This is a genomic window from uncultured Plantibacter sp., assembly GCF_963518075.1.
GTDB classification, from domain to species: Bacteria; Actinomycetota; Actinomycetes; order Actinomycetales; family Microbacteriaceae; genus Plantibacter; species Plantibacter flavus_A.
Map to the genome: position 1 here is coordinate 507916 of NZ_CAUQHZ010000001.1, position 111489 is coordinate 619404.

The 111489-nt window shown below is 68.3% G+C and carries 111 protein-coding genes, 3 tRNA genes and 1 pseudogene (2 of these 115 cut by a window edge); 44 read left to right on the forward strand and 71 right to left on the reverse strand.

Annotated features, from left to right (window positions below):
* A protein-coding gene (locus RWN05_RS02415; protein WP_314138269.1) for a bifunctional proline dehydrogenase/L-glutamate gamma-semialdehyde dehydrogenase crosses the window boundary here: on the reverse strand, positions 1-393 show its 5' end (the start). It extends 3081 nt beyond the left edge of the window; the window shows 393 of its 3474 coding nt (coding positions 1-393); the start codon lies at positions 391-393; its stop codon lies off the left edge, out of view.
* 89 nt (positions 394-482) lie between these two features.
* On the opposite strand from RWN05_RS02415, the gene RWN05_RS02420 reads away from it, so the two are divergent.
* Positions 483-1373, forward strand: a complete 891-nt coding sequence (locus RWN05_RS02420) for a LysR family transcriptional regulator (RefSeq protein ID WP_121293249.1) — start codon at positions 483-485, stop codon at positions 1371-1373.
* 174 nt (positions 1374-1547) lie between these two features.
* Complete coding sequence (locus RWN05_RS02425) at positions 1548-2417, forward strand: aldo/keto reductase (RefSeq protein ID WP_079000486.1); 870 nt, start codon at positions 1548-1550, stop codon at positions 2415-2417.
* Positions 2418-2504: 87 nt separating this feature from the next.
* Here the strand turns inward: RWN05_RS02425 and RWN05_RS02430 are convergent, their stop codons facing one another.
* On the reverse strand, positions 2505-3254 hold the full coding sequence (locus RWN05_RS02430) for an IclR family transcriptional regulator (RefSeq protein ID WP_175116651.1): 750 nt from the start codon (positions 3252-3254) through the stop codon (positions 2505-2507).
* Positions 3255-3450: 196 nt separating this feature from the next.
* Between RWN05_RS02430 and RWN05_RS02435 the strand changes: the two genes are divergently transcribed.
* The 3 genes from RWN05_RS02435 to RWN05_RS02445 are packed head-to-tail and all read left to right on the forward strand — an operon-like array spanning position 3451 to position 6043.
* On the forward strand, positions 3451-4176 hold the full coding sequence (locus tag RWN05_RS02435) for a CoA transferase subunit A (protein ID WP_064293955.1): 726 nt from the start codon (positions 3451-3453) through the stop codon (positions 4174-4176).
* 5 nt (positions 4177-4181) lie between these two features.
* Positions 4182-4874: a CoA transferase subunit B gene (locus tag RWN05_RS02440; protein WP_369808440.1), complete on the forward strand. Its 693-nt coding sequence runs from the start codon at positions 4182-4184 to the stop codon at positions 4872-4874.
* Entirely contained in the window at positions 4871-6043 is a 1173-nt protein-coding gene (locus RWN05_RS02445) for an acetyl-CoA C-acyltransferase (RefSeq protein ID WP_314138274.1), read from the forward strand. The genes RWN05_RS02440 and RWN05_RS02445 overlap by 4 nt, the downstream gene beginning before the upstream one ends.
* 197 nt (positions 6044-6240) lie before the next feature.
* Here RWN05_RS02445 and RWN05_RS02450 read toward each other — a convergent pair whose 3' ends face one another.
* Positions 6241-6810: a dihydrofolate reductase family protein gene (locus tag RWN05_RS02450; protein WP_079000480.1), complete on the reverse strand. Its 570-nt coding sequence runs from the start codon at positions 6808-6810 to the stop codon at positions 6241-6243.
* 83 nt (positions 6811-6893) lie between these two features.
* Complete coding sequence (locus RWN05_RS02455; RefSeq protein ID WP_314138276.1) at positions 6894-8324, reverse strand: glycoside hydrolase family 30 protein; 1431 nt, start codon at positions 8322-8324, stop codon at positions 6894-6896.
* A gap of 190 nt (positions 8325-8514) precedes the next feature.
* Here RWN05_RS02455 and RWN05_RS02460 point away from each other — a divergent pair, with 190 nt between their 5' ends.
* Complete coding sequence (locus RWN05_RS02460) at positions 8515-9231, forward strand: NUDIX domain-containing protein (protein WP_314138278.1); 717 nt, start codon at positions 8515-8517, stop codon at positions 9229-9231.
* 107 nt (positions 9232-9338) lie between these two features.
* Here RWN05_RS02460 and RWN05_RS02465 read toward each other — a convergent pair whose 3' ends face one another.
* The 4 genes from RWN05_RS02465 to RWN05_RS02480 form a co-directional block, all read right to left on the reverse strand.
* On the reverse strand, positions 9339-10667 hold the full coding sequence (locus RWN05_RS02465; protein WP_314138279.1) for a M20/M25/M40 family metallo-hydrolase: 1329 nt from the start codon (positions 10665-10667) through the stop codon (positions 9339-9341).
* Complete coding sequence (locus RWN05_RS02470; RefSeq protein WP_314138281.1) at positions 10664-11464, reverse strand: carbon-nitrogen hydrolase family protein; 801 nt, start codon at positions 11462-11464, stop codon at positions 10664-10666. Before RWN05_RS02470 ends, RWN05_RS02465 begins: the two co-directional genes overlap by 4 nt.
* A 58-nt stretch (positions 11465-11522) precedes the next feature.
* Complete coding sequence (locus RWN05_RS02475) at positions 11523-12488, reverse strand: DMT family transporter (protein WP_079000470.1); 966 nt, start codon at positions 12486-12488, stop codon at positions 11523-11525.
* A gap of 155 nt (positions 12489-12643) precedes the next feature.
* The gene (locus RWN05_RS02480) at positions 12644-13102 is read right to left on the reverse strand and encodes a MarR family winged helix-turn-helix transcriptional regulator (RefSeq protein WP_071261925.1); all 459 of its coding nucleotides are present in this window, start codon (positions 13100-13102) and stop codon (positions 12644-12646) included.
* A gap of 173 nt (positions 13103-13275) precedes the next feature.
* Here RWN05_RS02480 and RWN05_RS02485 point away from each other — a divergent pair, with 173 nt between their 5' ends.
* From RWN05_RS02485 to RWN05_RS02510, 6 genes are all read left to right on the forward strand, one after another.
* Positions 13276-14493: an MFS transporter gene (locus RWN05_RS02485; protein ID WP_314138284.1), complete on the forward strand. Its 1218-nt coding sequence runs from the start codon at positions 13276-13278 to the stop codon at positions 14491-14493.
* A gap of 133 nt (positions 14494-14626) precedes the next feature.
* The gene (locus RWN05_RS02490; RefSeq protein ID WP_314138285.1) at positions 14627-15703 is read left to right on the forward strand and encodes an aminoglycoside phosphotransferase family protein; all 1077 of its coding nucleotides are present in this window, start codon (positions 14627-14629) and stop codon (positions 15701-15703) included.
* Between the two features lie 236 nt (positions 15704-15939).
* On the forward strand, positions 15940-17628 hold the full coding sequence (locus RWN05_RS02495; protein ID WP_314138286.1) for an ATP-binding cassette domain-containing protein: 1689 nt from the start codon (positions 15940-15942) through the stop codon (positions 17626-17628).
* A gap of 39 nt (positions 17629-17667) precedes the next feature.
* A complete protein-coding gene (locus tag RWN05_RS02500; protein WP_314138287.1) occupies positions 17668-17865 on the forward strand; it encodes an antitoxin Phd in 198 nt (65 codons plus the stop codon).
* Positions 17862-18254, forward strand: coding sequence for a Fic family protein (locus RWN05_RS02505; protein ID WP_314138289.1), 393 nt, complete (start codon positions 17862-17864; stop codon positions 18252-18254). The genes RWN05_RS02500 and RWN05_RS02505 overlap by 4 nt, the downstream gene beginning before the upstream one ends.
* Positions 18255-18356: 102 nt before the next feature.
* Complete coding sequence (locus RWN05_RS02510; RefSeq protein WP_314138291.1) at positions 18357-18632, forward strand: hypothetical protein; 276 nt, start codon at positions 18357-18359, stop codon at positions 18630-18632.
* 18 nt (positions 18633-18650) lie between these two features.
* On the opposite strand, the gene RWN05_RS02515 is transcribed toward RWN05_RS02510, so the two are convergent.
* The 4 genes from RWN05_RS02515 to RWN05_RS02530 form a co-directional block, all read right to left on the reverse strand.
* On the reverse strand, positions 18651-19604 hold the full coding sequence (locus RWN05_RS02515) for a helix-turn-helix transcriptional regulator (RefSeq protein ID WP_079000460.1): 954 nt from the start codon (positions 19602-19604) through the stop codon (positions 18651-18653).
* Positions 19605-19680: 76 nt separating this feature from the next.
* Entirely contained in the window at positions 19681-20052 is a 372-nt protein-coding gene (locus RWN05_RS02520) for a hypothetical protein (protein ID WP_064293970.1), read from the reverse strand.
* A gap of 88 nt (positions 20053-20140) precedes the next feature.
* A complete protein-coding gene (locus RWN05_RS02525) occupies positions 20141-20473 on the reverse strand; it encodes a hypothetical protein (protein WP_064293971.1) in 333 nt (110 codons plus the stop codon).
* 138 nt (positions 20474-20611) lie between these two features.
* Complete coding sequence (locus RWN05_RS02530; RefSeq protein WP_079000458.1) at positions 20612-22168, reverse strand: deoxyguanosinetriphosphate triphosphohydrolase family protein; 1557 nt, start codon at positions 22166-22168, stop codon at positions 20612-20614.
* 39 nt (positions 22169-22207) lie between these two features.
* On the opposite strand from RWN05_RS02530, the gene RWN05_RS02535 reads away from it, so the two are divergent.
* From RWN05_RS02535 to RWN05_RS02555, 5 genes are read left to right on the forward strand one after another with little or no spacing between them, the layout of a single operon-like run.
* Positions 22208-22789, forward strand: coding sequence for a uracil-DNA glycosylase family protein (locus tag RWN05_RS02535; RefSeq protein ID WP_079000456.1), 582 nt, complete (start codon positions 22208-22210; stop codon positions 22787-22789).
* Positions 22790-22827: 38 nt separating this feature from the next.
* Entirely contained in the window at positions 22828-23088 is a 261-nt protein-coding gene (locus RWN05_RS02540; RefSeq protein ID WP_314138298.1) for a hypothetical protein, read from the forward strand.
* On the forward strand, positions 23085-23522 hold the full coding sequence (locus RWN05_RS02545) for a hypothetical protein (protein WP_079000452.1): 438 nt from the start codon (positions 23085-23087) through the stop codon (positions 23520-23522). The genes RWN05_RS02540 and RWN05_RS02545 overlap by 4 nt, the downstream gene beginning before the upstream one ends.
* Positions 23523-23558: 36 nt before the next feature.
* Positions 23559-25256: an endo-1,4-beta-xylanase gene (locus RWN05_RS02550; protein WP_314138301.1), complete on the forward strand. Its 1698-nt coding sequence runs from the start codon at positions 23559-23561 to the stop codon at positions 25254-25256.
* Positions 25257-25301: 45 nt separating this feature from the next.
* Positions 25302-25838: a YbhB/YbcL family Raf kinase inhibitor-like protein gene (locus RWN05_RS02555; RefSeq protein ID WP_079000448.1), complete on the forward strand. Its 537-nt coding sequence runs from the start codon at positions 25302-25304 to the stop codon at positions 25836-25838.
* 232 nt (positions 25839-26070) lie between these two features.
* Here the strand turns inward: RWN05_RS02555 and RWN05_RS02560 are convergent, their stop codons facing one another.
* Positions 26071-26430: a VOC family protein gene (locus RWN05_RS02560; RefSeq protein WP_079000446.1), complete on the reverse strand. Its 360-nt coding sequence runs from the start codon at positions 26428-26430 to the stop codon at positions 26071-26073.
* Between the two features lie 129 nt (positions 26431-26559).
* On the opposite strand from RWN05_RS02560, the pseudogene RWN05_RS18100 reads away from it, so the two are divergent.
* Positions 26560-26637: pseudogene (locus RWN05_RS18100) on the forward strand (putative immunity protein); the annotation flags it as partial.
* 437 nt (positions 26638-27074) lie between these two features.
* On the opposite strand, the gene RWN05_RS02565 reads toward RWN05_RS18100, so the two are convergent.
* The gene (locus RWN05_RS02565; protein ID WP_314138303.1) at positions 27075-27710 is read right to left on the reverse strand and encodes a TetR/AcrR family transcriptional regulator; all 636 of its coding nucleotides are present in this window, start codon (positions 27708-27710) and stop codon (positions 27075-27077) included.
* A 66-nt stretch (positions 27711-27776) separates the two neighbouring features.
* Here RWN05_RS02565 and RWN05_RS02570 point away from each other — a divergent pair, with 66 nt between their 5' ends.
* Positions 27777-28499, forward strand: a complete 723-nt coding sequence (locus RWN05_RS02570) for an NAD(P)H-binding protein (protein ID WP_285039730.1) — start codon at positions 27777-27779, stop codon at positions 28497-28499.
* Here RWN05_RS02570 and RWN05_RS02575 read toward each other — a convergent pair.
* On the reverse strand, positions 28487-29476 hold the full coding sequence (locus tag RWN05_RS02575) for an aldo/keto reductase (protein ID WP_175117156.1): 990 nt from the start codon (positions 29474-29476) through the stop codon (positions 28487-28489). The two genes, RWN05_RS02570 and RWN05_RS02575, sit on opposite strands and share 13 nt — an antisense overlap.
* Positions 29477-29644: 168 nt before the next feature.
* Between RWN05_RS02575 and RWN05_RS02580 the strand changes: the two genes are divergently transcribed.
* A complete protein-coding gene (locus tag RWN05_RS02580; RefSeq protein ID WP_314138306.1) occupies positions 29645-30307 on the forward strand; it encodes a GNAT family N-acetyltransferase in 663 nt (220 codons plus the stop codon).
* A gap of 19 nt (positions 30308-30326) precedes the next feature.
* Here the strand turns inward: RWN05_RS02580 and RWN05_RS02585 are convergent, their stop codons facing one another.
* The 3 genes from RWN05_RS02585 to RWN05_RS02595 all read right to left on the reverse strand — a co-directional run bounded on the left by RWN05_RS02585 (position 30327) and on the right by RWN05_RS02595 (position 34177).
* Positions 30327-31976, reverse strand: coding sequence for an ATP-binding protein (locus RWN05_RS02585; RefSeq protein WP_314138308.1), 1650 nt, complete (start codon positions 31974-31976; stop codon positions 30327-30329).
* Between the two features lie 187 nt (positions 31977-32163).
* Complete coding sequence (gene ctlX / locus RWN05_RS02590; protein ID WP_314138310.1) at positions 32164-33141, reverse strand: citrulline utilization hydrolase CtlX; 978 nt, start codon at positions 33139-33141, stop codon at positions 32164-32166.
* Positions 33142-33148: 7 nt separating this feature from the next.
* On the reverse strand, positions 33149-34177 hold the full coding sequence (locus RWN05_RS02595; RefSeq protein WP_285039734.1) for an ornithine cyclodeaminase: 1029 nt from the start codon (positions 34175-34177) through the stop codon (positions 33149-33151).
* Positions 34178-34339: 162 nt separating this feature from the next.
* Here RWN05_RS02595 and RWN05_RS02600 point away from each other — a divergent pair, with 162 nt between their 5' ends.
* Positions 34340-34771: an Lrp/AsnC family transcriptional regulator gene (locus tag RWN05_RS02600; RefSeq protein ID WP_056010076.1), complete on the forward strand. Its 432-nt coding sequence runs from the start codon at positions 34340-34342 to the stop codon at positions 34769-34771.
* Between the two features lie 179 nt (positions 34772-34950).
* Here RWN05_RS02600 and RWN05_RS02605 read toward each other — a convergent pair whose 3' ends face one another.
* The 3 genes from RWN05_RS02605 to RWN05_RS02615 all read right to left on the reverse strand — a co-directional run bounded on the left by RWN05_RS02605 (position 34951) and on the right by RWN05_RS02615 (position 39514).
* Positions 34951-37512, reverse strand: a complete 2562-nt coding sequence (locus RWN05_RS02605) for a polynucleotide kinase-phosphatase (protein ID WP_314138316.1) — start codon at positions 37510-37512, stop codon at positions 34951-34953.
* Positions 37509-38903, reverse strand: coding sequence for a 3' terminal RNA ribose 2'-O-methyltransferase Hen1 (locus RWN05_RS02610; protein ID WP_314138317.1), 1395 nt, complete (start codon positions 38901-38903; stop codon positions 37509-37511). The genes RWN05_RS02605 and RWN05_RS02610 overlap by 4 nt, the downstream gene beginning before the upstream one ends.
* A 131-nt stretch (positions 38904-39034) precedes the next feature.
* Complete coding sequence (locus tag RWN05_RS02615; RefSeq protein WP_064293984.1) at positions 39035-39514, reverse strand: hypothetical protein; 480 nt, start codon at positions 39512-39514, stop codon at positions 39035-39037.
* A gap of 77 nt (positions 39515-39591) precedes the next feature.
* Here RWN05_RS02615 and RWN05_RS02620 point away from each other — a divergent pair, with 77 nt between their 5' ends.
* Positions 39592-40404: an endonuclease/exonuclease/phosphatase family protein gene (locus RWN05_RS02620; RefSeq protein WP_121292864.1), complete on the forward strand. Its 813-nt coding sequence runs from the start codon at positions 39592-39594 to the stop codon at positions 40402-40404.
* Between the two features lie 39 nt (positions 40405-40443).
* Here RWN05_RS02620 and RWN05_RS02625 read toward each other — a convergent pair whose 3' ends face one another.
* The 4 genes from RWN05_RS02625 to RWN05_RS02640 are packed head-to-tail and all read right to left on the reverse strand — an operon-like array spanning position 40444 to position 45415.
* Entirely contained in the window at positions 40444-41172 is a 729-nt protein-coding gene (locus RWN05_RS02625; RefSeq protein WP_175116627.1) for a YoaK family protein, read from the reverse strand.
* 48 nt (positions 41173-41220) lie between these two features.
* Complete coding sequence (locus tag RWN05_RS02630) at positions 41221-42189, reverse strand: acetylxylan esterase (RefSeq protein ID WP_071261950.1); 969 nt, start codon at positions 42187-42189, stop codon at positions 41221-41223.
* Between the two features lie 41 nt (positions 42190-42230).
* Positions 42231-43013: an IclR family transcriptional regulator gene (locus RWN05_RS02635; protein WP_121292858.1), complete on the reverse strand. Its 783-nt coding sequence runs from the start codon at positions 43011-43013 to the stop codon at positions 42231-42233.
* 53 nt (positions 43014-43066) lie between these two features.
* Positions 43067-45415 carry an FAD-dependent oxidoreductase gene (locus tag RWN05_RS02640; RefSeq protein WP_314138321.1) on the reverse strand — a complete coding sequence of 783 codons (2349 nt, stop codon included), beginning with the start codon at positions 45413-45415 and terminating at the stop codon, positions 43067-43069.
* 162 nt (positions 45416-45577) lie between these two features.
* On the opposite strand from RWN05_RS02640, the gene RWN05_RS02645 reads away from it, so the two are divergent.
* A complete protein-coding gene (locus RWN05_RS02645; protein WP_079000422.1) occupies positions 45578-46927 on the forward strand; it encodes an MFS transporter in 1350 nt (449 codons plus the stop codon).
* Between the two features lie 65 nt (positions 46928-46992).
* Here the strand turns inward: RWN05_RS02645 and RWN05_RS02650 are convergent, their stop codons facing one another.
* From RWN05_RS02650 to RWN05_RS02665, 4 genes are all read right to left on the reverse strand, one after another.
* The gene (locus RWN05_RS02650) at positions 46993-47358 is read right to left on the reverse strand and encodes a hypothetical protein (protein ID WP_147427163.1); all 366 of its coding nucleotides are present in this window, start codon (positions 47356-47358) and stop codon (positions 46993-46995) included.
* Between the two features lie 64 nt (positions 47359-47422).
* The gene (locus RWN05_RS02655; RefSeq protein WP_175116625.1) at positions 47423-47863 is read right to left on the reverse strand and encodes a hypothetical protein; all 441 of its coding nucleotides are present in this window, start codon (positions 47861-47863) and stop codon (positions 47423-47425) included.
* Position 47864: 1 nt separating this feature from the next.
* Positions 47865-48062 carry a hypothetical protein gene (locus tag RWN05_RS02660; protein ID WP_314138322.1) on the reverse strand — a complete coding sequence of 66 codons (198 nt, stop codon included), beginning with the start codon at positions 48060-48062 and terminating at the stop codon, positions 47865-47867.
* 12 nt (positions 48063-48074) lie between these two features.
* On the reverse strand, positions 48075-49073 hold the full coding sequence (locus RWN05_RS02665) for an acetylxylan esterase (protein WP_064293992.1): 999 nt from the start codon (positions 49071-49073) through the stop codon (positions 48075-48077).
* A gap of 95 nt (positions 49074-49168) precedes the next feature.
* Between RWN05_RS02665 and RWN05_RS02670 the strand changes: the two genes are divergently transcribed.
* A complete protein-coding gene (locus RWN05_RS02670; protein WP_314138324.1) occupies positions 49169-49990 on the forward strand; it encodes a DeoR/GlpR family DNA-binding transcription regulator in 822 nt (273 codons plus the stop codon).
* A 61-nt stretch (positions 49991-50051) separates the two neighbouring features.
* Here the strand turns inward: RWN05_RS02670 and RWN05_RS02675 are convergent, their stop codons facing one another.
* The 5 genes from RWN05_RS02675 to RWN05_RS02695 form a co-directional block, all read right to left on the reverse strand.
* Positions 50052-50945, reverse strand: a complete 894-nt coding sequence (locus tag RWN05_RS02675; RefSeq protein ID WP_121292846.1) for a LacI family DNA-binding transcriptional regulator — start codon at positions 50943-50945, stop codon at positions 50052-50054.
* A 73-nt stretch (positions 50946-51018) separates the two neighbouring features.
* Entirely contained in the window at positions 51019-52923 is a 1905-nt protein-coding gene (locus tag RWN05_RS02680; protein WP_314138327.1) for a BNR-4 repeat-containing protein, read from the reverse strand.
* A gap of 46 nt (positions 52924-52969) precedes the next feature.
* Entirely contained in the window at positions 52970-54304 is a 1335-nt protein-coding gene (locus RWN05_RS02685) for an extracellular solute-binding protein (RefSeq protein WP_064293996.1), read from the reverse strand.
* 94 nt (positions 54305-54398) lie between these two features.
* Positions 54399-55337 (reverse strand): carbohydrate ABC transporter permease, encoded by a 939-nt coding sequence (locus tag RWN05_RS02690; RefSeq protein WP_083397394.1) that lies wholly within the window; start codon positions 55335-55337, stop codon positions 54399-54401.
* Entirely contained in the window at positions 55334-56239 is a 906-nt protein-coding gene (locus RWN05_RS02695) for a sugar ABC transporter permease (RefSeq protein WP_314138331.1), read from the reverse strand. The genes RWN05_RS02690 and RWN05_RS02695 overlap by 4 nt, the downstream gene beginning before the upstream one ends.
* 214 nt (positions 56240-56453) lie before the next feature.
* Between RWN05_RS02695 and RWN05_RS02700 the strand changes: the two genes are divergently transcribed.
* The gene (locus RWN05_RS02700) at positions 56454-56993 is read left to right on the forward strand and encodes a hypothetical protein (RefSeq protein ID WP_314138333.1); all 540 of its coding nucleotides are present in this window, start codon (positions 56454-56456) and stop codon (positions 56991-56993) included.
* Positions 56994-57065: 72 nt separating this feature from the next.
* On the opposite strand, the gene RWN05_RS02705 is transcribed toward RWN05_RS02700, so the two are convergent.
* The 5 genes from RWN05_RS02705 to RWN05_RS02725 all read right to left on the reverse strand — a co-directional run bounded on the left by RWN05_RS02705 (position 57066) and on the right by RWN05_RS02725 (position 64392).
* Positions 57066-59168: an alpha-galactosidase gene (locus RWN05_RS02705; protein ID WP_314138335.1), complete on the reverse strand. Its 2103-nt coding sequence runs from the start codon at positions 59166-59168 to the stop codon at positions 57066-57068.
* A 7-nt stretch (positions 59169-59175) separates the two neighbouring features.
* Positions 59176-60498 carry an extracellular solute-binding protein gene (locus tag RWN05_RS02710; protein WP_314138336.1) on the reverse strand — a complete coding sequence of 441 codons (1323 nt, stop codon included), beginning with the start codon at positions 60496-60498 and terminating at the stop codon, positions 59176-59178.
* Between the two features lie 77 nt (positions 60499-60575).
* Positions 60576-61445 (reverse strand): carbohydrate ABC transporter permease, encoded by an 870-nt coding sequence (locus RWN05_RS02715; protein WP_079000402.1) that lies wholly within the window; start codon positions 61443-61445, stop codon positions 60576-60578.
* Positions 61442-62386 (reverse strand): carbohydrate ABC transporter permease, encoded by a 945-nt coding sequence (locus tag RWN05_RS02720; protein ID WP_064294001.1) that lies wholly within the window; start codon positions 62384-62386, stop codon positions 61442-61444. Before RWN05_RS02720 ends, RWN05_RS02715 begins: the two co-directional genes overlap by 4 nt.
* The gene (locus tag RWN05_RS02725) at positions 62383-64392 is read right to left on the reverse strand and encodes a beta-galactosidase (protein WP_314138340.1); all 2010 of its coding nucleotides are present in this window, start codon (positions 64390-64392) and stop codon (positions 62383-62385) included. The genes RWN05_RS02720 and RWN05_RS02725 overlap by 4 nt, the downstream gene beginning before the upstream one ends.
* A gap of 151 nt (positions 64393-64543) precedes the next feature.
* On the opposite strand from RWN05_RS02725, the gene RWN05_RS02730 reads away from it, so the two are divergent.
* Positions 64544-65566 carry a LacI family DNA-binding transcriptional regulator gene (locus tag RWN05_RS02730; RefSeq protein ID WP_314138342.1) on the forward strand — a complete coding sequence of 341 codons (1023 nt, stop codon included), beginning with the start codon at positions 64544-64546 and terminating at the stop codon, positions 65564-65566.
* Positions 65567-65644: 78 nt separating this feature from the next.
* On the opposite strand, the gene RWN05_RS02735 is transcribed toward RWN05_RS02730, so the two are convergent.
* From RWN05_RS02735 to RWN05_RS02760, 6 genes are all read right to left on the reverse strand, one after another.
* Positions 65645-65926, reverse strand: coding sequence for a hypothetical protein (locus tag RWN05_RS02735; RefSeq protein ID WP_139205469.1), 282 nt, complete (start codon positions 65924-65926; stop codon positions 65645-65647).
* A gap of 86 nt (positions 65927-66012) precedes the next feature.
* The gene (gene rarD, locus RWN05_RS02740) at positions 66013-66918 is read right to left on the reverse strand and encodes an EamA family transporter RarD (protein ID WP_314138345.1); all 906 of its coding nucleotides are present in this window, start codon (positions 66916-66918) and stop codon (positions 66013-66015) included.
* Between the two features lie 30 nt (positions 66919-66948).
* Positions 66949-67461: a hypothetical protein gene (locus RWN05_RS02745; RefSeq protein WP_314138348.1), complete on the reverse strand. Its 513-nt coding sequence runs from the start codon at positions 67459-67461 to the stop codon at positions 66949-66951.
* Positions 67462-67501: 40 nt separating this feature from the next.
* Complete coding sequence (locus tag RWN05_RS02750) at positions 67502-68584, reverse strand: hypothetical protein (protein ID WP_314138349.1); 1083 nt, start codon at positions 68582-68584, stop codon at positions 67502-67504.
* 166 nt (positions 68585-68750) lie between these two features.
* Positions 68751-69992 (reverse strand): D-mannonate dehydratase ManD, encoded by a 1242-nt coding sequence (gene manD, locus RWN05_RS02755; protein ID WP_314138351.1) that lies wholly within the window; start codon positions 69990-69992, stop codon positions 68751-68753.
* 31 nt (positions 69993-70023) lie between these two features.
* Positions 70024-70158, reverse strand: a complete 135-nt coding sequence (locus RWN05_RS02760) for a hypothetical protein (RefSeq protein WP_314138353.1) — start codon at positions 70156-70158, stop codon at positions 70024-70026.
* On the opposite strand from RWN05_RS02760, the gene RWN05_RS02765 reads away from it, so the two are divergent.
* Positions 70133-70507, forward strand: coding sequence for a substrate-binding domain-containing protein (locus RWN05_RS02765; protein WP_314138355.1), 375 nt, complete (start codon positions 70133-70135; stop codon positions 70505-70507). The genes RWN05_RS02760 and RWN05_RS02765 overlap by 26 nt on opposite strands.
* A gap of 24 nt (positions 70508-70531) precedes the next feature.
* Here RWN05_RS02765 and RWN05_RS02770 read toward each other — a convergent pair whose 3' ends face one another.
* The 6 genes from RWN05_RS02770 to RWN05_RS02795 form a co-directional block, all read right to left on the reverse strand.
* Positions 70532-71305: an ABC transporter permease gene (locus RWN05_RS02770; RefSeq protein ID WP_314138357.1), complete on the reverse strand. Its 774-nt coding sequence runs from the start codon at positions 71303-71305 to the stop codon at positions 70532-70534.
* Positions 71302-72261: an ABC transporter ATP-binding protein gene (locus RWN05_RS02775; RefSeq protein WP_079000384.1), complete on the reverse strand. Its 960-nt coding sequence runs from the start codon at positions 72259-72261 to the stop codon at positions 71302-71304. Before RWN05_RS02775 ends, RWN05_RS02770 begins: the two co-directional genes overlap by 4 nt.
* Positions 72258-72482, reverse strand: a complete 225-nt coding sequence (locus RWN05_RS02780) for a helix-turn-helix transcriptional regulator (RefSeq protein ID WP_064294015.1) — start codon at positions 72480-72482, stop codon at positions 72258-72260. The genes RWN05_RS02775 and RWN05_RS02780 overlap by 4 nt, the downstream gene beginning before the upstream one ends.
* Positions 72479-72901: a hypothetical protein gene (locus tag RWN05_RS02785; RefSeq protein WP_153303326.1), complete on the reverse strand. Its 423-nt coding sequence runs from the start codon at positions 72899-72901 to the stop codon at positions 72479-72481. The genes RWN05_RS02780 and RWN05_RS02785 overlap by 4 nt, the downstream gene beginning before the upstream one ends.
* On the reverse strand, positions 72898-73914 hold the full coding sequence (locus RWN05_RS02790) for an ABC transporter permease (RefSeq protein WP_167620405.1): 1017 nt from the start codon (positions 73912-73914) through the stop codon (positions 72898-72900). The genes RWN05_RS02785 and RWN05_RS02790 overlap by 4 nt, the downstream gene beginning before the upstream one ends.
* Before the next feature lie 265 nt (positions 73915-74179).
* A tRNA-Leu gene (locus tag RWN05_RS02795) sits at positions 74180-74266 on the reverse strand.
* Between the two features lie 238 nt (positions 74267-74504).
* Here RWN05_RS02795 and RWN05_RS02800 point away from each other — a divergent pair.
* The 7 genes from RWN05_RS02800 (at position 74505) to pknB (ending at position 83426) form a co-directional block, all read left to right on the forward strand.
* A complete protein-coding gene (locus tag RWN05_RS02800; RefSeq protein WP_079000378.1) occupies positions 74505-75251 on the forward strand; it encodes a DUF3662 and FHA domain-containing protein in 747 nt (248 codons plus the stop codon).
* Positions 75248-75781, forward strand: a complete 534-nt coding sequence (locus tag RWN05_RS02805; RefSeq protein ID WP_079000376.1) for an FHA domain-containing protein — start codon at positions 75248-75250, stop codon at positions 75779-75781. The genes RWN05_RS02800 and RWN05_RS02805 overlap by 4 nt, the downstream gene beginning before the upstream one ends.
* A 4-nt stretch (positions 75782-75785) precedes the next feature.
* Positions 75786-77030 carry a Stp1/IreP family PP2C-type Ser/Thr phosphatase gene (locus RWN05_RS02810; RefSeq protein WP_314138365.1) on the forward strand — a complete coding sequence of 415 codons (1245 nt, stop codon included), beginning with the start codon at positions 75786-75788 and terminating at the stop codon, positions 77028-77030.
* The gene (locus RWN05_RS02815; RefSeq protein ID WP_064294021.1) at positions 77020-78417 is read left to right on the forward strand and encodes an FtsW/RodA/SpoVE family cell cycle protein; all 1398 of its coding nucleotides are present in this window, start codon (positions 77020-77022) and stop codon (positions 78415-78417) included. Before RWN05_RS02810 ends, RWN05_RS02815 begins: the two co-directional genes overlap by 11 nt.
* Positions 78414-79889, forward strand: coding sequence for a penicillin-binding protein 2 (locus RWN05_RS02820; protein ID WP_079000372.1), 1476 nt, complete (start codon positions 78414-78416; stop codon positions 79887-79889). The genes RWN05_RS02815 and RWN05_RS02820 overlap by 4 nt, the downstream gene beginning before the upstream one ends.
* Entirely contained in the window at positions 79886-81634 is a 1749-nt protein-coding gene (locus RWN05_RS02825; RefSeq protein WP_314138369.1) for a protein kinase domain-containing protein, read from the forward strand. The genes RWN05_RS02820 and RWN05_RS02825 overlap by 4 nt, the downstream gene beginning before the upstream one ends.
* 100 nt (positions 81635-81734) lie before the next feature.
* A complete protein-coding gene (pknB, locus tag RWN05_RS02830) occupies positions 81735-83426 on the forward strand; it encodes a Stk1 family PASTA domain-containing Ser/Thr kinase (RefSeq protein ID WP_314138370.1) in 1692 nt (563 codons plus the stop codon).
* Between the two features lie 74 nt (positions 83427-83500).
* On the opposite strand, the gene RWN05_RS02835 is transcribed toward pknB, so the two are convergent.
* From RWN05_RS02835 to RWN05_RS02845, 3 genes are read right to left on the reverse strand one after another with little or no spacing between them, the layout of a single operon-like run.
* The gene (locus RWN05_RS02835) at positions 83501-84136 is read right to left on the reverse strand and encodes a glutamine amidotransferase-related protein (protein ID WP_314138371.1); all 636 of its coding nucleotides are present in this window, start codon (positions 84134-84136) and stop codon (positions 83501-83503) included.
* Complete coding sequence (locus tag RWN05_RS02840) at positions 84133-84294, reverse strand: hypothetical protein (RefSeq protein WP_162852296.1); 162 nt, start codon at positions 84292-84294, stop codon at positions 84133-84135. The genes RWN05_RS02835 and RWN05_RS02840 overlap by 4 nt, the downstream gene beginning before the upstream one ends.
* 2 nt (positions 84295-84296) lie before the next feature.
* The gene (locus RWN05_RS02845) at positions 84297-85103 is read right to left on the reverse strand and encodes a class E sortase (protein WP_139382341.1); all 807 of its coding nucleotides are present in this window, start codon (positions 85101-85103) and stop codon (positions 84297-84299) included.
* Positions 85104-85181: 78 nt separating this feature from the next.
* On the opposite strand from RWN05_RS02845, the gene RWN05_RS02850 reads away from it, so the two are divergent.
* A complete protein-coding gene (locus RWN05_RS02850; RefSeq protein ID WP_064294026.1) occupies positions 85182-85427 on the forward strand; it encodes a cell division protein CrgA in 246 nt (81 codons plus the stop codon).
* Between the two features lie 364 nt (positions 85428-85791).
* Here the strand turns inward: RWN05_RS02850 and RWN05_RS02855 are convergent, their stop codons facing one another.
* Positions 85792-86484 carry a rhomboid family intramembrane serine protease gene (locus RWN05_RS02855; RefSeq protein ID WP_254773628.1) on the reverse strand — a complete coding sequence of 231 codons (693 nt, stop codon included), beginning with the start codon at positions 86482-86484 and terminating at the stop codon, positions 85792-85794.
* Between the two features lie 165 nt (positions 86485-86649).
* Positions 86650-87207: a peptidylprolyl isomerase gene (locus tag RWN05_RS02860; protein WP_064294028.1), complete on the reverse strand. Its 558-nt coding sequence runs from the start codon at positions 87205-87207 to the stop codon at positions 86650-86652.
* 104 nt (positions 87208-87311) lie between these two features.
* Here RWN05_RS02860 and RWN05_RS02865 point away from each other — a divergent pair, with 104 nt between their 5' ends.
* Positions 87312-87836 carry a hypothetical protein gene (locus RWN05_RS02865; RefSeq protein WP_064294029.1) on the forward strand — a complete coding sequence of 175 codons (525 nt, stop codon included), beginning with the start codon at positions 87312-87314 and terminating at the stop codon, positions 87834-87836.
* A 70-nt stretch (positions 87837-87906) separates the two neighbouring features.
* On the opposite strand, the gene RWN05_RS02870 is transcribed toward RWN05_RS02865, so the two are convergent.
* The 11 genes from RWN05_RS02870 to dnaA all read right to left on the reverse strand — a co-directional run bounded on the left by RWN05_RS02870 (position 87907) and on the right by dnaA (position 99811).
* Positions 87907-88329 carry an NUDIX hydrolase gene (locus RWN05_RS02870; protein ID WP_314138377.1) on the reverse strand — a complete coding sequence of 141 codons (423 nt, stop codon included), beginning with the start codon at positions 88327-88329 and terminating at the stop codon, positions 87907-87909.
* A 74-nt stretch (positions 88330-88403) separates the two neighbouring features.
* Positions 88404-88476: transfer RNA gene (locus RWN05_RS02875), tRNA-Ala, on the reverse strand.
* Positions 88477-88531: 55 nt separating this feature from the next.
* Positions 88532-88605, reverse strand: a tRNA-Ile gene (locus RWN05_RS02880).
* An 87-nt stretch (positions 88606-88692) separates the two neighbouring features.
* Positions 88693-89100 (reverse strand): DUF3566 domain-containing protein, encoded by a 408-nt coding sequence (locus RWN05_RS02885; RefSeq protein ID WP_056010202.1) that lies wholly within the window; start codon positions 89098-89100, stop codon positions 88693-88695.
* Positions 89090-91714, reverse strand: coding sequence for a DNA gyrase subunit A (gyrA, locus tag RWN05_RS02890; RefSeq protein WP_314138380.1), 2625 nt, complete (start codon positions 91712-91714; stop codon positions 89090-89092). The genes RWN05_RS02885 and gyrA overlap by 11 nt, the downstream gene beginning before the upstream one ends.
* 107 nt (positions 91715-91821) lie before the next feature.
* Entirely contained in the window at positions 91822-93831 is a 2010-nt protein-coding gene (gyrB, locus tag RWN05_RS02895; protein WP_064294034.1) for a DNA topoisomerase (ATP-hydrolyzing) subunit B, read from the reverse strand.
* Positions 93832-93954: 123 nt separating this feature from the next.
* Positions 93955-94479 carry a DUF721 domain-containing protein gene (locus RWN05_RS02900; protein WP_064294035.1) on the reverse strand — a complete coding sequence of 175 codons (525 nt, stop codon included), beginning with the start codon at positions 94477-94479 and terminating at the stop codon, positions 93955-93957.
* Positions 94472-95701 carry a DNA replication/repair protein RecF gene (gene recF / locus RWN05_RS02905; protein ID WP_314138384.1) on the reverse strand — a complete coding sequence of 410 codons (1230 nt, stop codon included), beginning with the start codon at positions 95699-95701 and terminating at the stop codon, positions 94472-94474. Before recF ends, RWN05_RS02900 begins: the two co-directional genes overlap by 8 nt.
* A gap of 160 nt (positions 95702-95861) precedes the next feature.
* Positions 95862-96752, reverse strand: coding sequence for a phosphogluconate dehydrogenase (NAD(+)-dependent, decarboxylating) (gene gnd / locus RWN05_RS02910; RefSeq protein WP_064294036.1), 891 nt, complete (start codon positions 96750-96752; stop codon positions 95862-95864).
* 17 nt (positions 96753-96769) lie between these two features.
* Positions 96770-97921 (reverse strand): DNA polymerase III subunit beta, encoded by a 1152-nt coding sequence (dnaN, locus tag RWN05_RS02915; protein ID WP_064294037.1) that lies wholly within the window; start codon positions 97919-97921, stop codon positions 96770-96772.
* Between the two features lie 468 nt (positions 97922-98389).
* Entirely contained in the window at positions 98390-99811 is a 1422-nt protein-coding gene (dnaA, locus tag RWN05_RS02920) for a chromosomal replication initiator protein DnaA (protein WP_064294038.1), read from the reverse strand.
* A 327-nt stretch (positions 99812-100138) separates the two neighbouring features.
* On the opposite strand from dnaA, the gene rpmH reads away from it, so the two are divergent.
* The 8 genes from rpmH (at position 100139) to RWN05_RS02960 (ending at position 107294) form a co-directional block, all read left to right on the forward strand.
* Positions 100139-100276: a 50S ribosomal protein L34 gene (gene rpmH, locus RWN05_RS02925; RefSeq protein ID WP_056010217.1), complete on the forward strand. Its 138-nt coding sequence runs from the start codon at positions 100139-100141 to the stop codon at positions 100274-100276.
* A gap of 7 nt (positions 100277-100283) precedes the next feature.
* Positions 100284-100646: a ribonuclease P protein component gene (gene rnpA, locus RWN05_RS02930; protein ID WP_079003765.1), complete on the forward strand. Its 363-nt coding sequence runs from the start codon at positions 100284-100286 to the stop codon at positions 100644-100646.
* Positions 100643-100954 carry a membrane protein insertion efficiency factor YidD gene (yidD, locus tag RWN05_RS02935; protein WP_079003764.1) on the forward strand — a complete coding sequence of 104 codons (312 nt, stop codon included), beginning with the start codon at positions 100643-100645 and terminating at the stop codon, positions 100952-100954. Before rnpA ends, yidD begins: the two co-directional genes overlap by 4 nt.
* A 9-nt stretch (positions 100955-100963) precedes the next feature.
* Complete coding sequence (gene yidC, locus RWN05_RS02940; RefSeq protein ID WP_064294040.1) at positions 100964-101947, forward strand: membrane protein insertase YidC; 984 nt, start codon at positions 100964-100966, stop codon at positions 101945-101947.
* Positions 101948-101955: 8 nt separating this feature from the next.
* Complete coding sequence (locus tag RWN05_RS02945; protein ID WP_314138394.1) at positions 101956-102459, forward strand: R3H domain-containing nucleic acid-binding protein; 504 nt, start codon at positions 101956-101958, stop codon at positions 102457-102459.
* Positions 102460-102489: 30 nt separating this feature from the next.
* Entirely contained in the window at positions 102490-103131 is a 642-nt protein-coding gene (gene rsmG, locus RWN05_RS02950; protein WP_314138396.1) for a 16S rRNA (guanine(527)-N(7))-methyltransferase RsmG, read from the forward strand.
* A gap of 2202 nt (positions 103132-105333) precedes the next feature.
* Entirely contained in the window at positions 105334-106236 is a 903-nt protein-coding gene (locus RWN05_RS02955) for a ParA family protein (protein WP_276207400.1), read from the forward strand.
* Complete coding sequence (locus tag RWN05_RS02960) at positions 106236-107294, forward strand: ParB/RepB/Spo0J family partition protein (protein WP_079003761.1); 1059 nt, start codon at positions 106236-106238, stop codon at positions 107292-107294. Before RWN05_RS02955 ends, RWN05_RS02960 begins: the two co-directional genes overlap by 1 nt.
* 267 nt (positions 107295-107561) lie before the next feature.
* Here RWN05_RS02960 and trxA read toward each other — a convergent pair whose 3' ends face one another.
* From trxA to RWN05_RS02980, 4 genes are all read right to left on the reverse strand, one after another.
* On the reverse strand, positions 107562-107882 hold the full coding sequence (trxA, locus tag RWN05_RS02965) for a thioredoxin (RefSeq protein ID WP_314138400.1): 321 nt from the start codon (positions 107880-107882) through the stop codon (positions 107562-107564).
* A gap of 45 nt (positions 107883-107927) precedes the next feature.
* Positions 107928-108938 carry a thioredoxin-disulfide reductase gene (gene trxB / locus RWN05_RS02970; RefSeq protein ID WP_175116606.1) on the reverse strand — a complete coding sequence of 337 codons (1011 nt, stop codon included), beginning with the start codon at positions 108936-108938 and terminating at the stop codon, positions 107928-107930.
* Between the two features lie 151 nt (positions 108939-109089).
* Entirely contained in the window at positions 109090-110706 is a 1617-nt protein-coding gene (murJ, locus tag RWN05_RS02975; protein WP_314138403.1) for a murein biosynthesis integral membrane protein MurJ, read from the reverse strand.
* A protein-coding gene (locus tag RWN05_RS02980) for a DUF6049 family protein (RefSeq protein WP_314138408.1) crosses the window boundary here: on the reverse strand, positions 110699-111489 show its final stretch. Its footprint extends 1549 nt past the window's final position; the window shows 791 of its 2340 coding nt (coding positions 1550-2340); the start codon falls outside the window, past its right edge — the gene reads right to left on this strand; it ends in the stop codon at positions 110699-110701. The genes murJ and RWN05_RS02980 overlap by 8 nt, the downstream gene beginning before the upstream one ends.

Sequence of the window (111489 nt, forward strand, 5' to 3'; positions counted from 1 at the left end):
CTTGTCGGTGGCGTCGACGACGAGGTGGCCGACCATGTTCCGGAGCACCTTGCGGGAGATCGGGATGACGACGCCCGGCAGGATCGGGGCGAACGCACCACCGCAGCGGACGGCGGCCTTCAAGTACCAGGGGAGGAATGCGGGCACCTTCGGGGCGATCGTCTGCAGGGTGCGGGCCGCGACGCGGAGGTCCTCCGGACGCACGACGCCGTCGACGAAGCCGACCGTGAACTCGAGGCCGGTCGGGTCCTTCAACACACCGGCGAGCTGCTGCGCGGAGGCGTCGGCGGGGATCGTCGAGGCCGTCTGGAGCCAGCGGCGGACGAGGGCGATGGCCTCGGTGGCGAGGGCGTCGCGGTCGAGCTGCTGCGTCGATGCAAAAGTGTCGGTCATGGAGCCAGTATCGGCGTCTGGACCAATAAGATACAGCGAAGGTTTTCGAATGATATCCATCGGTTGAGCCGATGGTTTTGGAGGGCACCGTGCTGGACGTCCGACGGCTCCGCCTGCTGCGCGAACTCAAGATCCGCGGGACGATCGCCGAGGTCGCCTCCGCCCTCAACTTCAGCCCCTCTTCGGTGTCGCAACAGCTTTCGGTCCTCGAGCAGGAGACCGGCGTCGAGCTCCTGCGGAAGGTCGGTCGACGGGTGCAGCTCACCCCACAGGCCGAGATCCTCGTGGGGCACACGGACGCGCTCCTCGACACGCTCGAGCGCGCCGAGGCCGACCTCGGGGCGTCCCTCACGACCGTGTCGGGCACCATCCGCGTCGCGGTCTTCCAGTCGGCGGCGCTCGCGCTCATGCCGGCGGCCCTGAGCGCCATGCGGCGCGACCACCCGGACGTCCGCGTGGAGATGGTGCAACACGAGCCGGAGACCGCCCTGGCCGAGACCTGGGCGCGCGACTTCGACGTCGTCGTCGCGGAGCAGTACCCCGCACACGCCGCCCCGCGGCACCCCGGGCTCGACCGCCGTCAGCTCGCCACCGACCCGATCCGACTCGCGTGCCCGCCGGTCGCGAACGAGATCCACCCGGTGCTGCGCATCGAGGATGCGGCCGACCTCCCCTGGGTGATGGAGCCGCACGGAGCGGCGTCACGCCACTTCGCCGAGCAGTTGTGCCGCCGCGCGGGGTTCGAGCCCGACGTCCGTTACCAGACCGCCGACCTGCAGGCGCAGATCCGGTTGATCGAGTCCGGCAACGCGGTCGCCCTCATCCCCGACCTCCAGTGGGCGGGCCAGCCGGCCAGCTGTCGCCTCGTCGACCTGCCCGACCTCCCGCGACGCACCATCTTCACCTCAGCGCGCGAGGCCGGCGTCACCCGCCCGGCGATCGTCGCCTTCCGCGCCGCCCTCGAGGCCGCTGCGGCCTGACCCATCCCCGGTCCCTGAGCCTGTCGAAGGGCGGTCCCTGAGTAACACCCGCCGGTCCCTGAGTAACACCGGCCGGCCCCTTCGACAGGCTCGGGGACCGAACGCAAGGGGGGTGCGCCTCCCAGCCGCCGGTGCTTGGCTGGACTTTCCGCATTCCTCCGAAGGAGCACCCGCATGACCGACACCACCACACGCCCCGCAACCGCCGCCGGCACCTTCTCGCTCGGCGGCGACCTCACCGTCAACCGACTCGGCTACGGCACGATGCAGCTGACCGGCGAGGGTGTCTGGGGCGAGCCCGACGACCGCGACGGCGCCATCCGCCTGATCAAGCGCGCCGCCGAGCTCGGCGTGAACTTCTTCGACAGCGCCGACGCCTACGGCCCAGACGTCACCGACACCCTCCTCCGCGAAGCGCTGCACCCCTACGACGACATCGTGATCGCGACGAAGGTCGGACAGACGCGACAGGGTCCCGGCGAGTGGACGCCAACCGGCGTGCCCGCCTACCTCCGCCAGCAGGTCGAGCTCGGCCTCCGTCGTCTCGCCGTCGACCGCATCGACCTCCTGCAGTTGCACCGGATCGACCCGACCGTGCCGTTCGAGGACCAGATCGGCGAACTGCGCAAGCTGCAGGACGAGGGCAAGATCCGACACATCGGCCTCAGCCAGGTCAGCGTCGCCGAGGTCGAGGCGGCCCAGCAGATCGCTCCGATCGCGTCGGTGCAGAACCTCTACAACCTCACCGACCGCTCCTCGGAGGACCTCCTCGACTGGTCGACCGAGCACGGCGTCGCCTTCATCCCGTGGTTCCCGCTGGCGACCGGCGCCCTCAGCAAGGAGGACGGCCCGCTCACACAGCTCGCCGAGCGACACGACGCGACCCCGTCGCAGCTCGCGCTGGCCTGGCTGCTCAAGCGCTCGCCCGTCATGCTCCCGATCCCGGGGACGTCGAGCATCGAGCACCTCGAGGACAACCTGCAGGGCGCGACGATCGAGCTCACCGACGACGAGTTCGAGGAGCTGTCCGCCGTCTCGGAGTAGTACTCGCCCTTCGACAGGCTCAGGGACCGGACCGCCGGTCACTGAGCCTGTCGAAGTGCGGCTCGGCGCAGGGACCGACCGCCCGCCTCAGCGGAGGCGCTTCGACAGCTCGTGCGCCTGCTCCAGCAGCAGGCCACCGAGGAACGCCTGGCGCTCAGGCCGGAACCGGGACTCGATCCCGGTGAGACTGAGCGCCCAGGCGGGCTTCCCCGCCGCATCGAAGACCGCCGCACCCATGCCCCAGCTGCCTTCGAGGATGAGCGCCGGGTTCACCGCGTACCCGCGCTCGCGCGTCTCGCGGATCCGCTCGCGCACGCGATCAGCGGTGTGGGCCTCGCCCCACCGCTCGTCGAGGTCGGCGCGACCCAGGTAGTCGTCGATCTCCCCGTCGCTGGAGAACGCGAGGATCGCCAGTCCTGCCGACGCGACCCCCAGCGGGAAGCGGACCCCCTCCGTCAGGACGAACGACCGCACTGGGAAACTCCCCTCCTCGCGCAACAGACACACGGTCTCGAAGCCACGGCGCACCGACAGGAAGGCGCTTTCGCCGCTCTCGTGCGCGAGGATCCGCACGCTCTCCCGGGCGAGCTCCGCGACGTCGTACCGCTCCGCCGCGAGCGATCCGAGGAGGAACAGCTCCGGACCGAGGTGCCACCGGGCGGCGCGGACGTCGTGGTCGAGGAAGCCCTCGGCAGCGAGCGAGGCGAGCAGGCGGTGCGCCGTCGGTCGTGTGAGCCCGGCGGCCGCGGCCACCGCCGAAGACGACGCCCCGCCGGGATGCTCCGACACGATCTTGAGGATCCGACTCACGCGCGAGACGACCTGGGCGCCGCGCATCCCCTCAGCCACGTCGCACCATCACCTTGTCCACATGGTGAGCCTACGCCGCAGCCGGGACCACGTCATGAGCGAATCCGGGATCGGGCCCGATGCCACCTTTGACACCGCAGGACGGCTGTGACTGACTACTGGAGAGACGATCGGCTGGAACCACCATGTGGTCAAGTCGGCCCGCCATCCACAAGGGAGTGACATGACGAAACACTGGTCGAGCGCCGCCGAGGCGCTGCACGAGGTCGTCCGGGACGGAGCGACCATCGCGGTCGGCGGGTTCGGCCTGAGCGGCAACCCGACCGACCTCATCGAGGCTTTGCGGGACACGGGTGCCACCGACCTCACGATCGTCTCCAACAACATGGGCGTCGACGGCAAAGGCCTCGGCATCCTCCTCGAGAACCGTCAGGTGCGGAAGGTCGTCGCGTCGTACGTGGGCGAGAACAAGCTCTTCGCCAAGCAGTTCCTCGACGGCGAGCTCGAGGTCGAGTTCACCCCGCAGGGCACGCTCGCCGAGCGGCTGCGCGCGGGCGGCGCCGGTATCGCCGGGTTCTACACGAAGACCGGCGTCGGCACCCCGGTCGCCGAGGGCAAGCCGACGGAGGTGTTCGACGGGGAGACCTACGTCCTCGAGCGCGGCATCGTCGCCGACGTGGCCCTCGTCCACGCGTTCCGCGCCGATCGCGAGGGCAACCTCGTCTTCCGGCACACCGCGCGGAACTTCAACCCGATCGTCGCGACCGCCGGCCGGCTGACGATCGCCGAGGCCGAGGAGGTCGTCGAGGACGGCTACCTCGACCCGAACAGCGTCGTCACCCCCGGCATCTTCGTCCAGCGGCTCGTCACGGCGACGCCGCGGGTGAAGGACATCGAACAGCGCACCGTCCGCCCGGCGGCCGCCACCACGACACCGGCAGGAGCCTGATCATCATGTGGACGAGAGACGACATGGCCGCGATCGCGGCGACCGAACTCCGCGACGGCGAGTACGTGAACCTCGGCATCGGCATCCCGACGCTCGTCGCGAACCACGTCCCGCCGGGGGTCCACGTCACGCTCCAGAGCGAGAACGGCCTGCTCGGCATGGGTCCGTTCCCGATCGAGGGCGAGGAGGACGCCGACCTCATCAACGCCGGGAAGCAGACGGTCACGCTCCTCGAGGGCGGGAGCTACTTCGACTCGGCGACCTCGTTCGGCATGATCCGCGGCGGCCACGTGCAGCTGGCCATCCTCGGTGCGCTCCAGGTCTCGGGTGCGGGCGACCTCGCGAACTGGACGATCCCGGGCAAACTCGTCAAGGGCATGGGCGGCGCGATGGACCTCGTCGCCGGGACGCCGCGGGTGGTGGTCGTCACCGAGCACGTTGCGAAGGACGGCAGCCCGAAGATCGTCGAGCAGTGCGATCTCCCACTCACCGGCGTCGGTGTCGTCGACCGCATCATCAGCGACCGCGCCGTCTTCGATATCGTCGAGGGGGCGCTCGTCCTGCGGGCCTTCGCGCCCGACACGAGCGTCGCCGAACTTCGCACCCTGACGGGCGCGGAGTTCTCCGTCGAACTCGACCCCACCACCACCGGCGAGGTGCCGACAGCACCCGCCACGCCTCAGGAGGCACACGCATGAGCACCGTCATCGTCGGGTACGCCCGCACCCCGTTCGTGAAGTTCAACGGGGCGTTCGCGTCCGTACCCGCCACCGAGCTCGGCGCCCACGCCATCCGCGCGGCCCTGTCGCGGGCGGGGGTCGACGCCGCCGACGTCCAGCAGGTCATCGCCGGCCAGGTGTTGCAGGGCGCCGCCGGCCAGAACCCCGCCCGGCAGTCCGCCGTCGGGGCCGACATCCCCTTCACCGTCCCCGCCATCACCGTCAACGCCGTGTGCCTCTCCGGCATGGAGGCGATCGTCACCGGCACGCGTCTCATCGACGCCGGCGAGGTCGACGTCGTCGTCGCGCTCGGCCAGGAGTCGATGAGCCTCGCCCCGCACGCCTGGTCGGGCTCGCGCGCCGGCAAGCGCTACGGCGCCATCGAGCTCGTCGACACCCTCGACCACGACGGCCTGACCGATGCGTTCGAGCACCGGTCGATGGGTTCGTCCACCGAGGAGCGCAACGGCCCGCTCGGCATCGCACGCCCGGAGCAGGACGCCTGGGCGGCCGGGTCGCACCAGCGGCTCGCAGCAGCTGCGGACGTCCAGGCCGAGGAGATCGAACCCTTCTCCGTGCCTGGTCGCAAGGGTCCGACCGTCGTGAGCGCCGACGACGGACTCCGCGCCGACACCACGGCCGAGTCGCTGGCCGGGCTGCGTCCCGCGTTCGGCGGCGAGGGGACGATCACCGCGGGCAACTCCTCCCAGATCACCGACGGAGCGGCCGCGGTCGTGCTCATGAGCGAGGAAGCCGCTGCGGCCCGGGGACTCACCCCGATCGCACGCGTCGTCGCGCACGCGCTCGTCGCCGGACCCGACGTCAGCCTGCACGCCCAGCCATCGAACGCGATCGTCGCAGCCCTCGCGAAGACCTCCCGCACGACGGGCGACCTCGCAGCGGTCGAGATCAACGAGGCGTTCGCCGCCGTGTCGGTCCACTCCACGAACGAGCTCGGCGTGGATCCCGCGATCGTGAACGCGAACGGCGGCGCGATCGCCCTCGGTCACCCGATCGGCGCTTCCGGTACGCGGGTCGTCGGCCACCTCGCCCGTCGTCTCGCCGCCGTCGGCCCCGGTTCGATCGGCGCCGCCGGTATCTGCGGTGGTGGCGGCCAGGGCTCCGCGATCATCCTCGAGGCCGTCTGACCTGTCCGTAACTCCTGCTGGACGCTCGGCGCCGATCCCCGCCCGTGCGCAACTCCTGCTGATCACGCCGCGTCGCCGCACGCCCCGGCGTGTCGGGTGAGCCGCGCGGCTCCAAGCAGGAGTTGTGCGCACGGGCGGGGATCACCGCCTCAGAGGAGCAGGAGTTGTGCGCGAGACGAGCTGGCCGCGCTGCCGACTCAGACGGGCTCGCCGGTGACGGTGTAGCGGAGGTGGACGACGCCGGCCTCGAAGCGACGCTCGTCGACGAGTTCCAGGCGTCGCCGGAGGTTGGCCGGCAGCGCACGCAAGCCGCCACCGACGATCACCGGTGAGAGGAACAGCTGCACCTCGTCGACGAGCCCCGCTGCCATCGCCTCGGCTGCGAGGTGCGGGCCGCCGACGCTGAGGTCGCGGTCCGATTCCGCCTTCCACCGGCGAACGGCCTCCGGGTCGAACGATCGCTCGAGCGTGGTCCGTGCCGTCGAGACCGCATCGAGCGACGTGGAGTACACGACCTTGTCGGCCGCGAGCCACAGAGCCGCGAAGTCGGCGATCTCGCGAGGCTCGTCCGGCAGCTCGTCCGCCGTCTCCCAGAACGTCATGATCTCGTACATGCGCCGGCCGAACAGGTAGGTGCCGATCGGCCGGGAGAGCTCGTTCACGAAGGCGTGCACCTCGGCATCCGGGGCGCTCCAGTCGAAGCGGCCCTCCTCGTCGGCGAGGTAGCCGTCGAGCGAGCTGATCGCCGAATAGATGAGCCTGCCCATGTGTCCTCCGTCGCCGGTGCCGGTACGCGAGAGGCTAGGCCGCAGAGGCGACCGCCCACAAGGGGTGGCTCCGGCACCGACGGTCAGGCGGGCGGGATCACGAGCGTCACGAAGGAGTCGGCCGGCAGGGTCGGCGTGATGACGTCGTCGCCCACCACGATCTGGACGGGGAGCGGCTCGCCGAGGTCGTTCTGCATCACGAGCACGACGCCGCCGTCCGGGTTGCGGAAGGCGAGCAGGTTCTCGTGCCCGGTCCAGCTCATCGTTGCGAGCCGCTGCGCTCCCGGCTGCAGGAAGTGCCCCAGGTGCCGCATGAGGAAGTACTCGTGCGTGTAGCGGAAGGCCCGGGTCTCGGGATCCACGACGACGAGCGAGTTCTGCGCCCAGCCCCAGCGGCTGACCCCTCCCTCGGTGAGCGCGAGGTTCCAGTACGTGTAGGCCTGCGCGCCGTGCGTGAAGAAGTGGCGCATGAGTCCCCAGGTGTGCCGCACGAAGCGCCAGTCGTTCCGGCCGTCGCCGCACTCCTGCTCGGTCTGGTAGAGCGCGAGGTCCGGGTGGGCGTGATGCACCGCGGCGATCGCGCCCTTGCCGGCCCATTGGAATCCGACTCCGGCGACCCAGGGACCGGCCGCCGGATCCCGGAGCACGGTCTCGATCTGCGCGTCGTGCGGCCGCTCCTGCGTGCCGAGGAAGACCCGCACTCCGAGACGGTCCATCTCCGGCCCGAGGACGGCGATGAACCGAGCGAGCCCCTCGGCCGTCCACACACAGCTCGGGAACACCTGCGCCGAGTTGAACTCGTTCTGCGGCATGACCATCTCGACCCGGATGCCCTCCTCGCCGTAGGCCTCGACGAAGCGGGCGAAGTACCGGGCGTAGGTCTCGAGGTAGCGGTCCTCGAGGATGAAGAGATCGGTCCCCTCGGAGCCCAGCTGGTCGTCACGGATGCCGTTGTCGACGCCTGACTCCGCCCAGGGTCGCGCGGCCGCGTAGTGCCCGTTCGTCTTCATCCAGGTGGGCGGGCTCCACGGCGACGCCCAGAGGCGCAGGTCGCCCTGGTACCGCTGCGCCGCCTGGATGAAGGGGACGAGCGTCGCGCGATCATGGTCGATGCTGAAGTGCTCGAGGTCGAAGTCCCCGTCGACCTCGTCGTAGGAGTACCAGTCGGTGGAGAAGTCGTTGGCACCGACGGGCATGCGGCAGAGCGAGAGGTTGAGCCCCGCGCCCGGCGTGAAGAGGTCGGACAGGATGCCCTCTCGGTCCTCCTCGGACAGGAGCCCGAGCGCGGTCCAGCCGAGTTCGTTGAAACACCCGCCGATGCCGTCGACGGTCTGCTGCGGGTTCGTCACGTCGACCATGACGTTCGGCATCCCCGCGAGTCGTCCGAACCCGAGGGGCTCCTGCTCCTGCCAGGGGGCGTCCTGGGTGGTCACGACCCAGGCGACCGACCGCGCCGATGCCGTGGTGCCTCCGCTGGCGACGGGGCTGCTATTGGCGGGACTGCTGCTCGTCATCGAGTGCCTTTCGACGGGGGTCCTCCGTGGACCGCGACCGGTGCTCCCACCAGTATGTTGCAGAACCCGCGAAAACCGAAGACCGGTCGCCATTCACGATCGGGCGAGTCGCGCAGCAGGGCTCTCCCGGGCGGCGCCGCCCGGGACGGCCCGCTCGTATGCCGTTCGCAGGCGGTCGTACACTCGATGGATGGCCGATTCCACGACGGTCCGGGAGCCGCAACCCGGAGCAGACCTCCCCGACGCCCGCGGGCGCACCGGTCTGCACCGGACCGGCCTCGACCTCACCGGCAACCCGCGCGTCCAGGTGACCGACGTGGAACTGGTCGCCGCCGCCTGGCACGTCCTCCGCCGGACGACCCTGCGGGTCCAGGACCGCTCGGGCGCCTGGTCGACGCAGCAGCGCGAGACCTACGACCGCGGTAACGGCGCGACGATCCTGCTCTACCACGGCGAGTCCCGGAAAGTACTGCTCACCAAGCAGTTCCGCTACCCGGCCTACGTCAACGGACACCCGACCGGCGAGCTCATCGAGACCGCCGCAGGCCTGCTCGACGACGACGATCCCGAGACAGCGGTCGCCCGCGAGGCCCGCGAGGAGACCGGGTTCGCGGTCGAGGCCGTCCAGCACGTGTTCGACGCCTTCATGAGCCCCGGCTCCGTGACCGAACGCCTGCACTTCTATGCTGCCGAGTACGACCCCGCTGCGCGTCGCGGCGATTGGGGCGGGCTCGCCGAGGAGGGCGAGGAGATCGAGCTCCTCGAACTCGACATCGACGACGCGATCGCGCGCATCGGCGACGACATCATCGACGCGAAGACCATCATGCTGCTGCAGTGGGCGAGGCTCTCCGGCCCGTTCGCGACGGCACCGACGCCCGTGCCGCCTGCACCACCCGCACGCTAGTACCGCCGAGACTCCCGGACCCCGAGCTCGCCAGAACACCGTGCCACCCGTCTCCGGGTGGCCGATCGGCGAACCCGAACACCGGTCGGCCCCCGGTCCTCTGCCCGTCAGACCGAGCGGATGACGTCCGTGAGCACCGCGCAGCCGAAGTCGAGCGCATCGAGCGGCACACGTTCGTCGACACCGTGGAACATCCCGGGGAAGTCGAAGTCCGCCGGCAACCTCAGCGGGATGAACCCGTACCCCGTGATGCCGAGTCGGCTGAGCGCCTTCGCGTCGGTGCCGCCGGGGATGAGGTGCGGGAGCACGGTCGCACCGGGATCGTGCCGCTCGATGACCGCTTCGATCACCGAGACGAGCTCACCGTCGTTCGGCGACTCCATCGCGATGAGCTCCAGCTGGACCTCGACGTCGACCCCCTCGCCCGCCGCCTCCCGGATGCGCGCGATGACCTCGTCCCGTTGGCCGGGCAGGAACCGGGCGTCGACCGTCGCGGTCGCGGACTCGGGGATCACGTTCTCCTTGTACCCGCCGGTGATCATGGTGACGTTCGCCACGTTCTGCAGGCCGGCGCGCAGCCGCGATGCGCTGGGACCGACGAGCGCGGCGAGTTCGAACGGCGACAGCTCGGAGGACGCTCCGGTCAGTTCGCGCAGTCGCTGGAACAGGTGCGTCGTGGTCTCGGTGAACGACACCGGCCAGTCGAGCGCGCCGATCCGGCCGACGGCGGCGGCGAGCTTCACGATCGCCGAATCCTGGCTCGCGAGCGAGGCGTGACCGGCGGCACCGTGGGCGGTCAGGCGCAACCAGAGCACGCCCTTCTCACCGGTGTTGAGCAGGTACGCGCGGGTGTCGGCCCGTTCGCCGAGGGTGACGCTGTACCCGCCGCCCTCGCTGATCGCGTCGCGGACGCCGGCGAACTGCTCCGGGTGGTGCTCCACCATCCACTGCGAGCCGAGGACGCACCCGGCCTCCTCATCGGCGAAGAACGCCAGGACGACGTCGCGCTCGGGCTGCTCCCCCGCCGTCACCATGCGCCGGACCGACGCGACGATCATCGCCACCATGTTCTTCATGTCGACGGCGCCGCGGCCCCACAGCATGCCGTCGGCGATCTCGCCGCCGAACGGGTCGACCGTCCACGCGGCCGCGTCGACCGGGACGACGTCGAGGTGCCCGTGCAGCAGCAGACCGGGCAGCGTGCGGTCACGACCCGGCCATCGCGCGACGAGGTTCGTCCTGCCGGGCTCTGCCTCGAAGCGCTCGCACACGATCCCGACCTCACCTAGCAGGCGTTCGACGAGGTCCGCCGCGCGGGACTCGCCGACGGCACGCCCGCCGCCGTAGTTCGAGGTGTCGATCCGGATGAGGTCGCGCGTGATGGAGACGACCTCCGAGAGACCGACCGGGTCGCCCACGCGTTCGCCCACGCTCATTCGGCGGTCCGCGGGACCACGGTGAACCGGCGGTTGGCGAGCGAGGGCACCCGCGCCCGCACGGTGTCGAGCCGCGCCGGATCGAGCTCGGCGAAGACCACGCCCGGTGCCTCGCCGGCGGCGGCGATGACGACGCCGGCGGGGTCGACGATGATCGAGTTGCCGGTGGCGAGCGGGCCGGTCTGGTTGGCGCTCACGACGTAGGCGGTGTTCTCGATGGCCCGGGCGCGGACGAGGGTGGTCCAGGCGTCCTCCTTGCCCGGGCCGACGATCCACATCGCGGGCAGCAGGATGACGTTGGCGCCGGCGTCGATGAGGCGCCGCGCGCTCTCCGGGAAGCGGAGGTCGTAGCAGGTGAAGGCCCCGATGCGGAGGTCGCCGAGCTCGAGGACGAACGGTTCGGTGAGCTCGCCGGCCGAGATGCCGTCGCTCTCCGCGTACCCGAAGGCGTCGTAGAGGTGCACCTTCCGGTACGTCGCGGTGATGTTGCCCTCGGCGTCGATCACCACGAGCGTGTTGTAAGGCAACCCACCGGGGTTCTCCTCGATGGTGCCGACGACCGTCGGGAGGGAGCGCGCTGCGGCTGCGGCGGCGACGCCCGTGATGAAGGGGCCGTCGAGTGGCTGGGCGATCGCGGCGAGCGCGCTCGGCGGCTCCGAGGTGGCGTAGCTGCTCATCTCCGGCAGCACGAGCAGTTCGGCGCCGCCCGCTGCGGCCTCACCGAGCAGGGCGACCACGCTGGCGAGGTTCTCGTCGATGTCCGTTCCGGCGGAGAACTGCCCGGATGCGATGCGCATGTGAAACCTCGTTCCGTGGGAAGGGCCGTGACCGTCAGCGCGCGGCCGTCCAGCCACCCTATGCCGAGAGTGGGGGCGTGCGCCGCCGGAGCCGGAGACGGCCCTGGCTCACGAGGATGCCGAGCACGACGATCACGCCGCCCACCGGCTCGTTCCAGTGCAGGACCTCACCGAGCACGAGGATGCCGAGGACGACACCGACGAGGGGTGTGAGGTAGGTGACGGTGGACGCCGCCGTCGGACCCCAGGAGTCGACGATCGTCGTCATCCAGATGTAGGCGACGCCGGTACCGAGTGCTCCCAGGGCGAGCATGCTGAGGACGACCGGGACGTCGAGCGACACCGGCTGCATCGCGATGAACGGCGAGAGCACGAGCATGATGACGGCGGCGAGCGAGATCTCCACGGCCGAGATGACCACCGCGTCGTAGCCGTGGGTGCCGAGGACGAACTTCCGGAGGTAGACGAAGGCGATGCCGTAGCAGAGGGTCGCGCCGAGGCAGGCGAGCTGAGCCGGGATGGACTCGAGGATCGCCGGGTCGGCCAGGACGCGCCAGGGACCGACGACGATCGCGACGCCGAGGGCTCCGACGAAGATACCGAACACCTGCAGGCCGTTCAGCCGCTCCTTCGGGAGGAACACCGCGCCGACGGCGAGCGTCATGATCGGCGTGGTCGCGTTGAGGATGCTCGACAGGCCGGACGGCAGGAACTGTCCCGCCCAGGAGAACAGGAGGAACGGGGCGACGCAGAGGAAGACGGAGACGACGGCGAGGTGCGCCCAGAGCCGACGCTCCCGCGGCCAGCGGCGTCGGGTGACGAGCATGATGATGCAGAGCGTGACGGCGCCGAGCACCACGCGGGACAGTGCGACCTGCGTCGGAGCGAGTCCGGTGAGGCCCGTCTTCATGAAGAGGAAGCTGGCACCCCAGATGAGTGCGGCGCCGAGATAGGCGCCGAGCACCCTGCGGGACCCTGGTGCGACGAGCGCGGTGACACGGGTGTTCGGTGCTGCGGTGCTCATCGTGCTCCCTCGGGTCGGACGACTCAGCTTGGCATCACCCGCCGACGCGCGTGCACCGTTCTGCGACACGGACGTCCTTGTTTCAGGCCTCCTCCGGCACGCCGCCCTGCTCCCCGGGCGACGCGCCGGAGTTCTCCTGAGAACGGTCCGGTCGATCAGACGGTGGACGGGACGGGTTCCAGCCGGTGGATCGCTTCCACGAGCGGCGCGAGTTCCGGGAGCGACTCCGCGGTGGTGAGCGACTCCTCCAAGGCGCGGTCGTGCACCGGTCGGGCCTCCTCGAGCAGCGCCTTGCCGGCCGCCGTGAGCTCGGTGTAGACCCCGCGGCGGTCGTCGGCGCACAGCACACGGGTGAGGAGCGCGCGATCCTCGAGGCGGTTGACGAGTCGGGTGGTGGCGCTCGGCGACAGGGCCGTCGCGCGGGCGAGCTGCTGCATGCGCATGTGCCAGCCGTCCTGGCGCCCCAGGGCGTCGAGCACGGTGTACTCGACCACCGAGAGCCGGGCCTCGGCCTGCAGCGCACGTTCCAGATCGGACTCGATCGATCCGTACAGGGCGGCGAGCGTCCGCCACCCCTGCGCGCGGATCTCAACAGCGTCGTCGGCGATGCCCATCGGGACTCCTCGGTTCGAACATCGATCAATTGATTGCAGACGCACATAGTTGCTTGCGCTATTACCTAGCGCGTGCAACGATATCTATCACGCGTCTGCAACTATCAGCGTACGCGTCCCGCCCTCCGGCCACCAGCACTCCCCCACGACCCCCAGGAATTGCAGGAATCGTCATGCCACTCGGTCTCATCGCCCTCGCCCTCGGCGGCTTCGGCATCGGCCTCACCGAGTTCGTCATCATGGGGCTGCTGCCCGAGGTGGCGGCCGACTTCAGCGTCTCGGAGGCGGCAGCCGGCTGGCTCATCTCCGGCTACGCCCTGGCCGTCGTCGTCGGGGCACTCGCCCTCACCGCGGCGGTCACCCGGCTGCCCAAGAAGCCCGTCCTGCTGGCCCTGATGGTGCTCTTCATCGCCGGCAACCTCGTCTCCGCACTCGCCGGCGACTACCAGGTCATGCTCGCCGGCCGCATCCTCGCCGCACTCAGCCACGGAGCGTTCTTCGGTATCGGCTCGGTGCTGGCCGCGGCGATGGTCCCCGCGCACAAACAGGCCGGCGCGATCGCGATCATGTTCACCGGCCTCACCGCGGCGAACGTGCTCGGTGTCCCCTTCGGCACACTGCTCGGCCAGCACTTCGGCTGGCGCTCGACCTTCTGGGCCATCACGGTGATCGGGGTCATCGCCTTCATCGGCATCCTGACCCTCGTGCCGAAGCCGAAGCACGACGAAGCCCCGGCATCGCTCCTCGCCGAGCTGCGCGCGTTCCGCTCCGGCCAGGTCTGGCTCTCGATCGCTGTGACGGTCCTCGGCTACGGCGGCATGTTCGGCGCGTTCACCTACATCGCGTACACACTCACGGAGGTCAGCGGCTTCGCCTCGACCACGGTGCCGTGGCTGCTCATCCTCTTCGGCGTCGGACTCCTGGTCGGCAACATCGTGGGCGGCAAGGCGGCAGACCGGAACATCGACCGGACGCTCATCGTCGTCATCGCGGTGCTGACCGTGATCCTGGTCGCCTTCGCCGCGACCGCTCAGTCGCCCGTCGCCACGGTGATCGCCCTCGTCCTCATGGGCGGCTTCGGATTCGCGACCGTGCCCGGCCTGCAGATGCGAGTGATGCGGTACGCGTCGGCTGCTCCCACGCTCGCCTCGGGCGCGAACATCGCCGCGTTCAACCTCGGCAACGCGGTCGGCGCCTGGCTCGGTGGCGTCACGATCACCGCGGGTCTCGGCTACACCTCGCCGATCTGGGCCGGTGCGGCCATCACTCTGCTCGGGCTGATCGTCATCATCGGCGCGTCGAGCGCCGCGAAACGCGCCCGCCGTCGTCCACGACTCCTGCAGGATGAGCCCGCCGACGCCGCCCGCCAGGAGATCCCGCACCCCGCGTGATCCGCGCGCGACTCCAGCAGGAGTTGTGGACGCTCTGGGCTGCGCACCTCGACAAGCTCGGTGACCGCGGTAGGGGCGCTCGGCGAGCAGGCCAGCGGAGGGCGAAGGGCGCGGGGCGCGCTACCGTGGGCGGATGAGCCGAACCCCTCGCCCCAGTGACACCATGATCGCGGTCGCCGAGCACTGGGCGGCCGAGCGACCGGCGATGCAGCCCGGCAGCCCGACCATCACGATGCTCGGCGCGGGCACGGCGAACGAGGTCGCAGCGGTCGAACTCGACGGCGGCGAGCGCGTCATCGTCAAGCTGTCCCCCGCCGACGCCGACGGGCTCACCTACGAGCGCTCACTCATGGCGACCGAGGCGCTCGCGCTGCGCATCCTCGGGCGTGCGGAGGTGCCGCAGCCGGAGATCGTCTTCGAGGCGATGCTCGACGGACGCAATGCGCTCGTGATGACCGAGCTCACCGGCCGACCGGCGAACAGCACCGAGACCGTCCCCCTCGCCCGCGACGTCCTCGGCCGCACGCTCGCCCGCCTGCACGAGGCGGGTCGCACGCCGTTCCACGTGGAACCAGGCGACGTCGACATCCCGGCGGAGGCTGCGTCCACGGATCCGTCGACCGGACTCGCCGAGGGGAGGCGGTTCGGCTACCCCGTACGCCCGGAGCTCCAGGCGGCGAGCGCCGCCGACGCCTACCGACTCGTCGTGGAGGCCGTCCTCGCCGACGCCCTGCGGTTCGACGTCGACCTCCCGGTCGCGGCGGACGAGATCCGACGCCTGGTCGACACCGCACTTCCGGCCTTCGACAGCGTGACGGAGCCGACACTGGTCCACTTCGACCTCTGGGAGGGCAACCTCCTCGTCATGCCCGAGCATGGGGCGGAGGCCGCCCAACTGACCGGCGTCATCGACCACGAACGCGCGCACTGGGCCGACCCGACCGCCGACCTCGTCTCCCTGGCGCTCTTCACCGACGTGCCGGAGACGGTCGCCGCCGACACGGAACTCCTCCGCGCCTACCGTGAGATAGCCGGCCGCGAACTCCTCCCCGACGAGGACGCCCGGACCCGCGCACGCCTGTGGTCGCTGTACCTCGCCCTCGTCATGGTGGTGGAGGGCGTTCCGCGCGGCTACGAAGGCGACTGGTTCGACGAGCACGACGCGTCGGTGCGCACGTGGATCCGCGACATCGCCGCATCGCTCGCCTGAGCCGCCTGCCACCCGCGGCCCCTGGTCAGCCCTCCCTCGGCCCCTGAGCCTGTCGAAGGGCACCCTGTGGACACTTCGACAAGCTCAGTGAGCGGAACGGGTGCACTCGGTGAGCGCGCGTTGCGCGCGTCCGGACCGGCGCGGCTAGACTGGTCGGCTCGCCAGGCGGTGGGCGGCCCGGCGCGAACCAGCGTGGGCCCGTTCGGGAGCGACCGGCTCCCTGGGGAGTGCGCACCATGGGCTACATCGACGTCAGTGACCTCAGCTACACGCTGAGCGACGGACGGACCCTGCTGGACGAGGTCTCGTTCCGCGTCGGCGAAGGGGCGATCGCCGCGCTCATCGGAGCGAACGGTGCGGGCAAGACGACGCTCCTGCGGATCATCCGCGGCGAGCTCCAGCCCGACGCCGGGGTGGTCTCCATCGACGGCGGCCTCGGCGTGATGGACCAGTTCGTCGGTCGCGGAGACGACGATCGGACGGTCCGCGACCTGCTCGTCCAGGTCGCACCTCCGCGGGTCCGTGCGGCGGCCGAGGCGGTCGACCGCGCCGAGCTGGCCCTCATGGAGGACGACGTCGAGGCGACCCAGATGGCCTACGCGACGACGCTCGCCGAGTACGCCGACGCCGGCGGGTACGACCAGGAGGTGCTCTGGGACAGCTGCTGCGAGGCGGCGCTCGGGGTGCCCTACGATCGCGCGCAATGGCGGACGCTCGGAACCCTGTCCGGTGGCGAGCAGAAGCGGCTCGTCCTGGAGGCCCTGTTCCGCGGCCCCGAGCAGGTCCTCCTCCTCGACGAGCCCGACAACTCCCTCGACGTCCCGACGAAGCGCTGGCTCGAGGGGATGCTCGCCGAGACCCGGAAGACGGTCCTCCTCGTGTCGCACGACCGCGAGCTCCTGGCACAGGCGGCGACCCGCATCATCACCCTCGAGGTCGGCGCGGCCGGCAGCACGACGTGGACCCACGGCTCCAGCTTCCGCAGCTACCACGAGGCCCGCGACGCCCGCCTCGACCGACTCGACGAACTCCGCCGGCGCTGGGACGAGGACCGCGTGAAGCTGCGCGCACTCGTGCTTCGTCTGCGCGAGCAGGCCAAGTTCAACGACTCCATGGCCTCCCGCTACCGCGCCGCGCAGACCCGACTCGCCAAGTTCGAGGAGGCCGGTCCGCCTGAGGAGCGGCCGAAGGACCAGCAGGTCACGATGCGCCTCCGCGGCGCACGCACGGGCCGTCGCGCGATCGTCTGCACCGGGCTGGAACTGACCGGCCTCATGCAGCCGTTCGACGCGGAGATCTGGTTCGGGGAGCGCATCGGCGTCCTCGGTTCGAACGGTTCTGGCAAGTCGCACTTCCTCCGGCTGCTCGCCGGTGGTGGGACGGATCCCGATCCGGGCGCTGGGCATCTCGCCGCAGCGGGCGACGCGCTCGTCCCCGTCGAGCACGACGGCGACGCCAAGCTCGGCGCGCGCGTGCAGCCGGGGTGGTTCGCACAGTCGCACCGGCACCCGGAACTCGTCGGCCGGACCTTGCTCGACATCCTGCACCGCGGCGACGAGCACCGATCGGGTCTCCCCCGCGAGGCCGCCAGCCGCGTGCTCGACCGCTACGGGCTGGCGGGTGCGGCCGAGCAGTCGTTCGAGTCGCTCTCGGGCGGACAGCAGGCACGCCTGCAGATCCTCCTGCTCGAACTCTCCGGTGCCACGCTGCTGCTCCTCGACGAGCCCACCGACAACCTCGACCTCGTCTCGGCGGAGGCGCTCGAGCAGGGTCTTGCGGGTTTCGAGGGCACCGTGATCGCGGTCACCCACGACCGCTGGTTCGCGCGCGGCTTCGACCGCTTCCTCGTCTTCGGCTCCGACGGCCGGGTGCAGGCCTCCGACGAGCCCGTCTGGGAGGAGACCCGCGTCGACCGCGCACGGTAGCAGGTACCTGTTCAGGTACCGACGAGCTATCATCGATCCATGCCGGCACTCAACGTGACCTTCACCGACGCGGAACTCGAGCAGCTCCGCGCATCCGCCTCAGGCACGGAGACCTCCCTGAAAATGTTCGTCCACGATGCCGCATTGGCTGCGGCGAACGACCGGAAGCGGATGATCGCCCAACTCGCGCAGGAGGTCGCAGCGACCTCCGCCGAGCTCAATGCGCGCCTCGCGTGACCGCGTACTTCCTTGACCGCGAGGATGTCCTCACGGCCAGCGCCGCCGCACTCGGCCACCAGCCTGCCGTCCGCGATTTCGGACTTCTCGACGCTGCAGTCGCCCGGCCGCAGAGCACCGTTTTCGGACTCGACGCCTACCCGGACATCTTCCTGAAAGCGGCAGCCCTACTGCACTCCATCGCTCGCAATCCTGCTCTCGTCGACGGAAACAAGCGCACGGCTTGGGCGTCTGCGTGGGTGTTCCTCGGCGTGAACGGCATCCGGCTCAGCCACGGTTTCGACGTGGATGCAGCGGAGGCGTTCATGAACAGCGTCGCCACGGGTGACGCGGAGCTCGCATTCGTCGCATCCGTGCTGCGCAGTTTCGCCGCGCGGGAGGAGGACTGAGGCGACACCCCCTGCATGAGTCGCCGCCTTGGTCAACCCACCGTCATCCTCAGGACCGTTCCCTACGCTGGCATCAACAACCCGAGCTCGGAGGTGATGGTCATGCAGTACAGCATCGCCATCGGGCGTGCCACCTACGACATCGAACCGGGTGTCGACATTCCTGCGCTCATGTCCGAGATCGAGTCCGCCGTCCAGGTCGGCGGTCGTTTCGTCCGCGTCCCGCTCGCCTCCGACCGGAACCTCGACGTCCTCGTCAGCCCCGGCCTGCACGTCAGCGTGGAGTCCTTCGCGAACCGGGCATTGGAGATCGTCCCGACGCTCGAGACGGAGAGTCTCTCCGGTCTCGACGAATACGGTGAGTTCGGCGAGTTCTGACCCGACCGTCCTCGACGGCTATGAGCCGAGCGTCGTGCTCGGGTACTCACCGAAGCGGTTGGTGTACGAGGCGGAGAAGCGCCCCAGATGGGCGAAGCCCCATCGGTTGGCGATCTCGGCGACCGTGGCCCGCCCCGGGTCGGCCTGACGAAGTTCCTCCTGCACCCGATCGAGCCGGACACGCCTGAGGTAGTCGATCGCGGTGATGTCGTGCTCCTTACGGAAGGCGCTCTGGAGACTGCGCTGGCTCATGCCGACCGCTTCGGCCACGTCCTCCGTTCGAATCGGGAGATGCGCGTTGGCGATCATGAACTCGACGGCCGCGCGGGTCTTCCCGCCGCTCGGTACCCCGATCTCGACCGGCGCATGGAGCGCCGTGTGCGGGAAGGTCTCCAAGAGCGCGACCGCTGCCGCGCGGTTCGCCTCGGACCGCAGGAGCGCTGGACTCGCGTCGTCGTAGATGACCCGGGCGACGGACGTCACCGAGGCGGCCCAACGACGGAGCTGTTCTCCGGACGGGCGGGCCGTCGTGTCGAAGAGGATCGGGCCGCTCGTGCCCTCCACCTCGCCGGCCACCCGCTCGAGGAACGTCCCGTCGAAGTGCATCAGGTTCTGCCGGTAGTCCGTGAAGTCGAACTCAGCGAGCCGGTTGTTCGCGAACATCGCCGGCTGCCCGTGCACGAGTCGTACCGGATCACCGGCGAGATCGGTGGCGCCACTGCCGCCGGTCAACCACGAGACGATGTACTCGCCCTGCGTCAGGACCGTGCCCGTGACGTGGCCGTCGAACTGGGTGCCGCGCAGGGTCAGCTCGTCGTCGCCGATGGCGGTGTATCGAAAGGTGAAGTCGGATGCCGTGGGCTCGATGACCATCGAGCCGGCGTTGTAGGCACCGGCGAACAGCTCGCGGGCCTCATCGACGTCGCGACCTGCGACCTCGGACCGCTCGACGGGTCCCGTGTGTTCGCTCATCGTTCATAGAATCTCACGACGATCCTGAACTGTCACCCTTGACGGGGCGTCCGGACGCGGAGCAGTCCACTCGATGTCAGGCGGTCCCTTGCAGGAAGCCGTGCTCCGCGCCGAGGACGTCGGTCATCGCCGACGACGTCATGTGGGCGAAGCGGGGGAGCACCGTCGTCTCGTGGACGGCGGTCGGACGTTCGGACCACACGGTCACGACGATGAGTCCACCCTCGGCGCGAAGCGACCACGCGACGACGTGCCGGGTGAGGACACGGACGGTGTCGCCGTCGACGTCCAGGGCGATCGCCGAGCGACTGAGCGACAGACCGCCGCCCGCCTCGGCGCTGACGTGCGAGGTCTCGAAGACGATGTCGGTCCGGTCGAGCAGTCGGCCCGTGGTGCGCGCGTCATCGAGGGCGAGGAAGTCGGGCGCACTGGAAGACCAGGTCGTCACGGTCCCACCCCCAACTGGTGTTTCGCAGATGCCCGACGGCCGGAGCTCGTCGTGGCGTTGATCGATCCGCCGGAGCGGACCCTCGGACCTAGGCCGCCGACTCGACGCGCTTCACGCCGCTGGCAGCGGGCTCCGGAACGACCCGCATGCCCTTGGCACTGTTGGCCTGCTCGAGGAGCGCGGCCAGCCATTCCCGGTTGAGTTCAGGGGCACGGCTGCCGTAGAAGGAGAACTGGAGGGGGATCATCGGGTTCAGCCAGAGCGACTGGCGTCCGGTACCGCGGCCGGGCACGGCATCGAGGTGGAACGCGAAGCTCTCGTTGCGGCGGAACTTCGTGAAGATGACCGTCTGCAGGTGAGCGAGCAGTCGGTCTTCGATCTCGTGCGGGGTCGGAGGGGTTCCGTAGAGGAGGTTGCCCATGGTCGCGCCATCCGTTCAGTCGTGGTCCGAGGAGATTCCCGGCGCCAGGAATAACGCTAGACGGTCTAGCATTCTGGCGCTCAGAACTATCCGAAATGCGCCGCCACCCGTCGTCGAGGTCCTCAACGACAGTGTGGATCAGCTCCCGAAGGCCCAGGCTTCGCGATCGCCGCGCAGTCTGGCCGCGAGCGCCGTCGCCTGTTCGTCCGTCAGCGAGGCGACGTAGTCGAGGATGCCGCGCGCCCGACCGAGGCGGCCCAGTGCGCGCGGGTCGCTCTGCGGACGACCGTCGTCGGACTCGGGGTCGGCCGGGAGCCAGTCGGGGTTGTCCGCTCGCAGGCGGAAGTAGCCGTCCGTGGCGAGTTCGACGAAGTCGAGTAGTTTCTGCGGCGCGCGCGGGCCGTCGCGCGGGTCGTCGAGCCAGCTGTCCAGTTCGGTGACGAGCACGTCGAGCACCCGCGACTGGCCGCGCTGATAGGTGGCGAAGTCCGGGCGGTCGATGACGAACCGGGTGTGGACGAACTTCAACACGGTGACGTCGTGCCACGCCTCGGGCAGGAGTGACACATGACCCGATCGCACGTTCGGCTCCTCCACGACGAGGACGGAACGCTGGAGGCGGCCGATCCAGGACGACACGAAGGATTCGATGGCGCGCTCGGTGCGGCTGGAACCGTCGAAGGGGACCGCGAGGAGTCCTTCGACGAGCTCGGTCGCGACCCGCTGGACCGACGCCCGGAAGTGCTCGTCGCTGGCGATCCACGGGTCGCGCGAGACGATCCGCCGGCGCAACAGTTCGAGCGAGTGGCCGGGTGCGCGGTTCCAGAGTTCCTCGGCGTCGAGCGCGGCGAGGGTGTGCTGGTCGCGGAGGAAGGTGCGGAACTCGACCGCCACCGCCGCCTGCTGCAGGACGCCGGCCCGGTAGAAGTCGTCGAGGTCGTGCAGGGAGTAGGCGATGTCGTCGGCGACGTCCATCACGGAGCACTCGACGGTCTGCTGCCAGGGGGCGATCGCGGTGAACGCACTGCGGGCGTCGAGCATGTCGTCGAGATCGAGGGTGTACGCGGAGAACTTCGGCGGCGCGGTCTCCCAGCGGCTTGCGGTGGACCCGCGCGGCATCCTCGTCGGGTCGGTGGGGTCGAGGTCGGGACGGTGGATGGTGCGGCCCCAGGGGTACTTGAGCACGGCGGCGCGGGAGGCCGCCGTGAGGTTGAGGCCCTCCTTCACCGTCTCGCACACGTCGAGCGCGGAGAGGATGCGGAACGACTGCGCATTGCCCTCGAAGCCTTCCGCGAGGCCGAGTCGCTCTCGGGCCAGGCGGTCGAGGACCTGCTCGCCGAGGTGGCCGAACGGCGGGTGGCCGAGGTCGTGGGCTGAGGCTGCTGCCTGCACGACGACCGGGTCGCAACCGCCGAGCCGCTCGACGATGGCGTTCTGCTCGGGATCGGTCGTGGTGAGCTGCATGGCGATGGCGCGGGCGACCGCGGTCACTTTGATCGAGTGCGTGAGCCGGTTGTGGACGACCTGGCCGATACCGGAGGGCGAGACGACCTGCGTCACGGCGGACAACCGCGCGAAGTACGGGGAGAACCGGATGCGCTCGAGGTCGACCCGGTACTCGGGGTACTCCTCGCCGGTCGCGAACCGGTCCACCGGCTCGGGGATGAGGCGCCGTCGCCGCTGGTCGTCGTCCATCCCCTCACTGTATTGGGCGGCGGGTGGGAGACTGCAGGGATGCATCCGATCGATCGACTCCGAGCCGAGGTCGCCGCGCACGAGTCGAACGCCTGGGCCCGCGAACTCGGCTGGGAACCGCTCTTCGTCGCCTCCCCAGAGGCACGGGTCCTCATCATCAGTCAAGCGCCTGGTCGCCTGGCGCAGGAGTCGGGCATCCCGTGGAACGACCCGAGCGGCGTCCTCCTCCGCTCATGGATGGGTGTGACGCCCGAGGAGTTCTACGACCCGGCGAACGTCGCGATCATCCCGATGGACTTCTACTTCCCGGGCAAGGGGACGAGCGGCGACCTGCCGCCTCGCCGGGACTTCGCACCGCGCTGGCATCCGCCCCTGCTCGAGCGGCTGACGGAGGTGCGCTTGACGATCCTCATCGGCGCCTACGCCCAGCGCGCCTACCTCGGACCGCGGGCCGGTCGCACCCTGACGGAGAACGTCCGTGCCGCGGAGACCCACCTGCCCTTCTTCCCGATCGTGCACCCGTCGCCGCTCGCGCGCGGCTGGCGCAGCAAGAACCCCTGGTTCCAGGAGGAGACGGTCCCGCTGCTCGCCGCGCAGGTGCGGGCGGCGCTCACGGCGTGAATCAGGACGGAACCCGCGGTCCCGTCTAGGCTCCATCCATGGCGGGAGCTCGAAATACTCGGAACCGGACGTTCCAGATCGTCTGCGGATGGGTTTTGGCCGCGCTCGGGCTCATGCAGGTCGGCCTCAAACTGTCGGACTGGTCCGGCTCACCGGGCGAGTGGTTCTCCGTCATCGTGGCGCTGGTGCAGTTCGCGGTGGGTGTCACGATCGTGATCCATGCCGCCCGCATACCGAACCCGCCGGAGGATCACGACGCTCCGCCGGCATCCGATCGATCGATGAAGGACACACGGTGACCGACGAACCGAACACGGATGGTGGCCTGCGCCAATCGGTCCAACCGCCGGCGCATCCGGATCCGGGTGCCGAGTCCGCGGAGCTGGAGGGTCCGGTCAGCGGGCGAGCGGCCGGGATCGGCATCACGCTCCTCCTGTTCGCGCTGCTGATCGTGAGCTGGTTCGTCCAACTCTCGTTCGCCCTGCAGGGCGAGTTCGGGCCGCCCGAGGACCGGCTGAGCGGCGGCGGCATGCTCGGTGGCTTCATCCTCGGCGCCGTGATCGCGATCGCTCCGCCGATCGTCACGCTCATCCTGCAGGCGAGGGTCCACAAGCGGACCCCTCGTCACTCGATCATCGCCGCCGTCGGGGCGATCTGCGTACTCGTCATCGCCGTGCCCGTGAACGCGGTGGTCGTCGGCCTCCAAGCCGTGAGCCTCTTGAGCGGACGGTAGGCGGCACGCACCCCCGCCGTCCCGTACGCTCCTCACATGTCGATCGCCAGGAGACGGATCATCGCGAGCGGAGCGGCGGTCGCCCTCGTTCTCGGACTGGTCGGGTGCACGCCGACCGGCTCGCCGTCCGGGCGGGAGACGGTCGTCGATCTCCTGGAGCACGATTGGCAGCACGTACCAGGCGTCGTCGCAGACGGTGATGAGCTGCGGGTGACGGCGACGGGACGGACCATCGTCGAACAGGACGGCGGTGGAGGCCAGCCGAACCCGCCGGTCGATCTCGCGGGCGTGCACCTCGAGGCCCCGGACGACTTCATCCTCAGGACGTCGCTCACGGACGTGACCGGGGATGCGACGTTGGCCGTCCTCGCCCGCCCACCCGTCATCGCCGACGAGTTCCTGATCCAGCCTGCCGGTCTCACGCTCACCCTCGACGGCGACGGTCTCCGGATCGCGGTCTTCGACGGGTCCACACCGGAGGACGTGACCGACCCTGCGCCGGCGGAAGACAAGCACGTGACGGTCACCGACCCCGAGGCGGAGCTCTCCGTGCACCGTTCCGGCGACCGACTCGAGATCGCGAGCGACGGCGAGACGCTGTCCTCGCTCCCCCTCGGCGACGTCTTCGACTCGGGCGAACTCTGGCTGGGGGTGTCGAGCGAAGAGGGATCCTTCACGGTCGGTTCCATGACCGCCACGGCACCGGCCGGTGCCTCACTTGCCGCCGCAGGTCCCGTCGCGGACGATGCGGAACCCTCCCCGGAGGGGCTGCAGGCGCTCGCCTCCAGCGCGCGGCCCGACTTCCTCATCGGTGCGGCGGCGGCGCTCGGCCCGCTCGTCTCGGACGCCGCGTACGCGGCGAACCTCGTGGGGAACGTCGGTCTGATCACCCCGGAGAACGCCATGAAGCCACAAGCGCTCTCCCCCAGGCAAGACGAGTACCACTTCGAGGAGGCCGACGCCCTGCTCGACCTCGCAGCGAGCAAGGGGATCACCGTGCACGGCCACACGATCGCCTTCAGCGAGGCGATGCCCGGCTGGATGCGCGACCTGCCCGCCGACACCGAGCCGGAGCGCCAGACCAGCGCCGGGACTCTGCTGGACTACGTGCACACCGTCGTCACCCACTTCCGTGGCCGGCTCGATTCGCTCGACGTCGTCAACGAACCGTTCGACGTCGAGCAGGGCACCCAGCTCCAGGAGAACGTCTGGTACCGCGTCTTCGGGCCGAGCTACCCGGTGATCGTCTCGCAGGCCGTGCACGATGCAGACCCGGATGTCAGGCAGTTCATCAACGAGAACGGAGCCGACGTGCCGGGTCCCCGCCAGGACGCCCTGCTCCAGCTCGCGCTGGACACGAACGAGCGGGGTGGACACATCGACGGCGTCGGCCTCCAGGCCCACGTCTACGACCTCGACACCGACGCGCTGTCGGCGGACGATCTCGCGACCACGTTCGACACCTTCGCCGATGCGGGTCTGATCGTCCGCATCTCCGAGAACGACGTCCCCGACGACGAGGGTGAGGACGTGCAGGCGGAGCAGTACGCCACCGTCCTCGCGGCGTGCCTCGGCTCGGACGCCTGCGTGTCGTACACGAGCTGGGGCGTGGACGACGCCTACGACTGGTTCATCGACGACGACGGCGACCTGCGACAGGGCCACGACCTCCTGTTCGACGACGGCGAGCCGACGCCCGCCTACGACGCACTGCGGCGGGTCCTCGCCGATTGACCGCCTATGCTGAACGCATTCCTGCGCCAACCGAGAGGAACCGTCATGCCGAACGACCCCTTTGACCGCCTCCCCGAGGTCCCCCAGTTCACGGTGACCAGCGAAACGGTCTCCGACGGCGAGGCGTTCGCCGAGCCGCAGTATTCAGGCGCGTTCGGCGTGCCCGGGGGCGAAGACGTCTCACCGCAGCTGAGCTGGTCGGGCGCGCCGTCCGAGACCAAGGGCTACGCCGTCACGGTGTACGACCCTGACGCCCCGACCGGGTCCGGCTTCTGGCATTGGGCGGTCGCGAACCTCCCCGCCGACGTCACGTCGCTGCCCGAGGGCGCCGGCACCGCGGCGGGCGACCTGCTGCCGGCAGGCTCGTTCCAGCTGTCGAACGACGCAGGCACCGCGCAGTTCATCGGAGCCGCTCCGCCCGCGGGGCACGGTGAGCACCGCTACTTCATCACCGTCCACGCACTGGACACGGATGACATCGGCATCCCTGCCGACAGCACCCCGGCGTTCCTCGGATTCAACATGTCATCGCACATCCTCGGACGCGCCACGATCGTCGCCACCGGCCGGATCGACGACTGAGCCTTCGAAGCATCCTCGTGGCGTCTGGACAGCGACCGGACGCGGGCCTCCGAGAGGCACGCCTCGCCGGATCGTGCACGGTCGTCGGAGCCGGTCCCGGCTGGCCCGTGCAGACCGTCGGTCCTCGCGGTCGGTGGTCGGCCTCCAGGCTGTGAGCGTCGTCAGCGGAAGCTAGGCGCTCGTCGCCGAGGATATGGGCGCGTCTTCGCGGGCGACGAGGTGGACGAGACGGCTATTCGACGATCTCCCAGAGCTCGATCGGGAGGCCCTCAGGGTCGTGGATGCGGACGAATCGGCCGTAATCCGTCTCCCACTCGGTTCGACGCTCGACGGCGATCCCGGCTCCCTCGAGATGCTCCGTCAGGGCGTCCAAGTCGCTCACGCGAAGGTTGAGCATGAACGGCTGGTCGTGCGCGAACGACTCGCTCGTCCCCGCGACAGGCGCGAAGACGGTCATGCCAGCCTCCTGCATCCAGACCGTTCCTTCGCCCTCCGCGCCGGCCTCGATGCCGAGATGTTCGCGATACCAGGCCGCACGCGCCGACGGGTCTTGACTGCGGAAGAACAACCCGCCGATGCCGAGAACGCCCATGGGGTGAGCTTATCGACCCGAGGAACTCCGTGACCCCGACGCAGACCGCGATCGTTTCCGAGCCACTTCCAATACGTACGCGGACGCCTCCCGGACACAGGCTGCGTCGGGCTGGTCTTTCGCCGCTCGATCCCTGCAGCCGGTCAGGCGTGCGCGGTAGCCCACATGTTCGACCATGCTCCGCATGCTGCGACTTACGCCGCGAAGCCGTGGGCTTCAACGGAGACGGTCAGGCGGCTCAGGACACTGAGCCCGCCTGGCAGTGGGAGGAACTGGCACCCGAGCTGCGCCCGACCGGCTTCCCCAAGGGTCGGTGACCGACGCCGTCCCCGGGAAGGCATCCGAAGGCCGCGACAGCGAAAGAGGCCGTTGTCGCATCGAGCCCGAGCGGCTCGCCGCGGGCCGCCCTTACAGACCGGCGATTTCAGCCGATCGCACGACGAAGTACACGAGGATGGCGACGAATGCCACGACGAGGACGACGGCGGTCCAGAACATCACGATGCGAAGCCGTCGTATCTGTGGAGATTCGCCGGGTCGATTCCAGGGTGCGCGAGCCATGGAGCAACCATAACGGGGGGTGGGTCGGCGAACACGTCATCGCGCTCGCTCCCGCCGACTCCCCACGCTGAGGAAGGTGCCGCTCAGGTCCTGCGGTCTCGAGTGGCATCGGGGACGGCAGACGCCGACGCGACGGCACGAACCACCACGGCGAGTGTCGAGGAGGCCTGGGCGGTTGAGAGCGACCCGGACATGACACTTCGGGCGAGGGCGTCCCCGGCACCGACGACAGCTACCAACGATGCACTCACGAGGGGTCCGGTCCAAGGCTCCAGCGCCTCGCGACAGATCTCGAGATACGCCAGCTCCGCCTCCGACCGCAGGGCGCTCAGGGTCTTCGACCCGCGGAGGGCGTCCACCACGGCCGAAAGCTCCAACCCCTCAGCGACCCAGCACGCGATGTAGGCCTCGGCGACCAGGTCGGCGACAGCATCGAGGTCCCGCGGGGCGCTCTCGAGGGCCCGGAGCAGGACGTCCCGCTGGTGGGACTCGAAGGCTCGGTAGGCCTCGGAGAACAGGCCCGACAGATCGCCGAAGTGGTCGTAGGCCACGGGCTTCGTCACGCCGGCGTGCGCGGCCACACGCGCCAGGGTGACATCCGCAAGGTCCTGCGTGCGGATGAGGTCGCGGAACGCATCGAGCAACTGCGCGTGGCGCGCTTCCCACGAGAGGCGACGTTTCGGCGTCGAGCTCAGGCTGTCGTCCGCGGTGGTTTCCATCCCCCGATACTATCTACTCTTAGTAAGTTACTATCAGTAGGTAATGGATCGAGAGGATCACCCATAATGCCACGAGACACCATCGCCGCCACCGAAGGTTCGATAGAGGAGACTTCGATCGCATCCTCAACGCGCGTCTTCATCTTCGGGATCACGGGCAGGGTCGGTCGCATGCTGGCGACCCGGCTCCGCGCCAGAGGCGCCAGCGTCGCAGGTCTCACGAGGTCGCTGCTGGACCCCGCCCTCCACGCCGACGGAGTGACGACCGTGACCGGCGAGCTCGGGGTCGCCACCACAGAGGAGATCACGTCGATGATCTCGGACTGGGACGTCATCGTCTTCGCCGCGGGGTCGAACGCCGGAGCTCAAAGCGTGACAAACGACATCGACGACGCGGCGCTCCAGCGCGTGTCGGATGCAGTGATGGCATCACCGGGAAAACGCCTCATCTTGCTGTCCGTCCTGCCGGAGGCCTGGCGCGAGCGGCAGCTGAGCGACGACGAGGAACACTACTTCGCCGTCAAGAAACGGGCGGAGGTCGCCCTCACCCGTCAGCCGATCGACTGGGTCATCCTCCGCCCGTCCCTGCTGACCGACGACCCGGGCCGGGGGACGGTCGCCCTCGGGCCCGCCGAGCTCCACGACGAGATCACACGCGAAGACGTGGCCGCGGTCCTCGAGGCACTCGTCCTCGAGCCGACCATCAACCGGCGGATCCTCGAAGTGAACACCGGGCCGACCGCCATCAGCGAGGCGGTCGGCCGCGTCGCACGTTCCTACCAGGCGTAGGCTTCCGGGGCCTGGCCACCGGGACCGGGGAAGAGCTCGTCGAGAGAGGCGAGGTCATCGGCGCTCAGCTCGATGTCGACTGCTGCGACGGCGGACTCCAGCTGCTCGATCGTGCGCGGTCCGATGATCGGGCCGGTCACGCCGGGCTGGTGCAGAAGCCACGCGAGACCGAGCGACGCCGAGGTCCAGCCACGCTCGGCCGCGAAGCGGTCGTAGGCGTCGAGTTGCTCCTGCTGCTTGGCACGGGCCTCGGTGATGCGGGACTCGCCCGACCGCGCGCGCTTGTCGGAGGAACCACCGCTCAGCAGACCACCGGACAGCGGCGACCACGGCAGGATGCCGAGCCCGTAGTGCTGCGCGGCGGGGATGACCTCGAGTTCGATCGAGCGCTGCGCGAGGTTGTAGAGCGACTGCTCGCTGACGAGACCGAGGAAGTGCCGCTGAGATGCGACCTCGTTCGCCTGCGCGATGTTCCACGCCGCGAAGTTCGAGCTGCCCGTGTAGACGACCTCGCCGCGCGCGACGAGCACCTCCATGGCCTGCCACAGCTCCTGCCAGGAGATGTGACGGTCGATGTGGTGGAACTGGTACAGGTCGATCCGGTCCGTCTGCAGTCGCTCGAGCGACGCGATCGCCTCGCGACGCACCTGCCAAGCCGACGCACCACGCGCGTTCACCACATCCGAGCCGTCGTCGTTCGGGGCGACCATGGGCGAGTGGACCTTCGTCGCCAGGACGATGTCGTCACGGACGCCGGGGCGGGCTGCGAACCAGCGGCCGATGATCTCCTCCGTCGCGCCACGACCGGCGCTGCCGCCATACGCGTTCGCCGTGTCGAAGAAGTTGACGCCGAGGTCGAACGCCCGGTCCATGATCGCGAACGAGTCCTCCTCGCTGGTCCGATCGCCGAAGTTCATCGTGCCGAGCACGATCCGGGAGACCGTCGTCCCCGTGCGGCCGAGGTGCGTGTACTTCATCGTGGAGCCCTTCTCATCGTCGAACCGGGCCGCGATCCCGCGGCGCGTCGAGTGTGTCACGGAAGCCGCCCTCCATACCCCCGGCTCGACAGGGCGGCCTCGACCGGCTACAGCGCTTCCCGGCACCTGGCGGGTGCTGGCGTCCGCCCGAGGCGATACCGTGGCCTGATGCTCAGCCTCACCGACGTCTGGCCGCTCTTCGGCCTGGAGATCCGCACGCCGAGACTCGTCCTGCGCCTCGTGCGCGACGAGGACCTCCCCGGACTGATCGAGGCCGCCCTCGCCGGCGTCCACGACCCCGCCGTCATGCCGTTCTCCACACCGTGGACCGACCAGCCGCGCGAACAACTCATCCGCGAGACGGCTCGGTTCCTCTGGACGCAGCGCGCAACGGTGACTCCTTCCTCCTGGACGCTCAATCTCGCGATCCTCCTGGACGGGACGCCGATCGGTCTGCAGGACGTCGGCGCCCGCGACTTCGCCGTCACCCGGACGGTCGGGAGCGGTTCCTGGTTGACGCAGGCACAGCAGGGCAAGGGGCTCGGCATCGAGATGCGGGCCGGCATGCTCCAGTTCGCCTTCGACCACCTCGCCGCGGAGGTCGCCGTGTCGGACGCCGCCGTCTGGAACGGCGCATCGCTCGGCGTCTCGCGTCGACTCGGCTATCGGGACAACGGTCTGCAACGCTTCATCGGCCGACCGGGCGAACTCGTCGAGTCGCAGGGCCTCCGGCTGCACCGCGACGAGTTCATTCGGCCCGACTGGACGGCCGAGGTCACCGGCCTCGACGCGGCACGGTCGGCACTCCTCGGTGAACCGTCAGCAGACTAGGGCTGGCCGCGCGTTCGCGTCATCGTGACGGTGTGCGGACAGGCTCCGATGGCAGGACGAGCGTTGCGACGGTCGCACCGGGGGCGCTGGCCGTAGCGGGCGTGCTCCGCAGGGTCACGGAGCCGCCATGGGCCTCGGCGATCGCCCGCGCTGCCGGCAGGCCGAGTCCCACGCCCTGCACCGCCTGGTCCCGCGCGTACTCGGCCCGGTAGAACTTGTCGAAGGCCTGACGGAGTTCGTCGGCACTCATCCCGACGCCCGTGTCGCTGACGGTCACCTCGGCGTGCCCGTCGCCCGGCTCGACGACCACGTCGACCGTCCCATCGGCCGGCGTGAACTTCACGGCGTTGGCGACGAGCTCGGTGATCGCACGGAGGACCTGCTCGGGGTCCGCGGAGACGACCGCCGCCGCGTCGGCGTGCAGTCGGACGGCCGGACCCGAGATTCCCGCGGTCGACGTCTCGATCGCACGCGTGGCGACGTCCGTGAGGTCGATACGACTCGGCGCGATCTGGACCGTGGAGTCGGACGCGGTCAACAGCTCCTGCACCCGCCGCTCCAACTCGACCGCGTTGCGCTGGACCACCCGCAGCGCCGGGAGCAGGCCGGGGGCGTCGACCTCGGCGTCGTCCATGATCAGTTCGAGGTAGCCGTGGATGGAGGTGAGCGGCGTCCGCAACTCGTGCGAGACCGTCGTGAGGAACGCCTCACGGACGTTGATCGCATTCGCGAGCTCGGTGACGTCGTGTGCGACGATGACCGTCCCCAGATGCGTGTCGCCGTTGCGCATGACCCGCGTGGAGCTGGCGAGGATCGCACGCTGTTGCCCGGCCTCCCCCACCCATTCGAGATGGTTCGACAGCAGCTCGCCCCGCAGCGCCCTGGGGATGATCTGCTCGTCGAACGGGATCGGTGTCCGGCGGTCGGCTTGGAGCACGTGTTCCCCGGCATACGGCGGGGTGTCCAGCCGGAACCCGACGGCGGCGACCATGTCCGCGGCATGCGCGTTCGCCACGCCCAGGGTGCCGTCCGCCGTGTAGAAGGCCACGCCCGCGTCCACCGTCTCGAGGATCGATTCGGCGAGCGCCTCCGCGTCGAGCGCCCTGGCGAGCGAGCGTTCGAGCTGCGCGGCCTGCTCCTGGATGGCTTGTCGGCTCCGTCGCAGTTGGCGGGCCCCGATGTTCACGGCGACCGCGATACCGATCGTGAGCATGGGCAGCAGGGCGACATTGAGCCAGTCCACGGCGGTCTCCGGCGTGCGAGCCCGGAGGACGTAGGGAGCACTGCTGATGAACAGGGTCCCCGCCACGGCCAGGATGATCATCCGCGGGGTGAACCCGAACGCCAACCAGAGGACGGGGAAGATGCAGAGCAGGCTCGCGCCCGGAGTCACGCTGATGAGCTCGAGCCGGATGCTCGCGACGGCGAGGAGGTCGAGGACCGCGATGACGGCCATCGCGTGCGTCGGCCAGCGTTCCCAGGGCAGGAATCCCGCCAGGAGGGTGCTGATCGCCGCGAGAGCGGTGCCCGAGAGGACGGCGACCGTGAAGAACCGCTCGGGCAGGACGATCGCGACGAGGATCGCGACGATGCCGAAGGCGATCGCGAACGGGAGCTGTGCGCGGGCGAACACCCGGAGTCGGCCGCGTCGAGAGGCTTCATGTTCCAACAGCGGCATGATCGCCCACTCCCTGCACCTCGGTCAGAGAGGACGTCGGCCGGATTCCACGTCGATCAGCTGATCGATCGTCAATCTAGCCCATGCGCGCGCGATCAGCCATCGGCGGAGGCCTGTCGGGCCCAGGCACCGCGTCTGACGGACGGATTTGCGTTAATCGGATCACCGATCGGTGGAACTAGGACCGGGCGAGCTGGGCGGTCCGTGCCACATCGGAAGCCGTCGCCGCAGGCCGCCGGTCCAGGTGGATCCCGGCGATCATGCATCGGACGGAACCCCCGGCGAGTTCGATCGTCGGGACGTCCAGCGGCAGGATCCGGCAGCTGCGCTCGATGATCGCGAGTTGTTCCGACCGCAGACTCTGGACGGCGCGACTCGAGATCGCGAGGAGGCGTTCCCCCGTCGCCGAACGCAACTCGATCGCGTTACCGGCGAAGTCGCAGACCTGTCCGTAGTCGAGATCGACGATCGTCCGTCCGTGAGCCGTCAGCCGCTCGATCACCTGATCGCGCCGCGCCGGCGAGGCGATCAGGTCGAGACCGACGAGCGCGAACTCGGTCGCCACGCCCATCATGACGTTGGTGTGGTAGATCGGGACCCCGTGGGGGTCGACCGCGTCGAAGACGAGCGGCTCGTAGCCGAAGTTGGTGCAGAACCGCTCGAGGGCGATCGGGTCGGCACGGTGGGATCGCGCGACGAACGCCACTCGCGCTGCGTGATCGAGCACCATCGCACCGGTGCCCTCGAGGAACACGTCGTCGAGCTCCAGCCCCGAGTAGTCGATGACGTCCTGCACGCGGTACTCGCGCTTCAGCATCTCGACGATGTCCCACCGGCGCTCGCGTCGGCGGTTCACCGCGTACATCGGGTAGACGGCCAGGTGCCCGCCCGCATGGGTGGACAGCCAGTTGTTGGGGAAGACGCTGTCGGGGCGGTCCGGGTCCTCATCGTCGAACAGGTGGACGCGGACGCCCGCGGCATCGAGGGCCTGCGCCACGGCGGTGACCTCGTCGAACGCCGCGTGAGCCACCCCGGCCACGGACGCCGACGGGACGCCCTCCGCCACCTGGAAGACGTTGTCGGCCGCGGTCAGCGGGTTCGGCGTGAACCGGTGCGGCCGGATGAGCACCACGGCCGACGGCGCCTGGACGGACATGTGGGACTCAGCCGACGGGAGAGAGCGCACCGACGAGCCCGAAGAGGTCCTTCGGGTCGTCGGGGGCGGCGACGAGGTCGATCTCCTCGAAGTACTCGCTGCCGTCGACGGAGTCGCGGAGGAAGCGCAGCGCGGTGAAGTCCTCGATCGCGAAGCCGACGGAGTCGAAGAGCGTGATCTGCTCCCGCGAGGTGCGGCCGGGGACGGCACCCGTGAGGACCTGCCAGAACTCGATCACCGGGAAGTCGGGAGCCATCTGCTGGATCTCGCCCTCGATGCGGGTCTGCGGCGGGAATTCGACGAACACCTCGGCGCGATCGAGGATCGACGCCTCGAGCTCCGTCTTGCCGGGGCAGTCGCCACCGATGGCGTTCAAGTGCATGCCGGGCTCGACCAGGTCGTTCGTGAGCACGGTCGCGAGCGCCTTGTCGGCCGTGCATGTCGTGACGACGTCCGCGCCCGCCACGGCGTCGGCGGCACTCGTCCCGATGACGACCTCGAATCCGAGCGGCTCCAGGTTGCGCGCGAACTTGTCCATCGCGAGCGGGTCGACGTCCCAGATCCGCACCGTGTCGATCCCGAGGGCGGCACGCATGCCGAGAGCCTGGAACTCGGCCTGGCTACCGGCGCCGATGAGCGCGTGGACGCTCGAGTCGGGACGGGCGAGGTGCTTCGCGACCATGCCCGACGTCGCGGCGGTCCGGAGGGCCGTGAGGAGCGTCATCTCGGCGAGGAAGGTGGGGTAGCCGTTGTGCACGTCGGCGAGGACGCCGAACGCCGTGACCGTCTGGTAGCCCCGGGCGGGGTTGGAGGGGTGGCCGTTCACGTACTTGAAGGCGTACGTCTCGTGGTCGCTCGTCGGCATGAGCTCGATGACGCCGAACGGCGTGTGACTCGCGACCCGCGGGCTCTTGTCGAACGACGGCCAGCGGCGGAAGTCGGCCTCGAGGTAGCCGATCATGCCGGCGATGATGCGCTCGGGACCTCGGTCTGCCGTCCAGCGGACCATGTTGCGGACATCGACGAAACGCGTCATGACGTTCCCTTCCAGACGAGTTCGGGCTCGGAGCCGACCGGAGCGGACCACTCGCGGTTGCTTCGAGCCTAGGTTTCGACGATCTGCACTTTCCATTCCCGGGATGCACGATTTGTGCACAGGTTATGCACAATGTGAGTAACTCGGTTGTACATTATGTGCATGGCTGCGCTGGACGATCTGGACCGGAGGCTGTTGGCTGCGCTCCGAGCCGACGGCCGTGCGTCGGTCGCGAGCCTGGCCCGGTCGCTGGACGTCGCCCGGGCGACCGTGAACAGCCGTCTGGAGCGACTCGTCTCCTCCGGCACGGTGGTCGGATTCTCGGTCCGGGTGCGTGACGAACTCGATCCCGGCACCATCCGCGCGATCGCGTTCATCGAGGTCGAGGGTCGCACCACCGATCACGTCATCCGCCAGCTCCGCGGCTTCCCGGAGATCAGCGCGCTCCACACCACCAACGGCGGGTGGGACCTCGTCGCGGAACTCCGCACCGAGACGTTGACCGACTTCGACCGCGTGCTCGGCGGGATCCGACGCATCGAGGGCGTCGTCAACAGCGAGACGAGCCTCCTGCTGAGTTCCGTCCTCCGCTGACGACCCGCCGGGGCCGCGGAGCTGCAGCCCGGGCCCCGAGGTGCAACCCGGTCCCCGAGGTGCAACCCGGTCCCTGAGGTGCAACCCGGTCCCTGAGCTTGTCGAAGGGCACACGGCCTGCCCCCGCCCTTCGACAAGCTCTGGGACCGAAAGGTGGAACGCAGGGACCGGGGTCGACGCTAGAGGCGTGGGTCGATCGGCTCGGACTCCATGGCGAGCACGCCGAAGACGGCCTGGTGCACCCGCCAGGTCGGTTCACCGGCGACGAACCGCTCGACCGCCTCGACACCGAGCGCGTACTCACGCAGCGCCATCGACCGCTTGTGGCCGATGTCCCGATCGCGCAGGCGCTCGAGGTTGTGGGGCTCCGTGTAGTCGGGACCGTAGATGATGCGCAGGTACTCACGGCCCCGCACCTTGATGCCGGGCTGCGCGAGCGCCTTCTCACCGCGGACGAGGCCGGCCACGGGCTTCACCACCATGCCCTCACCACCCGCACCGGTCAGCTCCTCCCACCACGCGGTCGCGGCGTCCTCGGACGCCGACGAGGTGAGGTCGACCTCGATCGAGCGGGTCCGGCGGATGAGCTCCGGGTCGGCGTCCGCGAGGCGGTCCGCCACCGAGAGGTGCCAGGCGTGGTCGCGGCCCAGGTGGCTCGTACCGGTCGAGGCGAGGAGCTGGAACGGCGCGAGCTGCACGCCCTCCAGACCGTTCGAGGGCGCGGTGTACGGACGGTAGGCCGCGACGTAGGCGTCAGCGGCCTCGGCCCGACGGCGCGTCCGCTCGAGCAGGTCCGAGACGTCGACACCGGTCGACGACGCCTGCTCCAGCACGCGGACGGCCGCCGGGAGCGCTGCGGTCGCGGCAGCTCCCACCGAGGCGTACTGGTCGCGGATCATACTCTCCGCCTTCACCGACCACGGCAGCAGCTCGCTGTCGACGAGCATCCAGGAGGCGTCGAGCTCCTCCCAGAGACCGGCTCGCTCCACGGCGGCGTCGAGCCGGGTGAGGAGCGTCTGCGTCGTCGCATCGTCGAAGAACGGTCGACCGGTGCGGGTGTGGACGGTTCCGCGCCACCCCGCGGGAGCGCCGAAGGGTGCCGGATCACGCGTGAGCAGCACGACGGCACGCGAGCCCATGTGCTTCTCCTCGCAGACCACCCGGTCGAGCCCCTCCCGGCGATACGCCTCGAACGCCTCAGCGGGGTGCTCCAGGAGGTCCTTCCGCTGCGAGGTGCTCGGCGGGCTCATCGTCGGCGGCAGGTAGACCAGGCGCCGAGGGTCGATCGCGAACCGGCTCATGACCTCGAGTGCGCCGGCCGCGGCGTCCTCGCGGATGCCGACCCGGCCCGAGACGCGCGTCTCGACGACCTGCTTGCCGAGGACGTCGTCGATGCGCAGCAGCCCGGGATCCCGCTGCTCGCCGGCGGGACCGGTCGGGCGGCCGAGCGGCACGACGGGTTCGTACCAGACCTGCTCGGCCGGGACGTCGACGACCTCGCGCTCCGGCCACCGCAGGGCACTCAACTTGCCGCCGAAGACGCAGCCGGTGTCGAGACACATCGTGTTGTTGACCCACTCGGCGTCGAGGGTCGGTACGTGGCCGTAGAGGACGGTCGCCTTACCCCGGTAGTCCTCCGCCCACGGCAGCCGCACGGGCAGGCCGTACTCGTCGGTCTCCCCCGTGGTGTCGCCGTACAGCGCGAACGACCGCACCCGCCCGGAGGCGCGTCCGTGATACTGCTCGATCAGGCCGGCGTGCGCGACGACGAGCTTCCCGTCGTCGAGGACGAGGTGCGCGACGAGCTCGCGGCAGAACCGCTCGACCTCGGCCCGGAACTCCTCCGGCTCCTCGGCCAGTTGGGCGAGCGACTCGGCGAGCCCATGGCTGGTCTGCACCCGTTTGCCCTGCAGCGCGCGGACGAGCTTCGACTCGTGGTTGCCGGGCACCGCCAAGGCATGCCCCGCGCCGACCATCCCCATCGCCAGTCGCAGCACGCCAGGGGTGTCCGGCCCGCGGTCGACGAGGTCGCCGAGGAAGATCGCGCGGCGGCCCTCGGGGTGCGCGGCGTCGATCGGTCGACCCTCCACGTCGCGCTCGATCACGTACCCGAGCTTCGTGAGCAGCTTCTCGAGCTCACTCCTGCACCCGTGCACGTCGCCGATCGCGTCGAAGGGACCGCGCTCCTGACGGCGGTCGTTGAGCAGCGGCTCACGCACGAACGACGCCTGCGCGATCGCCTCGACGCCGGAGAGCACGTGGACCTTCCGGAAGCCCTCTTTGCTGAGGTGCCGCATCGACCGACGCAGTTGGTCCTGCTGCCGGGTGATGACGGCCGCGCCGAACGAGCGGTCCTCGCGGGCCTCGTTGCGCTCGATGCAGACGCGCTCCGGGACGTCGAGCACCACGGCGACAGGGAGGACGTCGTGGTTGCGTGCCAGATCGATGAGCGACTTGCGCGAGGCCGGCTGGACGTTGGTCGCGTCGATGACCGTCAGGAGCCCGGCGTCGAGGCGGCGTGCGGCGACATCGCGGAGTGCGGCGAAGGCGTCCGCGCTGGCGGCCTGGTTGGTCTCGTCGTTGGAGACGAGCCCGCGGAAGAAGTCGCTCGACAGGGTCTCGAACCGGCCGAAGTGCGTGGCGGCGAAGGTCGACTTGCCGGACCCGCTCACGCCGATGAGGACCACGAGTGACAGTTCGGGGATCGGCAGGGCGGCGGGGGTGTGCTCGAGGTCACTCATGCGATGGCCTTCCGGAAGACGGCGAGCTGCGTCGGCGAGCCGAGCTGCGGGTCGACGTCGCCGACCGTGCGGTGCTCGACGCCGTAGCCGTACCGCTCGGCCGCAGTGGTGCACCAGGTCGCGAACTCCTGACGGTCCCACTCGAAGCGGTGGTCCGGGTGCCGGAACGAGCCCGCCGGCAACGACGGATACAACGCGTTGTATTCGCGGTTCGGCGTCGTGACCATCACGGCTTCGGGAGCCGCAGCACCGAAGATCGAAGCCTCGAGTGCATCGAGGCGCTCGGCGTCGATGTGCTCCACGACCTCCATCAGCACGATCGCATCGAGTCCGCGCAGCCGGGTGTCGGCGTAGGTCGCCGAGGACTGCAGCAGCTGGACACGCTCACGGGTGCGGTCGCTCGCGTCGCGGAGCCCGAGCCGCTGCGACGCGGATGCGAGCGCGCGCGCGGAGACGTCGGTACCGATCACCGAGGTGACGAGAGGATCCGCCAGCAATCGAGTGAGGAGGGCGCCCTCGCCGCACCCGACGTCGGCGACCGACCGAGCCCGCACGTCGGTGAGCGCCTGCAGGACCGCCTCGGCGCGCAGGCCGGCGAGCGCCGGGGCACGCTTCGTCTCTGACGCGGTGGCCGTGTCGTCCCCGTCGGTCCTCGCCTCCGGGTCCAGTTGCGACTGCGCATCGGTGACCATCCGCGACTGGTGCGCGAGATACCGCTTGGTGATCAGGTCCCGGTCGGGGTGATCGGCCAGCCACCCCTCGCCGGCGCGGAGGAGCTTGCCGACCTCGTCGTCGGAGACCCAGTAGTGCTTGGCGTCGTCGAGCACGGGCAGCAAGACGTAGAGCTGGCGGAGCGCGTCCGCGAGGCGGAGATCCCCGGTCAACTCGAGGTCGACGTATCGCGAGTCGCCCCACGCGGGGACCGTCGGGTCGAGCGGGATCGCCCGTTCGACGACGGTCCAGCCGAGCGGGGTGAAGAGTCGGGTCGCCAGCTGCTCCAGACCTCGCGACGGCACCGCGGCGACGGTGATCGTCAGTGGGAGCACTGCCGCGGCGAGCTCCGGGTGGGAGTCGCTGCGGCCGGTCATGGCGCTGCGGAACACCTGTCCGATCGCGACGGCGACCATCGACGACGACGCGTACGGTCGGTCGTTCACGTACTGCGAGAGCGACGCACTGTCACCGCCGCCGAAGCGCTTCTGACGGACGAGCGCGATCGCGTCGACCTCGAGCAGCAGGGCCACGGTGCACCGCTCGTCGGTCGCCTCCGGGTAGAACACGTGGGCGCGCCCGACGCTGAGGTCGAAGCTCTGCGCCCGTGCGGGATGCTTGCGGACGAGGTGCCCCAGGTCGGCGGCCGACGGCGCGGTCGAGGTGATGGTGACGAGCACAGGTCCATCCGTCCGTTCGGCGGCGAGGTTCCTGAAAGCCTAGCGGCGGTCGTGGTGCGTGCGTGAGTCGCCCGGATCTGCACGGAATTCAGCGATCTCCGTGCAGGTCCGGGCGACTCGGGGCCGGCTGATCAGCCTCCGAACAGCTTGCCGAAGAACCCCTTGCGCGGCTTCCAGCCGGCGGCGGTCAGGGTGTCGATCACGGGCTGCTTGACCTCGTCGGTCGTGAACTCGTAACCCATGAACTGGCCGGTCGTCGTGCCATCGCGGTCGGTGGACTGCGAGATGGGCGCGACGCTCCGCCCGAAGGAGAAGGACTTCTGCGGGCCGGACTGCCAGGTGCGCTTCGTCGACAGACCGCCGACGCCGAGCGTCGTCTTCGAGGAGGACGACTGCTCGTGGAACTCCCACTCCCCGTCCTCGGGGTGCAGCTCGACCCGCAGCTCGTACTCGGCACTGAACATCCCGGCGCCGATGAAGCCGAGCCAGCGCTGGTCGGCGTAGCGCCAGTGCGCGACGATCCCGTCGGGTGTCGGGTCGTAGATGAAGGGGAGTTCTTCGCTGTTGAGCGCGAGGATCCGGGCCTGGGCGTCGCGGAGGTCGAAGGTCATGGGGCGAGTCTAGGCAGACGGACCGCCCGGCGACATGGGGACAGCTCCCCGTCACCCGGCTCCCCTACGCTGGCCGGGTGAGCGAATCCATCCTGACCCAGAACGTCCTGACCGTCATGAGCTACAACATCCGCACCGCCGTCGCCCAGCCCGGTCACGAGTGGGTGGACCGTGCACCGCTCGTCTCGCAGGTCATCGCCCGCAACGCTCCGGACCTCCTCGGGCTGCAGGAGGTCCGCGAGCATCAGCTGCACGACCTGCTCCCGGGCCTCGCCGAGTACGACTGGTTCGGGCAGGGCCGTGACGGCGGTTCGGCCGGCGAGTACGGACCGGTGTGCTTCCGCCGCTCGCGGTTCGAGCAGCTCGACGCCGGCGAGTTCTGGCTGTCGGACACCCCCGATGAGCCTGGCTCGAACACCTGGCCGTCACTGCACGCGCGGTTCGTCACCTGGGTCAGGCTCCGCGAGCGCCGCACCGGCGATGAGCTCGTCTTCGCCAACACCCACCTCGACCACGAAGGTACGCCGCACGGCGATGACGTCCGGACGCGCAGTGCGAAACTGATCGCCGACCGCTTCTCCGGCGTGGACGTGCCCGTCCTCCTCACCGGTGACTTCAACACCGAGCGTGGATCGGCGGCGCACGACGCGCTGGCGGACGCCGGGTTCGTCGACCTCTCGCCGGTGGAGAGCGACAGCATCGGCACGTTCCAGGGTTACGGTCCGCAGCGTCCCGGGAACGCACGCATCGATTGGGTGCTCGGCCGCTCAGGCAGCGTCGCGCCGCACACCCGACTGGAACCGATCGAAGCCCTCGTGGACGAGCAGGAACCCACCTCGGAGGCGAGCGACCACTTCCCCATCGTCATCCGGGCGCAGCTCACCCACTGACGGCGGCGCGTCTCGGACACGCGCTCGAAGTTCGGTGGATCAGGCGTTGGAGACCGTCGGCGCGAGCCGGAGGAGGACCAGCCCGACGATCGACGGGAGGAGGGGCAGCGCGGCACCGAACACCGGGTCCACACCGGTGAGGAGCGAGCCGCAGAGGGCGCCCGTCACGAGCAGCACGATCGCGCCGATGCGGATGAGGTGGTGGTCGTGGACGCCGTCGGCGAGGCTCTGCATGAGACTCGTGAGGGTGCCGGTCACGAAGGTGGTCGTCACGCCCGACCGCTCGATGCGTCGCGCGACGGCCGTCTGCCCCGCCATCGCGAGCGTGGAGAGCGCGATGAGGGCGCAGATCACGGGCGTCGTGCGCAGGTCGGAGGACACGATCCATCCGATGAGGACGCACGCCTGCGCGACCACCGCACCGCCGAGGACGAGGACGAGCCGGTGCTGCGGCGCCTCCGGAGGCCGCCCAGGGGTGGCGACGAGCCTCGTGAAACGGAAGGCCAGGAACGTCCCGACGGAGAACAGCAGCACGGCGACCGTCGCCCCGAGCAGGACCTCGCCGAAGTCCGGTCTGCTCGTGAGTCCGGCCAGCACGAAGTTGCCGGTCATGTTCGCGGTGAAGACGCCGCCGAGCTGGAGGAACGCGAAGGCGTCGGTCGCTCCGGCCGCGAACGAGAGCACGAGCGCCATCGCCGCGATCATGCCGGCCCGCGTCCGACGACGGTTGGTCGTCAGTGTCGGGTCGGTACCGCCGGTCTCAGTCACGTGCACATCGTCCCACGCCCGCTCGCCCATCTTCGGGCGAACGGCGCGTCAGGCGAGGAGGTCCGCGAGGAAGGTCAGCTGCGCCTGCTGCTGCACCGGCCCGCCACCCTCGTGCCCGTTGTACGGGTAGACGGCGATGTCCTTCTGCGTGCCCGCGTAGTGGTTGAACGCCGCGTACACCGTCGAGGGCGGACACACCGCATCGCAGAGCGCGACGGAGAACAGTGCGGGGGCGGTCGCGCGGGCGGCGAAGTTCGTCGCGTCGAAGTACGAGAGCGTCCGGAACACCTCCTCCTCGTGACCACGTCGGCTGATGAGGTACGTCTTCAGCTCGGCGAAGGGGCTCGCGTCGGTGATCTGCAGGGCACGACGGAAGTGCGACAGGAACGGGACGTCGACGAGCGCCGCCGCGAGTCCCTCGCAGAGCCCGGCCGCGGCGAGCGCGATGCCGCCGCCCTGGCTCCCACCGGCGACGACGACCCGGGCGGGGTCGACCTCCGGGAAGCTGCGCACCGCGTCGACGGCGAGCGCCGCGTCCGTGAAGACCCGACGGTAGTAGTAGGTCTCGGGGCTGTCGAGCCCGGCGCTCATCTTGCCGGCGACCTGCGGACCGCTTCCGAACGGGTCGGCCGTCGCGCCCGGCAGGTTCGCGCTCCCCTGGCCGCGGGTGTCCATGACGAACACGGCGTAGCCCGCGGACGGGTGCATCGTCCACTGGTGGGCGAGCCCGCGACCGCCGCTGTACCCGATGTAGTGCACGATGCACGGGAGGGGCTCGGTCGCGCCCGCCGGCCGGATGAACCAGCCTTTGATCGGGTCGCCGCCGAATCCGGAGAACGTGACGTCCTCGACGACGAGACCGGTCAGCTCAGGGTCGGATCGTTCACGCACCGTCGGCTGGGCGAGGGCGTGGGCTTCGGCGAGGGTGTCCGCCCAGAACGCGTCGAAGTCCGGCGCCTCCTCGCGGTCGGGCCGGTACTGCTGGAGCTGGGCGAGGGGGAGGTCGAATTGCGCCACGGGTCACCTTCGGTTCGTGAGATCGGATGCGGGAGGACGAATCAGGAGGACGGGATCGCGGAGATGAGCCCGAGACCGACGCTGATGCGGTCGGCCACTTCGATGAGGTCCTCGGTGAGGACGTCGAGGTCGCGTTCGCGCATCAGGCTCAGCCGACCCGAGATCGAGATCGCCGCCACGACTCTGGCGTTCGCGTCGCGGATCGGCGCCGCGATCCCGAGACGACCCAACGCGAGCTCCTGGTCCTCCATGCAGACGCCGCGTTCCCGCGCCGCCGCGAGCTCCGCGGCGAGGGCCGCGTGCTCCGTGATGGTGTTGGCCGTGTAGCGCGGGAGCGGCTCGTCACCGAGCAGCGCACGGAGACCGTCCGCGTCGAGGTCGAGGAGCAGACACTTGCCGAGCGCGGACGCGTGCAGTGGCTGGCGCAGCCCGATCATCGAGTGCGACTTCGGTGCGAGGGCTCCCTCGAAGTGGCAGAGGTAGATGAGGCTCGAGCCGTCGAGGACGCCGACGTTGACGCTGAGGCCGATCCGCTGCGCGAGCTCCTGAGCGGGAGCACGTGACTCCCGGTGCACCGGGTTCTGGTTGAGCCCTTCGCTCGCGAGCGCCAGGATGGTCGCCCCGATGGCGTAGGACGGGCTGTCGGCCGCCTTCGTCACATATCCGAGCTCCTCGAGCGTGCCGAGGAGGCGTGCGGTCGTCGAGGTGCCGAGACCGGTGGCACGGGCGATGTCGGAGGCCCGCAACGGTCCGGTGGTCGATGCGCCGAGCACGGCGAGCACGGATGCCGCACGGCCGATGCCCTGCTGGATCTCACCTGCCACGGGTCCTCCACGGTGTCGGTGTCGGTTCGGATGTCCGGCCTCGGAGGCCGTGTTCAGCGTAGCGGTCGGGCTCGGCGCGGCCGGGTGGTGCGCCCGCTCGGCTGTTCGAAGACCTTCACACTCGCGACACTCACGTAGGGCGAGCCGTTCGTGGCCGTGACGACGACACGGAGGGCGTCGACCCGCACGGGCTCGACGTCGTGGATCCGGTGGCGGTGGCGGTTCCCCTCGACCTCGGCCAACACCGTCCACGTCCCTTCAGCCGCACCCGCGGGTCTCCCCTCGAGTCGGTAGTCGGCGACGAGCTCGGGGACCGCCTCGAAGTCGGTGCGGTGGTGGTGCAGGTTGATGAGGTCCACGTCGACGTCGTCGTTGAACACGATCCGCACGGACGCGACATCGACGGGCTCGTCCCAGTGCAGTGTGAGGACCTCGGGCTCGGCGACCAGATCGCGGTTGTCAGCGAGTCGCTCCGAGGACCACAGGTGCGGTCCCCCGTACGGTCGCTGGTAGCCGTCGACGATCCGCTCCGGGCGGTACGCCGTGGTGTCTCCACCGACGGTCAGCGCGACGCTCCGGCCGCGCAGCTTCCGCGCGTTCCAGTCCAGGATCGCCTGGTCCTGCTCCTCGGGGATGTGGTCGTCGAACACCTCGTCCGAAGCATGCTTGGCGGTCAGCACGAGGAGCCCGTAGGGGTGGCCTTCCGTGAGGAGCAGGCTGACGTCCGGGTTGGCACGGACGACGAGCACCGCGTTCTGCTCGATCTCCGGCGTCCATCCGAAGCGGACGGTGGCCGACACGCCGACCCCGGCGGCGATCTCCGCGGCTCCGTCGAGGAGGTGCTCGACCGGGACGGCGTTCTGGCGTTTGCCGGTGCTCCACAGTTCGACGCCGAGGGTCGTGTCGCGTGCAGCGTCGACGAGCAGGGTGATCTGGTCGAGTGACGGAGCGACGGGTACGAGGATCGCGACGTCGCGGTCGAGGGTGAACCGCTCGCCGGAGCCGAGGTGCTCCAGCGTGGAGATCGCGTCGAGCGCGCTCGACGCGGAGACCGTCGCCCGCCCGGCCAGATCGTCGGGGTCGTCCGTGGTGATGCCGATGACCGGGGCGTCCTCGCGGAGGAGCGTGCGCTGCAGGAGCGGGAGCGCCTGCCCGGCGAGCTCCCGCGGCGTCAGCCTGTCGCGGGCGATGAGCGCCGCAGCCGTCCCCACCGCCTGACCCTGCGTGGCGCAGGTCGCCATGACGCGGGTGGACCCGAACGCGACATGGGAGGCGGAGATGTTGCGTCCGGCGAACAGCAGGTTGTCGACGTCCCGCGAGTACAGGCTGCGGAAGGGGATGCCGTAGGTGCCGTTGCTGAACCGCTGCTGCGCACCGGCGGTCTCGGCGTAGACGCCCTCCACGGGGTGCAGGTCGATCGACCAACCTCCGAAGGCCACGGTGTCCTCGAAGTCGACCTGGTCGAGCAGGTCGTTCTGCGTGAGGGTGTGGTCGCCGAGGAGCCGACGGTACTCGCGCTTCCCCGGGATGGATCCGACCCACTCGAGCGTGAGGGTGTCGGCTTCGAACTCGCCGGAGTTCTTGATGTAGTCCCAGATCCCGAAGACGACGCTCCACAGCTCGTCTCGGATCTGCTCGTTCTCGGCGACGGTGTCGAGCTCGCCGCCCCACTCGATCCACCAGTAGTTGCAGCCGTTGTCGCCGGTCCGGATGATCCGGTTGGTGAGGATCGGGGTGTCGCGGATGTCGCGCGCGATGTCGGGAGCGACGAACCGCTCGGGGCGTCCGGCGTCCTTGGTGTAGAAGAAGATCGAACTGCCGAGGAGCTCGTCGTCCGCCACCTCGGGCGCCCACGGCTCGCCGAGCTCGGCGCGACCCTCGCGCCCGATGCGGGAGGTGGCACCGGCGAGATGCCCCACCAGCCCGTCTCCCGTGCAGTCGATGAAGACGGGGGCGACGAACTCGGTCTCGATCTCGCTGCCCATCGTCCATCCGGTGACGGACGCGATCCGCGGCGACGGCGACTCCTCACCGTCCGCCGGCTTCTCCATCGTGACGATGCGGACGTCGGTGTTGAGGTGCAGCTGCAGGTTCGGCTCGGCGCGCACGAGGTCGAGGACGGTCTGGTCCCAGTAGAACGGGTTGCCCTCCGGATTGCGGTACTGGTTCTCGAGGAAGAGCTCCCCCATGATCCCGGTCTCCCGTGCGAACCGCTGGTGGCCGTGCGCGGTCGCTCCGACCACCCACACCCGAACCTCGCTCGACGAGTTCCCACCGAGTACCGGGCGATTGGTGACGAGCGAGACCCGCGAACCGAGGCGGGCGGCGGCGACGGCTGCTGACACGCCCGCGAGGCCACCGCCGATGACGACGACGTCTGCGGTCTGGGTGCGGTGCTGCATGGATGACACTCCTTCGTGATGCGTGATCCTGGAGGCCGTCGAACAGGTGGCGACCACCGGGCGAATGCCACGCTACCATTCAGCGGTACGACTTTCCCATTCAGTGGGTAAGATTCTTCGGCAGGTGAACCTCGAAGCACCCCGACAACGATGTGAGGACCGATGGACGAGAGCAGGACCCAGGCTGCAGCCCTGGCCGAAGCCGCCGCGCACAGCGCACAGACCCCCTACGACGACGCGGAGCGATCACGCCGTATGCGGAAGGTGATCTGGGCGGCCGGGGCAGGTCACTTCGTCGAATGGTTCGACTTCGGCCTCTACGGCACGCTCGCGACCGTCATCAGCCTCAACTTCTTCCAGCAGGGCAACACCCAGGCGGCTCTCCTCTCCGCATTCGCGGTGTTCGGGGCCGGCTTCGTGATGCGTCCGCTCGGTGGCCTCTTCTGGGGCTCGCTCGGAGACCGCATCGGGCGCAAGACGGTCCTCGCGACGGTGATCCTCGTGACCTCCGGGGCGACGGTCGTCATGGGTCTCCTGCCGACATTCGACCTCATCGGCCTCTGGGCGCCGATCCTGCTCGTGATCGTACGACTCGTGCAGGGCTTCGCCGCCGGTGGCGAGAGCTCGGGTGCCACCACACTCCTCGCCGAGTACGCCCCGTCAAATCGGCGCGGCTTCGTGACGAGCTTCATCGACGTGTTCGGCTTCGCGGCCTTCGTGGTCGGTGCGGGCCTCGTGCTCCTCTTCACCTCGACGCTCGGCACTGACGCCCTCAACGAGTGGGGTTGGCGCGCGCTCTTCTTCCTCGCCCTGCCGCTCGGCCTCGCGGGCCTCTACCTGCGGAACAAGCTCGAGGACACCCCCGAGTTCCAGGCGATCCAAGCGAAGGGGGCCGTCTCGAAGTCACCGTTGCGGACCTCGCTGCGGACGTCCTGGAAGGCGCTGCTCTTCTGCGTCGGCTTCGTCGTCATCAAGGCCGTCGGCCACTGGATCCTGCAGACCTTCATGCCGTCGTACCTCCAGACCGATCTCGGCTACTCGCAGCCGCTCAGCTACGCGGTCACCGTGCTCGGGCTGCTCGCCATCGCCATCCTCGTGCCGTTCATGGGCCTGCTGAGCGACCGCATCGGGCGGAAGCCGGTGATGATCGCCGGTTGCGCCGGGTTCCTGGTGTTGACGTACCCGACGCTCATGCTCATGAGCGCGGGCAACTTCGCCGCTGCGGCCGTCGCGATGGTGATCCTCGGCGTCTTCATGGCCGCCTACGACGGTGCGTCGAGTGCTGCGATGGCCGAGCTGTTCCCGACCAGCATCCGTTACGGCTCGATGGCGATCGCGTACAACCTGTCGGTCGCCGTGTTCGGCGGGATCACGCCGTACTTCGCGACATTCCTGATCGCATCGACCGGCAACCGGTTCGCCCCCGCGTTCTACGTGATGGCGGCCGCGCTCATCACGCTGATCGTCGTGCTGCGGGCCCGCGAGACGGCCAAGCTGCCGCTCCCGCGCTGAGCGACCCGAACGAATGCCGGCGTCGACCAGATGGGTCGACGCCGGCGTTGTCGTGCGGGTCCGTCTCAGCGGGAGAAGTCGCGCAGGTCGAGGTCGGGGTCCTCGAGCACGTCCGAGGTCTCGAGGGAGTCGCGTGGCTCGTACGCCGTCGTGGACGGGCGGAGGTCGTCGAGATAGCCCTGCAGACGCGATTCGGCCTCGCTGAAGTCCGGCACGTCGCGGTCCCAGTCGTGCGGCACTGAGAGCACGTCGTTGCCGAGACCGATCACGAGTTGGGCGGATGCGTCCTCGTCATCGGACTCCACGACGATCGGAATCGTGACCGCTTCGGCCCGACCTCGCTTGGCGAGCTCGGCGGTCAGCTCAACCAGGAGGCCCGCGACCTCATCGGTCGTCACAACGTTCTCACCCGCGTATGTAATGCATCGCATGCATCAACCCTGCCTGATCAGGCCTGGAACCTCAGGCCCCTTGACACCCGGTGGGGCCGGATGACTAGGCGGCTCCGAGGCCGGACTCGGTCGACGACGACCGGCGGCGGCTGGTCCGCCACGCTCGCCACGCTCCCGTCGACCAGAGCGCCCAGACGACGAGGAGCGGTTGGAACACCAGTCGGACACCGCGCGCGACATCGCTGTCGAGCCCGAAGGCGTCGGTACCGCGGACGAACTGCTCGATGTTGCCGGGGAACACCGCGACGAAGAACGCTGCGACGATCCAGCCGACGGCGATGCGATACCGGGCGAGCAGGATGAGCGAGAGGCCGAGGAGTATCTCGACGACTCCCGACGCCACGACGACCACGTCGACCGGCAGTGGCAGCCACTGCGGCACCTGGGCGACGAACGACTGCCGCGCGAAGGTGAGGTGGCCGACGCCGGCGAAGGTGAGGACGGCTCCGAGGAGCCAACGGGCGAGTGCGCGGACGAACTCCATCTCAGCTCGCCGCCGTCACGGCGTACTTGAAGCCGCGGGGGAGATCGCTCTCGTTCGCCAGGTCACCGCGGGACGCACTGATCGGGTCGTCGGCGAGGAGCGTCATCAGCGCGTCGAGGTCGGCCAGGTCGGCCCGGCGCAGCAGCAGTTCCTGCCCCGGTGTGGAGAGGGCGACGGGGAGCGTGAGGGCAGCGATCATCCATCCACCCTCTCACCTCGCGCCTGCAGCTCCTCCCACTGCCCGCGCGACCGACCGGAGCGCGTGCGCCCTCGTCGCCGCATACGACTCCGCCAGCACGGCATCGAGCCCCGGGTACTCGGTGTGCCCGGCGGGGAGGACGCTCAGCTCGACATCCTCGAGAGCGTTGGCGACGGCGAACTGCCCGGGTGGTGGCACGTGTCCGTCCCAGAGCGCGGCCTCCACCCGCACCGGCACGTGGACGAACCCCGCGGCCGTCGACGCGTCGAAGAACCGCAGGACCTCACGCGCCTCCGGGTGCTCGGCGACGTGGTGTCGAACCCGCTCTCCGCTCCCCTCGCACGGCAGGCGCAGACGCAGGTCGTACTGACCGAAGCTCGGCACCACGAGCGTCGCTCCGACGAAGCGGTCGTCCCATGGCAGGGCGAGCGCACCGATCCCGCCGCCGAAGCTCTCACCGACGAAGTAGAGCGGGAGCGGTCCGACGACGTCGAGCAGCGCCGACGCCGCGTGCCAGAGGTCGACGGCACACCGGCCGAGCGCGTACCGCTCGACGCTGTCGATGCCGAACAGGACATGCCCGTCCTCCGGTGTCGGCGCTCCGAGTCCCGCGTTGAAGACGCCCTGGCCGCGGGCGATCGGGAAGATGACGGCAGCGTCGTCCGGGACGCGGGACCAGTCGGGCGCCTCCCGCCCGCCGTACCCGTGTCCATGCACCATCCCGAAGCGTGCAGGCCCGCCCGCCGGCATCGCGAGCCATCCGCGCAGACGGAGGCCGTCGGCGACCGTGTGCTCGACGACGAAGACCTCGTGCGCGCCCTGCCGGCCGATCGGGGTCAAGACCGGATCCGGAGACACCTCACGTGCCGCCGCGTACCACCCGCGCCACAGCTCCTCGAATCCGGCCGGCGGCACGACCGGTTCGACGGCCAGGAGCGCCTCGAGGTCGTAGCCGTAGGTGCCGTCGCGAACCTCATCACCGAACCAGTCCCGATGTCGTACCTCACGCATGCGTCGTCCGCCTCCGTCTCGTCGTCGTGGATCGCCGGTGCCTCAGCCCGGCACGCGCTCGTGCCAGACTGGCAACCGGGTCGAAGGAGGACGCTGTGCTCGGTGCAGAACGCAGATCGCAGATCATGTCGGAGGTGCGCCGCAACGGTGCGGCGAGCGTCGTCGACCTCGCGACCGCGCTCGGCGTCAGCGAGATGACCGTGCGGCGCGACATCGAGCAACTCGCCACGGAGGGCCTCGTCGACCGCGTCCGTGGTGGCGCCACCACGCCCCGGCTGCCCGACCGTGTCGAGCTGGGCTTCCCCAACCAGGCACGCCGACTGCTGGCCGAGAAGCGCGCCATCGCCCGTCGCGCGGCCGTCCTCGTCGAGCCCGGCATGTCGGTCGGCCTGTCCGGCGGCACCACCACTTGGACCCTCGCGCAGGAGCTGCGCGCCATCCCGGAGCTCACCATCGTCACGAACTCCCTCCCGGTGGCCGAGGTGTTCGCGCGGCCCGACCGCGCCGACGAGCCGTACACCCAGACGGTCGTGTTGACCGGCGGCGTCCGTACCCCCTCGGACGCCCTCGTCGGTCCGGTCGCCGTGCGGGCGATCGAGTCCCTGCACTGCGACGTCGTCTTCCTCGGCGTCCGCGGGATCGACCTGCAGGCGGGACTGACGACCTCGAACCTCCTCGAGGCCGAGACCAACCGGGCGTTCGTCGGCGCCGGGCGTCGCTCCGTGGTCCTCGCCGACCACTCGAAGTGGGGTGCCGTCGGACTGACGACGATCGTCGACCTCCGCGAGGTGGACCACCTCGTCATGGATGACGACGTGACCGAGGACGTCGAGACCACGCTCCGCGCGCAGTTCGGCGAGGTCTGGCTCGCGCCGGTCGCTTCCGCTTCGGTCGACGACGACCGCATGGACGACTGACCGCGCCGCTTCCAGCACCCCGGCACAGCGGAGCGCCGGCCTGTCCTCCCGCTCATGGACCTCAGCGCGCCGTGCTGTTCCGCGCGACGATCCGCGCGTCGACGACCACGTGCCGGACCGGCGTGTCGGCACCGGGCGGGGCGGCGATCTGACGTTCGAGCTCGGTGAAGGCCGCGCGCACGATCGCGTCGTAGTCGGGGGCGACCGTGGTGAGCGACGGGGTCGAGAACTGCGCGGCGTGGACGTCGTCGATGCCGATCACCGCGACCTCCTCGGGAACCCGCCGGCCGGCTTCCTGGAGGGCCGCGAGCACGCCGAAGGCGATCGAGTCGTTGGAGCAGACGACACCGTCGAGCTCGACGCCCTCGGCGGTCATCCGACGCATCACGCGTCGTCCCTCCTCGGGGGTGAACGCGTCGACGTGCCCGATGAGCGACGGCTCCTGCGCGAGGCCGAGCCGCGCGACCACGTCCCGGTACCCGGCGTACCGCTGATCCGCTGCGTCGGACGGACGTTCGTCCCTGGGCCCGATGAACGCGATGCGGGAGCAGCCGACCTCGGCGAGGTGGGTCGTCGCGGCGTCGGCGGCCGCTCGGTTGTCGATCGAGATGTGCGTGAACGGGCTCACCTGGATGTGCTCGCCGAGGAGCACCAGCGGCCCCGGGGAGGTCCGCCGCGTCAGGTCGCCGACCGTCAGCGAGCGGGGGATGTGGATGAGTCCGTCCGTGAGCGGCAGGCCCACCCCGTTGGCGATGTCGACCTCGCGGTCGTGGTCGCCCTCGGTGTGCTGGATGAGGATCGACAGTCCACGCTCGTCGGCGCCGCGGACGAGGAGCGTCGTGAGCTCCGCGAAGTACGGTTCGTCCAGGTTCGGGACGGCGAGCGCCACCATGCCCGTGCGCGAGCGGCGCGGTACCGGTGCCGATCGCTGAGAGCCGAAAGCGGCGTCCGACATGGTGCTGCTCCTCACTGCTGACCGGGTGGATCCCGGCCGCTCGGGACCGTTGCGGTCCCGACTGAGCACAACGCTATCTCGGGACATCGTCGTTCCTCGCGGATTCGGTGGCGGGTGCCGCGATCGCCTCGATCTCGAAGACCCGCGCGACGTCGGTCGCCGAGGCGGAGGGGTCGGTGATGAGCAGGCGCACCGCGTCGACGACCAGTCCGTCCACGGTCGCGGTGACGGTACCGGCGGTGTTGTCGTCGAACCGTCCGACCTCGACCCAGGCACCGCCCGTCCGGACCTCGACGGTGAAGTCACGGAGCACCGAATCGGTCGAGACTCCCCCGGCGTAGCCGCTCTTGACTCTGACCTCGGCGAGCGCCGTCGGGGCCTGCCACGCGGCCGTGATCGTGGGTGCCGTGTCGCCGACCGCGGAGATCCAGCGACTCGCGTCCGTGCACACGCCGTCGACGGCGAGCGCACCGCCGGTGTCGGCTCGCAGCGACGACGACACGCTGACGGTCGCACCGAATGCCACGTTCGTGCCGGATGCTTCGCCACGAAGGCCCGACACGATGTCCTGGAGCGAGGTCCCGCCGGTCTCGGCCGACGCCGCTCGCGGGATCGCCGCGTACCGGACGGTGCCGCGAGTGGTCTCGCTGAGTGGCGCACTCAGGTAGAGCACATCCGTGCCGTCGACGGTCTCCGCCCGCAGCCGTTGCTGGCCGAGTCGATCGGTGCCGACCGTGCGGGCCGTCCACGGGGTGCCGACCGTCTCGCGCTCCAGCCTGACCACCTGGCTGCGGTTCTCGCCGCAGACCTGTACGGCGAGGACCGCGTAGACGCGGTCGACTCCGCCGGCGCTCGTCGCGTCGATCGCGGCGACGGTCGAGACGCCGGAACCGAGCGCGGAGGCGTCGATGAGCGACTCGTCGTTCCAGGCACCGCCGTCCCACGAGGTGTATCGCACGTCGTATGCGGTCTCGTCGGCTCCGACGAACCGGTAGACGATCCCCGCGAGCGCCGTGCCGTCGAGGGCGAGCTTCGCGGTCTGCAACGCCGGCGTGTAGCTGCCGATGGCCTCGCCGGCACCGAAGGGGCGCCAGACGACGGATCCAGGGGTGGTCGGGGTGATCGGTCCGGTGAGCGCGGTCCCTGTGACGTCGGCGAAGGAACCGTCGGACGGGTCGTACGTCGCGTACGATCCGAGGTGCCGCGCCGGGTCCGCCGGGAACGGGCCCCATTCCCACAGCACGTGGACGCGGCCGTCGGCGTCCACCTCGAGGTCGTCGGGATAGAAGGAGTAGCCGGTCGCTGCGGCGACCACTGCTTCGCGTTCCCAGACACCGGTGTCGAGGTCGTACCGGTAGAGCCGCCCCTCTCGTCGCCCCTGCGCGTCCGTCCCGACGCGCACGAGCACCCAGGCGTCGCCGTCCGGCCCGCGCGCCGTCACCGGATAGGTGATCGCCGCGTCGAGGTCGGGCATGGAGGACGTCGCCTCCACGAGCGAGGTGACGTCGCCGGGCACTGAGGAGCGGAACACGTTCCACTGCTCGTTGTGCATCGACACGAAGGCGTGGATGACGCCGTCGCCGTCGACCACGATCGAGGGCTGGTTGTGGCCGTTGTCGTCGGTGAAGGTCACGCAGGCACCTCCGGCCGTCGAGCGCAGGCACCCTTCGGTCCACGTCCCGTCCGCGCCCCGCGAGGCCAGGTGCACCTCGTGCTTGGACGCGGTGGACGCCGGCGCGTTGAAGGCGAAGTAGGAGACACCGTCGACGACGTCGAGCGGTCGCCACCAGCCGGCCTGGTTCGACGTGTCGACGGTGACGGGCACGGTCTCGACCGTGTCGGTCACCGCATTCCCGCCCGCGTCACCACGCACCGGTCCTCCGGGGGCGGCGACCGCCGGCGCCGTCACCCCCAGCGCGAGGACCGTGAGCGCGGCCGCGGCGAGCGCGCGGACGGTGTTCGATGAGCTGCGTCGCATGGTTCCCCCGGTGCCGGTCACAAGCGTCCGATCGTCGATCCGCGGCTCAGCCGACGAGCTTCTGAGCGGCTTCGCCTGCGGACTTCATGGCTTCAGCGGGCTTCTCCTGCCCGACGAGGACCGCCTGCACCTTCTCCGCGATCTTCGTCTCGATCTGCGAGTACTGCACGAACTTCCAGAACGGGTTCGTCGAGCTCGTCTTGGTGATGCGGTCACTGAAGTTCGTGGCGAACGAGTCGTTCTTCACGGCGTCGGAGTTGAGCGCGTCCTCGGTCGCCGGCGGCAGACCACGGGCGGCGAAGTCCTCGAGCACGGTCTCCGGGTCGGACGTCACCCACTGGGCGAAGTCCGCTGCGGTGCCGGCGGCCGGACCGTCGACCACGGCGAGCGCCCCACCCCAGACGAGCGCACGCGGCGTGTCACCCTGCTTGAGGACCGGCCGGGAGACCGGCTGCAGCTTGCTCGCGAAGTCGGGGTCGGGTGATTCGCCGGTCACGGCGCTCCGTCCGACGATCGCGTCGTCGTAGATCGCGGTGCGCCCCTGCGCGAACAGTGAGCGTGCGTCGAAGCGGTCGACGTCGGCGGCGATGAGGCCCTGGTCGTACAGGCTCTTGTACCAGGTGACCGCCTCGATGCTCGCGTCGTCGCCGATCGTGACGGTGTCCCCGTCGACCAGCGGGCTGCCGAAGGTCTGCATCCAGATGAGGATGTCCTTCAGCTGCGCGGCCTTCGTCGACGCGGCGTAGGGGATCATGCCGTTGCCGAGACCCTTGAGCTGCTTGAGCGACCCCTCGAACTCGTCGATCGTCGTGGGGAACTCGCCGATGCCGGCCTGGTCGAGGATCGCCTGGTTGGTGACGAGGCCGATCGCGCCGATCGTCCACGGGAGGCCGTACTGCACGCCGTCGAATGTCGCGGCCGTGAGCCCTGCCTTCGTGTATCCGCGTCCCTCGGTCAGCCCGGAGACGTCCTGCAGCTTGCCGAGGCTCGCCAGCGAGCCGAGCCAAGCGACGTCGACGTGGGCGACACCGGAGAACTGCCCACCGCGCACCTGCAGCATGAGCTGGTTGATGTACTCGTTGTAGGGGAAGGACACCTCACCGACGTCGATCTTGGCCTTGCCCTCGTACTTCTGCAGGAGGCTCTGGATGGCGGGTGCCGAAGCCTTCTCGGTGAGCGACCAGCTCGCGAAATCGAAGTCGGTCGCGGTGCCGCCGGCGGTCGCCTTCGGGATGGATCCAGCCCCGGGTGCGGCACCCGTGGGTGCACATCCGGCGAGGGTGGCTGCGGCGACGCCGATGCCGAGGAACTGCAGGGCACGGCGGCGGGTGATGACGGTCTGCTGTGCGGCGGTGGCGAAGGACGGGGTGCGGTGGGACATGGCTCCTCCTCGAGCGTGATCCTGGTGGGACGTGTCTGGGTTGGTGGGACGGATTGTGGGGAGGCCGGCGGCGGGCCGGTCCGGTGTACTGCGCTCAGCCCTTCACGGCGCCGGCGGTCAGTCCGCCGACGAGGTGACGCTGCAGGGCCATGAACGCGATCGCCACGGGTAGGGAGACGACGAGGGACGCGGCCATGAGCTCGGGCCAAGCCGTGGCCGCCTCACCGACGAAGGTGTTCACGAGGCCGGGCGGGAGTGTCTGCTTGTCGGGTCCCGCGAGCGTGAGCGCGAAGATGAAGTCGTTCCACCCGCGGACGAAGGCGAACAGGCCCGCGGCGACCAGGCCGGGTGCGGACAACGGGAGAACGATGGAGTGGATGATCCGCAGGCGGGAGGCCCCGTCGACGCGGGCCGCCTCGATGAGTTCGTCCGGGATCGTGTCGAAGAACCCCTTCAACATCCAGACGCACAGCGGCAGGGTGAACGTCGTGAACGACAGCACCAGCGCTGCATAGGTGTTGAGGAGCCCGTAGGCGCTGAACACCGAGTACAGGGTGATCAGCAGCAACGCCTGCGGGAACATCTGCGAGGCGAGCACGAAGTACATGAGTGATCGACGCCCGCGGTAGCGGAACTTCGAGAACGAGTAGCCCATGTAGGCCGAGACGATCACGGACAGCAGGGCGGTGATGACGGACACGATGATGCTGTTCCGCAGGTAACCGAACAGGTCCGGGTTCGATGCGAGGGCGGTGTATGCCTCGAAGCTGATCTCCGTGGGGAAGAGCTTCGGTGGGTACGAGAAGACCTGGGCGCGTGGGGTCAGCGAGGTGGCCAGCAACCAGTACACCGGCAGCAGCCCGAAGCCGCCGCAGACGATCACCGCGACCCAAGCGCTGATCCGGACCGCCCGGCTTTCCGAGCGGAAGAGCGACGGACGGCGTCGCAGCGTGCCGAGCTCGGTCGCGACGAACGGCGGTTGCGGGTCCGGCGTGGTGTCCTGCGGTGCCGGCGGGGCGGTGGAGACGCTCATTTCTGCTCGCCTTTCTCCGAGAATCGGACGTAGACGACGACGAGCGCCATCAGGAGGATGAGCCAGAGCAGCCCGAGGGCGCCCGCGTGGCCGAGGTCGAAGCCGCGGAAGGCGGTCTCGTAGACGGCGGTGGCGAAGGTCTGGGTGCTCCCAGCCGGGCCGCCGCCTGTCAGGACGTAGATGATGTCGAAGTGCTGGAAGTTCCAGATGAACTCGAGCAGCAGGACGAGGCCGATGATGCCCTTCAGCTGCGGCACCGTGATCGAGAAGAAGCGTCGGATGGTCCCGGCGCCGTCCATCTCGGCCGCCTCATGGAGTTCCTGTGGCACGGTCTGCAGGCCGGCGAGCAGCATGACCATGATCCAGGGGAAGGACTGCCAGGTCTTCGCGACGATCACCGCGAACATGGCCGTCTGGGGTTGTGCCAGCCACGCCTGCGCGTCGATTCCGAACAGACCGAGGATGGCGTTCGCCACTCCGTAGTTCGCGTTGAAGATCCACATCCAGAGGAACGACACGACGACGCCGGGAACGAGCCAAGGGATCAGCATGAGTCCGCGCATCACCTTGGCACCGCGGATGCGGGTGTTGAGCGCGAGGGCCAGTGCGAAACCGATGACGAAGGGGGCGATCGTCGTGCCGAGCGTGAAGACCATCGTCTGCCCGAGCAACTTGAGGAAGTCACCCTGCAACACGTCGATGATGTTCTGGAATCCGACGAACTCGCGGCCGGGCACAACCAGGCTCTGCTTGAAGAACGCCGTGACGAGAGCGGTCAGCAGCGGATAGGCGACGACCGCGACGAGGAGCGCGAGTCCGGGGAGGACGAGGACGAACGCGAACATCCCGTCCGGCATCCGCCTCGGCTTGTTTGAATTTGAAACCAATTGTGAAGTCGTCATACTCACATCCTTGTGAGGAGCAGTCCGCTGCATGCGGGTCGTCCTGGGCGGCGGCGCCAGTATCAGCGGCCAAGTGTTGTTCAGCATGCCGGGTGTCCCCGGGACAGGTCAACGCAGACTGGTCACGGTTCCATAACGGACTGTTCATACTTGATTGAACTTGTTGCTTGAGAGTGTCTGTCCGCTGCCGGAGTGGACATGGGAGAGTTGATGGGTGAACTACGACCTCAGCGCTCCTGCTCGCCGCGACATCAAAGGCCTCACGGCCGCCATCGAGTCGGCCGAGGACGCTGCTTCACTGCAAGCGCGTCTGAGCGTGCCCCGCTACGGCGTGTTCGATCTCGTCGGTCGGGCCCGCCGCTCGCCGATCATCGGCGGGCTCCTCCTGGCCGGTACGGCGCTCGACCAGAACGGCAAGCCGACGAAGCCGCTCCAGGTGCTCGAGACGATGCCCGAGCTGGACCCCGTCGACCCCGACCCCGGTGCCGTCGCCGCTCAGCTCGCCGAGCTCGCACACGGCGACCTCGTCACGGTGCGGTTCTCCGACGGCGCCTACGGCGACTTCGGCGTGACCGGCATCGCCGTCTGGTCGGTCCCCGGCACCACCTTCCTCGTGGGCGGCTGGCTCATCGGTTCCGCGGGTGCGCCGGCGCCCCGAGTCACCGAGCTCGTCCGTCTCGCACCCGTCGGCGACCACCCCTGGCCCGTCCCGGCCCAGATCACCGTCGTCGGCGAGGACATCGGCATCGACTGACCGTGCTTCGTTCGCCCAAACATGGGCGAACGAACACACATTCGCCCGAAGATGGGCGAATGAAAGCGGCGGCTACTCCGCGTCGAGGGTGAAGAGCTGCGCCTGCTCGGGAGCGAGGAGCGGCATCGCGATCCCGACCTCGGCCAGCGCACGGCCGGTGAGCACGACCGAGCCCTCGACCAACCACCGGGGCGGTACGTCCTGGATCGACCGGGCGGGCGCACCGAGGTCGAGCGGGCGGACCCGATAGCGACGCTCGGGATCGAGGCCGGGCACGCGCAGCGGCGCGGGGATCGCCGTCAGCGGTGCGGCGAGCGCCACCTGCGCGACGATCGCGGACGAGCGGTCCTGGGCGATCACCCCGTGCGCGTGCAGTGCCGGGTCGGCGCTGTCCATGCGGACGATCTCGCCCGTGTGCAGCAGCGGGCGGAGGCGCTTGTAGTGCGCGATCCAGGTCGCGATCAGCTCGAGTTCCGGCTCGCTCGCCTCGTTGAGGTTCCACTCGATGCCAGCGCTCCCGAAGAGGGCTGTGGCGAGGCGGAACGAGAGGTCCGAGGTGCGCCAGGTGGTGTGCGAACGGGCCGCACCGAGATGACCGCCGAGGTACTCCGGTGGAACGACGAGCCCCGTGTAGCGCTGGATCGACTGCCGCTCCAGCGGGTCGTTCGTGTCGCTCGTCCACACCCGTTCGACCCGTTCGAGGATGCCGAGGTCGATCCGCGCGCCACCTGAGGCGCACGACTCGATGTCGACACCGGGGTGCAGGGCACGCACCTCGTCGAGCAGTCGGTAGAGCGCCGCCGTCTGCCGGTGCGCCGAGCCGCCGAGGAGGTCGCGGTTGTGGTCCCACTTGAGGAACGCGATGTCGTACTCGGTCAGCAACGCGTCGAGGCGTCCGAGGAGGTAGGCGAAGGTGTCCGGGTTGTCGAGGTCGAGCACCCGTTGGAAGCGCCAGGTGGGAGCGTCCGGGTGCCCCAGCACCCAGTCGGGGTGGGTACGCGCGAGCTCGGAGTCGGGGTTCACCATCTCCGGCTCGACCCACAGTCCGAAGTCCATGCCGCCACCGGTGACCGCGTCGATGAGCGGCGACAGCCCCTCGGCCCAGCGTTCCGGGTCGACGAACCAGTCGCCCAGCGCGCGGCGGTCGTCCGTGCGACCGGTGAACCAGCCGTCGTCCAGGACGAACCGCTCGACACCGACGCGCTTGGCCTGCTCCACGAGGGTGAGCAGTGTCGGCAGGTCGTGGTCGAAGTACACGGCCTCCCAGGTGTTCAGCACCACCGGGCGGGGCTTCGTGATCGTGCTCCACGAGCGGATCCAGGGGTGCAGTCGCGCGGAGACGCCGTCGAGACCCGCGTCGGAGTAGACGGCGACCGTCCACGGCGACTCGTAGGTGTCCCCCGGTGCCAGCGTGACTTCACCGGGCGCGAGGAGTTCACCGGAGCCGGTGACCACGGGACCGAGTGGCGAGCGCTCGCTCCAGATCACCTTGTCGCCGCTCCATGCGAGGTGGGTCGCCCACACCTCGCCGCAGCGGAAGTCGAAGCCGGGTGCGCCCGCGACGGACAGGAACGCGTCGTCGTGACCGGGCCGTCCGTGACGGTGTTCGCGCGTCCAGGCGCCCTGCCCGAGGCGGTGACGCTGCGGCGTGCGCTCGTGCGTCCAGAGACCGGTGAAGTCGAGGAGTTCCGTGGCGCGGTCGGGAAGCGGGAGCACGACGGCGAGGGCGTCGACGGCGAGGGGTCGGTCGACCTCGGCGTCGTTCCGCACCGTGTGCCGGACGCGGAGCACACCCTGGGGGGTCAACTCGATCGTCGAGACGATCGTCACCGCGGCGCGCTCGTCGGACGTCGTCAGGATCAGTGAGGTGTCGGTGGCCTGCTGGTCGATCAGCCGCAGCGCGAGCAGGTTCGACGCATCGGCTCCGCCCGGCCGGTGCACGCCGACACCCGGGCGGCCGCTCCAGCCGTCGAACACGGTGGGCAGCAGGCTGAGGCGCGGCGGGGTATCGATGGACGAGGGCGGGATCGCCGGCGTCAGCCCGTCGGCGAGGGCGGTGAGGGAGTCGGTGGCGAGTTCGCCGACATCGGCTCCCCAGTGGAGGATGGTGGGCACCTCCGTGCCGCGGGCGTCGACGATCAGGCTGACGCCCGCGGCACGAAGGTGGTGGATCACTGCTCTGTTACTCCTTGACAGGGATGGACTGCGCCTTGAGGGCGTCGATCGTCGCCGACTGGCCCTTGGTGAGGGCGTCGAGCAGGGTTCCGTCGCCGGAGACCGCAGCCTTGAAGCCGTCGGACACGTCGTTGTACGTCTGCGTCATCGTCGGACCCCAGGCGAAGTCCTCCGACACCTCGGAGGAAGCCTCCGCGAAGACATCGTAGATCGGCTGGCCGCCGTAGAAGTCGACGCCCTCCTTGAGGACGGGCAGGTTCAGGCCCTCCTTCGTCGCCGGGTAGATGTTGGCGCTCGTGTTGAGCATGGTGAGCGCCTCGTCCGAGGTGTTCAGCCACAGCGCGAACTTCGACGCCTCATAGGGGTGCTTGGAACCGGTGAAGACGGCGGTCGAGGAACCGCCCCAGTTGCCTGCCGCGGAATCGCCGGCCTCCCACTGCGGAGCCTTCGCGACGGCCCACTTGCCGGCGGTGTCGGGAGCACCCGACGCGATGGAGTTCGCGCCCCAGACGGCGGAGTTCCAGGTCCAGGCGGCGCTGGAGTTGTACGCGTTGTCCCACTCGGTCGTCCAGGTGGGGACGGTCGAGACGAGGTCCTCGTCGATCAGGTCCTGCCAGTAGTCGGCGACCTTCTTGGAGGCGGGGTCGGTCAGGTCGACGGTCCAGTCGGAGCCGTCGTTGTCAAACCAGCTGCCGCCGGCCTGCCAGACGAAGCCGGCGAACTGGTTGATGTCACCCTGCGAGAAGTTGGTGATGTAGGCACCGGTGGCGCGGACCTTCTTGGCGGCCTCCTTGTACTCCGCCCACGTCGTCGGGATGGCGATCCCGTTCTGCTCGAACAGGTCCGCGCGGTAGAACATGGCCATCGGGCCGGAGTCCTGCGGGACGGCGTAGACCGAGTCGGACTCACCGAGCGAGACCTGTCCCCAGGTCCAGTCGACGAAGTCGTCCTTGGCGGCCATGACGTCGTCGCACGCACCGAGGTCCATGAGGCCGTTCTGCACGCGGAAGTTCGGGAGGGCGTCGTACTCGATCTGGCCGAGGTCGGGGGCGTTGCCGGCCTTCAGCTGGTTGAAGAAGTTCTGGTACGTACCGCTGTTGCCGTTCGGGCCGGTCTGGACCTTGACCTGGATGTCGGGGTTCTCCTCGTTCCAGACGTCGACGACCTCTTCGATGCCGGGGATCCAGGAGGTGAAGCTGAGGTCGACCTTGCCCTCCGCCGGGGCGCAGGAGGCAGCAGCACTGCCGCCCTCCGACCCGGTGGAGGAGCAGCCGCTCAGGACGACGGCCGACAGCACCGCTGCGGCGACCGCTGTTCTCTTGAGGTTCATAGCGAATCCGTTCTTCTGTGAATGGTGCGGGATGGGTGTTGGTGCGGGATGGAGAAGATGCCTGCTGGTCGGTCCGACTACTTCACGGCGCCGGCGCCGAGGCCGGAGCGCCAGAACCGCTGGAGCAGGAGGAAGGTGATGACGAGCGGGATGATCGACAGGAATGCGCCGACGAGGACGTAGAGGCGCAGCTCGGGGATCTGGTTGACCTGCGAGTTCCACGAGTAGAGCCCGAGGGTGACCGGGAACAGGGCTTCGTCGCGGAGCATGATGAGCGGCAGGAAGAAGTTGTTCCAGATGGCGACGAACTGGAACAGGAACACGGTGACGAGCGCCGGGAACATGAGGCGTACGGAGATGGTGAAGAAGGTCCGGATCTCACCGGCACCGTCGAGACGCGATGCCTCGAGGAGTTCCTCGGGCACGCTCGACGCCGCGAAGATCCGCGTCAGGTAGACACCGAAGGGGCTCACCAGCGAGGGCAGGAAGACCGCCCAGAACGTGTTCGTGAGGCCCACCTGGCTGAAGATGAGGAACAGCGGGAGCGCGAGCGCGGTCGCGGGGACGAGCACACCGCCGAGGACGACGTTGAAGATCAGGTCGCGTCCCGGGAACCGGTACTTCGCGAGGGCGTAGCCGCACATGGCCGCGAAGAGCGTGCCGAGCAGTGCGCCGAGGCCGGCGTACAGCACCGAGTTCAGCATCCACTTGAGGTAGACGCCGTCGCGGTAGGCGACGAGCTGGCCGATGTTGTCGAACAGGTTGAAGTCCGCGAACCAGAGCGGAGCCGAGTTGCCGAACTGCGCTGACGACTTCGTCGAGGCGATGAACAGCCACCAGATGGGGATGAGGAAGTAGAGCGTGAAGACGAGCATCACGATGAGCGCGCCGGCGCGCGACAGGCGGCTCTCCTGCGGGCCGCGGCCGGTGGACAGGATGGCGGTCATTTGCCTTCCTTTCGCTGCGTGAACTTCAGGAACCCGAAGGAGAGGACGAAGGTCGCCAGCGCGAGCACGACCGAGAAGGCGGCTGCGAGGTTCACGTTCGGGATGGACGAGGTGGTGTAGACGGTGAGGTTCGGGGTGAAGGTGCTGCTGACGGCTGAGCTGAAGGTGCGGAACACCTGCGGCTCGGCGAGGAGCTGCAGCGTGCCGATGATCGAGAAGATCGCCGTGAGCACGATCGCCGGCATCACGAGCGGGATCTTGATCGACCAGGCGATGCGCGCCTGACCGGCGCCGTCCAGCCGCGCGGCCTCGTAGATCTCCGTCGGGATGGAGAGCAGCGAGGAGTAGATGATGAGCATGTTGTAGCCGACGAACACCCAGGTGACGACGTTCGCGATGGCCCAGAGCACGAGATCGGCCGAGAGGAAGTCCACGTTCTGCGTGATAGCGGTGAACGGCGACAGGTTCGGCGAGTAGAGGAAGCCCCACATGATGGCGGCGATCACGCCGGGCACCGCGTACGGGACGAAGAACGCGAGACGGAAGAACCGCTTGCCCCGCAGGAGCGGTGAGTCGAGCAGCAGCGCGAAGAGGAGCGCGAGCCCGAGCATCACCGGCACCTGGACGACGCCGAACAGGAGCACCCGTCCGACGGACTGCCAGAACGGGCCGTTCTGGAAGACCTGCACGTACTGCGCCAGTCCGCCGAACACCTCCCGGGCCTGACCGAAGGTGCCGTCACGCTCGATCACGAGCAGTGACTGGTAGACCGCGTACCCGATCGGCACGAGGTAGAACAGCGCGAACAGCACGGCGAACGGGACGATGAAGATGGCGATCGCCCGCTTGTGCTGCACCACCGCCTTCGGCAGCTTGGCCGCCCTCGGCGGGCGGACGGGCCGTGGCGACGTCGCCTCGGCCGTCTCGATGTTGACGCTCATCGCGTGCGGTCCTCTCTGATGACGCGCACGGTGCCGGCTGGCACGCGTGCGATGGAGTCGACGGGTTCGCCGGTGACGAGCTCGCGCCCGCTGGCCGGCAGCTCGACGTCGTTCGTCGAGTGGTTGATGAGGAAGAGGTAGCTCCGACCCTCGTCGGCGCGGCGGATGACCTCGAGGCCAGGCTGGTCCGGATCACCCTGTGGCAGCGCCCCGGCCCCCGCGGCTGCGTCGCGGAGCACCTCGTCGAGCGCGACGGCATCCAGGTTCGTCGCGAGGTACCAGGCGTCACCGCCACCCGCGATGCGGTTGCGCGTGATGGCCGGGCGACCGGTCGACGGGCCGTCGGCGAAGGAGTCGACGACCTCGGCACCGCGGACGCGGGACCGCTCGGACCAGGCCGTCGCAGTCCGGCCCGACGCGAGCGTCAGCACCTGGCCGGGGAGGACGGGGGCGAACTCCTCGACGTTGACGCCGAGCAGGTCACGGAACGCACCGGGGTAGCCGCCGGGGCGGACCCGGTCCTCCTCGTCGGCGATCCCACTGAAGAACGTGACGACGGCGTGCCCACCGGCTGCGACGAAGTCCGAGACGACCGCGGCCTCGCTGTCGCGCACCAGGTACAGGTTCGGGACGACGACGAGCCGGTAGGCGGAGAGGTCGGCGCCCGGACGCACGACGTCGACGGTGTGACCCAGACGACGCAGCGACGCGTGGACCGCGTGGACCTGCGAGAGGTGGTCGATCGCGTGGGTCGGGCGGCTCTCGCCGTCGGCGGCCCACCAGTTCTCCCAGGAGAAGAGGAGGGCGACATCGGCCTGGACGCGCGTGCCGGTGATCTCGTCGAGTCGGTCGAGCGTGCCGCCCAGCTCGACGACCTCGCGCCACACGTCGGAGTCGGTGCCCGCGTGCGGCAGGAGGGCCGAGTGGAACTTCTCCGAGCCCTGCAGCGACGCGCGCCACTGGAAGAAGCAGATCGCCTCCGCGCCCTTCGCGACGTGCGTGAGGGAGTTCCGGGTCATCTCGCCCGGTGCCTTCGCGAGGTTCTGCGGCTGCCAGTTGACCGCACCGGTGGACTGCTCCATGAGCAACCAGGCGCCGCCCCCGGCGAGACCGCGCGTGAGGTCGCTCGCGAACGCGAGTTCGGCCGTGGGGTCCGCGAGGCGGTTGTCGAGGTAGTGGTCGTTGGCGACGACGTCCATCTCGGGCGCCCACCGCCAGTAGTCGAGGTTCCGGATGTGCGCGGTGACCATGAAGTTGGTCGTGACGGGCACCGAGCTGTGACGGCGCAGGACCTCGAGCTCGGCCCGGTAATAGCCGAGGAGCTCGTCGGAGGAGAAGCGGTGGAAGTCGATGACCTGGCTCGGGTTCCGGCTCGACAGGGTCAGGCGCGGCGGCAGGATCTCGGCGAAGTCGCTGTACTGCTGGCTCCAGAACGACGTGCCCCACGCGATGTTCAGACGCTCGATCGTCTCGTAGCGGGCGCGGAGCCAGCCTCGGAATGCCTCGGCGCTCTCGTCGTCGTAGCAGAGCGCGTTGTGGCAGCCGAGTTCGTTCGACACGTGCCAGAGCTCGACGGCGGGGTGTGCGCCGTAGCGCTTGGCGACGCGCTCCACGAGTTCGAGGGCGTAGCGACGGAAGACCGCGGACGACGGGCACCAGGCCTGGCGACCGCCAGGGAAGCGGGTCGTCCCGTCCTCGGTCTCGGGGAGGATCTCCGGGTGCCGGAACGTCAGCCACGGTGGGGCCGATGCGGTGCCGGTTCCGAGGTTGACCCGGATGCCGGCCTCGTGGAGCAGGTCGAGGATCTCGTCGAGCCCGGCGAAGTCGAACTCGCCCGGCCGTGGCTCGAGGTGCGACCAGCCGAAGATGTTGAGGGCGACGAGGTCAACGCCCGCCTCCTGCATGAGCGCGACGTCTTCGCGCCAGACGGACCGATCCCACTGCTCGGGGTTGTAGTCGCAGCCGTAGGCGATGCCGTCGTGGCTGAACGTGGGGGTCGTGCTCATGGTGCCTTCCGCGATCTGTGAACGTGCACAGATCGAAGAGCGACAACTCCACGTTGAGAGTCTGTGAACGTACACAGAGTAGGCGTGCGTTTCGGAATCTGTCAACACGGAGCCCGCCGAAGGCCGCCCGGACCGGCGCTAGGGTGGAGCCGTGACCCCTCCGCCGACCCGACGCAAACGAGCGACGGTGCACGATGTCGCCGTCGAGGCCGGCGTCTCCCGAGGCACGGTCAGCCGGGTCGTCAACGGCGAGCGCTACGTGTCGGCCGAAGCGCGCGAGGCCATCGAGGCCGCCATCGAGAAGGTCGGCTACGTGCCGAACACGGCCGCCCGGAACCTCGTCATGCAGCGCACCCAGGCCGTCGGATTCGTCGTCCACGAGCCGCACAGCCTGTTCGTCGACGACCCCAACATCGGCAACATCCTGCTCGGGGCGAACGAGGCCCTGTCACAGGCCGACCACCAGCTCGTCTGCCTGGTCGTCGACTCCGAGCGCGACACCGACCGCATCACCCGGTACCTCTCGGGCGGCTTCGTCGACGGGGTGATCATGGTCTCCGCCCGCCAGAACGACCCGATCACGCGCGTCATCGAGCGCCTCGGTCTCCCCGCGACCTTCGTCGGCCACCCGCCCGACCTCCGTGAGCTCCCGTTCGTCGGGATCGACAACCGGGCGGCATCGGTCGACATCACCGGTGAGCTGATCGGCGCCGGTCGACGGCACATCGGCATGATCGCCGCAGCCCTCGACCGGGACTCCGGCTCCGACCGACTGGCCGGATTCCGCGATGCGCTCGGCGACCGTTTCGACGAACGACTCGTCGTGGAGGTGCCGCTCTACTCGCACCAGGACGGCTTCGCCGGCATGTCGGAGCTACTCCGCCGGGATCCGGCCGTCGACGGCGTGTTCGCGGCCTCGGACGCCGTCGCGGCCGGAGCGCTCGAAGCCCTCCGTGCGGCAGGGCGGAATGTGCCGGAGGACGTGTCGGTCGTCGGCTTCGACGATTCGGCGTGGGCGCTCCGTTGCCACCCGCCCCTCACCACGGTCCACCAGCCGGCGGCGGCCGTCGGTCAGCGCGCGGCCGAGGTGCTGCTCGCGCAGTTGCGGGGCGAGACGATCTCGCCTGTCGGCTCGTTCGTCCCCACGTCGATCGTGCGTCGCGGGAGCGTCTGAACCTGTTCGTTCGCCCATGCTTGGGCGAACCGGCGTTCATTCGCCCAACCTTGGGCGAATGAACGCCGGCGGAGCGACTCAGAGCTGCGGTGACGGCCGTCGGATCGCGGCGCGCTTGGCCTCGTCGAAGGTGTCCACATGCAGCCATTCGGGCGGGCTGGGCGCGACGATGAGGACGTCGTAGCCGGTGCCCTGTGCCTCGACGTACGCGAGACAACATTCGGGTGAGGAGGGATCGGCGTCGTTCGAGATCCGCCATTGCCGGGCACCGATCGGGACGACGTGGTGCCGTTCGGACGAGTCTCGCGCTGGAGGAAACGGCGACTCGAGCGACACTGCTGGAGCATGCTTCGTAACCATGCCATCAGGCTAGGCGCGCTCGCGGAACGCGTCTCGAGGCTTGACTTCACAGGTTCGCGGCGACGCGCCGGGCTGCAGGTGGACGATCAGCGCGACGGGCGTCGCACGGTCTCGAGCCCCAGGAGCATGAGGGCCACCACGATCGGGCCGTAGACGAACCCGTCGGCGACCGTCAGCGATTCGCCGAGGAGCAGGACCGCCACGAGGACGAGCAGCACCGGTTCCAGGTAGCTGAGCAGCCCGAAGACGCCGAACGACAGCAGGCGACTCGCGACGAGGTACAGCACGAGGGCGACACCACCGATCACCCCGAGGAGCACGATCCCCCAGCCCAGCTGCGGGTGCGCGGCGAGGACGGCGAGTGAGGACGGTTGCAGTGCCAGCACGATCGCGACGGGGACGAGGACCGCCAGCTCGAAGCAGAACGCACCGATGGAGTCGAGCCCGGCTCGGCGCCGGATCGCGAAGTACACCGGGTAGCCGACCGCGACCGCGATGGTCGCCCAGGACAGCCCACCGGCCACGACGATCGCGGCGGTGACGCCGAGGGCGGCTGCGGCCACAGCCGCGATCCGGAGCGGCGCGAGTCGCTCCCGATGCAGGACGACGCCGACCACGACCATCGCCAGCGGCATCAGGAGGTAGCCGAGTGCGAGTTCGAGCCCGTGCCCCGTCTGCGGTGCCCAACCGAAGAGCCACAGCTGCAGGGACAACAGGAGCCCGTCGAGCACGACCACGAGGACGAGGATCGGACGACGCGCGAGACGGACCGCGATGTCCCGGACCTCCCGCCACCACCCGAACACCGCGATGAGCGTCGCCAGCACCGGCACTGTCGCGATCACGCGCCAGGCGAAGATCTCGTTCGCGCCGAACGGCTCCAGCAGGGGTGGCAGGAAGAACAGCGCCGCGAACAGGAATGAGGCGACGACGGAGACGAGTACCCCGCGGGGCGTCGTCTCGCGATGCTCAGGGGGAAGGGCGGCCGTCACGGGTCCTCACCCTATCGTCGCGCGGGCAGCTCAGCTCGCGGCCGACCGGGCGGCCAGGACGAGGGCCTCGGCTTCGCGACGCTCGTCCTCGGTCAGCTCGGAATAGCCCGATTCCATGAACTGATCGGTCTTCGGCTTCAGCATGGAGTACCGGAACTCGATCGACGGGTGTCCGGTCGTCAGGTCCTCCGCGAACGCGGCGTAGCCGTTGCGGCGGTAGCCCCTGATGCTCGGACGATCGCGCACGGCGATGCGGAAGCTCTGGGCTGTCCAGCTCGGTCCGATCGAGGTGACGTCGTCGATACGGACGACGCGGGAGCGGAAGGCCGTGTACGCCACCATATGCTCATCGAGCACGACGATCCGGTGTGCTGTCACGACGAGGGTGTTCCATGCCACGGCTGCGAGGACGACGAAGGCCACGACCAGGACCGGTACCGCTGACACCAGTTTGTCCTTCGGAATCACCAGGACGAGGAAGAGCGGCGCCACACAGAGCATGAACACCTGCGCCTTCAGGCCGAATGCGGGAACGTACTTCATGCGTCGCCTTCCGTCGTCAGATGCATCATGTCGCCCATCCTCACCAGGTGTACGGGTCGAAGGTCCACGTGCCGTCGGTCGACAACACGACGGCGCCGTCCACCCACACCTCGCAATCCTCCGCAGTCACGATGCCGTATTCGCCCGAGGCCGAGGCGAACGCGGCGACGAAGTCGGCACTGCCCCGACGGGTGGTGGTCACGAGGAACCCCGCCGTCGCGGAGTACTCCGAGAACTCGAACTCGGGGCCACGGGTCAACAGCCAGGTGACGCCCGACATCTCGTCGCCCTCCGAATTGTCGATCGCGATGGAGCAGCCCTCGGGTTCAGAGGACGTCGATGCGATGCAGGCGTCCACGTACGCGCGGACCGAAGCGGTCGCCCCTTCCTGCCCGAGCGCCGTCAGTGTCGGGTACAGATACGCCGTCGGCCTGCCGTCCCATTCGGCCTCCACGCTGGGCACCTCGAAGTCGAAGAAGCCGGTGGTCGAGTCGGCCGCGATGTCGTACTTCCCCGGTCCGACGACGTAGACCGTCGTCTCGTCCACCGTGTCCACGTGCTCGCCTCCGACGGAGAGGTCCAGCGCACCGAATCTGACCGTGGGCACCGTGATGGTCGGGAGGCTCGCCGGTTCGATGCGCCACGCGCTGAACCACAGGAAGCCGGACGGCTGTGCGCGCAGCGTGAACGCCGTGGTCTGCCCTTCACCGCCGCGCTCGAACGCCACGTCGACCGTGGCGACCCCGTTCTCGGTCCGGGTCGCACCGACGCGATAGGCCGTCGGGCGGTCGGTCGCGAGTGCATACCGCTCATCGGTCAGGAGGTCGACGCTGTAGCCGAGTTCAGCGGCGGCGGCAGCGGTCCCGTCCATCGCGACGGCCCGTTCGAGGTGCCCGTCCTCCAGTGCGTCGAGATACGGCTGCAGCATCACCGACGGTGCCGTGGCCGCTGTCAGCGACACCGACGCGCCGATCACCCAGGCCGCGGCGACGACGACCGTGGCGGCGATGACACCACCGAGGGCGACCGGACGCAGTCGGTGCGACGGCGGAGCGACGGGGGCGACGCTACCGCCTCGGGTGGCTGGTTCAGCGGTGTCGGCCGCGCCGACGGTCGGGTCCACGTGCACCGGGCATCCTTCGATTCCGGGTCGCAGGGAGGAGCTGCCGTCCCGGAACCCGCAGCGCCTCGCGCATCGGGACGGACGTGGCGGAGGACCGCACGCGTTCGAGGCAGCACCGCATCATCTCACCTCACAGCCGCGGAGCACCAGATGCCACCGCCGCCGCTCACCAGTCGTGGACGGTGCCGTCCGTCAGCCGGTTCACCGGCAGGTACGCCTTCGTGTACTCGAATGCGGCAGCCGCGTCCTCGTCGAGTTCGACGCCGAGGCCGGGCTGCTCGCCGGGGTGCAGGAAGCCGCCGTCGAAGGTGAAGGAGGTCTGGAAGACCTCGAGGGTCTGTTCGTTGTGCGGCATGTACTCCTGGATCCCGAAGTTGTGGATCGCGAGGTCGAGGTGCAACGCTGCGGCCATCCCGATGGGCGAGATGTCGGTGGGGCCGTGGATGCCGGAACGGATCCCGTAGATGGCCGCGAAGTCGAGCAGTTTCTTCATCGCCGTGATGCCACCGGTGTGCGTCACCGCCGAACGGACGTAGTTGATGAGGCGCTCGGTGATGAGGGTCTGATAGTCGTACACCGAGTTGAAGACCTCGCCGATCGCCAGCGGCGTGGTCGAGTGCTGGCGGACGAGTCGCAGGGCGGTCTGGTCCTCCCCCGGTGTGCAGTCCTCGAGCCAGAAGAGCTTGTACGGCTCGATGTCCTTCGCGAACCGGGCGGCCTCGATGGGCGACATGCGGTGGTGTCCGTCGTGCAGGATCCGGAGGCCCGTCCCGAAGTCCTCGCGGATCCGTTCGAAGACGCCCGGCATGTGCGCGAGGTAGCCGGCGGTGTCCCAGGACTCCTCGGTCGGTGCCGTGGCAGCCGAGCCGTCCGCCGCTCGCTTCGCCGGCTCGTAGTCGTAGCGGACGCCGGGCCCTGAGGCGGACACCCCGTACACCTGCCCGAGCCCCGGCACACCGGTCTGGACGCGCACCGCGGTGAACCCGAGCTCCTGGTACCCGGTGATCGCGTTGGCGAGCGCCTGGTAGTCCGTCCCCGAGGCGTGCGCGTACACCCGGATACCCGATCGGCTCGCACCGCCGAGCAGCTGGTACAACGGCACCCCGGCCTTCTTGGCCTTGATGTCCCAGAGCGCCATGTCCACCGCGGCGATGGCCGCCATCGTGACGGGGCCGCGCCGCCAGTAGGGGCCGCGGTACAGGTACTGCCAGGTGTCCTCGATGCGGTCCTCATCGCGGCCGATCAGCATCGACGCGACGTGGTCGCCGAGGTACGACGCGACAGCGAGCTCGCGTCCGTTGAGGGTCGCGTCACCCCAGCCCACGACACCGTCGCTGGTGGTGATCTTCAGGGTGACGAAGTTCCGGCCGGGACTCGTGACGATGACGTCCGCGCGTTCGATGCTCATGGGGGTTCCTTTCGAGGAGGTCGGGTGCCGGTCAGATGGCGTCGCGCGGGTCGGTGAGGTCCCGAGCGGCGACTTCAGGCATCCAGATGGACGCGACCAGGGCGCAGAGGGTGAAGACGCCGAGCATGATGATGATCGGGATGAAGGAGCCGGTGGCGGCGGACACCCAGGCGGCGGCGATGACCGGGCCAGCGCCGGTCGCGACGATCGCGGCGATCGGTGCGACGGCGGTCATCGCCTACAACGACCTGGTCGCCCTCGGTATCGACGCCGGCATCACCTCGATGGGCAAGCGCTGCCCCGAGGACCTCAGCATCATCGGCACCGACGACATCGAGATGGCGTCCATCCGCCAGCCCGGTCTCACCACCGTGCGGCTCGCGATCAACCGGTGCGGGTCGCTGGCGGTCGAGGTGCTCCTCCAGGCCATGGCCGGAGGGTCGCCCCGTTCGGTCGCGAGTCTCGACTCGCAGCTCATCGTGCGCGATTCGACGGCACCCCCCCGTCGGGACTGACGCGGCGGACCGCAGCTCCCCCGATCAGCCGGCGTTCCATCGGTGGAGACGAGCGGCCGCGAGACCCGACACGACCGCGCACGCCGCCATCAGACTCCAGACCACCGCGAGCGGCACGGGCTGAGGGCCCTGGGAGATGATCGCCTCGAGTGCGCCGACGATCCAGGTCGTGGGCAGGAGCCGGAAGAGACCGGCGACCCACTCCGGAAGGGCCGCGAGCGGGAAGAGCGCCCCGGATGTGGCGAGAGCGAGCATCGGCAGCAGGTACGCGAGTTGCATGGCGATGTCCGGGTTCGACAACCGCGCCGCGAGGAGGTAGCCGAAGCCGAGCAGCATCGCGCCACCGAGCAGGATCGTGCCGGCGATCGCGACGAGGTCGGAGAGTGGACGGGTCGGCACCGTCCAGGCGGCCAGGGCGATGATCACCGCAGCCTCGACGACGACCAACCCCACGCGGATCGGCAGATGTCCGAGCAGGTAGGCGTCGCGACGGGCCGGCGAGGTCGACAGCGCCCGCAGCAGGCCGGTGCTGCGATGCCGGACCAGCGGCACCGTGGTGAGCATGAACGCGATCGCCATCGATCCCGTGCTCGAAACGAGCGGGAGGCCACGCTCCAGCACACCGGCAGGCGCGCCGGACGCCGTCGCCACGAGGGCGTCCACACCCCAGAGCAGTGCGATCAAGGCCAGGAAACTCGCCACGAGTGCGATGACCGAGCGCGGGTCCCGGACGAGGTCACGCGCGTGGGCCGCGGCGAAGCTCCGCACCTGCGCCGGGAACGCATGCGTCGTGCTCATGGGCTGTGGGCCGGGTCGCCCGTGTTCGCTGACGTCGGCCGGTTCGCGAGATCGATGAAGAGGTCCTCGAGTGATCCGTGCGCCACTCGGAACCCGCGCGGTCTGAGACCGGTGGAGAAGGTGAGTCGACGCAGCACGGCGTCAGGGTCGTCGGTCACGATCCCGACCAGGCTGACGTCGCCCTTCGCCGTCACGGTGATCTCGCCGGGGAGGTCGTGGGAACGCAGCTCGTCCGCGGTGGTCGGGCCGGGGATCTCGAAGGTCACCGTGGCCGTGGCAGCGTGTTCCCTGACCAGGGTCTCAGGCTCCCCCGAAGCGGCGATCGAGCCGTTCACGAGGACGGCGATCCGGTCGCAGACCTGGGTGGCCTCGTCCATGTGGTGCGTCGAGAGCAGGATCGTGGTCCCGCGTTCCTGCTGGCGCCGGATGATGCCCCAGAGGTTCCGTCGGGCCTGCGGGTCGAGTCCGGCCGACGGCTCGTCGAGGACGACGATCTCGGGATCGCCGATCAACGCGATGGCGATCAGCAGGCGCCGCTCCTGGCCGCCCGAGAGGTGCTTCACGCGCACGCGCCGCGCCTCGCGCAGATCGAGCTCGTCCAAGACCTCCTCGGGGCGCCGCGCGTCGCGGTAGAACGACGCGAAGAGGTCGAGCGTCTCCGCGACCGTGAGCGTCGGGAACAGGGTGGCGGCCTGCGGCTGCACCGCCATCCGCTCGGTCAGGTACCGGCGGTCGATCGCCGGGTCTCGTCCGAGCACCCGCACGGTTCCGTCGGTGGGACGGCGGAGACCGACGATGGTCTCGAGTGTGGTGGTCTTCCCGGCACCGTTCGGTCCCAGCAGTCCGAACACCTCGCCCGCGCGGACCCGGAGGGAGACGTCACGCAGGACGCTGCGGTCGCCGTAGCGCTTGCTGAGCCGGTCGACGGTGACGACCACTCGGTCCGGTCCGTTCATCGTCGTCCTCCAGACGGCGGGGCATCGTGTTCACCCGGGAAGAAGATCTCCTCGATCGGGCGGGAGAGCAGTGCGGAGACGCGGAACGCCAACGGCAGGGACGGGTCGTAGCGCCCGGTCTCGAGTGCGTTCACCGTCTGCCTGGAGACGCCGAGTGCTTCGGCGAACTGGACCTGGGTCCACCCGCGTTCGGTGCGCAGGACGCGGACGTCGTTCTTCATCGGGTGGCCCGGAAGGAGACGACACCGATGGTCACGCCCCAGACCGCCATCCCGCCGATGAACACCCACCATTCCGGCTGGGGGACGACGACACCGGCGGTCGACAGGAACACGACCGCGAGACTGATCAGCATCGCCGCACCGAACCCGATGGCGAGACTCAGCACGATCACTCCGCGCTGCAGTTCGTCGACACGACGCACGTGCCGGACGAGCGCGATCGCGATCCACACCACCGGCACGAGCGGGACGAGCGCGACCACGACGGCTGCGGGCGATCCCGGCTCGGTGGGGAACAGTTCCGGCAGGAAGAGGAACGTCACGAGGAACCCGACGGCACCGGCCGCGATCTCCCACATGTATCTGCGGGACGCACGACGCTCCTGTGGCGTCGATCCCCGTGTCGTGTGCTCGTTCATGCAGCCACCTCTCGTTGTGTGTCGGACGTCGTGGTCGTCCGCCCGTCGCGCTCGGACTGATCCCACTCGAACCACCGCACGGCGAGCACGCCTGCTGCGACGGTGACGAGCGACATGAGCCCCCAGAGCGCGGGGACGGGGAGGAACGGTTCGGCCCCGGTCAGTGAGGCACTCGCGGCGGCGGCGAACCAGGTGGTCGGCAGGCAGTCCATGGCGACCTGCACGGCGGCAGGGAGGATGGACTGCGGCAGGAGCCCACCCGACGCGAACACGAGCCCGATCGTCACCATCACCATCGTCTGTTGTGTCGCCTCGGCGTTCCGCGATCGGGCGGCGAACACCAACGCCAGAGCGAACAGCATCGCCGCTCCGAGGAAGAACGAGACCCCCAGGGCGAGGAGGTCCACACCGTCGACGTACCTGCGCCAGACCGCGATCCCGGTCGTCAGCACCAGGATCCCCACCGCCACCAGCGCACGCAAAGGGAGCTGCGCGAGGAGGAACGTCGACCGTCGGAGCGGCGTCACACCGAGCAGCCGGAGCAGCCCGCGCTCCCGCATCGCCACGAGCGGGACGGTCGTCCCGACGAACGCCAGGCTCGCGACCCCGACCAGGACCACGATCCCGAGGTTCTTCTGGAGCGGGTCGATCTTCACGTCGCCCTCGTCATCCGTCACCGTCACGTCGTGCGCAGGGACGCCTGCGTCGCGCAGCCCCCGCCAGACCGGGTCCCACGCAGCCTGGTCGGCAGCGTCGAGCACGACCAGGGCGCTCCCTTCGTGCACGGTCACCCGCGTGTTCCGATCGGGGGCGTCGTCGGTGACCAACCGCACACCGGCCCGCTCCAGAGCCGAGGGGACTCCCGGGTCGTCCGTGTCCAGCGCGACGACCGGAGCGGGGCCCAGGACGACGAACGCGAGCCACATGGAGACGTAGATCACGAGGACGATGCCGGTCATGAACCACATCGAGATCCCGGTGAGCGGGTTCCTGAGCACGTCGCGAGCGCTCATCGACGCCAGCCTGCGGAACGCGGCACCACCGCGCCCCGCGCACTTGGTGAGCGCCGCCATCAGCCACACACCTCGGGTCCGCGATCCGCGGTGACAAGGAAACCTGACATACGTCAAGCATGCTTGTCACACGATGACGTGTCAAGTGACCTTGTCAGCGCGCGACGGACGCCCTGGCTCCACGAACATCGAGACCCGACTCGACGATCGACGCCGACAACGACGAAGGCCCCCGATTCCTCGGGGGCCTTCGTGTCACATCCACTGGTGCGCGAGGCGGGACTTGAACCCGCACGCCCTTTCGAGCACTGGCACCTGAAGCCAGCGCGTCTGCCAATTCCGCCACTCGCGCGAGACACCAGACGTCACCGCTCTCGCGGCAACTTATCGAGGATAGCACGCGGAGCCCGGGTGGCAGAACACCGGAGATCCGCGCCAGAGCAGGACGAAACGGCCCCGACGGTCGGGCGTCGATGCTGATCTCCTGCTGCCGAGCGGGTGAACACCTGGCGTCGGCGCCCGCGTCGATTGGCCTCGTGTGCAGGCAAACCGTCTAACATTGCCTGGACACCGACACGAATCGAGAGACCGTGGGCATTCTGGACAACTTCGAGAAGGGGCTCGAGCGCGCCGTCAACGGCGCCTTCGCGAAGACCTTCAAGTCCGGACTCCAGCCGGTCGAGATCACGAGCGCGCTCCGACGCGAGCTCGACACCAAGGCCGCCGTCGTGTCCCGCGACCGCATCCTCGTGCCGAACAAGTTTACCGTCCGCATGTCGCCCACCGACTTCGAGCGCATGGACGCCATCGGTCCCTCCCTCATCGACGAGCTCGGTTCGCTCGTCCAGAAGCACGCCAAGAGCCAGGGCTACTCCTTCCCCGGTGCCGTGACCATCAAGCTCTCCGGCGACCGCTCCCTCCCCGACGGCCTCGTCCAGATCGACAGCGTCAACCTCAAGGGCTCCGTCACCTGGGCGCCCGTGCTCGACATCGGCGGCAAGCGGTACCCGATCACGCAGGCCCGCACGGTCATCGGCCGCGGAACCGAGGCCGACATCACGATCCCCGACACCGGCACCTCGCGGAAGCACGTCGAGATCCTCTGGGACGGCAACGCAGGTCAGGCGCGCGACCTCGGCTCGACGAACGGCTCGAAGCTCAACGGCCAGCCCTTCCGCCAGGCGGCCCTCTCCCCCGACTCCGTCATCGAGATCGGCCGCACCAGGATCGTGTTCCGGGTGGTCGCCAAGGCCGGCGGATCCGATCGCCAGATGAGCGACGCGACCCGACGTCACGATGTGTCGTCCTTCGGCGACTCGTGGGGGGACGGCGCGTGAGCGAACTGACCCTGCTGGTCCTCCGCATCGGCTTCCTGCTCCTGCTCTGGACGTTCGTCTTCGGCATCGTCTACGCCCTCCGCACCGACCTCTTCGGACCGCGCGTCCGGAAGCCGCAGCAGTCGTCGAACGGTGCCCTGGCCACCCCGCCGCAGCCGATGCGCGCCGCGGCCGCCCCGGCCCCCAGTCGGCCCGCCGCCGGTGGATCGAGCGGAACGCCTCCGCGCGCCACGGTCGACAACACCTCGCGCCTCGTCATCGTGTCCGGCCCCAAGCAGGGCACCGAGCTCCCACTCGGCCGCGAGCCGATCACCATCGGTCGTTCAGCGGACTCCGGCCTCATCATCCGCGACGACTACACGTCGACGCATCATGCGCGCCTCATGCTCTGGAACGACGAGTGGATGGTCCAGGACCTCGACTCCACCAACGGCACCTTCCTCGCCGGCAAGCGCGTGAGCGTCCCGACGCAGATCCCACTCGACACCCCCGTCAAGGTCGGCCAGACCAGTTTCGAGTTGCGGCGGTAACCCGGTGACGACCAGCGGCGCCGGCGCAGCGCTCTCCCACGTGGGTAAAGTGCGCTCAAACAACCAGGATTCCGGCTACTCCGGGCACCACCTGTTCGTCGTCGCCGACGGCATGGGTGGCCACGCCGGCGGTGACGTCGCCTCGGCGATGGCACTCAACCGCATCATCGAGGCCGACGAACCGTATCCGTCCTCCGAAGCCGCTGAGGCGACGCTCCAGTCCGCGATCCTCGCGGCGAACTCCATCCTGGGCGACACGGTCTCGAAGCACCGCGAGCTGACGGGCATGGGCACCACGGTCTCCGCGCTCGCGGTCATCGGCAACGAGGTCGCCATCGCCCACATCGGCGACTCCCGCATCTACCTCTTCCGCGAGGGCGAGCTCAGCCAGATCACCGTCGACCACACCTTCGTCCAGCGCCTCGTGGACTCCGGCCGGATCACCGCCGAGGAAGCGATGGTCCATCCCCGCCGATCGGTGCTGATGCGCGTCCTGGGCGACGTCGATGCCTCCCCCGAGATCGACACGATGACGCTCGGGACGCAGCCGGGTGACCGCTGGATCCTCTGCTCCGACGGCCTCTCCGGCGTGGTCGACGAGACGCACATCACCGCGACCCTCACCGAGAAGCTCTCAGCGCAGCGCACTGCCGAGAAACTCGTCCGGCAGAGCCTCGACCGCGGTGCACCGGACAACGTCACCGTCGTGGTCGTCGACATCGTCGACGAGCCGGTGAGTGACGGCGAGCCCGTCGTCGTCGGTTCGGCCTCGAAGCCCGTGGCCTTCGCGCTCACCCCGTCGGTGAAGAAACCCTCGCTCATCCCCAACAGCTGGCTGCACCCCGGCCGGGTCACCTCGCTCGGCAACTCGCACTTCGAGCCCGCCTCCGAGGACTACCTCGACGAGCTCATCGAAGAGGACGAGCGTCGTGCGAGACGTCGGCGCATCACCTGGCTCGTCGGCCTCATCGTGGTCATCGTCGCAATCGTCGGCGGGGTCGTGCTCGGGTACGCCTGGACCCAGACCCGCTACTTCGTCGGCGGCGACGACGACACCGTCGTCATCTACCAGGGCATCCAGCAGGACATCGGCCCCATCCAACTGTCGAGCGTCAAGGAGGACACCGGCATCCCGCTCGGCTCGCTCTCCGACTTCGACCGCCAGGCCGTCGACCAGACCATCAGCGCGTCCTCGTTCACCGAGGCCCTCGACATCGTGAAGCGATTGCGGGTGACCGATGACCAGTGACGTCGCAGCCCCCATCCAAGCCGACACCGGCGTCATCAAGACGATGCGCCGACTCCGGCTGCCGAAGAAGCTCCGCAACCTCGAGCTCGCGCTCCTCATCTTCGCGTTCGCCATCAACGCGGTCGCGGTCATGCTCGTGCAGCTGGGCGCGCTCGGACACCTCGATTTCGCTCTGATCACCTTCGGCTCGGGCCTGTCGCTCCTGGTCCTCGCCTTCCACATCGTGCTGCGCTACACCGCGGCGGAGGCCGACCCCTTCCTGCTGCCGATCGCCACCGTGCTCGGCGGCGTCGGCATCGCCGAGATCTACCGGATCGACATCGCCCTCGGCGACTCCGGTTGGGCGAGCGCCGCGGTCCGACAAATGGTGTGGAGTGCGATCGCGATCGCCGGAGCCATTGCCGTGGTCCTGATCATCCGCAACCACCGCGTCCTCTTCAAGTACACGTACATCGCCGGCCTCTTCGCCTTCGTCCTGCTCCTGCTGCCCCTGCTGCCGGGCATCGGTCGCGAGGTCAACGGCGCCCGCGTCTGGATCGGCATCGGCGACGCGGTCACCTTCCAGCCCGGCGAGATCGCGAAGATCGCTCTCGCGGTCTTCTTCGCCGGCTATCTCGTGCGCACGCGCGACAGCCTCTCGATGGTCGGCAAGAAGTTCCTCGGGATCCAGTTCCCCCGCCTGCGCGACCTCGGTCCGATCCTCGTGGTGTGGGCGATGGCGATGGGCGTGATCGTCTTCCAGCGCGACCTCGGAACCGGTCTGCTCTACTTCGGCATGTTCCTCGTCATGCTGTACGTCGCGACGAGCCGTGCCAGCTGGATCATCATCGGCCTAACGATGTTCTTCGCCGGTGCGTTCATCGCCGGTCAGACCCTGTCCTACGTCGCCGGTCGTTTCCACAACTGGTGGGACGCCTTCAACCCGGAGGTCTTCGACCGCGACGGCGGCAGCTACCAGCTCGTGCAGGGCATCTTCGGCCTCGCCCACGGCGGACTGCTCGGCACCGGGCTCGGCCAGGGCATGCCCGAGATCACCCCAGTCCCGCAGAGCGACTACATCATCGCCAGCCTCGGTGAGGAGCTCGGTCTCGCCGGTCTCTTCGCGATCTTCGCGCTCTACCTGCTGCTCGTCTCGCGGGGCTTCCGGGTCGGCTACGCCGGTACCGACGACTTCGGCAAGCTCCTCTCGGTCGGCCTGGCGTTCACCGTCGCGCTGCAGGTCTTCGTCGTCGTCGGCGGCGTGACCCGCATCATCCCGCTCACGGGGCTCACCACGCCCTTCCTGGCGGCCGGCGGGTCCTCGCTCGTCGCGAACTGGATCATCATCGCCGTCCTGCTCCGCATCTCCGACACGGTCCGAACCCAACCCAAGGCGGTGGTCTCATGAATCGCGAACTCAAGCGGGTGAGCATCGTCGTCCTGGCGATGTTCCTGGCGCTCTTCGGGTCGACCACGATCATCCAGATGTTCCAGGCCGACACCCTCAACGCGGACGGTCGCAACACCCGGACGCTCTACGACAGCTACCGGACGGAGCGGGGTCCCATCCTGCTCACGGACGGGACCGCCATCGCCTCGTCCGTCGCGAGTGACGACGAGTACAAGTACCAGCGCGTCTACGCGAACGGCCCGCTGTACGCGCCCGTCACCGGTTACTTCTCGCCCACCCAGGGCTCGTCCGGTCTCGAACTCGCGACCAACGACCTCCTCAGCGGTACCTCGAACTCGCAATTCCTCGACTCCATCAACCGGCTCATCTCCGGTCAGGCACCGAAGGGTGCCGCGGTCGAGGTCACCCTGGACCCCATCGTGCAGCAGGCCGCCTTCGACGCACTCGGTGACCAGGAGGGCGCGATCGTCGCCATCGAGCCGAAGACGGGCAAGATCCTCGCCTCGGTGTCGAGCCCCGGCTACGACCCGAACGTCCTGGCCAGTCACGACAACGCGGCCGTGCTCGACGCCTACCGGACCCTCGACGACGACGACCGCCAGCCACTCCTCAACAAGGGCGTCGACGGCGACCTCGATCCGCCCGGTTCCACGTTCAAGCTCGTCACCGCGGCCGCCGCGTTCGCGTCGGGCGACTACACGCCGGAGTCGGAGTTCCCGAACCCCTCCACTTACACGCTGCCCGGGACGAGCACCGTCATCCGCAACTCCGAGGGTGGAAGCTGCGGCGGCGGCGCGACGGTGTCCATCGCGACGGCCGTCGAGCTCAGCTGCAACATCCCGCTCGCGGAGCTCGGCGTCGAACTCGGCTACGAGAAGATCCGCGACATGGCGCAGAGCTTCGGCTTCAACATGGACGTCAACATCACCGGAACGGGACTCAACCCCATGCCGATGCAGCCGAGCACCTTCCCGAACGCGCTGAGCGACGACCAGACCGCCATGGCCGCCTTCGGGCAGTACACCGTGCGGGCCTCGGCACTCCAGATGGCCATGGTCTCGGCCGGTATCGCGAACGGTGGCATCGTCTGCAACCCGCAGCTGGTGAACCGCGTCGTGAACCCCGATCTGAGCGTGCTCAAGGAGTTCGAACCGGCGCAGTTGTCGCAGCCGATCTCGAGCTCGGTGGCCAAGGAGATCACGGACATCATGGTCCAGGGCGTCCAGAGCGGTGCTGCGACTAATGCAAGAATAGATGGGGTCGATGTGGCTGGAAAGACAGGCACGGCACAGAACGGATCCGACGATCCGTACACGCTGTGGTTCACCGGTTTCGCGCCTGCGGACGACCCGAAGGTCGCCGTGGCGGTCGTTGTTGAAGATGGCGGTGGACTCGGACAGGACGGTTACGGCAACCTCGTGGCCGCGCCGATCGCGAAGAAAGTACTAGAGGCGGTGCTGAACAAATGAGACCGACAGCCGGGCTGACCTTCGGAGGTCGCTACGAACTGCAATCTCGCATTGCGATCGGTGGCATGGGCGAGGTGTGGCAGGCCACTGACCTGGTCATCGGCCGGACCATCGCCATCAAGATCCTCAAGGACGAGTACATGGGGGACCCCGGGTTCCTCGAGCGGTTCCGTGCCGAGGCACGGCACGCCGCACTCGTGAACCACGAGGGCATCGCCAACGTCTTCGACTACGGCGAGGAGGACGGCAGCGCGTTCCTCGTCATGGAACTCGTGCCCGGTGAGGCCCTGTCCACCGTGCTCGAGCGCGAGCGCGTCCTGCCCACCGACAAGGTGCTCGACATCGTCGCGCAGACCTCGTCGGCGCTCCAGGCCGCGCACGCCGCAGGCCTCGTCCACCGTGACATCAAGCCGGGCAACCTGCTCATCACGCCGGACGGCCGCGTCAAGATCACCGACTTCGGCATCGCCCGCATCGCCGACCAGGTGCCGCTCACGGCCACCGGTCAGGTCATGGGCACGGTGCAGTACCTCTCGCCCGAGCAGGCGAGCGGTCACCCCGCCTCACCGTCGACGGACATCTACTCGCTCGGCATCGTCGCGTACGAGTGCCTCGCCGGACGCCGTCCGTTCACGGGCGAGTCGCAGGTCGCCATCGCGATGGCGCAGATCAACGAGCAGCCGCCGGAGCTCCCCGTCACGATCGCCGAGCCGGTCCGCCGGTTCGTCATGTCGATGATCGCGAAGAACCCGGTCGACCGTCCGGCATCGTCCGCCCACGTCGCGCGCGCCGCCCAGGCGCTCCGTCGGGGCGACCTCAACGCCGCGGCCGCAGCCGTCCCGATGATCCTCGGTGGGGCCGGCGACGCCGCGACCACCGTGATGGACCAGACCCGCCGGATGCCCGCAGCCGACGACGCGACCACGCAGTTGCTGTCCGCCGCCGAGGCGGACCAGCTCGAGGACGACGTCGAGGGCGAGGGCGAGAAGAAGCAGCGCAGCAAGTGGACCTGGCCGCTCATCGGTCTCGTCGCCCTGCTCGTCATCGTGCTGGTCGGTTCGCTGATCGCCGTGTTCGCGAACCAGGGGAACGACGCGGGAGGTACGACTCCGTCGGCCACGACGTCCACGACGCCGAAGCCGACGAAGACCCCGACGCCCACACCGACGCCCACGCCCACGGTGTTCCCGATCAACCTGAGCGACCTCCAGGGCCGGTCCTTCGACGAACTCAACACGATCTTCAGCGCGCCGCCGTACAACTTCAGCGTGTCGAGGAACGTCGGCGACCCGGCCACGACGCCGGAACAGGTCAACACCGTCTACGACGTGAACCCCACGGGCAACGTCAAGACCGGTTCGGCCATCACGCTGACCGTGTACGACGAGGTCCCTGTCATCGACGCCCCGACGGAGGCTCCGAAGATCGACGGACAATACAACGACGCGAACCAGATCGAATTGCCGAAGGGTGGCGGAACGGTCGACCTGACGGTGAACTGGCTTGCGGCGAGTTGCCCCGCGGGCACTACGGTGACGGGGTATCAGCTGGCTGCTTCAGGGGCGGGCGTCACCTTCCCCAACGCACCCGAGAACAACATCTTCCCAGCGAGCGCGACGTCGGCATCGATCCGCGTCTCGTCGCCGGGCCAGTTGAGCATCTCGTACGCCATCGTCTGCTCCAGCGGCACCTCTGCCTCATCTCCTGCAGGAACCGCCGACATCGTCGAGTCGACGAAGCCGTAGGCCATGTCTCGAGTGCTCTCAGGGTCATCCCTGAGAGCACTCGGAAGGTGCCCGGGTAAGCTGTTAGTGTTTGTCCTCCAAGCGAATTCAGGGGTGGTACGTGGCTGACGATCAACGCCTGCTCGCAGGCCGATACGTCGTCGGCGACCTCATCGGTCGCGGGGGCATGTCGAACGTCTTCCGCGGCGTGGACACCAAGCTCGGTCGCACCGTCGCCATCAAGGTCCTGAAGTCCACGCTCGCCACCGACCCCGCATTCCGCTCCCGTTTCCGGCAAGAGGCGCAGGCCGCCTCGCGGATGGCGCACCCCACGATCGTCCGCGTCTACGACGCCGGCGAGGAGCGGGTGAAGGACGTTTCCGGTCACGACCTCATCGAGCCGTTCATCGTCATGGAGTACGTCGAAGGGCGCATGCTCAAGGACCTCATCGCCGAGGGTCCCGTCGAGTCCGAGGAGGCGGTGCGCATCGCGCACAGCATCCTCACCGCCCTGGAGTACTCCCACCGCGCCGGCGTCGTGCACCGCGACATCAAGCCGGGCAACGTCATGATCACCACGGCCGGCGACGTCAAGGTCACCGACTTCGGCATCGCGCGCGCCGTCTCCGATTCGTCCACGACGGTCGCCCAGACGACCGCCATCCTCGGCACGGCCGCGTACTTCTCCCCCGAGCAGGCCAAGGGCGAGACGGTCGACGCCCGGACCGACCTCTACTCCACCGGCGTCGTCCTCTTCGAGATGCTGACGGGGAAGGCGCCCTTCCGCGGCGACACCGCCGTCGCAGTCGCGTACCAGCACGTGAGCGAGCGCCCGGTGAAGCCGAGCTCGATCAACCCGAAGGTGTCGCCGGCACTCGATCAGGTCGTCCTCCGAGCCCTCGCGAAGGATCGCTTCGAGCGGTACCAGAGCGCCGTCGAGTTCCGTGAGGATCTCGACGAAGCCGGAGCCGGCCATGTGCCGGTCCGACGCGACGACCACGACTCGCTGTTCGGTCCATCGCCGACGGCTGCGTCCAGTACGGAGCAGGCGATCCGCCAGCTCACCTCGGACGACACCGTGACGCGTACCCAGCGCCGGCCACCGGTGGTCTGGATCTGGGCCGCCATCGCCGGGATCGCCGTCGTCCTCTTCTCCCTCGTGTTCTGGGTGGTGCAGCTTCCGCCCGCGACGAGCATCTCCACGGACTCGAGAGAAGTCCCGGATCTCGTCGACGCCACGTGGGAGAGCGCGAACAGCACGATCGAGCAGCTCGAGCTCGTCCCGACCAAGTTCGACGAAGCGAGCAGCGACTACAAGGCGGGTCACGTCATCCGCACCGACCCGCCCGGCGGCACCACGGTGACCAAGAACACGCAGATCAAGGTCTACGTGTCGACCGGCCGTGCTCAGGTCGAGGTCCCCGACGTCGTCAACCAGTCCTCCGAGGCTGCGTGGGCCGCGGTCGCCGCTGCCGGTCTCGCGCAAGGTTCCGTGACCCGGGAGAACTCGCCGACCGTCCCGGCAGGTGTCGTGCTGCGGATGGATCCCGGAGCGGGTACCTCCGTCGACCAGGGGTCCACGGTGAACCTCGTGGTCTCCAGTGGGAACGTCACGCTGACGGACGTCGTCGGGCAGCCGCTCCTCGACGCGACGAACTACCTGCAGGACTCGACGAGGCAGTTCACCGTGCAGCCGCAGGCCGACGCGACGTGCAAGGCCGTCGCCGGCGACCCGGTCACGGCGATGTCTCCCGCACCGGGCGACATCCCGCAGAAGTCCGTCATCACGCTCACCTACTGCACCGGTCCGTAGGCTGCGCCCGTTCCTGGGCCTGTCGAAGGACGGTCCCTGAGCAGGCTCTGCGGTCCCTGAGCCTCTCGAAGGGCCTACCGGGTCATGAGCGGGCTGAGCCCTCGTGCCCGCTCATGCGCACCGGTGAGCCCGGTCGTCTCGAGCCAGTTCGCCAGGAGCTGGTAGCCGCCCTCGGAGAGCACCGACTCCGGATGGAACTGCACGCCGTGGATCGGGGCGTCACGGTGGCGGAGCCCCATGATGACGCCGCCGGTCGTCCGGCTCGTCACGACGAGCTCCTCAGGCACGCTGCCGTCGACGACGGCGAGCGAGTGATACCTGGTGGCGTTGAACTGCTGTGGGATGCCACGGTAGAGGACACTGCCGTCGTGTTCCACAAGCGAGCTCTGTCCGTGCATCAGCTCGTCGGCAGTGTGCACGGTCGCTCCGAACGCCTCAGCGATCGCCTGGTGGCCGAGGCACACCCCGAGGAGTGGTGTCCCGGTGCGGTACGCCGCGTGCACGGTGTCCAGTGAGATCCCGGCGTCGGATGGCCGACCAGGTCCGGGCGAGACGACGACGCCGTCGAACCCGCGGATCCGCTGCTCGAGGTCGTCGAACGCGATGCCGTCGTTCTGCACGACGACCGTCTCGGCACCCAGTTGTTCGACATACCCGTTCAGCGTGTAGACGAAGCTGTCGTAGTTGTCGATGACCAGGACTCGGGTCATTCGTCGCCGACGGTCACATTCTGATCGACGATGAACGAGTCCACGTAGGGGAACACCCACGTGAAGAGGGCGGCCACGACCGCCACGAACAGGACGACGAGGATGATGATCCTCAGCCAGACGGGTCCGGGCAGGACCCTCCAGAGTGCGCCGTACATCGTCAGCCTCCAGCGGCCGCGACGGACGCGGCGATCTCGGCGGGCGGTCCGGCGGACAGCGGCTGCCAGGACTCGTACACCGCGTAAGCGATACTGCGTTCCGCCGTCGAGTAGAGCGGGTTGCAGGTGGTCAGGGTGAGGATGCGCTGCGTGGGTGCGACGCCGTCCACTTGTGGGACGGGATTGAGGACGTCCACCTGGGTGGGCAACACGTAGGTGATGTTCCGGAACACGTAGGTGTAGTAGCCGTCGGCCGTCTGGACGTAGACCTTGTCGCCGATCTGCAGGTCGCTGATCAGGGTCATCGCACCGCCGTAGGCCTTGCGGTGACCGGCGACGACGAAGTTGCCGACCTCTCCTGGCATCTGGGTACTCGGGTAGTGACCGACGCCGAGGTCGAAGCTGTTGAGGACGGTCGCGGTGTCGACACCCTCGGCGACGACGCGGCGGTAGTCGGCGCCGTACCGCGGCACGTAGAGCACTGCGAACGGGTCGCCCGGCGCGGGGCGGGCGGTCACGGGCGGCTCACCGTAGTTCGGCGCGCCGGTTGCATCCACGGTCGGTTCGGGCGCGGGAGCGGTCTCGGCGTTCTTGATCCACTCCTGCGACTGGCTCGATGCGGCGTTGGCCTGACTGCCGGCCATGATCATGTCGTTCCACCAGAGCTGCCACGCGAGGAACAGCAGGACCACCATGCCCGCGGTGATGAGCAGCTCGCCGGCCACCCCGAAGACGCTGATGCGGTGCTTCGACGGCGCTCGGCGCTCAGCGGCGCGTGCGCTCGCTCGCGAAGGTAGGTCGTCGGTCACGCATGGATTCTACCGAGAAGAACTCGGGATCGGCTGATCCCCAAGGCACCGATTGGGGTGAACAGGTAGAATGTCGGCATGGCACGCACGAAGTCACGAAGCAAACCGTCCCGCGAACCCGAGCAGACGAGCGGCGAACCCGCACCGAACGCGGTCTGGTTCAAGCCGGTCATGTTCGGCTTCATGCTGCTCGGCCTCGCCTGGATCGTCGTCTACTACTTGAGCGGCACGCTGCTCCCGATCCAGTCGCTCGGCCCGTGGAACATCCTCGTCGGCTTCGGCATCGCCTTCATCGGCTTCCTCATGACCACCAGGTGGCGCTAGCCTCTTTCACTTCACGTCGTGCACAGCGGGTCGTCCTCTCGGACGGCCCGCTGTTTCGTTGTGCGCGGGATCCGGCGTATCGAGTTCTCCACAGCAGTGTGGAGAACTTCCGAGTTATCCACATGCCGGTGTGGAGAACCGCAGGGAGTCCCGAAAACACGGGGAACAACACCGGTGTAATTATCCCCAGTGTTCATAACTCTGTGGATAACTCAGGCAACCTTCAACGTCTCCTGCATGGTTGCGGCTCGCCGCCGAGCGCGGCGATCGTCGACACACGGTCACCGTGCCATGACGAATCACCGGCCCACACCCGGTCACCAAACCGAAACCGGTCACTGAGCCTGTCGAAGTGCGGTCGCGCTCAGAGGAGGGCGGGAAGGAGGCTGGCGCCCACGAGGACGACGCTCAAGGCACCGATCAGGACTGCCTGGAGCGGCTGCTGCGTGCGCTTGCGGGTGTTGACGAGGATGAGGCCGACGAGGGCGCCGCCGACGAGCCCGCCCAGGTGGGCCTGCCAGGCGATGTTCACGCCGGGGATGAAACCGATGACGAGGTTGATGCCCAGGAGCACCAGCAGCCCGCGGGTGTCGGCACCCATGCGTCGTTGGATGACGAGGAACGCGCCGAGCAGACCGAAGATCGCGCCCGAGGCGCCGACCACGGCCGTCGTCGGGTCGGCGAGGAACAGGACACCGACCGAACCGGCGAACCCGGCGACCAGGTAGAGGGCGAGGAACCGCCAGTGACCGAGCATGGTCTCGAGGATCCGGCCGAAGATCCAGAGCGTGTACATGTTCAGCAGGATGTGGAAGATGAAGCCCTGCGAGTGCACGAACACGGCGGTCAACATCCGCCAGGGCTGGAAGGCACCGTACGAAGGATCGGAGTACACGCCGGCATAGAGCAGCGCGTTCGTGACGCCGAGCCCGGGTATCCACTGCAGCAGGAACACGAATGCCGTCACGGCGATGATCGCGTACGTGACGATGGGGGAGGAGTTGCTGATCCTCGCGCCGAGACGATTGCGAGGGGCGCTCTGTCGTTGCGCCTTCATGTCCTCCGGACAGATGAAACCGACTGCCCCGGGCGTCTGGCATTCTCCACAGATCGTCCGACCGCAACGCTGGCAGAGCACGAAGCTCTGTCGGTCGGGGTGGCGATAGCAGAAGTTGGCCGACGGATCCCGGGGCAGGGTCACGGTCTGTCCTCCGAGCGGGGTCTAGGCCTCGGAGATGGTGACGCTCTCGAGGACGACGGGCTCGATCGGCTTGTCGCCGGCACCGGTCGGGACGGCCTGGATGGCGTCGACGACCGCGCGGGACTCGGCGTCGGCGACCTCACCGAAGATGGTGTGCTTGCCCTGGAGCCACTGGGTGGGAACGGTCGTGATGAAGAACTGCGAACCGTTCGTGCCCTCGACGGCGCCCGTGATGGCGTTGCGGCGCTTGCCGGCGTTCGCCATGGCGAGGATGTAGGGCTCGTCGAAGTTGAGCTCCGGGTGGATCTCGTCGTCGAAGTTGTAACCCGGACCACCGGTGCCGGTTCCGAGCGGGTCGCCGCCCTGGATCATGAACGCGGGGATGATGCGGTGGAAGATGAGGTCGCTGTACAGCGCGTCGTTCCGGGTCTGGCCCGTCTTCGAGTCCGTCCACTCGCGCCCGCCGGTCGCCAGGTCGGTGAAGTTCTTGACCGTCTTGGGAGCGTGGTCCCCGAAGAGGTTGACCTTGATCTCACCGTGGTTGGTGTGCAACGTGGCGACTGCGGTGTGCTTTGACATACTCCCAATTCTTGCACAAGGGTTCGGGACTCTCGGATGGTATCCAGGGGTCTAAGTGGCAAGATGGAGGTTACGTTGTTGCCGCGATCATTGGAGATGACCACATGAGCCTGTCACGCAAGCGCCGGAAAGAGCTCAAGAAGCTCAAGGGTTCCGCTGCCGACCTCTGGGACTCCCAGCAGGATGTCCTGAACCACGCCAACGAAGTCGCTCGTGAGGTGAGCCGTCAGCTCGGGAACTTCTCGAAGGAGCAGGTGGTCCCCGTCGTGCGCGACACCTATGAGCACCGCGTCGTCCCGACGGTCGACCGGGGGATCAAGGTCTCCCGCAACGCCGTCGACGGCGTGAAGAAGGGCATCTCGGATGGCGTCGTCCCCGCAGTCGGTGGCGTCGTCGGCACGGTGCTGAGCATCGGCGACATCGCCAAGGACACCCGCGTGCAGGCAGCCCTCCGCCGCCTTCACGTCCCCGAGCAGGTGCTGCCTGCCAAGAAGGGCGCGAGCGCCGGTACCGTCATCGCGATCGGCCTCGGCGTCCTCGCCGCTGCCGGTGTCGCCTACGCCGTCTGGCAGACGTTCCGCGCAGACGACGAGCTGTGGGTCTCCGACGAGGAGCCTGCCGCTTCCTGATCCCGCATCGCACGACGCAGCCCCTCGCCGGTTCCGACCGGGGAGGGGCTTCGTGTTGTGACGGCTGTGCTCAGATGAGGCCGGCGAAGCGTCGTCCGATGTCGACCAGGCTGACACGGTCGAGTGAGCCGACCTCCTCGAGCGAGTACCACGCGGCGTAGTCGGTGCTGCCGTCGGCCTCGTAGGTCAGGGTGCCGCCGGTGAGGTGCGCCCGGTAGACGATGCGCAGCGTGTGGAGCGGTCCGGTGGCCGTCGTGCTGAGCCGGCGCTCCGCCGGCACGACCTGCGAGTCGACGCCGATCAGCTCGTCGAGCTCGGCGTGGTAGCCGGTCTCCTCGAACACCTCGCGGACCGCCGCGTCGGCCGGGTCCTCGCCGGGGTCGATCCCGCCGCCCGGGAGCGTCCATCCGCTGTGTCCGCTCTCGTTCCAGTGGGAGAGGAGCATGCCCCGTTCGTCGACGATGACGGCATATGCAGCGACGCGGATATCCATGCCGCCAGCCTAACCGCCGGGCCCCGCGACAACGGAGAACGCCCCCGGCGTCTGCCGAGGGCGTTTCTGGACTGTGGAGCCTGGGAGAATCGAACTCCCGACATCCTGCTTGCAAAGCAGGCGCTCTACCAACTGAGCTAAGGCCCCGGATGGAACAGATCCGGGGATCCGATCCAATCGGTGTGTTACTGGTCGTGCAGGGTGGGGCTACCAGGACTTGAACCTGGGACCTCTTCGTTATCAGCGAAGCGCTCTAACCGCCTGAGCTATAGCCCCGTTTTGAACCTTGTTGAGACTACCCGATTCCCGCCGCAACTCATAATCGAGCGGCGCCGCACGGCGCGGCGCCGACCCGACCGAGCGTCAGTTGTTGGTGAACCCGACGAGCAGGCCACCCGTGATCTTCACGCTGAGGTTGTAGAGCCCCGCGAGGAGGGCTCCCATCAGCGTGATGACGATGAGGTTGAGCAGCGCCACGATGCCCGCGAAGGCCATGACCTGCGGCAGGTTGACGTACTGCAGGATGTTGTTCCCCGGGCCCGCGATGTCGGTGAACAGACCACCCACCTTCGTGAAGACACCGGTGGTGTTCAGCACCGTGTAGACGAGGAAGAAGAACACCACGATGACCACGGCGACCGCGATCGCCGCCAGGAACGACAGCTTCACCGCCGACCAGAAGTCGATGTACACCAGCTTCAGGCGCACCTGCTTGGTGCTGGTGCGTTTGGTCGACTTCTTGGCCAACTTCTCTGCGACGCTACTGCTCATCTACTTCTTCCTTCATCGCCGGAGTCTCGTCCGGCACGGATGCCTCGGGTTCTGCACCCTCCGGGGCGGCTGCGTCTGCAACCGTCTCCGGAACATCCTGGGTCTCAAGGTTTCGGTCACTGTTCTTGGCCAGCGCGATGATTCGGTCGCTCTCCGCGAAACGCGCGAAGACGACGCCCATCGTGTCGCGCCCCTTCGCTGGAACTTCGGCCACGGCAGACCTTACCACCTTGCCACTGGCAAGAACCACAAGGACCTCGTCGCTCTCATCGACGATCAGGGCGCCCGCGAGGGTGCCTCGATCGTCGTTCAGCTTGGCCACCTTGATGCCCAGACCGCCGCGGTTCTGGCCGCGGTACTGGTCGATGTTGGTGCGCTTCGCGTAGCCGCCCTCGGTCACGACGAAGACGAACGCCTCGCGTTCCTCACCCTCGACGGACGGCAGCACCGACGCCGAGAGCAGCTTGTCGTCGTCGCGGAAGTGCATGCCGATGACGCCGCTCGTCGCGCGTCCCATCGGCCGCAGGGTCTCGTCGCTCGCCGTGAAGCGGATCGACATGCCCTTGCGCGACACCAGCAGGACGTCGCTGTCGTTCTCCACGAGCAACGCGGAGGTGAGCTCGTCGCCCTCGCGCAGGTTGATCGCGATGATGCCGCCCGAACGGTTGGTGTCGTACTCCGAGAGCGCCGTCTTCTTGACGAGGCCGTCGTGCGTCGCGAGGACCAGGTACGTCGCGGCCTCGTAGTCGCGGATGTCGAGGATCTCGGCGATCTCCTCATCGGGCTGCATGGCGAGCAGGTTGGCCACGTGCTGGCCCTTGGCGTCGCGGCCGGCCTCCTGCAGTTCGTAAGCCTTCGCGCGGTACACGCGGCCCTTCGTGGTGAAGAAGAGGAGCCAGTGGTGCGTCGTCGTCACGAAGAAGTGGTCGACCACGTCGTCCGCGCGCAGCTGGGCACCCTTGACGCCCTTGCCACCGCGGTGCTGCTGACGGTAGTTGTCGCTGCGCGTGCGCTTGATGTACCCGCCGCGGGTGACGGTGATGACCATCTCCTCTTCGGGGATCAGGTCTTCCATGTTCATGTCGCCGTCGAAACCGAACATGATCTCGGTGCGACGGTCGTCGCCGTACTTGTCGACGATCGCGGTCAGTTCCTCGCTGACGATCTCGCGCTGGCGGACCGGCTTCGCGAGGATGTCCTTGAGGTCGGCGATCTGCGCTTCGATCTCGGCTGCCTCGTCGATGATCTTCTGACGCTCGAGGGCGGCGAGACGACGCAGCTGCATGTCGAGGATCGCGCTGGCCTGGAGCTCATCGATCTCGAGGAGGTCCATGAGGCCCGTGCGCGCCTCATCGGCGGACGGCGAACGACGGATGAGCGCGATGACCTCGTCGAGGGCGTCGAGCGCCTTCAGGTAGCCGCGGAGGATGTGTGCGCGCTCCTCCTTCTTGCGGAGTCGGAACACGGTGCGGCGGACGATGACCTCGACCTGGTGCGTCACCCAGTTGGTGATGAACCCGTCGAGCGGCAGCGTCCGCGGGATGCCGTCGACGATCGCGAGCATGTTCGCGCCGAAGTTGTCCTGCAGCTGCGTGTGCTTGTAGAGGTTGTTGAGGACGACCTTCGCGACCGCATCGCGCTTCAGCACGATGACGAGCCGCTGGCCGGTGCGACCGGAGGTCTCGTCGCGGATGTCGGCGACGCCGCCGAGACGACCCTCCTTGACGAGGTCGGCGATCTTCAGCGCGAGGTTGTCGGGGTTCACCTGGTACGGGAGCTCGGTGACGACGAGGCAGGTCCGACCCTGGATCTCCTCGACGTTCACGACGGCCCGCATCGTGATGGAACCGCGACCCGTACGGTAGGCGTCCTGGATGCCCTTGACACCGAGGATCTGCGCGCCGGTCGGGAAGTCCGGCCCCTTGATGCGCTGCATGAGCGCCTCGAGGAGCTCTTCCCGGCTGGCCTCGGGGTTCGCCAGGTGCCAGAGGGCACCGTCGGCGACCTCGCGGAGGTTGTGCGGCGGGATGTTCGTCGCCATGCCGACCGCGATGCCAACGGACCCGTTGACGAGGAGGTTCGGGAAGCGCGCCGGCAGGACGACCGGCTCCTGGGACTCGCCGTCGTAGTTGGGCTGGAAGTCGACGGTCTCCTCGTCGATGTCGCGCACCATCTCCATGGCGAGCGGGGCCATCTTCGTCTCGGTGTATCGAGGGGCTGCCGCGCCGTCGTTGCCCGGTGAGCCGAAGTTGCCCTGGCCGAGCGCCAACGGGTACCGCATGCTCCACGGCTGGACGAGGCGCACGAGCGCGTCGTAGATGGCGGTGTCACCGTGCGGGTGGAACTGACCCATGACGTCGCCGACGACGCGCGCGCACTTGGAGAACGAGCGGTCGGGGCGGTAGCCGCCGTCGTACATCGCGTAGATCACGCGGCGGTGGACGGGCTTCAGGCCGTCGCGGACGTCGGGCAGGGCGCGGCCGACGATGACACTCATCGCGTAGTCGAGGTAGCTGCGCTGCATCTCGAGCTGCAGGTCGACCTGGTCGATCCGGCCGTGTACGCCGTGGTCCTCGTCCGGGACCGTGATCTCGTCGTTGGTTTCGTCTGCCATGTTCTCTTACTTCTCCTGGTCCCTGAGCTTGTCGAAGGGCCTGTTTGGTGCGAGGTGGGTCACTTCGACAAGCTCAGTGACCGGTGGATGAGGGTGGTTCGTGCCGCTCAGATGTCGAGGAAGCGGACGTCTTTCGCGTTCTTCTGGATGAAGGTCCGGCGGGACTCCACGTCCTCGCCCATGAGCGTGGAGAAGATCTCATCGGCAGCCGCGGCGTCGTCGAGGGTGACCTGGAGGAGCGTCCGCGTCTGCGGGTCCATCGTGGTCTCCCACAGCTCCTTGTAGTTCATCTCGCCGAGACCCTTGTAGCGTTGGATCCCGTTCTCCTTCGGGATGCGCTTGCCCGAGGCGACACCGTCGGTGAGGAGGGCGTCGCGTTCGCGGTCGCTGTAGACGTACTGGTGGTCGGCGTTCGACCACTTCAGGCGGTAGAGCGGCGGCTGCGCCAGGTACACGTAACCGAGGTCGACGAGCGGACGCATGTAGCGGAACAAGAGCGTCAGCAGGAGCGTCGTGATGTGCTGGCCGTCGACGTCGGCGTCGGCCATGAGCACGATCTTGTGGTACCGCACCTTGTCGGGGTTGAAGTCCTCACCGATGCCGGCACCGAAGGCCGTGATCATGGCCTGGACCTCGTTGTTCGCGAGGGCGCGGTCGAGGCGTGCCTTCTCGACGTTGAGGATCTTGCCACGGAGCGGGAGGATCGCCTGGGTCTCCGGGTTGCGACCCTGCACGGCGGAGCCGCCTGCGGAGTCACCCTCGACGATGAAGATCTCGGACAGCGACGGGTCCTTCGACTGGCAGTCCTTGAGCTTGCCGGGCATGCCGCCACCCTCGAGGAGGCCCTTGCGACGGGCCGTCTCGCGGGCCTTGCGGGCGGCGAGTCGAGCGGTCGCGGCCTGCAGCGCCTTCCGGATGATCTCCTTGGCCTGGTTCGGGTTGCGGTCGAACCAGTCGTTGAGCTGCTCGCTGACGACCTTCTGCACGAACGCCTTCGCCTCGGTGTTGCCGAGCTTGGTCTTCGTCTGTCCCTCGAACTGCGGCTCGGAGAGCTTGACGGAGATGACGGCCGTGAGGCCCTCACGGACGTCGTCGCCGGAGAGGTTGTCGTCCTTCTCCTTGAGGATGCCCTTCTCACGTGCGTAACGGTTCACGAGCGTGGTGAGCGCTGCGCGGAACCCTTCTTCGTGGGTGCCGCCCTCGTGCGTGTTGATCGTGTTCGCGTAGGTGTGGACGCTCTCGTTGTACGCGGTCGTCCACTGCATCGCGACCTCGAGCGCGATCTTGCGCTCGGTGTTCTCCGACTCGAAGGAGATGATCTCGTCGTGGACGAGCTCGGCCCGCTTGGCCTTGTTCAGGTACTCGACGTAGTCCTCGAGACCGCGCTCGTAGAAGAAGACGTCCTTGCGCTGCGAGTGGGCCGCCGAGTTGTCGTCGACGTCGTCGGCCTCGATGGCGTCGCGCAACGGGCGCTCGTCGGCGAGCTCGATACGGAGGCCCTTGTTGAGGAAGGCCATCTGCTGGAAGCGGGTCCGCAGCGTCTCGTAGTCGAACTCCGTCGTCTCGAACGTCTCGGCGCTCGGCCAGAAGGTGATCGTGGTGCCCGTCTCGGAGGACGGCTCGTCCTCGTGGAGCGGGGCGTCGGGGACACCGTGCTGGAAGCTCTGGCGCCAGACCGAACCCTGACGACGGACCTCGACGGAGAGGCGCGTGGACAGTGCATTGACGACGGACGAACCGACGCCGTGGAGCCCACCGGAGACCGCGTACCCGCCGCCGCCGAACTTGCCGCCGGCGTGCAGGATGGTCAGGACGACCTCGACGGTCGACTTCTTCTCCACCGGGTGGATGTCGACCGGGATGCCTCGACCGTTGTCGATGACGCGGACGCCGCCGTCCTCCAGGATGGTCACGAGGATCGTGTCGCAGTAGCCGGCGAGGGCCTCGTCCACGGAGTTGTCGACGATCTCGTAGACCAGGTGGTGCAGACCACGTGGACCGGTGGACCCGATGTACATACCGGGCCGCTTCCGGACGGCTTCGAGACCTTCGAGAACCTGGATGGCACTTGCGCCGTAATCAGAGTCTTGGGCGTGCGTGTTGGGTTCTGATGTCATAGGGAAAGAGGGCTCCAAACCGTCGAGATTCGACCGTTCCATCCTACCAAACAGACCCCGTGAAGCCGCGAGAAAACGCCCGTTTGAGGCACTTTTCCATGCCCGGAGGCCGTATTTGCCTCCCTAGCCGTAAGTATCGCGTGGACCACGCCCTGGGATCGACCTGGGGCCTCTTTTCCAGGAGGGTGCTCCGGGGCCCTGGAAACGGATCGTGTCGACACCGGCGTCGGGATAGCGTTCGGCGATGCGGACGAGGATCTCGTGGCGCATGTGTCGCAACTGTGTCGCCCAGGCCGTCGACTGGCATTGGACGAGCAGGACGCCGTCCGCGATCGACACCGGTTCGGAGTACCTGGCGGTGTCCTCGCCGCACAACTCCGCCCAGTTCCCGAGGACCTCGTGTTGGGCGAGTGGCGAGTTCCACCCGAGTCCGGCGGTCAGCGAATCGATGACCGTCCCGAGGCCCTTGGGGTCGCGTCCGACTCCGTACGGCACCGAGTCCTGCGGCCCCTCGGCCGAGCGTTCCCGGCGCTTGCGATCACGGGAGACCCGTTCGCCGCCGAAGATCTCCTTGAACCGGAGGTACACCGTGGCGGACAGTTCCCCCGCCGGGTCGGCGTCCCGTCCGAGTCGCCGCGGCTCAGTCATGCGTCGACTCCGTGGTGAGCGCCTCGTTCACTGGGCCGGCCGCCCCGCCCGGACCGTCCACGATCCGTCCGGCTTCGATGCGCACGACGTGCGCGGTGAACCGTTCGGGGACGTCGTCGAACACGGCCGCGGTGATGATGACCTGGTCGTACTCCGCGACTGCGGCCGCGAGGCGTTCCCGGCGACGTGCATCGAGCTCGGCGAAGACGTCGTCGAGGATGAGCACCGGATCACCGAGGGACGAGTCGGCGCGGAGGAGCTCGGCTGAGGCGAGTTTGGCGGCGAGCGCGAACGACCACGATTCACCGTGGCTCGCGTACCCCTTGACCGGCAGCCCGTTGAGACCGAAGAACACGTCGTCGCGGTGTGGCCCGACGAGCGTCAGGCCCCGTTCGAGCTCGGCCGACCGGCGCTGCGCGAGCGCCGCACGGAACCGTTCCGCGATACGCGCAAGATCGACAGGGGCGCCCGGCTCCACGCCTTCCGTGGGATCGGCGGCTGCCGACTCGTCCTCGGCGTCGGTGCCGGCGATACTGAGCACGGGCAGGAGGACCGGTCGGTGATCGTCGCCGGCCACGGCCTCGTACGCGGCACGCAGTGGCCCACCGAGCATGGCCAGGAGCTGCAGACGTTCCGCGATGATCTCCGTGCCGTACTGCACGAGCCGGTCATCCCAGAGGTCGAGCGTCGCCAGGGGCCCGGACTTCAGCCCGCGCGCCCTCGCCGACTTGAGGAGCGAGTTCCGCTGCTTCAGGGAGCGGTCGTAGTCGGCCATCACGCCGGCCAGCCGGGGGATCCGCTGCACGAGGAGCTGGTCGATGAACCGCCGGCGCGCCGACGGGTCGCCGCGGACGATCAGGAGGTCCTCCGGGGCGAACAGCACGGTGGACACGTACCGCGGCAGTTCGCGCGGCTTGATCTGGGACCGGTTCACCTGGGCGCGGTTGGCCGAACCCCGGTTGAGCTGCACCTCGGCGAGCAGCTCACGACCGTCGTGCACGATGCGCGCCCTGATGATCGCCGCGTCGGCACCGTGTCGGATGAGCGCCTGTTCGGAGGAGACCCGATGGGACCCGAGGCTGCTGAGGTATCCGATCGCCTCGACGAGGTTGGTCTTGCCCTGGCCGTTGCGACCCACGAACAGGTTGGGTCCGGGTTCGAGCGCCACGTCGACCACCGCGTAGTTGCGGTAGTCGGTGAGATTCAAGTGCCGCACGATCACCACGTCACCCTACCGCCTCGCCCTGACGCCGAACGGGTCGGGGCGCCGTCGGACGTCCGAGCGCGGCCGTCACGACGACGCAGGGTGAACGAAATCGACCCTCCAGCGAAGCGGAATGCTCCGGGAGGGTCGATTTCGTTCGTCAGGAGACGTCGTGTCGTCAGTCGTCGGCCTTCTTGACCGCGTGTCCGCCGAACTGGTTGCGGAGTGCGGCGACCGCCTTCATGGCCGGCGAGTCCTCCTGGCGCGACACGAAGCGGGCGAAGATCGACGCGGAGATGGTCGGGACGGGCACCGCGTTCGCGATGGCCTCCTCGATCGTCCAGCGGCCTTCACCCGAATCCTCGACGTAGCCCTCGATCTGCTCGAAGTCCGGGTCCTCCTCGAGGGCGCGGACGAGGAGCTCGAGCAGCCAGGACCGCACGACGGTGCCGCGCTGCCAGGCCTTGAACGTGCCGGGCACGTCCTTGATGATGTCCTCGCGCTTGTCGAGGAGCTCGAAGCCCTCGGCGTACGCCTGCATGAGCGCGTACTCGATGCCGTTGTGCACCATCTTCGCGTAGTGGCCGGCGCCGACCTCTCCGACGTGGACGAAGCCCTCATCGCGAGGGCCCTCGGGGCGCAGGGCGTCGAAGACGGGCATGACCCGCTCCACCTGCTCCTTGGAACCGCCGACCATGAGGCCGTAGCCGTTGTCGACACCCCAGACACCGCCGGAGACGCCGGCATCGATGTAGTCGATGCCCTTCGCCGACAGCAGTTCAGCGTGCTTGAAGTCGTCCGTGAAGCGGCTGTTGCCGCCGTCGATGATCAGGTCGCCGGCCTCGAGCAGGCCGTTCAGCTCCTCGACGACGGAGTCGGTGATGGCCCCGGCGGGGACCATGACCCAGACCGTGCGAGGTGCCGGGAGCGCAGCGACGAGGTCGCTGATCGTCGCGACGTCGGTGACATCGGGGTTCCGGTCGAAACCGGTGACCTCGATGCCGTTCGCACGCAGACGCGTGCGCATGTTGTTGCCCATCTTGCCGAGACCGACGAGACCGATGTGCATGGAGGATCCTTTGCGTGTCAGCGCAGCAGCAGGTTCGGCTGCAGCAGGTACTTGTAACTGTCGGCACCCGGCTGATCCTTGGAGGATTGGCTCGTGATGAGCATGGGTCCCGGCTTGTTCGTGTTCTCCGTCTTCGTGAACGAGAACCGCACGTACTCGCTCCGGACCGCGGTCAGACCGTCGATCAGGAACTGCGGCTTGAGGGAGAGCACGATGTCGTCGCCGGTGAGGAGGGCGTCGATGCCCTCGGATGCCTGCGCCTGCTCGGATCCGACGGCCTCGAGCGTGAGGCCGTCGATGGTGAAGGTGAAGCGGAGGGCCGCTTCGCGCTCGAGGACGAGCGACATACGCCTGGTCGCCTCGATGAGTTCCGCGGTGTTGATGATCGCGTAGTTGTCGGTCGTCTCGGGGAAGAGCCGCTTGACCGGCGGGAAGTTGCCCTTGATCAGCAGCGAGGTGACCGTCTTGCGGTCGGCCCGGAACGCGATGAGCTCGCGGTCGTCGCGATTCGTGATCGCGACGTTGATGTTGCCGCTGTGGCCGAAGGTCTTGCCGACCTCCTGGAGGGTGCGGGCCGGCACGAGGGCCGTGATCGTCTCGCTGGAACCGTCGCCCTGGCCCGAGTCCCAGTCGATCTCGCGGACCGCGACGCGGTAGCGGTCGGTCGCGACGAGGCTGAGGCTCGTCTTGGAGACCTCGAGCTGCACGCCGGTGATGACCGGGGTCACGTCGTCACGGCTCGCGGCGACAGCGACCTGGCTCACTGCGGTGGCGAACTCATCGGCGGGCACGAGGCCGAAGTCGGCGTCGACCTGCGGGATCGTCGGGTACTCCTCGACGGGCATCGATCCGAGCGTGAACCGGGCAGAACCACAGGTGACCTCGATGCGGTTCTCGACCTTGCTGAACCGGACGGGCGCGTTCGGAAGGCGGCTGGCGATCTCCGAGAGCAGCCGGCCGTTGACGAGTGCCGTGCCGGCCTCCTCGACCTCGGCCGCGATGCCGGTCTGGCTGGAGACCTCGTAGTCGAAGGAGGACAGGATGAGACCGTCGTCACCGGCTTCGATGAGGATGCCGTTCAGGATCGGCAGCGTCGGGCGCTGCGGGAGCAGCTTCACTGCGAACGAGACGGCTTCGCTGAATACATCCCGGTTGACGCTGAATCGCACGACAAGTCCCCTGTCTCTGGCTCTCGATGACGTCACCAATGCTAGTGGGTCTGCTTCCGGGGTCGAGTGGGACGAGGTGCTGTGGAGAAGCGAGCCTGGGGAAAGGTTGTTTGGCGGAGAGATCATTGAATTAACGGTTAACAGTCTTAACCGGTGTGGAAACTGTGGATAAGTCCGCCGAACCCGCTCGAACACAGGGAACTACATGTGTGTAACTTGGTGGTGGCCTGTGGAGAGAACGACACGAGGGTGTGGGACGCGAAGGTCGGTGAATGATGTTCACTCACAAGCCCGCCCGGAGCTTCCACATCTCTCCACAGGTTATCCACAGGGCTACGAAGGCGGAATGTGGAGAGATCGGTCGCACATCCTGTCGTCGAATGAGCGCTCGTCGTCGCCTGATGAACGAAATCGGCCCCTCGAGCACACCGAGTGCGCCGAGAGGCCGGAAACGTTCACCAGGACGCGTCAGGCGCCGTAGCGGAGGTTCTGCTTGATGCGGCTCGTGAGCTCGGTCACCTGGTTGTAGATCGAGCGCTTCTCCTGCATGAGGTCGGTGATCTTCCGGTTGGCGTACATGACCGTCGTGTGGTCCCGGTTGCCGAACAGCTGACCGATCTTCGGGAGTGAGAGGTTCGTGAGCTCGCGACAGAGGTACATCGCGATCTGACGTGCCGTCGCCACGGCCTGCGACCGGCTCGAGCCGTACAGGTCGTCGACAGAGAGCTTGAAGTAGTCGGCCGTCGTGTTGATGATGTCGATCGGCGAGATGACGTTGTCGTCGTCGAGGCTGATGACGTCCTTCAGCACCGTCTGGGCCAAGGTCATGTCGACAGCGGTCCGGTTCAGGCTCGCGAACGCGACGACCCGGATGAGCGTGCCCTCCAGCTCACGGATGTTGCTCGACACCTTGGTGGCGATGAACTCCAGGACCTCGTCCGGGATGTGCAGCTTCTCGTTCTGCGCCTTCTTGCGCAGGATCGCGATGCGCGTCTCGAGGTCGGGAGCCTGGACGTCGGTGATGAGTCCCCACTCGAAGCGGGAACGCATCCGCTCTTCGAAGCCGGTGAGGGCCTTCGGCGGCAGGTCGCTGGTGATGACCACCTGCTTGTTGTGATCGTGCAGGGTGTTGAAGGTGTGGAAGAAGGCCTCCTGCGTCTCCGCCTTGCCCTGGAGGAACTGGATGTCGTCGATCAGCAGGATGTCGATGTCGCGGTACCGCGACTGGAAGAACGAGCCGCGGTTGTTGGCGATCGAGTTGATGAAGTCGTTCGTGAACTCCTCGCTGGACACGTACCGGACGCGGATCCCCGCGTAGAGGTTCATCGCGTAGTGGCCGATGGCGTGGAGGAGGTGGGTCTTGCCGAGCCCGGAGTCGCCGTATACGAACAGCGGGTTGTAGGCCTTGGCCGGCGCTTCGGCCACGGCGACCGCGGCCGCGTGCGCGAACCGGTTGGACTGACCGATGACGAAGTTGTCGAAGCTGTACTTCGGGTTGAGTCGGGTGTCGTTCTCGCGAGCCGGAAGCGTGGGCGTCGGGGTCAGCTGCGGCTGCGGTGACTCGAGCGGTGCCGGGTCGATGTGCTGGAAGCCGGTCTGCTCGTACCGTTCCTCGACGATGTCGGGGTTGACGACGATCGCGTAATTGCCGACGGGACCGCCGTCGACGATGGAAGCGAGTGCAGCGAGGATCGGTGCCCGCATGCGCTGGTTGAGCATGCCCATCGTGAACTCGTTGGGCACCTCCAGGTAGAAGGTGCCGCCCATGATGCCCTTGGGGACGATGAGGTTGAGGAACCCGCGGAGCGGCGGGGTGATGCGGTCGTCGACGGAGAGGATCTCGAGCACCGATTGCCAGGTCTCAGCGATCGCATCGTCGGCGTCCGACATAGTTCTCCCCACACATACTCACAGGTTCATCCACAGGCTCTCCCCTGAGTATTCGGGGCTGAGCGCGGTGCTATCCACACGCTGTGCATAACCCGAGGGCTTACGCTAACAAGACGTCGCCCCAGTCCCAAATCACTGTACGGCCGCCCTGCGTGTCACTGCTACAATTTCTGAGAATCCTGTGGATAATCATTCGTTTGGGCGCCGCTGGTTTGACCTTCGCGCGAGTAGACCGTAGGTTTAATCAGTTGACTTCTGCCCACGGGCACCCTTCCGTACCCTGCTGCCACCTGTGCAGTGGTGGGTCATGATCCGGAGATCGTAATTATGAGCAAGAGAACCTTCCAGCCGAACAACCGTCGTCGCGCCAAGAAGCACGGCTTCCGTCTGCGCATGCGCACGCGTGCCGGCCGCGGCATCCTGTCGGCTCGTCGCGCCAAGGGCCGCACCGAACTCTCCGCGTAGAGCCGTCGTGCTCGAGCGTGCGAGCCGGATCACGTCCGGCGACGATTACCGAGGGGTAGTTCGTCGCGGGTCCCGGTTCGTCGGCGAGCACACGGTCACGTACGTACGCATGAACCCGAAGGGCGGACAGCCGCGCTTCGGGTTCATCGTTGCGAAAACGGTCGGAAACGCAGTGACCCGCAACCTCGTCAGACGTCGCTTGAAGGCCATCTGCCACGACAGCGTCGTTCACGCTGCCCGCGGCGCTGACGTGGTCATCCGTGCGATGCCGTCTGCAGCGACGGCTCCGTTCGCCTCGCTCCATGCCGAGGTCGATCGAGCCTTCGCCAAACGCGGTGTCACCGCCGAGACTGCGGACGCGCACCGATGAACGGCGTCCTCGCTGCAACCTGCCTCGCGCCCCGCAATGCTGCGGTGCTGGCGCTTCGCGGGTATCGCGCCGCGATCTCCCCGTTGTACGGCGACGTCTGCCGGTATTACCCCAGCTGTTCCGCGTACGCTCTGGGAGCGGTGCAGCAACACGGTGTCGTCGTCGGTTCGGCGATGGCAGCGGCGCGCATCGCGAGATGCCACCCCTGGGCAGCACCTCGTTTCGACGAGGTACCGCCCAAGAAGAACTTCCGGTACAGCGTCACTTCTCACGGATTTGTCGTGCAACCGAGCCACGGAAAGGGCTGACCCGCACCTATGGACATCATCGGCACAATTCTCTGGCCGCTCAAGTGGGCGGTCGAGCTGCTCCTCGTGGGCTGGCACCTGCTGTGGACGGCCATCGGACTCGACCCCGCGGCCGGTCTCACCTGGGTCCTCTCGATCGTCGGGCTCGTCCTCGTCGTCCGTGCCGCCCTCATCCCGCTGTTCATCAAGCAGATCAAGAGCCAGCGCAAGATGCTCGAGATCGCGCCGCAGATGAAGAAGGTGCAGGAGAAGTACAAGGGCAAGCGCGACCAGGCCAGCCGTGAGGCGATGTCCCGCGAGACGATGGAGCTGTACAAGAAGCACGGCACCTCCCCCGTCAGCGGATGTCTGCCGCTGCTCGTCCAGATGCCGATCTTCTTCGCCCTGTTCTCCGTGCTCAACGACGCCCAGAAGAGCAAGGCCGGGGTCGGCCCCCTGAACGAGACCCTCGCCGTGCAGTTCGGCGACGCGAACCTGTTCGGGATCGCTCCGCTGCACACGAGCATGCAGGCGGCACTCGCCGGCAACCCGGTCAACTGGGCGGTCGTCATCATCGCCGCCGTCATGGTCATCCTCATGTGCGCCTCGCAGTTCATCACGCAGCTGCAGATCGTGTCGAAGAACATGTCGGCCGAGACGAAGGCCAGCCCGCAGTTCAAGCAGCAGCGGATCCTCCTCTACATCCTGCCCTTCGTGTTCCTCTTCTCCGGCTTCGCCTTCCCGCTCGGCGTGATGTTCTACTGGCTGACGTCCAACGCATGGACCATGGTGCAGCAGTTCCTCGTCATCCGGAACATGCCCACCCCTGGTTCGGACGCTGCGAAGGCTCGTGAGGAGCGTCTCGCACGGAAGGGCAAGCTCATGACGCCGAACGGCGACGTCATCTCGATCTCCGAGGCGCCGGTACCCGAGAAGAAGACCCCGACGCAGCGCCAACAGCCCATGGGCAAGGCGCGTGCAAAGAAGCAGCAGACCGACGGACGAGACAAGTAGGAGTATCGGTGACTGACCAGGAACTGGCCCCGGCCCAGGACGAAGCGCCCACCATCACGCAGCTCGAAGAAGAGGGCGACGTCGCAGCGGACTACATCGAGGAGTTCCTCGACATCTGCGACATCGATGGCGACATCGACATCGATGCCCGCAATGGTCGCGCGTACGTGTCGATCGACTCCCCCACGGAGAGCAACCTGCGTCTCCTGTCGCGTCCCGACACGGTCAACGCACTGCAGGAGCTGACCCGCCTGGCTGTTCAGAACCGTACCGGTGGGTTCTCGCGGCTCATCCTCGACATCGGCGGATCCCGCGAAGCGCGTCAGCAGGAGCTCGGCTCCCTCGTGGAGCGGGCGGTCGAGCGCATCGAGGCCGGTTCCACCGAGGCGGCACTCCCCCCGATGTCGAGCTACGAGCGCAAGCTCGTCCACGACATCGTGTCGGCTCGCGGCTTCGTGTCCGAGTCGCACGGCGAAGGCCGCGACCGTCACACCGTCATCACTCGCGGCTGACGCGGCCTGATCGTTTCACGTGAAACTGCGATGACTGACGTGCCTGCAGGACTCGAACCGGAACCGGCGAAAGCAGCCGAGTTGTTCGGCGACCGGATCAATGTCGGTCGTGCATTCGCCGCGAACCTGGCGGAGTTCGGTGAGCCTCTCGGGCTGATCGGGCCCCTGGAACTTCCGCGTCTGTGGACACGCCACATCCTCAACAGCGTGATCGTGGCACCGCTCCTTCGTGCCGGGCGAGTCGGCGACGTCGGTACAGGCGCGGGGCTGCCTGGACTGGTTCTCGCGATTGCGCGGCCAGATGTCGAGTTCGTCCTCATCGAGCCGATGGAACGTCGGGTCGCCTGGCTCAACGACCAGGTCGCCGCCCTCGGGCTCGAGAACGTCATCGTCGTGCGAGCGCGCGCTGAGGAGGTTCGTCTCGACGAGCCCCTCGACCAGGTGACCGCGCGCGCGGTGAGTGCGCTGCGCAAGTTGCTTCCCCTCACCGCTCCCCTGCTTCGGGACGGCGGAGAGCTGGTCCTCATGAAGGGCGCCGGCGCGCAGGCGGAGGTCGACGCGTCGACCAAGGAGCTTCGCAAGTACCGGGTCTCCGGCGTCGAGGTTCGAACGCTTGGAGAGGGTGTTCTGGCGGAGCCGACCCGAGTCATCGTGGGAAGCGTTCGCGCCTGAGGTCGGTCGGGAGCGCCCGGGCCTCCGTGAGGGGCGCCGCAGACGATATCGGTCGGCTTGTGAGCCCTCGGGAGAATGGCTCCTGACGAACCGGCCCAGAATATGCGGCCAGTTCAGCGGTCCTGAGTTCGTCAGGAACGATTCTCCGGTCGATTTGGACGCGAATCCGGCGCGCTGGGCGGGCTGGATTCGAGTGTTTTCTGACGTTTGTCAGCCCTGGGGTCCCTGGTATCTCATATATGTTCCTTCTTTGGCCCGTCATCCCGTTTCTGTGACGCAGGGTCGGCACGGCCACTGGCGGGGCGGCGATGCTCCACGCTCCGCCGATCGTCCCACCCAGACGTCGATACTCGACGCGGTGGCCGACCGTCCGACTGACCCTTCGGAGATGACGGCCGAGTGTGTGTGGCAATGGTGAACCTCCCAGGTTGGTGATCCGGGCGTGCTCGTCAGGGATCTGCGGCCTTCGTTCGAAGTCCGAGTGGGCCCGAGTTCGCCCTTGGTTGCAGGGAAGATGCGTCGCCCCGTCCCACACGTTCGACTGATTCGCGGTGGTTCATCGCGTGGCGGATGGTGCCGTCGGGCCCCTGCGGCGAGGTGCGCATTCCGCCAGTTCCTCAGGTGCTTGCGGGCTGACTGGTGCCCGGCCGCCGGCAGACTCATGTCCGCCGGCGGGTTGGTGTTGGCTGAAGTGCTGGGAGAACCGTCGCACGGAAGGTCGGGGAGGGTTGGGCTGGTGCTATCGCCCGCGTCGAAGGCGCCCCGCTCTCGGAGGTTCTGGCGTCGAGCGGTGCGGTCAGATCCGAGCAACCTGCCGCTCCCCCCGCGCTGTCCTCGACCGGACGGTGACGTGCGCTGCACAGAGGCCAGTCGGCGTGACGACGTGTCGAGGTGCGCCGGCACTTCGGAGGTCGTGCTCGTGACTCCTGTCGGCCTGGACGGAGTAGGCGTGCTGCCGATTGACGATGCATCACTTTGCGCGCCGAGTCGGCTTCGGTAGAGGGTGCTCGGTGCCTGAAGGTTGAGATTGCACGACGTTTCACGTGGAACGTGGAAGGATCCCACTCGCTGGGGTTCCTCGTTCTCAGAAGTGGTTCGTATCGGACTGGAAGTCGTGTACTCAGTTCTCTCAGTAGGTACCCTCCGGAGGGAGGCGGTCGTGGTTGGATCGTCTCCGTGTTCGATGTTTCACGTGGAACATGAGTCACATGCGTTTCCTGCGTTGCTGTAGCGCGGTGGTGGTCATCAGTGGAGTTCGACGAGCACCACGCGCGGTCGCCGGCTGGCTCGCGCTCAAGGTCACACTCATCCGTTGCCTTGATCCTGTCGAGAGTGTTTCACGTGAAACTGCGGTCGAGTGCGGCGTTTCGAGTGCGGGGCTGGAACGGTTGTGCGACGTCGCGCCGCTATCGCTCCCCCTCGTGTCGTATCAAGTCGGTGAGGCGAGTGGCGGCCTGTGGCCAGAGGCCGCGGTGGTGCCCACCGATGCGAGCCGTTGGGTGGCTCGGCGTGCGCCATACCTTGGTTTCACGTGAAACGCTGGCGCGAACTCGTGCCAGTCGCACGGTGCCCATCCATACAAGCGTGTGGGGGATGACGCCTGTGGATAACTCTGTGGACAGTTCTCGAGCGCAACCGCAGAAATGCGTGGTCTCTCGGAAAGACGCGGACTTCAATCCGTACACCACCACCCTGAGGCCAACGCGCGCTGGGGCAGGAGACCAGACCTGCCGGAGCCGGAGTGCGGCCTTCGGGTCCGAACTTCCGCGGAAAGACGCGGATCTCTGCCTGATCGCGGAGGGATCTCCCCCATGGTTGTCAACACACGTCCGCTGGGCTCGTCTCGGGTCGATCGGACCAGCATCGACCTCCACGCGCGAAGCGCACGCGGTTGCGCGGGATTGCGCATACGGTTGCCCTGTGGATAACCCTGTGGAAGATGGAGGGCGGGGTGTCCCTGCTGGGCACCATTCGAGGCGTTCGATGAGATGCGGGTGTCGCGAAACGGCGCTCTGAGGCCGGCATGCGTATGCACTTCCCTCGAGCACGCTCGGAGATCGCACCCCCCGTCGTCAGCCCACGCTGGTACGGTTGAAGGACACGTTTCGAGCGAGAAGGTTTCACGTGAAACAACCCGAACCAACGCATTCCGCGGCTCCCGAGCGCGACTCCGTTGGTAGCGCCTTCGACGCGTCCACGCCGTTGGCTCGCGAGCTCCATCATCTGACTGAGAGGCGTAAGGCCTTGGCTCACGCAACCCTGCCGACGCCCGACCACACTCGGGTCTTCACGGTCTCCAACCAGAAGGGTGGGGTCGGCAAGACGACGACCACTGTCAACATCGGCGCCGCCCTCGCCCGTTCGGGCGCTCGTGTCCTCGTGATCGATCTGGATCCCCAGGGGAACGCGTCCACCGCACTCGGCGTCGAGCACCACTCCGACGTCCCGAGTGTCTACGACGTCCTGATCGACGACTTCCCCCTGGCCGATGTCGTCCAGCAGAGCCCCGAGTTCCCCACGCTGTTCTGCGCTCCGTCGACGATCCATCTCGCCGGTGCGGAGATCGAACTCGTTTCACAGGTAGCCCGTGAGCATAGACTCCGGACGGCCCTCGAACAGTTCATCCAGGATGCCGATGAGCCGTTCCACTACGTCTTGATCGATTGCCCACCGTCCCTCGGACTCCTGACGATCAATGCCTTCGTTGCGGCCAAGGAGGTGCTCATCCCCATCCAGTGCGAGTACTACGCGCTCGAGGGATTGAGTCAGCTCCTCAGCAGCATCCAGCTGATCCAGCGGCACCTGAACCCAGGGCTCGCCGTCAGCACCATCCTCCTGACGATGTACGACGGGCGCACCAACCTCGCGCAGCAGGTGGCTCAGGACGTCCGAGACCATTTCACCGGGCAGGTCCTCGAGTCCGTCATCCCACGAGCGGTGCGTATCTCCGAGGCGCCCAGCTTCGGACAGAGCGTCATCAGCTACGACCCCACGTCGCTCGGCGCGGTGTCCTATCTCGAAGCAGCGGCGGAGATCGCCAACCGATGGGCCGCAGGCTCCTCCGATACACCCGATACGAACCACCCTGAGGGAGTCAGTCACTGATGGCAACGAAACGAACTGGACTCGGTCGCGGGATCGGTGCACTCATTCCGACGACGAGTTCAGACTCGCAGGCGAACCGTCCCGTCGACGTCTTCTTCCCCGACAACCAGGGCACTGCCCGCAAGGCGGCGAAGGATGCTGCGACCGCAGCCGCGGACGCTGCCGCAGCAGAGGCCGCGGCAGCCGATGCCCCCACTGGCCCGGACGCCGCTGCTACCACGGCAGATGGGCCGCAGCTCGTGGCCGTTCCCGGTGCCCGTCTGGCGTACCTCTCCCCCGAACTCATCGTGCCGAACGCCAACCAGCCGCGCACGGTCTTCGATGAAGACCACCTCGCGGAACTCGTCACGAGCATCCGTGAGGTCGGCGTCCTGCAGCCGATCGTTGTCCGTCCGATCCCTGGCGACGACGAACGATACGAACTCATCATGGGTGAGCGGCGTCTTCGAGCCTCGAAGGAGGTGGGTCTCGACCGCATCCCCGCGATCATCAAGGACACCGCCGACGAGGACATGCTGCGCGATGCGCTGCTCGAGAACCTCCATCGCTCAGAACTGAATCCGCTCGAGGAGGCTTCTGCCTACCAGCAGCTCCTGGCCGACTTCGGAATCACCCAGGACGAGCTTGCCAACCGCATCGGGCGGTCCCGCCCGCAGATCAGCAACACCATCCGCCTGCTCAAGCTGCCGGCGGCCGTGCAGCAGCGCGTTGCTGCCGGTGTGCTGAGCGCCGGACACGCCCGAGCCATCCTGTCGCTGACCGATCCTGAGGCACAGCAGCGCCTGGCCGACAAGATCGTGAACGAGGACCTGTCCGTCCGCGCGGCCGAGGCTGCTGCGGCTCAGGGTGTTCAGGCGAAGAAGCCGCGTCCGATCGCCGGATCGCGACGCGGCCAACTCGATGAGATCGCAGACCGTCTCGGCGACCGTTTGAACACCCGCGTGAAGGTGACCCTCGGTGCGAAGAAAGGGCAGATGGTCGTGGAGTTCGCCACCATCGCCGATCTCAACCGCATCCTGAGCGAGCTTGGCGAGTCGGGCTTCGGTCAGTCCTCCTGAGGTTGTTTCACGTGAAACATGGGTTGCTCGGCGTTGAGTTTCCCGCATCCTTCGACAAGCTCAGGGACCGAGAAGGTGGGTTCTCAAGCTTGACAGGCGGTCGCCCCATCGCGGTCGTTGAGCTTGTCGAAGCGCCACAGACGCGCTCTGTGATTCGAGAATCCCTGGTCAGGGAGAGATTCACTGTGTTTCACGTGAAACACCGCGATAACGAAGAACCGCCCGACTCGGATGAGCCGGGCGGTTCCGCATTTCAGAATGACCTGATCAGGCGATGAAAGCTGCGAGATCCTTCTCGAGTGCGGCCTTCGGCTTGGCGCCGATGACGGTCTGCACGACTTCGCCGTCCTTGAAGACCTTCATCGCAGGGATGGAGGTGATCTGATACTTCATGGCGAGGTTCGGGTTCTCGTCGACGTTCAGCTTGAGAACGGTGATCTTGTCGCTGTTCTCGGAGCCGATCGTGTCGAGGATCGGGCCGACCGCGCGACACGGACCGCACCAGGCGGCCCAGAAGTCGACGAGGACGGGCTTGTCGCTGTTGATGACCAGTTCGTCGAACGTGGCCTCGGTGACTGCATCTGACATGAGTGTTCTCCTTCGTGGTGGCCAGGCCGACAGCCTGGCCGTCGATCAAACGGTGGTGGTGAGCACGGGGTCGGCCGGCTGCGGACGACCGGCGGTCTGTGCTTCGCCGATGGCCGACGCTTCCCCAGCAGCCTGCTCGAGGTCTGCGAGGTAGTGCTCCGCGTCGAGGGCGGCGATGGTGCCGCTGCCGGCGGCGGTGATGGCCTGTCGGTACGTGGGGTCGATGACGTCGCCCGCGGCGAAGACGCCGGGGAGGTTGGTCTTCGACGAGCGGCCCTTGACGGCGATCGTGCCCTCGGGGGCGAGCTCCAGCTGGCCGTGGATGAGGTGCGTCCGCGGGTCGTTGCCGATCGCGATGAACAGGCCACCGAGCGGCAGGTGGGTCTCCGTGCCGTCAATGGTCGAGCGCAGGGTCACGCCGTCGACCGCCTCGGCACCGGTGATGCCGGCGACTTCGCTGTTCCAGATGAACTCGATCTTCTCGTTCGCGAACGCGCGGTCCTGCATGATCTTCGACGCGCGGAGGGTGTCCTTGCGGTGGATGACGTAGACCTTCGACGCGAACCGCGTGAGGAACGTGGCCTCCTCCATGGCGCTGTCGCCGCCACCGATGACCGCGATCGTCTTCTCCTTGAAGAAGAAGCCGTCGCAGGTGGCGCACCAGGACACACCGTGGCCGGAGAGTCGCTCTTCGTCGTGTAGACCGAGCTTGCGGTAGGCGGAGCCGGTGGCGAAGATCACGGTGTGCGCCTCGTGTACCTGTCCGTTGCCGAGGGTGACCGTCTTGACGTCGCCGTCGAGCTTCAGCTCGGTGACGTCGTCGTAGAGCACCTCGGTGCCGAACCGCTCGGCCTGCTCCTGGAGCTTCATCATGAGCTCGGGGCCCTGGATGCCCTCGGGGAAGCCGGGGAAGTTCTCGATCTCGGTGGTGTTCATGAGCTCGCCGCCGGCCTCGACCGATGACGCGACGAGCAGCGGCTGCAGCGAGGCGCGGGCAGCGTAGATCGCCGCCGTGTAGCCGGCGGGTCCTGATCCGATGATGATGACCTGACGCACGATGCTCCTCAGTGGTTCGTGGGCTCCCGGACCAGGTGGGTTCCGGGGTTCCGAGTGGTGTAACACATCCTAACCGGCCGCTATTCCGCTCCCCCAGGGCCCTCGGGCAGCTCTCAGTCGGGGTGCGTGGGGTGGTGCCGACGCGTGCGCGTCAGCGCCCGAATCGGGCGAGGACGGGCGCCAAGGCAGCCTTGAGCTCCGGCGTGCGCAGGAGGGCGAGCACCGCGAGGTACACGGCGGCCATCACCGCCCCGACGACGGCCATGGTGACGATAGCGCCGGGGATCGTGGCGGTCGGGAACCCCTCTTCGCTGACACCGCCGAGCAGCAGCAGCACGACGACGCCGACCACGGCCGCGGGCACGGCGGCGGCGATGAACCGCACCAGGCTCAGGACGATGCGTCGGCCGTCGAGACCCCCGAGCCGGCGCCGGAGCAGTAGTGCGGCGACCACGGTCTGAGCGATGCACGCGATCGTGATGGCGAGCGCGACGCCGGCACCCACCAGATGCGGTGGGAGGACCAGGAGCACGATCAGCGCCAGGAGGACGAACAGGAGGGTCTGGAACAGGGTGAAGAAGAAGGGCGTCTTCGTGTCTCCGAGGGCGTAGAAGGCACGCTGGAGGACGAAGAGGATGCAGAAGGGGACGAGTCCGATCACGAAGGCGATGATGATGCCACCCATCGCCTGCGCCTGGTCGAACGTCTCGGCGAAGACGCTCCCGAATGGCACGGCGACCACCATGATGACGGCCGCTGCGAGCACGATGAGGACGCTCACGACGCGGATGGCCCCGGAGACGTCGGCCTGCAGTCGCTGGATGTCCCGTCCGCGCTCGCGTGTGCCCTGCGCGTGCTCGCTCATCCGCGTGAAATAGGCCGTCGCGATCGACACGGTGATGATCGAGTGCGGGAGCATGAAGATCAGCCAGGCGTAGTTGAGGATCGCGACCGAGGGCCCCTGATCGCTCACGGAGGCGACGATCTGGGTCTCGACGATCCCGGCACCGGTCGTCAGGAGCAGCATGCCGAAGGTCCAGCTGGCGATTCGTCCGGTGGCCCGGAGGCCGACGCCTCGCCACTGGAAGTCCGGTCGGAAACGCAGTCCGGCCCGACGCCAGAACAGCATGAGGAAGGCGGCCTGGACGACGACGCCGAGGGTGGCGGAGCCTGCGAGGAGCACCGTTCGACCGTCGGTCCACTCGCTGACCGCGAGGTCGCCGCTGCCGTACAGCGTGATGAAGGCGATCAGCCCGGCGATCGCGATGACGTTGTTGAGCACCGGTGCCCAGGTGAACGGTCCGAACATCTTGCGTGCGTTCAGGACCTCCCCGAGGACGGTGTAGAGCGCGTAGAACAGGATCTGCGGGAGACACCAGTAGGCGAACGCCGTCGCGAGCGCGAATTGATCAGGCGACAGCGTCGCGGCGACGATGAACACGAATACGGGTGCGAGCAGGGTGATGAGCGCGGTGGCCCCGCCGATGAAGACGAGGGTGATGGTGACGAGCTTGTTGATGTACGCGTTGCCACCGTCGGCATGGACCCCCGCACGGACGATCTGCGGCACGAGCACGGCGCTGAGCACGCCGCCACCGATGATGACGTAGATCGTGTTCGGGAGCTGGTTGGCGATCGCGAAGGTGTCACCGATGACCAGGACGCCGATGGCCTGAGCCACGAGGATCGCTTTGACGAAGCCGAGCAGTCGGGAGACGAGGGTTCCCGAGGCGAGGAGCGCGCTCGCCCTGCCGATGCCGTCAGCCATTCGTCTCCTGTCGTCCGGGTGACGACTCTACCGGGGGCTCATCGCTTGGCGGCTGACCGCTGCCCGGAGCAGCTGCGGAGGCGGCGGAAGTGGCGCCCGACGCGCGTCGCTTGGCTCGTCGACTGAGGACCATGCGGACCACACCGCTGACGAACAGCAGGGCGACGAGCAGGGCGAGGACGACGGCACCGATGCCCTCCCAGTCGGCGCGGACGTTCACGCCCACGAAGGACTGGTCACCGATCGCCTGCCCGCTGGTGCTGAAGAGTTGCAGCCGGAGGGTGACGTCGCCGTTGCCGATCTGCGACTGCACGGGGACGAGCACGGTGGCGCGCGAGTCCGCGGCGATCTCCTGCGTCACGGAACCGGAGATGCTCAACCGACCGTTGCTCGGTGAGGCCTCCATGACCACGGTGACGGGATAGGGCAGGTCGTTGCGCACGGCGAACGGCAGGGACACCTCGCCGCCGACCATGTTGATGCGACTGCTGTCGGTGACGCGCACCGACGCGAGGACCGCGTCCGTCCGTTCCTGCTGCGCGGTGACCGCCGATCCCCAGGCGTCCTCCGCACGCAGCCAGCCGGCCGCGAGGCTGGAGAGCAGGGTGGCGCGTTCCCGTCCGGTCAGCAGCTCGGGTTCGTCGAGCACCGAGGAGAAGGCGGTGACGTCCTGTTCCTCGTCGAGGAGGACCTGTACGTCGGACACGCGTTCGCTGTCGGGTGTCATCGCCCCGAGCGTCGCCGCCGCCGGGGGTTCGGCGAGCGTCGCCGCCAGGGAGGTCT

What these genes read in the sequence shown, in the direction of transcription:
- RWN05_RS02735 (WP_139205469.1), bottom strand. Translation starts at nt 65,926, where the DNA reads ATGGTTACGAAGCATGCTCCAGCAGTGTCGCTCGAGTCGCCGTTTCCT.
- RWN05_RS02655 (WP_175116625.1), bottom strand. Translation starts at nt 47,863, where the DNA reads ATGGAGTTCGTCCGCGCACTCGCCCGTTGGCTCCTCGGAGCCGTCCTC.
- RWN05_RS02640 (WP_314138321.1), bottom strand. Translation starts at nt 45,415, where the DNA reads ATGCAGCACCGCACCCAGACCGCAGACGTCGTCGTCATCGGCGGTGGC.
- yidD (WP_079003764.1), top strand. Translation starts at nt 100,643, where the DNA reads ATGAACGGCGTCCTCGCTGCAACCTGCCTCGCGCCCCGCAATGCTGCG.
- RWN05_RS02475 (WP_079000470.1), bottom strand. Translation starts at nt 12,488, where the DNA reads ATGAGCACCGCAGCACCGAACACCCGTGTCACCGCGCTCGTCGCACCA.
- yidC (WP_064294040.1), top strand. Translation starts at nt 100,964, where the DNA reads ATGGACATCATCGGCACAATTCTCTGGCCGCTCAAGTGGGCGGTCGAG.
- RWN05_RS02855 (WP_254773628.1), bottom strand. Translation starts at nt 86,484, where the DNA reads ATGAAGGCGCAACGACAGAGCGCCCCTCGCAATCGTCTCGGCGCGAGG.
- RWN05_RS02575 (WP_175117156.1), bottom strand. Translation starts at nt 29,476, where the DNA reads ATGAAGTACACGCACCTCGGCCGCACGGGGACGACGGTCTCCCGGATC.
- rsmG (WP_314138396.1), top strand. Translation starts at nt 102,490, where the DNA reads ATGACTGACGTGCCTGCAGGACTCGAACCGGAACCGGCGAAAGCAGCC.
- gyrA (WP_314138380.1), bottom strand. Translation starts at nt 91,714, where the DNA reads ATGGCAGACGAAACCAACGACGAGATCACGGTCCCGGACGAGGACCAC.
- RWN05_RS02500 (WP_314138287.1), top strand. Translation starts at nt 17,668, where the DNA reads ATGCCGGCACTCAACGTGACCTTCACCGACGCGGAACTCGAGCAGCTC.
- RWN05_RS02850 (WP_064294026.1), top strand. Translation starts at nt 85,182, where the DNA reads ATGGCACGCACGAAGTCACGAAGCAAACCGTCCCGCGAACCCGAGCAG.
- manD (WP_314138351.1), bottom strand. Translation starts at nt 69,992, where the DNA reads ATGAGCATCGAACGCGCGGACGTCATCGTCACGAGTCCCGGCCGGAAC.
- RWN05_RS02835 (WP_314138371.1), bottom strand. Translation starts at nt 84,136, where the DNA reads ATGACCCGAGTCCTGGTCATCGACAACTACGACAGCTTCGTCTACACG.
- RWN05_RS02660 (WP_314138322.1), bottom strand. Translation starts at nt 48,062, where the DNA reads ATGATCGCTGCCCTCACGCTCCCCGTCGCCCTCTCCACACCGGGGCAG.
- RWN05_RS02540 (WP_314138298.1), top strand. Translation starts at nt 22,828, where the DNA reads ATGGCGGGAGCTCGAAATACTCGGAACCGGACGTTCCAGATCGTCTGC.
- RWN05_RS02775 (WP_079000384.1), bottom strand. Translation starts at nt 72,261, where the DNA reads ATGAACGGACCGGACCGAGTGGTCGTCACCGTCGACCGGCTCAGCAAG.
- gyrB (WP_064294034.1), bottom strand. Translation starts at nt 93,831, where the DNA reads ATGACATCAGAACCCAACACGCACGCCCAAGACTCTGATTACGGCGCA.
- RWN05_RS02725 (WP_314138340.1), bottom strand. Translation starts at nt 64,392, where the DNA reads ATGAGCACGACCCCCACGTTCAGCCACGACGGCATCGCCTACGGCTGC.
- RWN05_RS02695 (WP_314138331.1), bottom strand. Translation starts at nt 56,239, where the DNA reads ATGACGACTTCACAATTGGTTTCAAATTCAAACAAGCCGAGGCGGATG.
- trxA (WP_314138400.1), bottom strand. Translation starts at nt 107,882, where the DNA reads ATGTCAGATGCAGTCACCGAGGCCACGTTCGACGAACTGGTCATCAAC.
- RWN05_RS02530 (WP_079000458.1), bottom strand. Translation starts at nt 22,168, where the DNA reads ATGGACGACGACCAGCGGCGACGGCGCCTCATCCCCGAGCCGGTGGAC.
- RWN05_RS02685 (WP_064293996.1), bottom strand. Translation starts at nt 54,304, where the DNA reads ATGTCCCACCGCACCCCGTCCTTCGCCACCGCCGCACAGCAGACCGTC.
- RWN05_RS02565 (WP_314138303.1), bottom strand. Translation starts at nt 27,710, where the DNA reads ATGGAAACCACCGCGGACGACAGCCTGAGCTCGACGCCGAAACGTCGC.
- RWN05_RS02710 (WP_314138336.1), bottom strand. Translation starts at nt 60,498, where the DNA reads ATGAACCTCAAGAGAACAGCGGTCGCCGCAGCGGTGCTGTCGGCCGTC.
- RWN05_RS02425 (WP_079000486.1), top strand. Translation starts at nt 1,548, where the DNA reads ATGACCGACACCACCACACGCCCCGCAACCGCCGCCGGCACCTTCTCG.
- RWN05_RS02595 (WP_285039734.1), bottom strand. Translation starts at nt 34,177, where the DNA reads ATGACGCGTTTCGTCGATGTCCGCAACATGGTCCGCTGGACGGCAGAC.
- RWN05_RS02790 (WP_167620405.1), bottom strand. Translation starts at nt 73,914, where the DNA reads ATGAGCGCTCGCGACGTGCTCAGGAACCCGCTCACCGGGATCTCGATG.
- RWN05_RS02495 (WP_314138286.1), top strand. Translation starts at nt 15,940, where the DNA reads ATGGGCTACATCGACGTCAGTGACCTCAGCTACACGCTGAGCGACGGA.
- RWN05_RS02870 (WP_314138377.1), bottom strand. Translation starts at nt 88,329, where the DNA reads ATGGATATCCGCGTCGCTGCATATGCCGTCATCGTCGACGAACGGGGC.
- RWN05_RS02470 (WP_314138281.1), bottom strand. Translation starts at nt 11,464, where the DNA reads ATGCGCATCGCATCCGGGCAGTTCTCCGCCGGAACGGACATCGACGAG.
- RWN05_RS02820 (WP_079000372.1), top strand. Translation starts at nt 78,414, where the DNA reads ATGAATCGCGAACTCAAGCGGGTGAGCATCGTCGTCCTGGCGATGTTC.
- RWN05_RS02770 (WP_314138357.1), bottom strand. Translation starts at nt 71,305, where the DNA reads ATGAGCACGACGCATGCGTTCCCGGCGCAGGTGCGGAGCTTCGCCGCG.
- RWN05_RS02825 (WP_314138369.1), top strand. Translation starts at nt 79,886, where the DNA reads ATGAGACCGACAGCCGGGCTGACCTTCGGAGGTCGCTACGAACTGCAA.
- RWN05_RS02510 (WP_314138291.1), top strand. Translation starts at nt 18,357, where the DNA reads ATGCAGTACAGCATCGCCATCGGGCGTGCCACCTACGACATCGAACCG.
- RWN05_RS02605 (WP_314138316.1), bottom strand. Translation starts at nt 37,512, where the DNA reads ATGAGTGACCTCGAGCACACCCCCGCCGCCCTGCCGATCCCCGAACTG.
- RWN05_RS02715 (WP_079000402.1), bottom strand. Translation starts at nt 61,445, where the DNA reads ATGACCGCCATCCTGTCCACCGGCCGCGGCCCGCAGGAGAGCCGCCTG.
- RWN05_RS02675 (WP_121292846.1), bottom strand. Translation starts at nt 50,945, where the DNA reads ATGTCGGACGCCGCTTTCGGCTCTCAGCGATCGGCACCGGTACCGCGC.
- RWN05_RS02960 (WP_079003761.1), top strand. Translation starts at nt 106,236, where the DNA reads ATGGCAACGAAACGAACTGGACTCGGTCGCGGGATCGGTGCACTCATT.
- RWN05_RS02480 (WP_071261925.1), bottom strand. Translation starts at nt 13,102, where the DNA reads ATGGGCATCGCCGACGACGCTGTTGAGATCCGCGCGCAGGGGTGGCGG.
- RWN05_RS02485 (WP_314138284.1), top strand. Translation starts at nt 13,276, where the DNA reads ATGCCACTCGGTCTCATCGCCCTCGCCCTCGGCGGCTTCGGCATCGGC.
- RWN05_RS02580 (WP_314138306.1), top strand. Translation starts at nt 29,645, where the DNA reads ATGCTCAGCCTCACCGACGTCTGGCCGCTCTTCGGCCTGGAGATCCGC.
- RWN05_RS02555 (WP_079000448.1), top strand. Translation starts at nt 25,302, where the DNA reads ATGCCGAACGACCCCTTTGACCGCCTCCCCGAGGTCCCCCAGTTCACG.
- gnd (WP_064294036.1), bottom strand. Translation starts at nt 96,752, where the DNA reads ATGCACATCGGTCTCGTCGGTCTCGGCAAGATGGGCAACAACATGCGC.
- RWN05_RS02460 (WP_314138278.1), top strand. Translation starts at nt 8,515, where the DNA reads ATGGCCGATTCCACGACGGTCCGGGAGCCGCAACCCGGAGCAGACCTC.
- rpmH (WP_056010217.1), top strand. Translation starts at nt 100,139, where the DNA reads ATGAGCAAGAGAACCTTCCAGCCGAACAACCGTCGTCGCGCCAAGAAG.
- RWN05_RS02455 (WP_314138276.1), bottom strand. Translation starts at nt 8,324, where the DNA reads ATGACGAGCAGCAGTCCCGCCAATAGCAGCCCCGTCGCCAGCGGAGGC.
- RWN05_RS02645 (WP_079000422.1), top strand. Translation starts at nt 45,578, where the DNA reads ATGGACGAGAGCAGGACCCAGGCTGCAGCCCTGGCCGAAGCCGCCGCG.
- RWN05_RS02720 (WP_064294001.1), bottom strand. Translation starts at nt 62,386, where the DNA reads ATGAGCGTCAACATCGAGACGGCCGAGGCGACGTCGCCACGGCCCGTC.
- RWN05_RS02570 (WP_285039730.1), top strand. Translation starts at nt 27,777, where the DNA reads ATGCCACGAGACACCATCGCCGCCACCGAAGGTTCGATAGAGGAGACT.
- RWN05_RS02450 (WP_079000480.1), bottom strand. Translation starts at nt 6,810, where the DNA reads ATGGGCAGGCTCATCTATTCGGCGATCAGCTCGCTCGACGGCTACCTC.
- RWN05_RS02765 (WP_314138355.1), top strand. Translation starts at nt 70,133, where the DNA reads ATGAAGGAGCCGGTGGCGGCGGACACCCAGGCGGCGGCGATGACCGGG.
- RWN05_RS02665 (WP_064293992.1), bottom strand. Translation starts at nt 49,073, where the DNA reads ATGCGTGAGGTACGACATCGGGACTGGTTCGGTGATGAGGTTCGCGAC.
- RWN05_RS02690 (WP_083397394.1), bottom strand. Translation starts at nt 55,337, where the DNA reads ATGAGCGTCTCCACCGCCCCGCCGGCACCGCAGGACACCACGCCGGAC.
- RWN05_RS02440 (WP_369808440.1), top strand. Translation starts at nt 4,182, where the DNA reads ATGTGGACGAGAGACGACATGGCCGCGATCGCGGCGACCGAACTCCGC.
- RWN05_RS02525 (WP_064293971.1), bottom strand. Translation starts at nt 20,473, where the DNA reads ATGGGCAACCTCCTCTACGGAACCCCTCCGACCCCGCACGAGATCGAA.
- RWN05_RS02885 (WP_056010202.1), bottom strand. Translation starts at nt 89,100, where the DNA reads ATGAGCAGTAGCGTCGCAGAGAAGTTGGCCAAGAAGTCGACCAAACGC.
- RWN05_RS02515 (WP_079000460.1), bottom strand. Translation starts at nt 19,604, where the DNA reads ATGAGCGAACACACGGGACCCGTCGAGCGGTCCGAGGTCGCAGGTCGC.
- RWN05_RS02445 (WP_314138274.1), top strand. Translation starts at nt 4,871, where the DNA reads ATGAGCACCGTCATCGTCGGGTACGCCCGCACCCCGTTCGTGAAGTTC.
- RWN05_RS02430 (WP_175116651.1), bottom strand. Translation starts at nt 3,254, where the DNA reads ATGCGCGGCGCCCAGGTCGTCTCGCGCGTGAGTCGGATCCTCAAGATC.
- RWN05_RS02860 (WP_064294028.1), bottom strand. Translation starts at nt 87,207, where the DNA reads ATGTCAAAGCACACCGCAGTCGCCACGTTGCACACCAACCACGGTGAG.
- dnaA (WP_064294038.1), bottom strand. Translation starts at nt 99,811, where the DNA reads ATGTCGGACGCCGACGATGCGATCGCTGAGACCTGGCAATCGGTGCTC.
- RWN05_RS02680 (WP_314138327.1), bottom strand. Translation starts at nt 52,923, where the DNA reads ATGCGACGCAGCTCATCGAACACCGTCCGCGCGCTCGCCGCGGCCGCG.
- RWN05_RS02600 (WP_056010076.1), top strand. Translation starts at nt 34,340, where the DNA reads ATGGCTGCGCTGGACGATCTGGACCGGAGGCTGTTGGCTGCGCTCCGA.
- RWN05_RS02560 (WP_079000446.1), bottom strand. Translation starts at nt 26,430, where the DNA reads ATGGGCGTTCTCGGCATCGGCGGGTTGTTCTTCCGCAGTCAAGACCCG.
- RWN05_RS02745 (WP_314138348.1), bottom strand. Translation starts at nt 67,461, where the DNA reads ATGAAGTACGTTCCCGCATTCGGCCTGAAGGCGCAGGTGTTCATGCTC.
- RWN05_RS02815 (WP_064294021.1), top strand. Translation starts at nt 77,020, where the DNA reads ATGACCAGTGACGTCGCAGCCCCCATCCAAGCCGACACCGGCGTCATC.
- RWN05_RS02435 (WP_064293955.1), top strand. Translation starts at nt 3,451, where the DNA reads ATGACGAAACACTGGTCGAGCGCCGCCGAGGCGCTGCACGAGGTCGTC.
- ctlX (WP_314138310.1), bottom strand. Translation starts at nt 33,141, where the DNA reads ATGTCCGTCCAGGCGCCGTCGGCCGTGGTGCTCATCCGGCCGCACCGG.
- RWN05_RS02490 (WP_314138285.1), top strand. Translation starts at nt 14,627, where the DNA reads ATGAGCCGAACCCCTCGCCCCAGTGACACCATGATCGCGGTCGCCGAG.
- RWN05_RS02840 (WP_162852296.1), bottom strand. Translation starts at nt 84,294, where the DNA reads ATGTACGGCGCACTCTGGAGGGTCCTGCCCGGACCCGTCTGGCTGAGG.
- RWN05_RS02650 (WP_147427163.1), bottom strand. Translation starts at nt 47,358, where the DNA reads ATGCGATGCATTACATACGCGGGTGAGAACGTTGTGACGACCGATGAG.
- RWN05_RS02785 (WP_153303326.1), bottom strand. Translation starts at nt 72,901, where the DNA reads ATGAACGAGCACACGACACGGGGATCGACGCCACAGGAGCGTCGTGCG.
- RWN05_RS02550 (WP_314138301.1), top strand. Translation starts at nt 23,559, where the DNA reads ATGTCGATCGCCAGGAGACGGATCATCGCGAGCGGAGCGGCGGTCGCC.
- RWN05_RS02535 (WP_079000456.1), top strand. Translation starts at nt 22,208, where the DNA reads ATGCATCCGATCGATCGACTCCGAGCCGAGGTCGCCGCGCACGAGTCG.
- RWN05_RS02465 (WP_314138279.1), bottom strand. Translation starts at nt 10,667, where the DNA reads ATGAGCGTGGGCGAACGCGTGGGCGACCCGGTCGGTCTCTCGGAGGTC.
- RWN05_RS02615 (WP_064293984.1), bottom strand. Translation starts at nt 39,514, where the DNA reads ATGACCTTCGACCTCCGCGACGCCCAGGCCCGGATCCTCGCGCTCAAC.
- murJ (WP_314138403.1), bottom strand. Translation starts at nt 110,706, where the DNA reads ATGGCTGACGGCATCGGCAGGGCGAGCGCGCTCCTCGCCTCGGGAACC.
- RWN05_RS02780 (WP_064294015.1), bottom strand. Translation starts at nt 72,482, where the DNA reads ATGAAGAACGACGTCCGCGTCCTGCGCACCGAACGCGGGTGGACCCAG.
- RWN05_RS02900 (WP_064294035.1), bottom strand. Translation starts at nt 94,479, where the DNA reads ATGACTGAGCCGCGGCGACTCGGACGGGACGCCGACCCGGCGGGGGAA.
- RWN05_RS02865 (WP_064294029.1), top strand. Translation starts at nt 87,312, where the DNA reads ATGAGCCTGTCACGCAAGCGCCGGAAAGAGCTCAAGAAGCTCAAGGGT.